The organism is Bradyrhizobium sp. LTSPM299 (assembly GCF_000938235.1).
Lineage (GTDB): Bacteria > Pseudomonadota > Alphaproteobacteria > Rhizobiales > Xanthobacteraceae > Bradyrhizobium.
In genome coordinates, this window is the sequence record NZ_JYMU01000043.1 from 55043 (window position 1) to 161078 (window position 106036).

The 106036-nt window shown below is 63.2% G+C and carries 101 protein-coding genes and 2 tRNA genes (1 of these 103 only partly in view); 65 read left to right on the plus strand and 38 right to left on the minus strand.

Annotated elements, in window-relative coordinates:
- Positions 1 to 327, plus strand: the 3' portion of a protein-coding gene (locus UP10_RS21210) for an amidase (protein WP_044589229.1). It extends 915 nt beyond the left edge of the window; the window shows 327 of its 1242 coding nt (coding positions 916-1242); the start codon falls outside the window, past its left edge; it ends in the stop codon at positions 325 to 327.
- 10 nt (positions 328 to 337) lie between these two features.
- Here the strand turns inward: UP10_RS21210 and plsY are convergent, their stop codons facing one another.
- Genes plsY through UP10_RS21225 form a run of 3 tightly spaced genes read right to left on the minus strand, consistent with a single transcriptional unit; the run spans position 338 to position 3214 of the window.
- Positions 338 to 928 carry a glycerol-3-phosphate 1-O-acyltransferase PlsY gene (plsY, locus tag UP10_RS21215; protein WP_044589230.1) on the minus strand — a complete coding sequence of 197 codons (591 nt, stop codon included), beginning with the start codon at positions 926 to 928 and terminating at the stop codon, positions 338 to 340.
- A gap of 26 nt (positions 929 to 954) precedes the next feature.
- Positions 955 to 2256, minus strand: a complete 1302-nt coding sequence (locus UP10_RS21220) for a dihydroorotase (protein WP_044589231.1) — start codon at positions 2254 to 2256, stop codon at positions 955 to 957.
- A 4-nt stretch (positions 2257 to 2260) separates the two neighbouring features.
- Positions 2261 to 3214 (minus strand): aspartate carbamoyltransferase catalytic subunit, encoded by a 954-nt coding sequence (locus UP10_RS21225; RefSeq protein WP_044542570.1) that lies wholly within the window; start codon positions 3212 to 3214, stop codon positions 2261 to 2263.
- Positions 3215 to 3351: 137 nt separating this feature from the next.
- Here UP10_RS21225 and UP10_RS21230 point away from each other — a divergent pair, with 137 nt between their 5' ends.
- From UP10_RS21230 to UP10_RS21255, 6 genes are all read left to right on the plus strand, one after another.
- Complete coding sequence (locus UP10_RS21230; RefSeq protein ID WP_197086869.1) at positions 3352 to 4086, plus strand: M15 family metallopeptidase; 735 nt, start codon at positions 3352 to 3354, stop codon at positions 4084 to 4086.
- Positions 4087 to 4219: 133 nt separating this feature from the next.
- Positions 4220 to 4627, plus strand: a complete 408-nt coding sequence (locus UP10_RS21235) for a hypothetical protein (RefSeq protein ID WP_044589313.1) — start codon at positions 4220 to 4222, stop codon at positions 4625 to 4627.
- A 33-nt stretch (positions 4628 to 4660) separates the two neighbouring features.
- Entirely contained in the window at positions 4661 to 5113 is a 453-nt protein-coding gene (locus tag UP10_RS21240) for a hypothetical protein (protein ID WP_044589233.1), read from the plus strand.
- 152 nt (positions 5114 to 5265) lie between these two features.
- The gene (locus UP10_RS21245) at positions 5266 to 6036 is read left to right on the plus strand and encodes a CPBP family intramembrane glutamic endopeptidase (protein WP_044589234.1); all 771 of its coding nucleotides are present in this window, start codon (positions 5266 to 5268) and stop codon (positions 6034 to 6036) included.
- 131 nt (positions 6037 to 6167) lie between these two features.
- Positions 6168 to 6581, plus strand: coding sequence for a hypothetical protein (locus UP10_RS21250; protein WP_044589235.1), 414 nt, complete (start codon positions 6168 to 6170; stop codon positions 6579 to 6581).
- The gene (locus tag UP10_RS21255; RefSeq protein WP_044589236.1) at positions 6581 to 6841 is read left to right on the plus strand and encodes a CPBP family intramembrane glutamic endopeptidase; all 261 of its coding nucleotides are present in this window, start codon (positions 6581 to 6583) and stop codon (positions 6839 to 6841) included. The genes UP10_RS21250 and UP10_RS21255 overlap by 1 nt, the downstream gene beginning before the upstream one ends.
- Here UP10_RS21255 and UP10_RS21260 read toward each other — a convergent pair.
- Complete coding sequence (locus UP10_RS21260; protein WP_044589237.1) at positions 6838 to 7761, minus strand: AEC family transporter; 924 nt, start codon at positions 7759 to 7761, stop codon at positions 6838 to 6840. The two genes, UP10_RS21255 and UP10_RS21260, sit on opposite strands and share 4 nt — an antisense overlap.
- A 2-nt stretch (positions 7762 to 7763) precedes the next feature.
- Positions 7764 to 8246, minus strand: a complete 483-nt coding sequence (ruvX, locus tag UP10_RS21265) for a Holliday junction resolvase RuvX (protein ID WP_044589238.1) — start codon at positions 8244 to 8246, stop codon at positions 7764 to 7766.
- Positions 8247 to 8522: 276 nt separating this feature from the next.
- Between ruvX and UP10_RS21270 the strand changes: the two genes are divergently transcribed.
- Both UP10_RS21270 and UP10_RS21275 read left to right on the plus strand, forming a co-directional pair.
- A complete protein-coding gene (locus UP10_RS21270) occupies positions 8523 to 10700 on the plus strand; it encodes a DNA/RNA non-specific endonuclease (protein ID WP_044589239.1) in 2178 nt (725 codons plus the stop codon).
- Between the two features lie 149 nt (positions 10701 to 10849).
- The gene (locus UP10_RS21275; protein ID WP_044589240.1) at positions 10850 to 12205 is read left to right on the plus strand and encodes an alpha/beta fold hydrolase; all 1356 of its coding nucleotides are present in this window, start codon (positions 10850 to 10852) and stop codon (positions 12203 to 12205) included.
- A gap of 36 nt (positions 12206 to 12241) precedes the next feature.
- On the opposite strand, the gene UP10_RS21280 is transcribed toward UP10_RS21275, so the two are convergent.
- A complete protein-coding gene (locus UP10_RS21280) occupies positions 12242 to 13132 on the minus strand; it encodes a LysR family transcriptional regulator (RefSeq protein ID WP_044589241.1) in 891 nt (296 codons plus the stop codon).
- Between the two features lie 103 nt (positions 13133 to 13235).
- On the opposite strand from UP10_RS21280, the gene UP10_RS21285 reads away from it, so the two are divergent.
- The 10 genes from UP10_RS21285 (at position 13236) to UP10_RS21335 (ending at position 23073) form a co-directional block, all read left to right on the plus strand.
- Positions 13236 to 14219, plus strand: coding sequence for an NAD(P)H-dependent flavin oxidoreductase (locus tag UP10_RS21285; protein WP_044589242.1), 984 nt, complete (start codon positions 13236 to 13238; stop codon positions 14217 to 14219).
- Between the two features lie 38 nt (positions 14220 to 14257).
- A complete protein-coding gene (locus UP10_RS21290) occupies positions 14258 to 15334 on the plus strand; it encodes an NAD(P)H-dependent flavin oxidoreductase (RefSeq protein WP_044589243.1) in 1077 nt (358 codons plus the stop codon).
- Positions 15335 to 15435: 101 nt separating this feature from the next.
- Positions 15436 to 15750 carry an NIPSNAP family protein gene (locus UP10_RS21295; RefSeq protein ID WP_044589314.1) on the plus strand — a complete coding sequence of 105 codons (315 nt, stop codon included), beginning with the start codon at positions 15436 to 15438 and terminating at the stop codon, positions 15748 to 15750.
- 106 nt (positions 15751 to 15856) lie between these two features.
- Entirely contained in the window at positions 15857 to 16144 is a 288-nt protein-coding gene (gene gatC, locus UP10_RS21300) for an Asp-tRNA(Asn)/Glu-tRNA(Gln) amidotransferase subunit GatC (protein WP_044542557.1), read from the plus strand.
- Positions 16145 to 16173: 29 nt separating this feature from the next.
- A complete protein-coding gene (locus UP10_RS21305; RefSeq protein ID WP_044589244.1) occupies positions 16174 to 16416 on the plus strand; it encodes a hypothetical protein in 243 nt (80 codons plus the stop codon).
- Positions 16413 to 17885: an Asp-tRNA(Asn)/Glu-tRNA(Gln) amidotransferase subunit GatA gene (gatA, locus tag UP10_RS21310; RefSeq protein WP_044589245.1), complete on the plus strand. Its 1473-nt coding sequence runs from the start codon at positions 16413 to 16415 to the stop codon at positions 17883 to 17885. The genes UP10_RS21305 and gatA overlap by 4 nt, the downstream gene beginning before the upstream one ends.
- Positions 17886 to 17888: 3 nt before the next feature.
- A complete protein-coding gene (locus UP10_RS21315) occupies positions 17889 to 18179 on the plus strand; it encodes a hypothetical protein (protein WP_044589246.1) in 291 nt (96 codons plus the stop codon).
- A gap of 155 nt (positions 18180 to 18334) precedes the next feature.
- Positions 18335 to 19696: a patatin-like phospholipase family protein gene (locus UP10_RS21320; protein ID WP_044589247.1), complete on the plus strand. Its 1362-nt coding sequence runs from the start codon at positions 18335 to 18337 to the stop codon at positions 19694 to 19696.
- A gap of 97 nt (positions 19697 to 19793) precedes the next feature.
- Complete coding sequence (gatB, locus tag UP10_RS21325) at positions 19794 to 21278, plus strand: Asp-tRNA(Asn)/Glu-tRNA(Gln) amidotransferase subunit GatB (RefSeq protein ID WP_044589248.1); 1485 nt, start codon at positions 19794 to 19796, stop codon at positions 21276 to 21278.
- A gap of 1528 nt (positions 21279 to 22806) precedes the next feature.
- On the plus strand, positions 22807 to 23073 hold the full coding sequence (locus UP10_RS21335; protein ID WP_044589250.1) for a hypothetical protein: 267 nt from the start codon (positions 22807 to 22809) through the stop codon (positions 23071 to 23073).
- 39 nt (positions 23074 to 23112) lie between these two features.
- On the opposite strand, the gene UP10_RS45895 is transcribed toward UP10_RS21335, so the two are convergent.
- From UP10_RS45895 to UP10_RS21350, 4 genes are all read right to left on the minus strand, one after another.
- Positions 23113 to 23442, minus strand: coding sequence for a sulfite exporter TauE/SafE family protein (locus UP10_RS45895; RefSeq protein ID WP_245321802.1), 330 nt, complete (start codon positions 23440 to 23442; stop codon positions 23113 to 23115).
- The gene (locus tag UP10_RS45900; RefSeq protein ID WP_245321803.1) at positions 23397 to 23870 is read right to left on the minus strand and encodes a TSUP family transporter; all 474 of its coding nucleotides are present in this window, start codon (positions 23868 to 23870) and stop codon (positions 23397 to 23399) included. The genes UP10_RS45895 and UP10_RS45900 overlap by 46 nt, the downstream gene beginning before the upstream one ends.
- 70 nt (positions 23871 to 23940) lie before the next feature.
- Positions 23941 to 24660: an AraC family transcriptional regulator gene (locus tag UP10_RS21345; protein WP_044589251.1), complete on the minus strand. Its 720-nt coding sequence runs from the start codon at positions 24658 to 24660 to the stop codon at positions 23941 to 23943.
- Between the two features lie 62 nt (positions 24661 to 24722).
- The gene (locus UP10_RS21350) at positions 24723 to 25985 is read right to left on the minus strand and encodes an MFS transporter (RefSeq protein WP_044589252.1); all 1263 of its coding nucleotides are present in this window, start codon (positions 25983 to 25985) and stop codon (positions 24723 to 24725) included.
- A gap of 202 nt (positions 25986 to 26187) precedes the next feature.
- Here UP10_RS21350 and gcvA point away from each other — a divergent pair, with 202 nt between their 5' ends.
- Together gcvA and UP10_RS45345 are read left to right on the plus strand one after the other, a co-directional pair.
- Entirely contained in the window at positions 26188 to 27084 is an 897-nt protein-coding gene (gene gcvA / locus UP10_RS21355) for a transcriptional regulator GcvA (RefSeq protein ID WP_044589253.1), read from the plus strand.
- 158 nt (positions 27085 to 27242) lie between these two features.
- Complete coding sequence (locus UP10_RS45345; protein ID WP_197086870.1) at positions 27243 to 27461, plus strand: hypothetical protein; 219 nt, start codon at positions 27243 to 27245, stop codon at positions 27459 to 27461.
- Between the two features lie 393 nt (positions 27462 to 27854).
- On the opposite strand, the gene UP10_RS45905 is transcribed toward UP10_RS45345, so the two are convergent.
- The gene (locus UP10_RS45905; protein WP_245321804.1) at positions 27855 to 28013 is read right to left on the minus strand and encodes a hypothetical protein; all 159 of its coding nucleotides are present in this window, start codon (positions 28011 to 28013) and stop codon (positions 27855 to 27857) included.
- Between UP10_RS45905 and UP10_RS21365 the strand changes: the two genes are divergently transcribed.
- A complete protein-coding gene (locus UP10_RS21365) occupies positions 27952 to 33147 on the plus strand; it encodes a putative Ig domain-containing protein (RefSeq protein WP_502692229.1) in 5196 nt (1731 codons plus the stop codon). The genes UP10_RS45905 and UP10_RS21365 overlap by 62 nt on opposite strands.
- A gap of 46 nt (positions 33148 to 33193) precedes the next feature.
- On the opposite strand, the gene UP10_RS44480 is transcribed toward UP10_RS21365, so the two are convergent.
- Together UP10_RS44480 and UP10_RS21370 are read right to left on the minus strand one after the other, a co-directional pair.
- The gene (locus UP10_RS44480) at positions 33194 to 33433 is read right to left on the minus strand and encodes a hypothetical protein (RefSeq protein ID WP_156180197.1); all 240 of its coding nucleotides are present in this window, start codon (positions 33431 to 33433) and stop codon (positions 33194 to 33196) included.
- Between the two features lie 89 nt (positions 33434 to 33522).
- A complete protein-coding gene (locus tag UP10_RS21370; protein WP_082077208.1) occupies positions 33523 to 34386 on the minus strand; it encodes a DUF2061 domain-containing protein in 864 nt (287 codons plus the stop codon).
- Positions 34387 to 34653: 267 nt separating this feature from the next.
- Here UP10_RS21370 and UP10_RS21375 point away from each other — a divergent pair, with 267 nt between their 5' ends.
- The gene (locus UP10_RS21375; RefSeq protein ID WP_502692230.1) at positions 34654 to 36357 is read left to right on the plus strand and encodes an EAL domain-containing protein; all 1704 of its coding nucleotides are present in this window, start codon (positions 34654 to 34656) and stop codon (positions 36355 to 36357) included.
- 103 nt (positions 36358 to 36460) lie between these two features.
- On the opposite strand, the gene UP10_RS21380 is transcribed toward UP10_RS21375, so the two are convergent.
- A complete protein-coding gene (locus UP10_RS21380; RefSeq protein ID WP_044589256.1) occupies positions 36461 to 37696 on the minus strand; it encodes an alpha/beta hydrolase in 1236 nt (411 codons plus the stop codon).
- A gap of 275 nt (positions 37697 to 37971) precedes the next feature.
- On the opposite strand from UP10_RS21380, the gene UP10_RS21385 reads away from it, so the two are divergent.
- The 3 genes from UP10_RS21385 to UP10_RS43200 are packed head-to-tail and all read left to right on the plus strand — an operon-like array spanning position 37972 to position 47398.
- Positions 37972 to 39774, plus strand: coding sequence for a ShlB/FhaC/HecB family hemolysin secretion/activation protein (locus tag UP10_RS21385; protein ID WP_044589257.1), 1803 nt, complete (start codon positions 37972 to 37974; stop codon positions 39772 to 39774).
- Positions 39775 to 39821: 47 nt separating this feature from the next.
- Positions 39822 to 44507, plus strand: coding sequence for a beta strand repeat-containing protein (locus UP10_RS21390; RefSeq protein WP_044589258.1), 4686 nt, complete (start codon positions 39822 to 39824; stop codon positions 44505 to 44507).
- The gene (locus UP10_RS43200; protein ID WP_082077210.1) at positions 44504 to 47398 is read left to right on the plus strand and encodes a diguanylate cyclase domain-containing protein; all 2895 of its coding nucleotides are present in this window, start codon (positions 44504 to 44506) and stop codon (positions 47396 to 47398) included. Before UP10_RS21390 ends, UP10_RS43200 begins: the two co-directional genes overlap by 4 nt.
- Before the next feature lie 304 nt (positions 47399 to 47702).
- On the opposite strand, the gene UP10_RS21400 is transcribed toward UP10_RS43200, so the two are convergent.
- Together UP10_RS21400 and UP10_RS21405 are read right to left on the minus strand one after the other, a co-directional pair.
- A tRNA-Ser gene (locus UP10_RS21400) sits at positions 47703 to 47796 on the minus strand.
- Positions 47797 to 48070: 274 nt separating this feature from the next.
- Positions 48071 to 50509 carry a lytic transglycosylase domain-containing protein gene (locus UP10_RS21405; RefSeq protein WP_156180201.1) on the minus strand — a complete coding sequence of 813 codons (2439 nt, stop codon included), beginning with the start codon at positions 50507 to 50509 and terminating at the stop codon, positions 48071 to 48073.
- 303 nt (positions 50510 to 50812) lie between these two features.
- On the opposite strand from UP10_RS21405, the gene dapA reads away from it, so the two are divergent.
- The 4 genes from dapA (at position 50813) to UP10_RS21425 (ending at position 53345) form a co-directional block, all read left to right on the plus strand.
- Complete coding sequence (gene dapA / locus UP10_RS21410) at positions 50813 to 51703, plus strand: 4-hydroxy-tetrahydrodipicolinate synthase (RefSeq protein WP_044589260.1); 891 nt, start codon at positions 50813 to 50815, stop codon at positions 51701 to 51703.
- 57 nt (positions 51704 to 51760) lie between these two features.
- The gene (gene mscL, locus UP10_RS21415; protein ID WP_044589318.1) at positions 51761 to 52177 is read left to right on the plus strand and encodes a large conductance mechanosensitive channel protein MscL; all 417 of its coding nucleotides are present in this window, start codon (positions 51761 to 51763) and stop codon (positions 52175 to 52177) included.
- A 1-nt stretch (position 52178) separates the two neighbouring features.
- Positions 52179 to 52655: an SsrA-binding protein SmpB gene (gene smpB, locus UP10_RS21420; protein WP_044542542.1), complete on the plus strand. Its 477-nt coding sequence runs from the start codon at positions 52179 to 52181 to the stop codon at positions 52653 to 52655.
- Between the two features lie 108 nt (positions 52656 to 52763).
- Positions 52764 to 53345: a peroxiredoxin gene (locus UP10_RS21425; RefSeq protein WP_044589261.1), complete on the plus strand. Its 582-nt coding sequence runs from the start codon at positions 52764 to 52766 to the stop codon at positions 53343 to 53345.
- An 11-nt stretch (positions 53346 to 53356) separates the two neighbouring features.
- On the opposite strand, the gene UP10_RS21430 is transcribed toward UP10_RS21425, so the two are convergent.
- Together UP10_RS21430 and UP10_RS21435 are read right to left on the minus strand one after the other, a co-directional pair.
- The gene (locus UP10_RS21430) at positions 53357 to 54016 is read right to left on the minus strand and encodes a uracil-DNA glycosylase (RefSeq protein WP_044589262.1); all 660 of its coding nucleotides are present in this window, start codon (positions 54014 to 54016) and stop codon (positions 53357 to 53359) included.
- A complete protein-coding gene (locus UP10_RS21435) occupies positions 53997 to 54635 on the minus strand; it encodes a LabA-like NYN domain-containing protein (RefSeq protein ID WP_044542539.1) in 639 nt (212 codons plus the stop codon). Before UP10_RS21435 ends, UP10_RS21430 begins: the two co-directional genes overlap by 20 nt.
- Positions 54636 to 54995: 360 nt before the next feature.
- Here UP10_RS21435 and rpoZ point away from each other — a divergent pair, with 360 nt between their 5' ends.
- From rpoZ to UP10_RS21490, 11 genes are all read left to right on the plus strand, one after another.
- The gene (gene rpoZ, locus UP10_RS21440) at positions 54996 to 55388 is read left to right on the plus strand and encodes a DNA-directed RNA polymerase subunit omega (protein WP_044589263.1); all 393 of its coding nucleotides are present in this window, start codon (positions 54996 to 54998) and stop codon (positions 55386 to 55388) included.
- Between the two features lie 228 nt (positions 55389 to 55616).
- A complete protein-coding gene (locus UP10_RS21445) occupies positions 55617 to 57908 on the plus strand; it encodes a RelA/SpoT family protein (RefSeq protein WP_044589264.1) in 2292 nt (763 codons plus the stop codon).
- A gap of 114 nt (positions 57909 to 58022) precedes the next feature.
- On the plus strand, positions 58023 to 58796 hold the full coding sequence (locus UP10_RS21450; RefSeq protein ID WP_044589265.1) for a pyridoxine 5'-phosphate synthase: 774 nt from the start codon (positions 58023 to 58025) through the stop codon (positions 58794 to 58796).
- Complete coding sequence (gene acpS / locus UP10_RS21455) at positions 58793 to 59209, plus strand: holo-ACP synthase (protein WP_044542535.1); 417 nt, start codon at positions 58793 to 58795, stop codon at positions 59207 to 59209. The genes UP10_RS21450 and acpS overlap by 4 nt, the downstream gene beginning before the upstream one ends.
- A 285-nt stretch (positions 59210 to 59494) precedes the next feature.
- Entirely contained in the window at positions 59495 to 60253 is a 759-nt protein-coding gene (gene lepB, locus UP10_RS21460) for a signal peptidase I (protein ID WP_044589266.1), read from the plus strand.
- The gene (rnc, locus tag UP10_RS21465; protein ID WP_044542533.1) at positions 60250 to 61071 is read left to right on the plus strand and encodes a ribonuclease III; all 822 of its coding nucleotides are present in this window, start codon (positions 60250 to 60252) and stop codon (positions 61069 to 61071) included. The genes lepB and rnc overlap by 4 nt, the downstream gene beginning before the upstream one ends.
- The gene (gene era / locus UP10_RS21470) at positions 61064 to 61993 is read left to right on the plus strand and encodes a GTPase Era (RefSeq protein WP_044589267.1); all 930 of its coding nucleotides are present in this window, start codon (positions 61064 to 61066) and stop codon (positions 61991 to 61993) included. Before rnc ends, era begins: the two co-directional genes overlap by 8 nt.
- A 15-nt stretch (positions 61994 to 62008) precedes the next feature.
- The gene (locus UP10_RS21475; RefSeq protein ID WP_044589268.1) at positions 62009 to 62389 is read left to right on the plus strand and encodes a hypothetical protein; all 381 of its coding nucleotides are present in this window, start codon (positions 62009 to 62011) and stop codon (positions 62387 to 62389) included.
- 222 nt (positions 62390 to 62611) lie between these two features.
- Positions 62612 to 63361 carry a DNA repair protein RecO gene (gene recO / locus UP10_RS21480; RefSeq protein ID WP_044589269.1) on the plus strand — a complete coding sequence of 250 codons (750 nt, stop codon included), beginning with the start codon at positions 62612 to 62614 and terminating at the stop codon, positions 63359 to 63361.
- 72 nt (positions 63362 to 63433) lie between these two features.
- Positions 63434 to 65689: a DNA topoisomerase IV subunit A gene (parC, locus tag UP10_RS21485; RefSeq protein ID WP_044589270.1), complete on the plus strand. Its 2256-nt coding sequence runs from the start codon at positions 63434 to 63436 to the stop codon at positions 65687 to 65689.
- 91 nt (positions 65690 to 65780) lie between these two features.
- A complete protein-coding gene (locus tag UP10_RS21490) occupies positions 65781 to 66731 on the plus strand; it encodes a cation diffusion facilitator family transporter (protein ID WP_044589271.1) in 951 nt (316 codons plus the stop codon).
- Between the two features lie 41 nt (positions 66732 to 66772).
- Here UP10_RS21490 and UP10_RS21495 read toward each other — a convergent pair whose 3' ends face one another.
- Positions 66773 to 66925 (minus strand): hypothetical protein, encoded by a 153-nt coding sequence (locus UP10_RS21495; RefSeq protein WP_349643971.1) that lies wholly within the window; start codon positions 66923 to 66925, stop codon positions 66773 to 66775.
- 248 nt (positions 66926 to 67173) lie between these two features.
- Here UP10_RS21495 and UP10_RS21500 point away from each other — a divergent pair, with 248 nt between their 5' ends.
- Positions 67174 to 68433 carry an adenylate/guanylate cyclase domain-containing protein gene (locus UP10_RS21500; protein WP_044589273.1) on the plus strand — a complete coding sequence of 420 codons (1260 nt, stop codon included), beginning with the start codon at positions 67174 to 67176 and terminating at the stop codon, positions 68431 to 68433.
- Here the strand turns inward: UP10_RS21500 and UP10_RS21505 are convergent, their stop codons facing one another.
- The 4 genes from UP10_RS21505 to UP10_RS21520 all read right to left on the minus strand — a co-directional run bounded on the left by UP10_RS21505 (position 68434) and on the right by UP10_RS21520 (position 73373).
- Complete coding sequence (locus UP10_RS21505; protein ID WP_044589274.1) at positions 68434 to 69678, minus strand: MFS transporter; 1245 nt, start codon at positions 69676 to 69678, stop codon at positions 68434 to 68436.
- Between the two features lie 141 nt (positions 69679 to 69819).
- Positions 69820 to 71580 carry a flotillin family protein gene (locus tag UP10_RS21510; RefSeq protein WP_044589275.1) on the minus strand — a complete coding sequence of 587 codons (1761 nt, stop codon included), beginning with the start codon at positions 71578 to 71580 and terminating at the stop codon, positions 69820 to 69822.
- A gap of 3 nt (positions 71581 to 71583) precedes the next feature.
- Positions 71584 to 72246: an OB-fold-containig protein gene (locus UP10_RS21515; protein ID WP_044589276.1), complete on the minus strand. Its 663-nt coding sequence runs from the start codon at positions 72244 to 72246 to the stop codon at positions 71584 to 71586.
- Positions 72243 to 73373 (minus strand): PspA/IM30 family protein, encoded by a 1131-nt coding sequence (locus UP10_RS21520; protein WP_044589277.1) that lies wholly within the window; start codon positions 73371 to 73373, stop codon positions 72243 to 72245. The genes UP10_RS21515 and UP10_RS21520 overlap by 4 nt, the downstream gene beginning before the upstream one ends.
- A 121-nt stretch (positions 73374 to 73494) precedes the next feature.
- Here UP10_RS21520 and UP10_RS21525 point away from each other — a divergent pair, with 121 nt between their 5' ends.
- On the plus strand, positions 73495 to 74865 hold the full coding sequence (locus UP10_RS21525) for an Nramp family divalent metal transporter (protein ID WP_044589278.1): 1371 nt from the start codon (positions 73495 to 73497) through the stop codon (positions 74863 to 74865).
- Positions 74866 to 74875: 10 nt separating this feature from the next.
- On the opposite strand, the gene UP10_RS21530 is transcribed toward UP10_RS21525, so the two are convergent.
- From UP10_RS21530 to hemB, 3 genes are all read right to left on the minus strand, one after another.
- Positions 74876 to 75652, minus strand: coding sequence for an arginyltransferase (locus UP10_RS21530; protein ID WP_044542519.1), 777 nt, complete (start codon positions 75650 to 75652; stop codon positions 74876 to 74878).
- A gap of 85 nt (positions 75653 to 75737) precedes the next feature.
- Entirely contained in the window at positions 75738 to 76286 is a 549-nt protein-coding gene (locus UP10_RS21535; protein WP_044589279.1) for an RDD family protein, read from the minus strand.
- Between the two features lie 130 nt (positions 76287 to 76416).
- The gene (hemB, locus tag UP10_RS21540; protein ID WP_044589280.1) at positions 76417 to 77490 is read right to left on the minus strand and encodes a porphobilinogen synthase; all 1074 of its coding nucleotides are present in this window, start codon (positions 77488 to 77490) and stop codon (positions 76417 to 76419) included.
- Between the two features lie 198 nt (positions 77491 to 77688).
- Between hemB and UP10_RS21545 the strand changes: the two genes are divergently transcribed.
- The 5 genes from UP10_RS21545 to UP10_RS21565 all read left to right on the plus strand — a co-directional run bounded on the left by UP10_RS21545 (position 77689) and on the right by UP10_RS21565 (position 81177).
- Positions 77689 to 78162 carry a DUF6163 family protein gene (locus UP10_RS21545; RefSeq protein ID WP_044589281.1) on the plus strand — a complete coding sequence of 158 codons (474 nt, stop codon included), beginning with the start codon at positions 77689 to 77691 and terminating at the stop codon, positions 78160 to 78162.
- Positions 78163 to 78822: 660 nt separating this feature from the next.
- Positions 78823 to 79341, plus strand: coding sequence for a transcriptional regulator LdtR (ldtR, locus tag UP10_RS21550; RefSeq protein WP_044542515.1), 519 nt, complete (start codon positions 78823 to 78825; stop codon positions 79339 to 79341).
- Positions 79342 to 79562: 221 nt separating this feature from the next.
- A complete protein-coding gene (locus UP10_RS21555; RefSeq protein WP_044542749.1) occupies positions 79563 to 79793 on the plus strand; it encodes a hypothetical protein in 231 nt (76 codons plus the stop codon).
- Between the two features lie 20 nt (positions 79794 to 79813).
- Entirely contained in the window at positions 79814 to 80035 is a 222-nt protein-coding gene (locus UP10_RS21560; RefSeq protein ID WP_044542514.1) for a hypothetical protein, read from the plus strand.
- 785 nt (positions 80036 to 80820) lie between these two features.
- Positions 80821 to 81177, plus strand: a complete 357-nt coding sequence (locus tag UP10_RS21565; protein WP_044589282.1) for a hypothetical protein — start codon at positions 80821 to 80823, stop codon at positions 81175 to 81177.
- A 177-nt stretch (positions 81178 to 81354) separates the two neighbouring features.
- On the opposite strand, the gene UP10_RS21570 is transcribed toward UP10_RS21565, so the two are convergent.
- Positions 81355 to 81996: a TetR/AcrR family transcriptional regulator gene (locus UP10_RS21570; RefSeq protein ID WP_349643972.1), complete on the minus strand. Its 642-nt coding sequence runs from the start codon at positions 81994 to 81996 to the stop codon at positions 81355 to 81357.
- Between the two features lie 109 nt (positions 81997 to 82105).
- On the opposite strand from UP10_RS21570, the gene UP10_RS21575 reads away from it, so the two are divergent.
- The 10 genes from UP10_RS21575 (at position 82106) to UP10_RS45350 (ending at position 91883) form a co-directional block, all read left to right on the plus strand.
- Positions 82106 to 82984, plus strand: coding sequence for an alpha/beta fold hydrolase (locus UP10_RS21575; RefSeq protein ID WP_044589319.1), 879 nt, complete (start codon positions 82106 to 82108; stop codon positions 82982 to 82984).
- Between the two features lie 375 nt (positions 82985 to 83359).
- Positions 83360 to 84673: a serine hydroxymethyltransferase gene (gene glyA / locus UP10_RS21580; RefSeq protein ID WP_044589284.1), complete on the plus strand. Its 1314-nt coding sequence runs from the start codon at positions 83360 to 83362 to the stop codon at positions 84671 to 84673.
- Between the two features lie 11 nt (positions 84674 to 84684).
- Positions 84685 to 85167, plus strand: a complete 483-nt coding sequence (gene nrdR, locus UP10_RS21585) for a transcriptional regulator NrdR (protein WP_044542510.1) — start codon at positions 84685 to 84687, stop codon at positions 85165 to 85167.
- The gene (gene ribD / locus UP10_RS21590; protein ID WP_044589285.1) at positions 85164 to 86318 is read left to right on the plus strand and encodes a bifunctional diaminohydroxyphosphoribosylaminopyrimidine deaminase/5-amino-6-(5-phosphoribosylamino)uracil reductase RibD; all 1155 of its coding nucleotides are present in this window, start codon (positions 85164 to 85166) and stop codon (positions 86316 to 86318) included. The genes nrdR and ribD overlap by 4 nt, the downstream gene beginning before the upstream one ends.
- Positions 86319 to 86927, plus strand: a complete 609-nt coding sequence (locus tag UP10_RS21595; RefSeq protein WP_044589286.1) for a riboflavin synthase — start codon at positions 86319 to 86321, stop codon at positions 86925 to 86927. It abuts the gene before it with no gap.
- A 171-nt stretch (positions 86928 to 87098) separates the two neighbouring features.
- The gene (gene ribH, locus UP10_RS21600; protein ID WP_044589287.1) at positions 87099 to 87590 is read left to right on the plus strand and encodes a 6,7-dimethyl-8-ribityllumazine synthase; all 492 of its coding nucleotides are present in this window, start codon (positions 87099 to 87101) and stop codon (positions 87588 to 87590) included.
- Between the two features lie 2 nt (positions 87591 to 87592).
- Positions 87593 to 88087: a transcription antitermination factor NusB gene (gene nusB, locus UP10_RS21605; protein ID WP_044589288.1), complete on the plus strand. Its 495-nt coding sequence runs from the start codon at positions 87593 to 87595 to the stop codon at positions 88085 to 88087.
- A gap of 138 nt (positions 88088 to 88225) precedes the next feature.
- Positions 88226 to 89227, plus strand: coding sequence for a thiamine-phosphate kinase (gene thiL, locus UP10_RS21610; protein ID WP_044589320.1), 1002 nt, complete (start codon positions 88226 to 88228; stop codon positions 89225 to 89227).
- Between the two features lie 228 nt (positions 89228 to 89455).
- The gene (locus UP10_RS21615; protein WP_044589289.1) at positions 89456 to 91576 is read left to right on the plus strand and encodes a sodium-translocating pyrophosphatase; all 2121 of its coding nucleotides are present in this window, start codon (positions 89456 to 89458) and stop codon (positions 91574 to 91576) included.
- A gap of 151 nt (positions 91577 to 91727) precedes the next feature.
- Entirely contained in the window at positions 91728 to 91883 is a 156-nt protein-coding gene (locus UP10_RS45350) for a hypothetical protein (RefSeq protein ID WP_197086872.1), read from the plus strand.
- A gap of 36 nt (positions 91884 to 91919) precedes the next feature.
- On the opposite strand, the gene UP10_RS21620 is transcribed toward UP10_RS45350, so the two are convergent.
- The 3 genes from UP10_RS21620 to UP10_RS21630 form a co-directional block, all read right to left on the minus strand.
- Positions 91920 to 92927 (minus strand): Bug family tripartite tricarboxylate transporter substrate binding protein, encoded by a 1008-nt coding sequence (locus UP10_RS21620; RefSeq protein ID WP_044589290.1) that lies wholly within the window; start codon positions 92925 to 92927, stop codon positions 91920 to 91922.
- 233 nt (positions 92928 to 93160) lie between these two features.
- Positions 93161 to 93457, minus strand: a complete 297-nt coding sequence (locus tag UP10_RS21625; protein WP_197086873.1) for a hypothetical protein — start codon at positions 93455 to 93457, stop codon at positions 93161 to 93163.
- A gap of 230 nt (positions 93458 to 93687) precedes the next feature.
- The gene (locus UP10_RS21630; RefSeq protein ID WP_044589321.1) at positions 93688 to 94164 is read right to left on the minus strand and encodes an outer membrane protein assembly factor BamE; all 477 of its coding nucleotides are present in this window, start codon (positions 94162 to 94164) and stop codon (positions 93688 to 93690) included.
- A 136-nt stretch (positions 94165 to 94300) separates the two neighbouring features.
- On the opposite strand from UP10_RS21630, the gene UP10_RS21635 reads away from it, so the two are divergent.
- The 7 genes from UP10_RS21635 to UP10_RS21665 all read left to right on the plus strand — a co-directional run bounded on the left by UP10_RS21635 (position 94301) and on the right by UP10_RS21665 (position 99504).
- The gene (locus UP10_RS21635; protein ID WP_044589292.1) at positions 94301 to 94852 is read left to right on the plus strand and encodes a ubiquinol-cytochrome C chaperone family protein; all 552 of its coding nucleotides are present in this window, start codon (positions 94301 to 94303) and stop codon (positions 94850 to 94852) included.
- Positions 94849 to 95460: a YceD family protein gene (locus tag UP10_RS21640; protein ID WP_044589293.1), complete on the plus strand. Its 612-nt coding sequence runs from the start codon at positions 94849 to 94851 to the stop codon at positions 95458 to 95460. Before UP10_RS21635 ends, UP10_RS21640 begins: the two co-directional genes overlap by 4 nt.
- Positions 95461 to 95762: 302 nt before the next feature.
- Positions 95763 to 96824 carry a phosphate acyltransferase PlsX gene (plsX, locus tag UP10_RS21645; RefSeq protein ID WP_044589294.1) on the plus strand — a complete coding sequence of 354 codons (1062 nt, stop codon included), beginning with the start codon at positions 95763 to 95765 and terminating at the stop codon, positions 96822 to 96824.
- Positions 96821 to 97798 (plus strand): beta-ketoacyl-ACP synthase III, encoded by a 978-nt coding sequence (locus UP10_RS21650; RefSeq protein WP_044589295.1) that lies wholly within the window; start codon positions 96821 to 96823, stop codon positions 97796 to 97798. Before plsX ends, UP10_RS21650 begins: the two co-directional genes overlap by 4 nt.
- A 131-nt stretch (positions 97799 to 97929) precedes the next feature.
- Positions 97930 to 98265 (plus strand): integration host factor subunit alpha, encoded by a 336-nt coding sequence (locus UP10_RS21655; RefSeq protein ID WP_044542496.1) that lies wholly within the window; start codon positions 97930 to 97932, stop codon positions 98263 to 98265.
- Between the two features lie 25 nt (positions 98266 to 98290).
- Positions 98291 to 98899, plus strand: coding sequence for a MerR family transcriptional regulator (locus tag UP10_RS21660; RefSeq protein ID WP_044589296.1), 609 nt, complete (start codon positions 98291 to 98293; stop codon positions 98897 to 98899).
- 527 nt (positions 98900 to 99426) lie between these two features.
- A tRNA-Pro gene (locus tag UP10_RS21665) sits at positions 99427 to 99504 on the plus strand.
- Positions 99505 to 99751: 247 nt separating this feature from the next.
- On the opposite strand, the gene UP10_RS21670 is transcribed toward UP10_RS21665, so the two are convergent.
- From UP10_RS21670 to UP10_RS45360, 8 genes are all read right to left on the minus strand, one after another.
- Positions 99752 to 99952, minus strand: coding sequence for a hypothetical protein (locus tag UP10_RS21670; RefSeq protein ID WP_044589297.1), 201 nt, complete (start codon positions 99950 to 99952; stop codon positions 99752 to 99754).
- A gap of 640 nt (positions 99953 to 100592) precedes the next feature.
- Entirely contained in the window at positions 100593 to 100808 is a 216-nt protein-coding gene (locus UP10_RS21675; protein WP_044589298.1) for a hypothetical protein, read from the minus strand.
- A 152-nt stretch (positions 100809 to 100960) separates the two neighbouring features.
- On the minus strand, positions 100961 to 101227 hold the full coding sequence (locus UP10_RS43205; RefSeq protein WP_197086874.1) for a hypothetical protein: 267 nt from the start codon (positions 101225 to 101227) through the stop codon (positions 100961 to 100963).
- Positions 101228 to 101297: 70 nt separating this feature from the next.
- Positions 101298 to 101471 carry a hypothetical protein gene (locus tag UP10_RS45355; RefSeq protein ID WP_197086875.1) on the minus strand — a complete coding sequence of 58 codons (174 nt, stop codon included), beginning with the start codon at positions 101469 to 101471 and terminating at the stop codon, positions 101298 to 101300.
- 466 nt (positions 101472 to 101937) lie between these two features.
- Positions 101938 to 102201: a hypothetical protein gene (locus UP10_RS21685; protein ID WP_044589300.1), complete on the minus strand. Its 264-nt coding sequence runs from the start codon at positions 102199 to 102201 to the stop codon at positions 101938 to 101940.
- 542 nt (positions 102202 to 102743) lie between these two features.
- On the minus strand, positions 102744 to 103172 hold the full coding sequence (locus tag UP10_RS21690; RefSeq protein ID WP_044589301.1) for a DUF4399 domain-containing protein: 429 nt from the start codon (positions 103170 to 103172) through the stop codon (positions 102744 to 102746).
- A gap of 26 nt (positions 103173 to 103198) precedes the next feature.
- Positions 103199 to 104755, minus strand: coding sequence for an SUMF1/EgtB/PvdO family nonheme iron enzyme (locus UP10_RS21695; protein ID WP_044589302.1), 1557 nt, complete (start codon positions 104753 to 104755; stop codon positions 103199 to 103201).
- Positions 104756 to 105383: 628 nt separating this feature from the next.
- Positions 105384 to 105536 carry a hypothetical protein gene (locus UP10_RS45360; protein WP_197086778.1) on the minus strand — a complete coding sequence of 51 codons (153 nt, stop codon included), beginning with the start codon at positions 105534 to 105536 and terminating at the stop codon, positions 105384 to 105386.
- Positions 105537 to 106036 lie beyond the last annotated feature (500 nt).

The following is a 106036-nucleotide window of genomic DNA, read 5'->3' on the forward strand; positions in this document are numbered from 1 at the left end:
GAGAGCAAGAGCGGCACGCCCGCCGAGTACGATGCCGCGATGGACGTCACCCTGCGGGCGCGGCGGGCGCTCGCCGCCATCTTCGACGAGGTCGACGTGCTGCTGACGCTGTCGGCGCCGGGCGCAGCACCTGCGGGTTTGGCGTCGACCGGCGATCCCCGTTACAACCGGCTCTGGACCTTGATGGGTGTGCCCTGCGTCAACGTGCCGGCGCTCGTTGCCGAGGGCGGATTGCCTGTTGGTGTGACCGTGATCGCGAAGTTCGGCGCCGACGCGCAGGCGCTGGCGGCCGCGAGCTTTGTCGAGGAGGCGCTGAAGCGGCAGTAGCGCTGGCGCGCTACGCGCCGATCTTGCCTTCGGTGCCGGCCTGCAGGCGCTTGATGTTCTCGCGGTGCATGTAGAACAGCAGCAGCGTCAGCACGGCGAACAGCGAGGCCAGTGCCGCGTGGCCGAACCACCACAGGAAGATCGGCGTCACGAAGGCCGCGACCAGCGCCGACAGCGACGAATAGCGGCTGGTGTAGGCGGTGCCGAGCCAGATCGCGGCAAAGATCAGCGCCGCCGGCCAGAACAGGCCGAGCAGCACGCCGATATAGGTCGCGACACCCTTGCCGCCCTTGAATTTCAGCCAGATCGGGAAGAGGTGGCCGAGGAAGGCGCCGAGCGCGGCCAGCATCGCCGCGTCAGGGCCGTCATAGGTCCCGGCGATGATGACGGCGATCGTGCCCTTGAGCATGTCCCCGATCAAGGTCGCCGCGGCGAGGCCCTTGTGCCCGGTGCGCAGCACGTTGGTGGCGCCGATATTGCCCGAGCCTACCGAACGCAAATCCTGCGTGCCGGCGAGCCTGGTCAGGATCAGGCCGAACGGGATCGAGCCGAGCAGGTAGCCGATCAGCAATGCGACAATGAGAAACCAATCACCCGACATTGCGGAACCTCCCGTCGCGCCGAGCGCTAGACATGTTCGTACACCGTGCGTCCGCCGACAATCGTCCGCATCACGCGGCCGGAAAAGCGGGCATCGTCGAACGGGGTGTTCTTGCAAAGCGACTTGAGGTCGTCGCGGTCGAGCACCCAGGGCGTCTCGGCGTCGATCACGATCACGTCGGCCGGCGCGCCCGCGCGCAACGTGCCGCCTGCCAGCCCGAGCAATTCGGCCGGCCGCGTCGACATCGCGCGGATCAGCGTCTTGAAATCCATCTCGCCATTGTGGATCAGCCGCAACGCCGCCACCAGCATGGTCTGCAGGCCGACCGCGCCATGTGCCGCTTCCGCGAACGGCAGCCGCTTGACCTCGACGTCCTGCGGATTGTGGTCGCTCATCACGACGTCGATCAGCCCGGAGGCCAGCGCTGCCACCAGCGCCTTGCGGTCGTCCTCGGTGCGTAGCGGCGGCGACAGCTTCAGGAAGGTGCGGTAGGGGCCGATGTCGTTCTCGTTCAGCGTCACATGGTTGATCGAGACCGAGGCCGAGACGTCGAGCCCGGCATCGCGGGCACGCTTGAGGATCTCCAGCGACTCCATCGAGGTCAGCGAGGCCGCGTGATAGCGCCCGCCGGTCAGTGCGACGAGCCGCAGGTCGCGCTCGAGCATGATCGATTCAGCGGCGGTCGGAATCCCGGCCAGCCCGAGCCGCGTCGCAAACTCACCCTCGTTCATCACGCCTTCGCCGACCAGGTTGGGGTCTTCGGTGTGATGCACGATCAGCGCATCGAAATCGCGGGCGTAGGTCAGCGCACGACGCATCACCTGCGCATTGGTGACGCTGCGGTCGCCGTCGGTGAAGGCGACGGCGCCGGCGGCCTTCAGCAGGCCGATCTCGGTCATCTCGTGGCCCTGCATGCCCTTGGTGAGGGCTGCCATCGGGTGGATGTTGACGATCGCGGTGTCGCGGGCGCGGCGCATCACGAAATCGACGGTCGCCGAATTGTCGATCACCGGCGACGTATCCGGCTGGCAGATGATGGTGGTGATGCCGCCGGCCGCCGCGGCCTGGCTGGCGGACGCAAAGGTCTCGCGGTGGCTGGCGCCGGGCTCGCCGACGAAGGCGCGCATGTCGATCAGGCCGGGGGCGACGATCTTGCCGGCGCAATTGACGATGTCGGTGCCTTCAGGGACGCCGGCGGCGCCGATGCCGCGCTTGGCGTCGCGGATCACGCCGTCGGCGATCAGGACGTCGCCAGGGCCGTCGAAATCGCGCGACGGGTCGATGATTCGGGCGTTGGCGAGCAGGATGGGTCTGCGGTCAGTCAGCATGGCGTCACGCGTTCGGCAGGTTGCGGGCCAGTGCTTCAAGCACCGCCATGCGTACCGCCACTCCCATTTCAACCTGTTCGCGGATCAGCGACTGCGCGCCGTCGGCCACAAAAGTGTCGATCTCGACGCCGCGGTTCATCGGTCCCGGATGCATTACGAGCGCGTCCGGCTTGGCATAGCCGAGCTTCTTCTGGTCGAGGCCGAAATAATGGAAATACTCGGCGGTCGACGGAACGAAGGAGCCGTTCATGCGCTCGCGCTGCAGCCGCAGCATCATGACGATGTCGGCGCCCTCAAGCCCCTCGCGCATGTCGCGCGCGACCTCGACGCCCATCCGCTCGATGCCTGCCGGCAACAGCGTGGAGGGCGCCACCACGCGGACGCGGGCGCCCATGGTGTTGAGCAGCAGGATGTTGGAGCGGGCGACGCGCGAATGCAGCACGTCGCCGCAGATCGCGATCACCAGGCCCTCGAGGTGGCCCTTGTTGCGCCGGATCGTGAGCGCGTCGAGCAGCGCCTGGGTCGGGTGCTCGTGGGCGCCATCGCCGGCATTGATCACGGAACCGTCAACCTTGCGCGCGAGCAGTTCCACTGCGCCGGAGGCGTGGTGGCGGACCACCAGGATGTCCGGGTGCATGGCGTTCAGCGTTACCGCGGTGTCCATCAGCGTCTCGCCCTTGCGGGTGGACATCGATGACACCGACATGTTCATGACGTCGGCGCCCAGCCGTTTTCCGGCGATCTCGAACGAGGACTGGGTCCGCGTCGAGGCCTCGAAGAACAGGTTCACCTGGGTGCGGCCGCGCAGCGAGGCGCGTTTTTTGTCGACCTGGCGGTTGAGCTCGACATACTCCTCGGAGAGGTCGAGCAGGCCGGTGATGTCGTGGGCGGAAAGGCCCTCGATGCCCAGCAGATGCCGGTGACCAAGGACGAAAGTCGATTTCAATGATGGGGTCATTAAAGCGAGAGCTATAGGCGCGGATGGCCCAAGGGGCAAGCGCGAAGAGGGGCCGGACGAGTTATCCCCGAGTATGATATCCGCGGCCTCCTGCGGGCGGCCATGACGAGCTGGATGGGACCTCCATGAAGAGAACTATGACGGCTCTCATTGTCGTGATCACGGCGTCGTCCGCCCACGCACAGGGCCTGCCTGACGGCTTCGTGTTCCTGCGCGATATCGACCCGACCATCATCCAGGACATCCGCTACGCCACCTCGAACAATTTCATAGGGCGGCCGATCGTGGGCTATGGCGCCAGCGAATGCGTGGTGACGCGTGAGGTGGGGCTGCGTCTCAAGGCCGTGCAGCAGGAACTCACACGGCAAAAACTGTCGCTGAAGATGTTCGATTGCTACCGGCCGGCGCGTGCGGTCGCCGACATGGTGGCGTGGTCGCAGAACGGCAAGGAAACCGCGGCCGAGCGGCGCTACAATCCAGCCTTCTCGAAAGCGGACCTGTTCCGGCTCGGCTACATCGCCACTCATTCCGGCCATTCGACGGGAGCCGCGGTCGATCTGACGCTGGTCGATCTCGCGGCCGACAATTCCGGTAAATTCGATCCCGCGCGCGACTATGCCGACTGCACGGCGCCGGTGGCAAAGCGCGCCCCGGAGGGCAGCGTCGACATGGGCACCGGCTATGACTGCTCGGATGTGAAGGGCCATACCGCTGCTGGCTCGATCACATCGGCGCAGCGGCGTTGGCGCAGCAGATTGGTGTCGGCGATGGGCCGGCAGGGCTTTGCGAACTATTCCAAGGAATGGTGGCACTTTTCGCTGCCGGGGGCGGGCGGTCAGGCCTACGATTTTCCGATTACGCGGTCGCGCTAGGGCCGGTCGACATTGCCTCAAATGCGAGGCATTTTCGCAAGGGTACGGTTGTCATCGCGAATAGCGGCCGCGCGCGTGTTCAACACTCCTTAATTGCGATCCCGTGATGTACGGCATTGCGGGAGCACGGGTCATGCGTTTAGCCATTGCAGCTGTTGCCGTCGGCGCTTTCGGCATTGCGATTTACGATCAGTACGACAGGAACATGAACTTTCAGCGCGTCGAGGCGCGCATCGCCACTGTCAACGAGCAGTGCTATCTGGAAAAGGTCGAGCGCGGGGTCGTCACCAAGACGACGTTCACCTCCGACCCGGTGCGTTGCGAGGTTGCCGAGCTGCTGCGACGCGATCATCCGAAATGGCAGGGCTACAACGTGAAGCACAAGATCGAGCTGCGCGTCACCTATGTCTCGCCGGTCGATAGCGCCGCGCACACATCGAGCCTGCAACTGACTTTCCTCCCCAACGGCAAACCACTGCGCGCTGGGGACGCATTTCCGATCCTGGCCTCCAAGACCAAGGTCGACGAGACACGCATCTGATCGGCGCCGCTCGGCAGCATGGGAGCATCAAGGATGCGTCTTGGCGTTTACGGGATGATTTGCGTCGGCCTTGCGGCTTTCTATGCCCACAGCGAGTTCGACAAGCGGGTGAACTTCCGGCCGATCGACGCGCGCGTCAGCAGTGTCAAGGACCAGTGCTACATGGACAAGACCGAGGGGCGGCGGAGCTCGAGCTCCGATCTCCTGCCGTGCGAGCTTGCCGTCCTTCTGACGCGCGGCCATCCGAAGTGGCAGGGCTACGACATCAAGCACAAGATCGAGATTCGCTTTGCCTACATCTCCCCGGTGGACGGGGCCACGCATGAGTCGACCATGGAGATGGCGGCGTATCCCGATGGCCGGCCGCTGCGCGCCGGCGACATTTTTCCTGTCCAGGCTTCCAGAAATGACGTGAACAAGACCCGCGCGAGCGACTGGCTGGACGTGCGCCTCGGCCGCCATGCGCCAACGCATGGAAGCGTCTAGGGCACATTTTTGCTGCCCCGTGCGAGCGGGCAGGCTTATGATCCCCCGATTCCATCGCGCCGCAAGCCACGCCGACGTGTACGGTGCAGTGGAACTGTCTGACGAGGACCAGCGCGCACTGCTTGAACGGGCGCTGCGATGAAAGTTTGCTGATGGACGCACTCAATCCCGACATGCCGCCTGCGGCGATCGAACCGCCGCCACGTCAACCGCGGGTCTGGAAATTCTGGGGCACCGCGCTGTGGGCCCTGCTGATTTTCGCCGGGATGTTTCTCGGGCAGCTCGCGGTCATCGTCTATTTCGTGATGCGGCAGGACGGGCCACTGTCGATGGCCGGTCTCACCCATGTGGTCGCCAGCGGTTTGACGATCTCGCTCTCGGTCGTCGCGGGCCTGCCGATGGTCTTGCTGGCGCTGTGGGTCGCGATCCGCCCGACGCGAATCCCGTTTGCCGACTATCTCGGGCTGCGCTGGACGTCGTGGAAGAATGTCATCATCGGCATCGTTGCGCTGGCGGTCCTGGTCGAGGCCTGGGACATGGTGTCCCGCCTGGCGGGCCGCGACGTGACGCCCGGTTTCATGGGCGACGTGCTGAAATCGGCGCAGGCTGACGGTGCGCTATGGCTGCTGGTGATTGCATTCGTTGTTGCCGCGCCGGTGTGGGAAGAGCTGTTCGCCCGCGGCTGGCTCTACCGCGGCTGGTCGCAATCGTTTCTCGGCCCCTATGGCGCGATCGTATTGTCGTCGATCGTCTGGACGGTGATGCACCTGCAGTACGACTGGTTCTTCCTCTGCGAGGTGCTGTCGATCGGGCTCTTGTTCGGCTACTTGCGCTTTCGCACCGGCTCGATTTGGCTGACCATTCTGTTGCACGCGTTGAACAATTTGGCGGCGACGGTGCAGACCTGGTGGCTGGCGGGGTGATTGTTTCCTGTGTTAGGTAGAGCCCAAGCCCACCTTCGCTGCGACGTTGCAGAAAATTCCTTATGTCGAACTTCGAAAATGCCAATGCTCCGGTCCCGGCTTCGGCAAAATCGCCGCGGACGTAGGACTTCGTGGAAACGACGCTGATTGGCCTTGTGGCCTACGGTGCCTTTGCCGTGACGGCGGCAATTGTCCTCACCATCCTCCTGCTCGCGCACTACGGGACAATCCCGTTGAGTCATGTTGAGTACGAGGGACGGTGGCAAGGCGCTGCTCTCGTTGTGGGGAGTCCGGCCGCCATAGTCGTGCTTTGGCTTGCGATCCGAAGGATCGGCCGCGAGTTCTCGGAGTATCTTGCGCTGAATTGGCCGGGCGCGGGAGAGTTCTTTCTCGCGTTAACGGTCGCAGCCGTGCTGTGGATCGCGGAAGGCTATTTCCGTGCTTTCGTGGGTGCAGATGATAGTTCGCTCGCTCCCCGTTTAAGCGTTCAAGGACAGGTTGGTTTGCTGACCCTTCTCATCGGTGGCTGCAAGCGGCGCCAGTGATGGAAGAGTTCATCGTCCGCGGCTTCATGTTTCGTGGCTGGTCGCAATCTTTCCTGGGTCCAATCGGGGCCATCGTGCTGACATCAGTGGTTTGGGCAATGAACCACACTCAATACGATTGGCCCGGTCGCCTCTGTATATTCGTCTCTGGCCTGGCTCTCGGCTATTTTCGCTGGCGTAGCAATTCAACATGGCTAACCGTGATGGTTCATTCGACCACCAATATCGTCAGCTTTTTCGTGGTGGGACCTTACGTCTAAGGCCTGGCCCAGGCGATCGCGATCGGCATCGTGATCGCGGCCAAGATCGTCTGCAGCGTGATAATCTGGGCGAGCAGCGGGGCGTCGCCGCCCATCTGGCGGGCCAGCACATAGGCGGACGGGGAGGTCGGCACTGCTGCGCAGGCGGCCACGATCGCGAGATTTGCGCCGGTGAGGCCGAACCAGACGGCCAGCGCGACCGCGAGCACCGGCATCAGGATCAGCTTCAGCACCACCGCCACGCTGGCGGCGAGGCTCGGTCGGAACAGGCCTTCCAGGTGCAATCCGGCCCCGGTCACGAGCAGGCCGATCGCCAGCGACGAGCCGCCGAGCGCATTGGCGACCTCGTGCCAGATTTTTGGCAGCGGGATCTGCGCCACGTTGACGACAAGGCCAATGACGCAGGCCCAGATCAGCGGGTTCTTCACCACCGTCATCACGATCGCGCCCGGCGACCGTTTTTCCGATGAAGCGTAGCGCGCCAGGACGGCGACGCTGAACACATTCACCAGCGGGATGATCGCCACCATCGCGACGGAGGCCAGCGCCAGTCCTGTGCTGCCATAGAGATTACCCGACACCGACAACGCGACATAGGTCTGCCAGCGGGTCGCGCCCTGGAAGATCGAGGTGAAGGCGGGGCCGTCGACGCCGGCGCGCGCGATCGGGGCGCGCAGCGCGATGCAGAGCAGCGACATTATGAGTGCCGAGAACAACAGCGCGCCGCCGACGCCTGCGACCGGTACTTTTGTCAGATCAGCCTTCACCAGCGTCTGCACTAGCAGCACCGGGAACAGCACGTAGTAGGTCAGCTGCTCCAGCCCGTGCCATTGGGTATCGCGCATCAGCGTGCGCTTGAGGATGACGCCGAGCACGATCAGCAGGAACACCGGCAGCAGTGCCGCGATCACCACGGCCATGGTCAGCGGTCCCTGCGGAGCGTCGCGAGCCGGTCCAGCGCGCCCTGCAGGATGAAGATCGCGGCGTGCTCGTCGATCACCTCGGCGCGGCGTGCGCGGCTGACATCCATCCCGATCAATTCGCGCTCGACCGCCGCGGTCGAGAGCCGTTCGTCCCACAGCGCGATCGCAAGCGGGGTGAGACTGGCGAAGTTGCGGGCGAAGGCGCGGGTCGATTGCGCGCGCGGGCCTTCGCTGCCGTCCATGTTGATCGGCAGGCCCAGCACGAAGCCGACCACGTTGCGCTCGGCCGCAAGCGCCAGCAGCCGCGCCGCGTCGGCCTTGAACGCCTTGCGCTTGATGGTCTCGACGCCGGTCGCAAGCCGCCGGTCAGAATTTGAGACCGCGACGCCAATGGTCTTGGTGCCGAGATCGAGTCCGATCAGCGCGCCACGCTCGGGCCAGTGCGATGCGGCATCGATCAGGGGAAGGATGGGAGCGGGCATGGCCTGCGCATAGCACGCGGCCGCGTGGTGACGCAAAGCCCGATCACGGTGCCGCGTCCAGGCGGAAGCGCGACGCCCGGAAGGCCATTCATCGATAGGTTGTGCGACTGTAGGCCGCAACTCGATCGCGTCGAGTTGTGATCCAGGTAACAATCGAGACGCATGGGCCGTGAGACAAGCTTGCGCAACGCGCGGCGCCGAGGTGAATGCTCCCTGCCGGTTCGCGCCACCAGCGGTTTTCGGAGCATACGATTTTTCCTTCCGCCGGAGAGCATCATGCTGATCAAACCGAACCTTATCGCCGCCTCGGAGCAACGCCTCAAGCAGGCGGATGTTTCGCCCACCGCTCTGGACAAGAAGCTGGGCGACGGCCCGCTCAATCTGTCGCCCGAAAAGAAGCAGATGCGCCAGCGGCAACTGCTGCAGCAGACCGATGACGTCCAGGCGGTTCAGATCGGACTGGAACGGATCATCGAGGGCAATGATCTCGACAGCATCAACTATCTGGCAAAGGGGACGCTAGCGTCGCATCCGATCTGCCGCATTCAGCTTAAGGACGCGCGCGCCAACCTAATTGGTTATGCGTCCGGCTTCCTGATCGGGCCTGGCCTCTTGATGACCAATCATCACGTTTTCGGCAGTCCCGGCGACGCCGCCAATTCGATCGCCGACTTCGACTATGAACTCGACGTCGCCGGCATGGAACGCGCGATTGTCAGGTTCGGCTTCGAGCCCGCACGGTTCTTCTACACCAATGACAAGCTCGATTATTCGATCGTCGCCGTGGCGCCGAAATCGCTGTCGGGCGACAGGGATTTGACCGAATGGGGATGGCTGCCGCTGAGCGGCGAGCCGGGTAAGGGCGACCCCGGCGAATATCTCACCATCATCCAGCACCCGGGCGGTGAGCTCAAACAGGTCTGCGTCCGCGAAAACAAGCTGCTGCAATATGTCGGAGACTTCGTCTGGTACAAGACCGACACCACGGCTGGCTCGTCGGGTTCCCCCGCATTCAACCGGTTCTGGCAGGTGATCGCGCTGCACCACAGCGGTGTGCCGAAGAAGAGCGCGGCCGGTCACATCCTGACCACGGACGGCAAGGAGTGGGATTCCTCGATGGACGAGACGTTGATCGACTGGATCGCCAATGAAGGCGTGCGGGTCAGCGCGATCGTCGCCGATCTCAAGGTCGCGGTCGGTTCAAATTCGGTGATCAAGCCGGTGCTGGATCAGCAACAGCCGCCTCCACCTCCGTCGCCGCAGCAGCCGGGCACCGAGAAAGTGGTCCTGCCGACAATCTATGGCGCAAACCTGTGGCTGGAGCAGGCCGGTGATGTGACCACACTCGTGGTGCCACTTCGCGTCCCGATGCCTGTGATCAAGCTGCAAGCCGCCGCGGCAGCCCCGGTCGCTGCGCCGCCCGTTGCGGTCAAGGCGCCGCCGATCGTCCCGGCGGGACCGCAGATCGGCGCCGCAACCGGCATGGTGATGGAGGCGGTGCATATCGACCAGACCACGCTGGGCTCGCGGCCCGGATACAAGGCGAACTTCATCGGCAGCGGCAAGCTGTCGGTACCGCTGCCCAAGATTCCGGCCGGGCTCAAATCGAAGGTGGCGACGCTCAAGGGCAGTTCCGGGCAGAGCGAACTGAAATATTTCAACTACAGCGTGGTGATGAACAAGGAGCGCAAGTTCGCCTTCTTCAGTTGCGTCAACATCGACGGTGGCAAGCAACAGGATGTCGGCAAGCGCGAGGGCGATTCCTGGCTGCGCGACCCGCGGATCGACGACGACGTCCAGGTCGGCGACGAGTTCTACAAGAAGCAATCGACCTTCGAGGCGGACCGCATCGCCAATCCGTTCGACCGCGGCCATCTGGTGCGCCGGCTCGACGCCACCTGGGGTGATACTGTCGACGAAGCCAAAGAGCACGGCGACGATTCATTCCACTTCACCAATTGCTCGCCGCAGTTCTTTTCCTTCAACCAGGGCAAGCAATTGTGGGCCGGTCTCGAAGACTACACGCGCGATGTGCTGCTGAAGGACGAGGAGAAGGGCATCGTCATGAACGGCCCGGTATTCGACGGGCCCGACGCCGACGGCAGCGATTTGCCTAAACCCTCCGGCAAGCCGCACAAGGATCCCAGCTTCGGCGGCGTTCAGATCCCGAAATATTTCTGGAAGATACTGATCACAAAGGGCGACGACGGCCTCAAGGCCGCGGCGTTCCTGATGAGCCAGCGCGACCTCGTCATGGGCATCGCCCGGATCCAGGAGACCGACGATAGTCTCGAAAAGCTGTCGGAAACCGATGTCAAAGTCTTCCAGGTCTCGATCGCCGACCTGACGAAACTGACCAAGCTCGACTTCGGCAACCTTGATTCCGCAGACGCCCATGAAGCGACCGCGGTCGGACCACGCAAGATCGAGACGTTCGACGACATCAGGATCTAGGACGTTGCCGCTGTCGGTCTTTGCTGCTCTACTTCCGGTGTAGCGCGATTGTGCCTGGCCCAGCTTCCCTGCCTTTCCGAAAAGGCCGGAAGCCGGACGGGTTGTGAAAGATCCGTAAGCGGTAACGGACAGTTATCGGAGGACGCATCTTGGAGCGCAGGCTTGCAGCAATTCTGGCTGCGGATGTAGCTGGCTACAGCCGCCTCATGGGCATCGATGAGGAAGGCACGCACGCCCAATTGAAGGGGCATCGCCAAGCGTTGCTCGATCCGAAAATCGAAGAACACCGGGGCCGGATCGTCAAGTCGACCGGAGACGGCGTGCTGGTCGAGTTCGCCTCCGTGGTTGACGCGGTGCGATGCGCCGTTGACGTGCAGCGCGGCATGAGCGAGCGGAATGCGCGGGTCAGTGTCGACAAGCGGATCGAATTTCGCGTTGGCATCAACCTCGGCGACGTCATGATCGAAGATGACGACATCTATGGCGATGGCGTCAACATCGCCGCGCGGCTTGAGGGGATAGCCGAACCGGGTGGAATCTGTATTTCGCGTCAGGCCCACGATCATCTGGTCGAAAAACTCTCGTTCACTTGTGAGAAAATGGGGTTTCGCAACCTCAAGAACATAGCGAAGCCCGTCGAGGTCTTCTCGGTCAATTTCAGTTCCGTCAGCATGGCGCAGCAGATCAATTATTGCCGGGCGCCCGATGGGGTGCGCCTTGCCTATGCGTCCGTGGGGCAGGGGTCACCCTTGGTCAAGACAGCGAACTGGATGAATCACCTCGAATACGATTGGGAGAGCCCGATCTGGCATCATTTGCTGGAAGGGTTGGCGAAAGAACACACGCTGGTTCGATACGACGCGCGAGGCAACGGGCTGTCGGATTGGGATGTCGATGAGGTGTCTCTCGACGCGTGGGTCAGCGATTTGGAAACCGTGGTCGACGCCATGGGGCTCGACCGCTTTCCGCTTCTGGGCGTCTCGCAAGGGTGTGCCATTTCCATTGCCTATGCGGCGCGGCATCCGGAGCGCCTGTCTCACCTGATCCTGTATGGCGGTTTTGCGCTGGGCGGCGCCAAGCGATCGCCGCAGGAGCTTGAGAAGCGCAAGGCGATGGGGACCTTGATGCGGCTTGGCTGGGGCATGGATGATCCGGCATTCCGGCAGATGTTCACCTCGCATTTCATTCCTGAAGGCACCAAGGAACAGGCTGATTGGTTCAACGACCTGCAGCGCAAGACCACATCGGCTGAATGCGCGGCGCGTTACTTTGACGTGGTGGGATATGTCGATGTGCGCGAGCTGCTCCCGCAGGTGAAGGTGCCGACGCTCGTCATGCATGTGCGTGACGATCTGATGGTTCCGATCGATGCGGGGCGTCAAATGGCGGCCAGGATTCCCGGTGCGCGTTTCATCGCGCTTCCCGGGCGCAATCACCTTTTCCTGAAGCACGAACCCGCCGCGGCCCGGTTCTTCGACGAGATCAAGCTGTTCTTGACCAAATGATCCCGCTGGCGAGCCCGCGCTGCATGATCGCCTGCCTCAGGCGGCGATCACGCGATCGCCACCGCCAAGGCAGGCGGCAAATCCCTGCAGCGCGCTGTACTGATGCGCGGTGCGGCGCTGGATGAACAGCGTCTCGACGCGCGCGTGCTGCGGGCTAAGCCTGTGGATGCTGACGTCGCGCTGGACGTGATCGCGCTCGACGACGGTGCGCGGCAGCATGGTCACGCCCATGTCGGCGGCAACGCAGCCGATCATGCCATCGAGCGTGCCGAGCTCGAAGCGCGCCGCCGACGGCCAGCCGAACTCGGTGAAGGCCTGCTCGAGGCGCTGCCGGTAGGTGCAGCCGGTGCGGAACACCAACGCCGTCGGGCCTGACTCCGGCGTGCCGGCACGCAAGGCGGCGAGGGACGTCCAGCGTTGCGCGGTGACCAGCACCAGCTCTTCCTGGAAGGCGACCGTCGAGACGAGCTCGGCGTGCTCGATCGGGCCGGCTACAAACGCGCCGTCGAGCGTACCGTCGAGCACGGCGGCGACAAGATCGGCGGTCGGGGCGGTCCGCAGCGTCAGGCGCACGGCGGGATAGCGGCGATGGAAATCGGCCAGCAGCGTCGGCAGCCGCACGGCGGCGGTCGTCTCCATCGAGCCGATCGACAGCGGACCCTTCGGCTCGCCATCATCGCGCGCGGCGAGCACCGCCTCGCGCGACAGCGCCGCCATGCGTTGCGCGTAAGGCAGCAGCCGTCGGCCGGCGCCGGTCAGCGTCATGCCGCGGCTGTGCCGCTCGAACAGCGCGGTGCCGATCTCGGCCTCCAGCGCCTTGATGCGCTGGGTGACGTTGGACTGTACGGTGTGGAGTTCCTCGGCGGCGCGCGTAATGCCGCCGAGCCGGGCGACGGTGGAGAAGGTGAGGAGATCGGTCAGTTCCACGGCACGCCCCGTTTCATTTTGGAGATGACAGCGTTCTCTAGTATTCACTTTCCGAGAATGATAGTTCGGCCTAGGCTGTGTGTCCAGATTGCAGGGGTGGGACATGTCGATCAGCACGTCATTGACCGTTCGTTTGGGGATAAGGCATCCGATCCTCTCCGCGCCGATGGATGTGATAGCAGGCGCCCGGCTGACGGCGGCGGTCAGCGCCGCCGGAGGTTTTGGCATTCTCGGCGGCGGTTATGGCGACAAAGCTTGGCTCGAGCAGGAAACGGCAAAACTCGCGCGCGGTCAGCATCCCTTCGGCATCGGTTTTATCACCTGGAGTCTGGCGAAGCGGCCCGAGCTTCTGGATATCGCGCTGGCGGCGAAGCCGCAGGCGATCATGCTGTCGTTCGGCGATCCCAGGCCGTTCGCGCCGCGCATCAAGGCTGCGGGGGCGTTGCTGATCTGCCAGGTTCAGGATGAAGACATGGCGCGACAAGCGCTCGATGCCGGTGCCGACATTCTCATCGCCCAGGGCAGCGAGGCCGGCGGCCACGGCGCGTCGCGCACCACCATCGACATCGTGCCGGCGATCGTCGATCTCGCGGCCGGGCGCGTGCCGGTCGCAGCGGCCGGCGGTATCGGCGACGGACGCGGACTTGCGGCGATGATGATGTTGGGCGCATCCGGCGTGCTGCTCGGGACGCGGTTTTACGCCAGCCAGGAATGCGATGGCGCCGAAGCGGCCAAGAGGATTATCTGCGAAGCGAAAAGCGGGAGTAGCTTCAGGGGGATTATCTTCGACCTCTCGCGCAACAATGTCTGGCCTGCGCCGTTTAATGGCCGCTGCCTGATCAACGATCATGCGCGCCGATGGATGGGTCGCGAAGTCGAACTGCTGCAGAACGTGAATGCGGTTGCCGCCGAATATGCCGCCGCCAGGGCTGCCGGCAACTTCAATATCGCCGCCGTCATCGCCGGCGAAGCCATCGGGCTGATCCATGACATTCCGCCGGCAGCCGAGATCGTCGACAGGATCGTCACCGAGGCCGACCAGATCCTGACCGGGCGGCGCAATTCGTCCGCGGCTACGCAAGCCTGATTCACGCCAATTCCAATTCACCGGAGCGCGCACAACCGATGTGGCCAGATCGTCGACTAATCGACCTCTTCAAAATCGAATTTCCGATCGTGCAGGCGCCGATGGCGGGCGTGATGGATGCCGACCTCGTGATCGCGGCGACGCAAGGCGGGGCGCTGGGCTCGCTGCCGTGTGCGATGATTTCCGCCGAAAAAGCCCGCGAGCAGATCAACATCATCCGCCAGCGCGTGTCTGCGCCGATCAACGTCAACTTCCCTTGTCAGGCGCCGGCCGATTCCGATCCCGTACGCGAGGCCGGATGGAAGCTGCGGCTTTCACCCTATTATCATGAACTGGGCCTCGATCCGGCGGCGCCGCTCCATGCCACCAACCGCGCGCCGTTCGACGAGGCGATGTGCGTGCTGGTGGAAGAAACCAAACCGGAAGTCGTCAGCTTCCATTACGGTCTGCCGGATCAGGCGCTGGTGAAGCGCGTCAAGGCGGCCGGCTGCCTCGTGATGTCGTCGGCGACCATTGTGAGAGAGGCGATCTGGCTGGAAGAAAACGGCTGCGACATCATCATCGCGCAGGGGGCTGAGGCCGGCGGCCATCGCGGCATGTTCCTGACCGACAATGTCGCCGAGCAGCCCGGTACGTTCGCGCTGGTGCCGCAGGTGGTCGATGCAGTGAAGGTGCCTGTGATTGCGGCCGGCGGCATCGCCGATGGGCGTGGGATCGCAGCGGCCTTCGCGCTCGGCGCGTCCGGCGTGCAGATCGGCACGGCCTATCTGCGCTGCCCGGAATCGACCGTCGGTCCCGCGGCCCGCGTTGCGCTGGCGCAGGCACGGGACGATACGACCGTCATCACCAATGTGATGACCGGCCGGCCGGCGCGCGGCGTCGCCAACCGCGTCATGCGCGAGGTCGGCCCGATTTCATCCGACGCGCCTGCGTTCCCGCATGCCGCCACCGCCCTCGGGCCGCTGAAGGCGGCTGCCGAAAAGCAGGGCAAGGTCGATTTCACCAATCTTTGGGCCGGCCAGGCGGTCCGGATGGGTCGTGAGATGCCTGCCGCCGAGCTCACCAGGGCGCTGGCGGGGGCCGCATTGGCACGGATGAGCCAGTTGGCGGGCTGAATTGAAGCTCTGTCTGGCGCTATTCAGTAGATGTGAGTCAGCCGTCTGGGATATCCAGCTGTGGCGAGACGGCAGTTCACCTGGCGCGGGAGCATCAGAGCATGATTACGTGTTACCTGCGGTACGAAGTCGACCCGGACAAGCTCGCCGACTTCGAGGCTTACGGCGCGATGTGGCTGGAGCTGATGCCCCGGTTTGGCGGTATTCATCACGGCTATTTTCTGCCGTCCGAGGGAGCCAGCGACGTCGCCCTGGCGATGTTCAGCTTCCCGAGCCTCGCGGCCTACGAGCAGTATCGCAAGGACGCTGCCTTGGATCCGGACGTTCGGAAGGCCGTGGCCTTCGCCAAGGAGACGGGCTGCTTCATCCGTTATGAACGGTCGTTTTTCCGGCCTTTGCTCCCGAAAAGCGCATAGCCCGGACGCCTCGGGATGCGTTCCTGCGGTTGCGGCGCAAAACCGGCGTCTGCTATACGGCAGGCTGACCTTTGAGCCTGACCTTTGAGCCTTGGGACCCTACATAATGTCCGTAGACGCCACGACTGTCCGCCGCATCGCGCATCTGGCGCGGATCGCGGTCAGCGACGCCGAAGTTCCCCACCTCCAGGGCGAGCTGAACGCGATGCTGGCCTTTGTCGAGCAGCTCTCGGAGGTGAACGTCGAGGGCGTCGAGCCGATGACCTCGGTGACGCCGATGGAGATGAAGAAGCGCGCCGACGTGGTCAATGACGGCGAGATCGCCGATGACATCGTCCGCAACGCGCCAGATACGCTGAACCATTTCTTCCTGGTGCCGAAGGTGGTCGAGTAGTTCTTTTACGATCCGGGAACGACAGTCCGATGTGCATGCTGTGCGACGATGAGAAGGCCTACAAGGCCTATATGGACTTCCTCGACGTGATGGAGCGGAAGGGCAAGGTCGCCGATCCCAATGAGGCGATCGATGCCGTGCTCGACCAGCTCGAGGCGCTCGATGCGGCACGCGCCAAGGAAAATATGAAGGCCAATACCAAGTCCTCGCAAGACGATCCCGCCAACGACAAGACCCTGTCTCCGTTCTTTTGCAGCCCGATCAATAAATGACTGATTTGACATCGATGACGATCGCCGAGGCCCGTCAGGGCCTGGCGAACAAGTCTTTCACCGCACTTGAGTTGACCGAGGCGCATCTCGCCGCGATCGAGGCTGCGCGCATGCTCAATGCCTATGTCTTGCCGACGCCCGATCGCGCGCGCGAGATGGCGAAGGACGCCGACGCGAAAATCGCGAAGGGCGAGGGCGGCCCGCTCGCCGGGATTCCGCTCGGCATCAAGGACCTGTTCGCGACCCGCGATATCCGTACCACCGCGTGCTCGAAGATTCTCGGCAATTTCATCCCGCCCTACGAGTCGACGGTGACGTCGCAGCTCTGGCGCGACGGTGCGGTGCTGCTCGGCAAGCTCAACAATGACGAGTTCGCGATGGGCTCGTCGAACGAGACCTCGTGCTTCGGCCCGGTGACCAACCCGTGGCGGCGCGGAGGCTCCAACACCGCGCTGGTGCCGGGCGGTTCGTCTGGCGGCTCGGCCTCGGCGGTGGCGGCGCTGCTCTGCATGGGGGCGACCGCGACCGACACCGGCGGCTCGATCCGCCAGCCGGCGGCGTTCACCGCGACCGTCGGCATCAAGCCGACCTATGGCCGCTGTTCGCGCTGGGGCATCGTCGCGTTCGCGTCCTCGCTCGACCAGGCCGGTCCGATTGCGCGCAACGTGCGCGACGCCGCGATCCTGATGCGCTCGATGGCCGGCCACGATCCGAAGGACACGACGTCGGTCGATATCGCCGTGCCGGATTACGAGGCCGCGATCGGCAAGTCCGTGAAGGGCATGAGGATCGGAATCCCCAAGGAGTATCGTCTCGACGGCATGCCGGCCGAGATCGAGAAGCTCTGGAGCGAGGGCGCGGAATGGCTGAAGGCGGCAGGCGCCGAGCTCGTCGAAGTGTCGCTGCCGCATACCAAATACGCACTGCCGGCCTATTACATCGTGGCGCCGGCGGAGGCCTCGTCCAACCTCGCGCGCTATGACGGCGTGCGCTATGGCCTCCGCGAGCCGGGCAAGAACGTCATCGAGATGTACGAGAACAGCCGCGCCGAAGGTTTTGGCGACGAGGTGCGCCGCCGCGTGATGATCGGCACCTATGTGCTGTCGGCGGGCTATTACGATGCCTATTACCTACGTGCGCAAAAGGTGCGGACGCTGATCAAGAAGGACTTTGAGGACTGCTTCGCCAAGGGTGTGCACGCGATCCTGACACCGGCGACGCCGTCGGCAGCGTTCGGTGTCGGCGAGAAGGGCGCGGATCCGGTCGAGATGTATCTCAACGACATCTTCACCGTGACCGTGAACATGGCGGGCCTGCCGGGCATCGCGGTCCCATCGGGCATGGATGCGCAGGGCTTGCCGCTCGGCCTGCAACTGATCGGCCGTCCGTTCGACGAGGAGACGCTGTTCTCGCTCGGCGCCGTGATCGAGCAGGCGGCGGGCCACTTCACACCGCCGAAATGGTGGTGAGCGATGGCCGAGTTCCGCGCCAGTCTCGCTGACGCTGCGCCTGATGCGACGCTGTCGCCGCCGCTCGCCGCGCTGTGGTGGGCGGCCAAGGGCGAGTGGGACCAGGCGCACAAAATCGTGCAGGACGAAAGCGACGCCAATTCGGCGTGGGTGCACGCCTATCTGCATCGCGTCGAGGGCGATCTCGGCAATGCCGGCTACTGGTATCGGCAGGCCGGACAGCCCGTCGCGAAGGACTCGCTGGAAGCCGAGTGGCAGCGCATCGTGTCCACGCTGCTGCCCCAGCGCACGTAATCGTGCCGGTGCCGAGGCACCGCGATCATTAACCCTGTTTCGGCCGCCATGCCGCCGCCCAGATTGCCCGTGATACGCTTGCGGAACCGGGGCGGGGGCCCAGTGGCAAGAGAGTATTCGTGCGTGGGTCGGGCATAGGGGCGTGGCTGCCGGCAATGCTGGTGGCCGTGGTGGCGGCGGGCCTTGCGGGCTGCGCGACCGTCTACAATCTGCCCGGCAATGTGCCGCTTGGTGCCGCGCTCGCCGACAATAATGGTGCCCGCGACATTCCGGACTACCAGGACGACATGCTGCTGGCGCTGTCGTTCTCCGGCGGCGGCACGCGTGCCGCGGCGTTCTCCTTCGGCGTGCTCGGGGAACTCGACCGCGCGCGGTCCGGTGTATCAGGCGCAAAGACGCTGCTCGACCGCGTCGACTTCGTCTCTGGGGTCTCGGGCGGCTCGGTCACCGCGGCCTATTTCGGGTTGAAGCGCCGCGCAGCGCTCGACGATTTCCGCGAACGCTTCCTGCTGCGCAACGCCGAAGAGGGACTGAAGACCCAGATCTCGCTCGGCAATATCGGACGTGCGCTCGGCGGCGGCATCAACGACAGCCAGTTCACCGATTGGCTCGACCGCAATCTGTTCAACGGTGCGCGCTTCGATGCGTTGTCCGACGACCGAAGGCCGCGGGTCTGGATCAACGCCTCCGACATCTACAACCGCACGCCCTTTGTGTTCGGCAAGACCGCCTTCGACGCGCTGTGCAGCGACATCCGCTCCTACCGCGTCGCCGAAGCGGTGGCAGCGTCAGCGGCGGTGCCGCTGGCGTTCGCGCCGATCGTGCTGGAGACCTTTCCCGGCGGCTGCAAGGCGCCGCTGCCGCCTTGGCTGGAACGGGTGCGCAATGATCCGAATGCGCAGCCGCTGCTGCGCTCGTTTGCCGAAGCCCAGGCGCGCTACCGCGACGGCTCGATGCGCTACGTCAAGCTGCTCGATGGCGGCCTCGTCGATAATTACGGCCTGTCCGGCATCAGCATCGGGCTGCTCGCGGCGCAGCGGCCCTACGAGCCGTTGAGCGAGCGGCAGGCGGCAAAACTCAGGCGCGTCCTGTTCCTGGTGGTCGATGCCGGTCGCGGCATCTCCGGCGACTTTGTGCAGACGCTGGAGGGACCGAACGGGGTCGAACTGGTGTCCGCGGCGGCCGATACCGCGATCGATTCCAGCGTACGCTCGAGCTACGCGGCGTTCACGGCGCTGGCCAATGATTGGAACGGCAAGCTGAAGCGCTGGCGCTGCGGCCTGTCGGCGGCCGAGCGCGTGAGGCTCGGCGTCGGCGCCAACTGGAAGTGCGGCGACGTCTCCTTCTATATCGAGCGGCTGAGCTTCGACCAGCTTGGCCCCGAGCGCGCCGGCATCCTGAACGCCATCCCGACGCGGTTTTCGCTGCCGGCGGAGCAGGTCGACCAGCTGATCGCCGGCGGCGGCGATGCCCTGCGTTTGAGCAAGGCGTATCAATCGTTCCGGCACGGGCTGTAAAGCGCAAGAAATCATGCGCCGGGGCGGCTTGACTGCCGCTTTCGGTTGCGCGAAGCCCAATCCATCCCAGATATCAGATGTCCGGATACCGAGAGCCATGAACGCTTCTGCCGCACCCCACAAATTGATCAAAGGCGCCACCGGCGACTGGGAAGTCGTGATCGGCCTGGAGGTCCATGCCCAGGTCACCTCGAACTCAAAGCTGTTCTCGGGCGCGTCCACCGCGTTCGGCGGCGATCCCAACAGCCATGTCTCGCTGGTCGATGCCGCGATGCCGGGCATGCTGCCGGTCATCAACGCGGCGTGCGTCTGCCAGGCGGTGCGCACCGGCCTCGGGCTGAACGCGAAGATCAACCTGCGCTCGGTGTTCGACCGCAAGAACTATTTCTATCCGGACTCGCCGCAGGGCTACCAGATCAGCCAGTACAAGTCGCCGATCGTGGGCGAGGGCGAGGTGGTGATCGAGCTTGACGGCGGCCGCAGCGTCACTGTTGGCATCGAACGCCTGCATCTGGAACAGGACGCCGGCAAGTTGCTGCACGACCAGTCGCCGACGATGTCCCATGTCGACCTCAACCGCTGCGGCGTCGCGCTGATGGAGATCGTCTCCAAGCCCGACATTCGCGACGCCGAGCAGGCTAAGGCTTACGTGACCAAGCTGCGCTCGATCCTACGCTATCTCGGCACCTGCGACGGTGACATGGAGAAGGGCAGTCTGCGCGCCGACGTCAACGTCTCCGTGCGCAAGCCGGGCGGTCCGCTCGGTACCCGCTGTGAAATCAAGAACATGAACTCGGTCAACTTCATCGGCCAGGCGATCGAGTACGAGGCGCGGCGCCAGATCGAGATCATCGAGGAGGGCGGCAGCATCGACCAGGAGACGCGGCTCTTCGACCCGAACAAGGGCGAGACGCGCTCGATGCGCTCGAAGGAGGAGGCGCACGACTACCGTTACTTCCCCGATCCGGATCTGCTGCCGCTCGAGTTCAGTCAGGCCTTCGTCGACGAGCTCAAGGCGGATCTGCCGGAACTGCCGGACCAGAAGAAGTCCCGGTTTATTACGGGCTTCGGTCTCTCATCCTATGATGCGAGCGTGCTGGTCGCCGAGCGCGAGAGCGCCGACTTCTACGAGACGGTGTTGTCCGGCCTCGCCGACAAGGCGCGCGACGGCAAGCTTGCCGCCAACTGGGTGATCAACGAACTGTTCGGGCGGCTGAACAAGGAGAGCCGCGACATTGCGGCCTCGCCGGTGTCGGCCGAGCAACTCGGCGCGATCGTCGGTCTGATCGGCGAGGGGACGATTTCCGGCAAGATCGCCAAGGACTTGTTCGAGATCGTCTGGCAGGATGGCGGCGATCCGCGCGCGCTCGTCGAAACGCGCGGCATGAAGCAGGTCACCGACCTCGGCGCGATCGAGAAGGTGGTCGACGACATCATCGCAGCCAATCCGGACAAGGTCGCGCAAGCCAAGGCGAAGCCGCAGCTGGTCAGTTGGTTCGTCGGTCAGGTGATGAAGTCGTCCGGCGGCAAGGCTAACCCGCAGGCTGTCAACGATCTGCTGAAGTCCAAGCTCGGCATCTGAGCGAACACCGAAGACGACGCGGATGCATCGTCTCGATCATCCCTCGGTCGTCTCTTCCGGTCTCGTCGCACGCGTGTGAGCGCGACGTGATCTTGCCTCACACGCTGCCCTTCGTTGTCGCGATGACGCCTGTCGTGACCGAATCGCCCTGTCGGCGATTCGTCCGGAAATCCGGTTTTGGCGACCGCCGATGGGGCGAAGACGGGTTACCCACGAAAATTTTTTCATTGCCAAATTCTGCGACTCAGCGTCCGCGCCGACGCGTTTTTCGGCCGCGGCATCGACTCACAACGATGACGATCGCGCATCGATCGACGAGATGCGAGTTCAGAAAATGCCTTTGGCGCTAGCCTTTCCTGCGATGTTGACAAATGCCGATGTCGGCGGTGGCTGCACTTTTTACATCGTCGCGCGAGCGCGTCGTCGAATTGTTCGGCGACGCGCGCGGCACCGCGGCGCATCGCTGCGTCAACACTTCCTTAAGCGAGACGCTGTTTTTTTCGATGTGTTGGTGTATTCGGGATGGGTGTGCATCTCGATTCCCGAATGCACGCAGCGAAGTAGAGCCATCTCACACATACTGGAGGGCAACATGGCTAAGAAAGCTAAGAAGGCTAAGAAGGCGAAGAGCGCAGTGAAGAAGACTGCGAAGAAGACCCGCAAGGTCGCCAAGAAGAAGAAGTAACTCTTCTCGGCTCGAGAGGATTGCCGGCGGCTTGATGCCGGCGCGTCACGAGAGCCACCGGGCGGACTGCCTCAAGGCAAAGTCTCCCGAGGCTCTGGTTGACGAAAGAGGGTGTCGGCGAGACATCAGGTCAAACGGCTGGATCGAATTTCGGCAGGGCTTGCTCTTGAAAGAGAGTTCGCTCTCCCCAGATCGGTCCGGCAGAAGAAGCAAGAGCTTTCTTCGTTCGGTGCGGATGCTTCTGGCTCCGCAATTTCACCGGCGCGAATGCCCAAGTGAGATCTGGCCCTGACGTGTTCGCCGACGCCCTCGTTCCGGCGGCCCGCGCACTCCGCGCCCGGCACCCATTTTCCAAACATCTGTTCCTTGATCGCCTGCAGGCCGGACGGCTTTGCTTGCCGCTCGCGCGTCCGATGCGCGGGGAACCCTGACCTGCTCGTCGGTCCTTACGACCTTTCCTCGACCCCAAATCCGATTGCGCGTGACGATGGCCGTCACCGGCCGCGCCGCCTTTGTCTGCGATGGTTATCGCAATCCGAAGCACAAGGGTAAACCGGCGTTCACGAATGCCGGGAAGTGCCTGCGGCACAGGCACTTCTGCGATTCCCGGAATCGCGGGGCGTGGCGCCAATTTACACCCCGTTCATCGCGATACTTAAACCGCTCTTCAAATTTGATGGGCCATGATCATCCCAACAAGCCGGCCAACGGCGAGCGCGTAATCCGAAGGATTAGCGCGGCGCATGATCAAGGATCAGCGCGGGGAAGATGAGGCGATTTGGACAGTGGACGGGGGCCGCGCTCGGGGGAGGGCGGCCAACAACAAAAAGGGGAGTTGCGACAATGTTTCAGGGTTTCATCGATCAGGACACCGCCATCCCGGTTGCGGCGACTGCGATCCAGGACGTGCTGTTCGAGCGCGGTCTTTACTGGGCGAGCGGCCGCTCCGGTGTGGTCAACCTCGTCGCCGCGCATAAATGGTTCAACCTCGCCGCCCTGAAGGGCCGCGCCGAGGCAATCGCGATGCGCCGCGAGATCGCCGAGCAGATGTCGGATGTCGAGATCGCCTCCGCCCAGCGCGAAGCCCGCGCGTGGATGACGACGCACTAACGGCGGTTCTGGCGCGGGGGCTTTGCCCCCTTGCCATGTCTAGAACCAGTATCGCGCCGCGTAGATCACGGTCATCGCGGCTCCCGCCACGATCACGACTTGCCGGACGATGTCGCCGGGAAGAATCCGGATCAGGTGGCCGCCGGCATATCCGCCGATCAGGGCGCCGAGCAGCATCACCGCGGTTTCGGGCCACCGCACGGCCCCCTGCATGATGAAGATCACGGTCGCGGCTGACGCGACACAGGTCGCGAGCAGGTTCTTCAACGCCTTGATGGCGCGGATGTCGTTCGGCTCGGTGATCGACAGCACGGCGGTCAGGATCACGCCGAGGCCGGCGCCGAAGAAGCCTCCATAGATGCACGCCAAGCCGACGACTGCACTGCTTGAGCCGGTCGCCAGATCGGCTCCTGATGCCGGGTGCTCCAGGCCTGAATTTGCGGCGCGAAGGCAAAGAGCAGCGTCGCTGACGCGATCAGGGCCGGCACCGGCAGCACGAACAGCTGTTCCGGCAGCAGCAGTAGGACGACTGCCCCGACAACTCCGCCAAGAAGCGAGACGACGACGAAGCTGATGATACGCGATGTCGGCGGCGGAAGCTTTTCGAGATCGGCGAACGCGGCGATCAAATGCCCCGGCGAAATCGCGACGGCGTTCGACGCATTGGCGGTGATGGCCGGCAGACCCGCGGCGAGCATCGCCGGAAACGTGATCAGCGTGGCGCCGCCCGCCACCGCATTGATGAGCCCACCTGCAACGCCAGCCGCCAGCAACAGAAGACTTATCTGGATATTCATCCTTCACCCTCTCGGGTTGGGACGATAGCGGGCGCCGCGTGGACCCGTCTGGAACGTCTGTGACTTCAGTTTAATCGCGCCAGTAGACGCCGGGCGTTGTTCCGAACGTCCGGCGGAACAGCCGAGTGAGGTGGCTCTGATCGGAAAATCCCGCCTCGGCCGCCACCGCGGCGATCGGCTCGCCGTCCCTGAGCAATTGCCGGGCAAGGTTCAGCCGGGCGAGGATCCGGAACGCGTGCGGCGAGACCCCGAGTTGGCGCGTCACCAGGCGGCTGAATCCTTCACGGCTTCGGCCAAAGCGCGCGGCAATGTCGCCGATCCGCTCGGTGCTTTCCGTCAAGCTGTGACCGAGCTTCGCCCTGTCTGAAGTCACGGTCGACGGAAGGCGTTCGCGAGACAGGATGTTGTCCGCGATCTCCCGGACGTGTTCAGGCGATACGTCGCGGACGCTCTGCCAACGACGGTGGATGCGGGAGATTCGAAGCACCGACGGCGAGCGGCTGGCCGGAACATAGGCGTTCAGGCAAACTGTCTCCTGGTCCGACGTCGCGATCGGCGCATGCAGCAGCCCCGCTGGAATGGATGCCGCATGCCCCGCCGGCACCGTGACGGTCGCGCCATTGACGCGGAAGGCGCGGGCGCCCGACAGAACCAGCACGATCTGGGTCTCATCATGGAAATGCGGCTTGAGACCGAGCGAGCCCGCACCGCGCCACGATGCGAGCTCGACGATGCCGGCATCGTCAGCTCGTCGATAAGTCCAGGCATTGGTCGAGGCGAAATGGGTCATCGTAGGACACGAAACTGACTATCGAGGTGATAGTGGAGCGTAGCACAGCCGGGCGCCGGCCGTCATGACGGCACCGTCGACGCAACCGGCGAGCCGGTTCGCATCGTCGCCACCGCGATGAGGGCGGCGACGACGTTGGCGGCGGCGCTGATCGCGATCGGAATGACATAGCTGTGGCTGACGTCGAATGCGAAGCCTGCCGCGCTCGGGCCCAGCAGCGTTCCGATCGCGACGCTGGTGTAGAGGATACCGATGATGCCGCCGACATTGCGGCCGCCGAAATGGTCGGTGACGACAGCGGGCAGGATCGCAACCCAGCCGCCATAGAACACGCCGAACAGCAGCGCGAAGATCGCCAGCGACCAGAATCCACTGGCGACCGCCCAGATCGCGAGCGAGACGGCCATCCCGGCATACATCGCGATGAGGAACGTATCCCGTCCGATCCGGTCGGCGATGCCGCCCAGAAAGAAACGGCCGGCGGTGCTGCCGACGCCGATCATCCCGAGCAGCAACACCGCAGCCGCCGGCGCCACCTGATGGTCGACGGCAAAGGGCACCAAATGCACGAACGGGACGAACACCCCGAAGGCGCTGATCAGGCACGCCGCATAGAGGCCGGCGAAGCGGCGTGTCCGCACCGCATCGCGGATCGATACGCCCTGGCGTGCGGGCGAACCCGACAGCTGATCGAGTGGATCGCCGTCCGGTCCGGTGCCATGCCGGCGCGGATCGTCTGATATCAGCAACGATGATCCGATGCCGATGACGGCGGCCATGATGCCCAGCACGAGATAGGCGTCGCGCCAGCCGAGGTTTGCAATCAGCCAGGTCGCGAGCGGCGGCATCACCAGCGTTCCGACGCCGATGCCGCTGACGGCGAGCCCCGATGCGAAGCCGCGCCGCTTGACGAACCAGCGTTGCACGGCGCCGAGCGTCGGCACATAGGCGCAGCCGACACCGGCTCCGATGCCAATGCTGTATGCGGCATAGACCTGAACGATGGTCTGGGCCTGGCTCGCCAGGACAAGGCCAAGACCGACCAGCCCCATGCCCAGCGCCGCCAGGTTCCGCGCCCCCCAGCGGTCGGCAAACGGACCCGAAATCACGCCGAGGCCGAAATAGAGGAAGCCTGCGAAGGAGAACACCAGCGACACCGAACCGCGTGAGGCGCCGAAATCGCGTTGCAGGGATTCCACGAACGAGGAGAACGTGTAGGCGCTGCCGAAGCCGACGAACGTCACGACGAAGGCAGCGGCCACGACGAGCCAGCCGTAGAACAGTTTTGTCTTGGGATGATCGGTGGTCACAGCAGTCGTCCTCATGGTCGCTCCGATGGCGTTGTGCGGTTGGCGGTGTCGCCGGGCGGATACGCTTCCCAACGAGTATGTAGAAAATCTAATGTGTCTAGCAAAAGTTTGTCCGCATTGACGCGGTTCAAGGCAGCACGATATGCTAATAAAGTACTGGTATTCATGAGTTCGCAAACCAGAATTCCTTCTCTTATTAGATTAGAAAATCTAAATCATGAGCCATAAGCTTCCGCCCCTGAATGCGCTGAAGGCGTTCGAGTCCGCTGCCCGCCATCTCTCGGTGAAGCTCGCGGCCGAGGAGCTTTGCGTGACGCCCGGCGCCGTCAGCCAGATGCTGAAGACGCTCGAATTGCATCTCGGCGTAAAACTGTTCGAGCGCGTGCCGCGCGGCATCTATCTCACCGACGTCGGGCGCGACTATCTGCCGTCGATCCGCAATGCGTTTCGCCAGATCGCGGAGGCATCGCGCCGCGTCGCTGCGTCGACCGACGCCGGCGTGCTCACGGTCAGCGTCACGCCGTTCTTCGCATCCGCCTGGCTGGTGCCGCGCATGGCGTCGTTTCAGACCATGCATCCCGAGATCGATCTGCAGATCGTCACCAGCGGCGCGCTGGTGGATTTTTCACGAAGCGGCGTCGACGTCGCGGTTCGTCATGGTCTCGGCCGCTATCCCGGTCTGCGCAGCGACCGCGTGGTCACAGTCGAGATGGTGGTGGTTGCGGCGCCGTCGCTCGTCGCGCGCCTCGGACGGCCGACATCATCAGCCGATCTCGCGGGCTGGCCGCAGGTCCATGATGCCGATCGCAAGGGATGGAGCCTGTGGTTTCAGACCAACGGCATCGAGGAGGTTCGCGCGCCGCGCGGGCCGTCATTCGACGACACCGGTCTTCTCCTGACCGCCGTCTTGTCGGGGCAGGGCGCGGGCCTGCTGCCGGCGGCGATGGTGGAGAACGAAATCGGCAGCGGCGCGCTGATCCAGCTTTTGGAAACGACGCAGATGGAGGAGTTCGCGTACTACCTCGTTTGCCCCGACAACAGACAAGGGCTTCCGAAGATCGCCGCGTTCAGGGAGTGGATCCTGGGGCCGGCCCGATCGGCTCACGACAGATAGCGGATCATTGCTCGCGAGAAACAAATTGGCCGGCAGGGATCAGCGAACGATCACGAGATGTCGGCGAACGACGTGAGCAGGCTTCTGATCTCGCGGTCGTTCGCTGCGGTTTCGAACCCCAGTGTGGCGCGGAATCGACAGTAGCTGCGAATCGCTGATTGAGTTTCGTTTCCGCAGGCAAGCCTGCCGACGAACTGGTACTGAAGCGTTCTGAAATTTTTTTATTTTGGTACGCCGATGAATTTGAGGGGCGGCGGCATTTCTGGTCGCAACGCGGGGTGCACCCGCGGCAATGCCATTGCCAGATCGGGCCTGTGGATAGCCGCGTTTGTGTTCCTGTTCTGGTTATTTTCCCCGAGCCAAGCCTACGCGTTTGATTGGAGCAAGTGTGTCTCACCAAACCCGCTGGCATTTTCGAGCAAGACGGCAACGCCGACGCTGATCCTCGTCGGCGGCGGCGCGAACACCGACAGCGACGGCAACACGTGCGACCCTTTCGACCTTGGATTCTATGCAAGCAATACGGAATCGCCGTCATTTGCGAACTTCACTGCAACCGGTGCGAGTGGAGCGACTTACACGTTCGACTTCCTTTCTTGCAATTTTGTCACTAGCGGCGGACCCGGGAGCGGCGGTTGCGCCGCGGATGGATCAGCCAGTCTCAACACTTATTATGGGGTATCGGTCTCCTCGACGTCCGTAACATCGGACACCGTGACGCTTTTTGTCGATCCAACTGCCTCCGGAAGCGCGACGCAGCCACTCACGCTTCAGGTCACGATCGTCCAGGCGCCCGCGACCACGACTACAGTCGCAAGCTCGCTCAATCCGGCGACCTCTCCCCAAACCGAGACCTTCACGGCCACGGTGACCAGCACCAGCACGGTCAACGAGGGGACCGTCACGTTCAAAAGTGACGGCAACGCCATTGCGGGCTGCGGCGCGCAACCCGTTTCGAATGGTCAGGCCACCTGCAGCGTTGCGCTTCCTGCCGGCAGCCATTCGGTCTTCGCGATCTTCAACGGAGACGCGAACTTCGCGACCAGCTCGTCGAGTTTGACCCAGGTCGTCAATTCCGCGGTAGCGGCGACGCAGTCGATTGCGTCGGTTGCGCTGACCCAGAACGTCGGGGCGAATCTCACGCCGGTGACCGGCTCGGGAGGCACGGCCCCGTTGTCGTACAGTGTCTTGCCGAGCCTGCCCGCGGGGCTCAGCTTGAACGCGTCAAACGGCGCCATCACCGGCTCGCCGACGGTGACCCACGCCGCGAGCAGCTTCACGGTGACGGTGACCGATGCAAACAGCCAGACCGCGAGCAACACCTTCCAGCTCACGGTGAACCCGCCGGTGACTGCGACGCAGTCGATCCCGAGCGTGACCCTGACGCAGAACAAGTCTCCGACGTCATTTACACCGGTGACCGGCGGTGGCGGCACGTCGCCGCTCTCCCATAGTGTTTCGCCGCCACTGCCGGCCGGCCTCTCCATCAGCGCCAGCACGGGGGCCATCACCGGCACACCGACCGTGACCCACACCGCCTCAAGCTTCACGGTCACGGTGACTGACGCCAACGGCGCGACTGCCACGAACAGCTTCACACTCGCGGTGAACCCGGCGGTGACTGCGACGCAGTCGGTTGCGACCATTACCCTGACGCAGGGCCGGGCGGTGACGTCCGTCACGCCCGTGACCGGCAGCGGCGGCACCAGCACCTTGACCTACAGCGTCTCGCCGACCCTGCCCACAGGCCTGAGCTTCAACACGAGCACGGGCGCCGTGACCGGCACGCCGACCGTCACGACCGTCTCCACGACCTACACGGTCACGGTGACCGACGCCAACAGCGCCACCGCGTCCAACACCTTTATCCTCAGCATCAATACCGCGGTGACCGCGACGCAGTCGGTCGCATCGACGGCGCTGACACAGAACCATGCGGCGAGCTTCACGCCAGTGACCGGAGGTGGTGGCACCGGCGCGCTTACCTACGGTGTCTCGCCGAGCCTGCCCGCGGGTCTCAGCTTCAACACGGCCAGCGGCGCGGTGACCGGCACGCCGACCGTCACAAGCTCCGCCACGACCTATACGGTCACGGTCACCGACAGCAACGGCGCCACTGCGAGCAACACCTTCAGCCTGACCGTCAACACCACTCTCGTTGCGACCCAGGCCGTCGCGTCCACGACATTGACGCAGAACAAGGCCGCTACGTCGTTCACGCCGGTGACCGGCAGCGGCGGCACCGGCGCACTGACCTACGGCGTCTCGCCGAGCCTGCCCACCGGTCTCAGCATCAGCGCGAGCACCGGCGCCATTACCGGCACGCCGACCGTCACGATCACAGCCACGACCTATACGGTGACGGTCACCGACGCTGGCGGCGCGACAGCGACGAACACCTTTACCCTCACCGTGAATTCGGCCGTGACGGCGACACAATCGATCGCTTCGGCCAGCCTGACGGCGAACCACGCGGCAACCGCCTTCACACCGGTGACCGGCGGGGGCGGCACGGGTTCGCTCTCCTACGGCGTCTCGCCGACCCTGCCGGCCGGTCTCTCGATGAATACGACATCGGGCGTCATCTCCGGCACACCCACCAGCGCCAGTGCGGCCACCACCTATACGGTGACGGTGACCGACACCAACGGCGCCACCGCGAGCAACACCTTCAGCCTGACCGTGAACGGGGTGGTCTCGGCGACCACGGTGATCGCCAGCAAGGGGCTTACCGTCAATCGGGCCACGACGGCTTTCACCCCCGTGACCGGTGGCGGCGGCAGCGGCGCGCTCACCTACACGGTGTCGCCGACCTTGCCTGCGGGCGTCGCCATGAGCAGCGTCTCGGGTTCGATCAGTGGCCTGCCGACCGCCACCTCCGGGGCACAGACCTATACGGTGACGGTGACCGACAGCGTTGGCGCAACGGCGTCGGCGACTTTCAGCCTGGCGGTCAACAGCAACGTCACGGCCTCGACATCGATCGCCTCGACCACGCTGACGCAGAATCGTGCGGCGGCGAGCTTCACGCCGGTGACCGGCGGTGGCGGGACGACGCCGCTCACCTACATAGTCTCGCCGAGTCTGCCTGCGGGCCTCAGCATCAATACGACCAGCGGTGCCGTTACCGGCACGCCCACGGTGTCGAGTACGGCCACGAGCTATACGGTGACGGTGACTGATGCCAACGGCGCGACCGCGACCGCAAATTTCAGCCTGACCGTGAATTCCGCTGTCACGGCGACCCAGGCCATCGCCTCCACGTCGCTAACGCAGAACAAGGCCGCAACGTCTTTCACGCCAGTGACCGGCGGCGGCGGCACGGGGGCTCTGAGCTACAGCATCGCGCCGAGCCTGCCCGCGGGCCTCAGCATCAACACGACCAGCGGCGCCATCAGCGGCACGCCGGCCGTTATCGCGGCAACGACAACCTATACGGTGACAGTGACCGACACCAACGGCGCCACTGCGAGCGCTGGTTTCAGCCTGACCGTTAATGGTGCTGTCACCGCGACCCAGGCCATCGCCTCCACGAACCTGACGCAAAACAAGGCCGCAACTGCCTTTACGCCGGTGACCGGCTCGGGCGGCACCGGCGCGCTGACCTACAGCGTCTCGCCGGGTCTGCCCGCCGGTCTCAGCATCAACAGCGCCAACGGCGCCGTAACCGGCACGCCGAGCTCCACGAGCGCAACCAGGACCTATACGGTGACGGTGACCGACACCAACGGCGCCAGTGCGAGCAACAGCTTCAGCCTCACCGTGAACTCCACGGTGACAGCGACCCAGGCCGTCGCCTCCACGATGCTGACGCAGAACAAGGCCGCAACCTCCTTCACGCCGGTGACCGGATCCGGCGGCACGCCGCCGTTGGCCTACAGCGTCTCGCCGAGCCTGCCTGCCGGCCTCAGCATCAATAGCTCGACCGGCGCCATTACCGGCACGCCGACCGTCGCGAGCGCTGCCAGGACCTTCACGGTCGTGGTGACCGACGCCAACGGCGCCACCGGGAGCAACACCTTCAACCTGACCGTCAATGGCGCCGTCACGGCGACCCAGGCCGTCGCGTCGACGGTGCTGACGCAGAACCGGCCCGCAACGGCGTTCACGCCGGTGACCGCGTCAGGCGGCACCGGTGCGCTCACCTACGGCGTCTCGCCGGCGCTACCGGCAGGTCTCAGCTTCAACACGGCCAGCGGCGCCGTTACCGGCACACCGACAGTCACGTCCGCGGCCGCGAACTACACGGTGACAGTGACCGATACCAATGGCGCCGTGGCGACGGCGACGTTCAGCTTGACGGTCAACGGCGCGGTCACCGTGGCCGTTGCAATCCCGTCGACCACGCTGCCCGTCAACCAGCCCGTCACCAACCTGGTGCCGGTGATCGGTTCGGGCGGCAGCGGCAGCCTGACCTACGCCGTCTCGCCGGCGCTGCCCGCCGGGCTCACCTTCAAAACGGCAAACGGCGCGATATCAGGCACGCCAACGACGCCGACGGCGGCTACCAGCTTCACCGTGACTGTCACCGACACGCTCGGCTCGTCGGCCGCGGCGAGCTTCAGCCTGACGGTCGGGGTGATCGCGACCAAGGTTGCGGTCACCTCGTCGTTGAATCCGAGCAGTTTCCGCCAGCCGGTCACATTCACCGCGACCGTCACCGCAAGCGGCGGAACGCCTGGCGGGAACGTGACATTCAACGATGGCGGGGTCGCGATCGGGACGGCGGCCCTGGCCTCGGGCGTCGCTGCCTTTACCACCTCGAGCCTGACTACCGGCAGCCACACCATCACCGCCAGCTATGCCGGCAGCGCCACCTATGGGCCGAGCACCTCGCCGGCGCTGGCGCAGAGCGTGAATGTCCCCGCCGACAGCGTCAGGCTGCGCGCGATGCAGCTCAACGTCACCCGGATGGTGGCGCAAAGCTCGGGACAGGCGATTTCAGGCGCGATCGACGATGCGATCACGGAAGGCTTCGACGCCGGTGGCGCGTTCATCAACCCGTCGCGCTCCGGCATCCGCTTCAACTTCGCGGCCGACGAGTTCATCGCCGGGGAGGATGACGATCAGGGCAAGGCGGGGACGGCAACGAGGCTGGGCGTCAATGGCAGTACCAGCGCGTATACGGACCTGAATGCCAGGCCGATCCGGCAGCGCACAGGCTCTTCACGCATCGACGACGCCTTCTCGGCAATCGATCCGCCAAAAAAGGCGCCGAAGAAATTCCATGAGGAGAAGGACTGGCTGTTCTGGGTCGATGTTCGCGGCAGCGGCGTTGATCGCTGGGCCTCCTCGACGGCGCCTTCAGGAATGTTGGTCACCCAGTCGACGCTGCACGGCTTGCAGGTCAATGCGCTGATGGGGGTGAGCTACAAGCTGACGCCGAACTTCCTGGTCGGCGTGCTCGGCGGCTACGAGACCTTCAACTATGTCGAGGACGACATCAACGGCAAGCTGAGCGGCGACGGATGGACGGTCGGGTCATATCTCGGATGGAAGATCAATCCGACGCTGCGCTACGACGCGGCGGTGACCTATTCGGGCATCGGCTATAACGGCACGGCCGGTATCGCCCAAGGCAATTTCAGCGGCAACCGCTGGATGATCTCGACCGGCCTGACCGGCAGGTACTCGGCGGGAGGATTCATGCTGGAGCCCTCGGCCAAGGTCTATGCGCTGTGGGAGAACGAGAATGCCTATGTCGACTCGCTCGGCACGCAGCAGGGCAGCCACGATTTCGGCACTGGCCGCGCGTCCGCCGGCATCAAGGCGTCATATCCGATCGGCTGGACCGACAGCATCTTGCTGCTGCCGTATCTTGGCGCTTACGGCGACTATTATTTCACCAGCGATAGCGCCGCCGACATCACCGCAGCAGGCGGAGTGCCGCTCGCTTCGACACCGCTGCTGCAGGGCTGGTCAGCCCGTCTGACCGCCGGACTTGGTGCAAAGCTCCCCGGCGGCGCCCGCATCGCCGTTGGCGGCGAATATGGCGGGATCGGCAGCGACACCAGGATCTGGACGGCAACCGCCAAAGCGCAGATTCCGTTCGTAGCGCAGTAGATCGGCGACCCGCCAACGACACCGGTCTTCTCCTGACGCGGTCTTGTCAGGGCAGGGCGCGTGCTTGCTGCCGGCGGCGATGGTCGCGAACGAGATCGGCAGCGGCGCGCCGGTCCAGCTTCTGGAAACGACGCAGATGGAGGAGTTCGCGTACTACTTCGTCGATGCGCGGCAACGATTCATTAACCATAACAATCACACAGTTCGTGCCAGCCACGGAGGCAGATATGACCGGGAAGATGCTGATTTTGGCGATGATGGTGGGCGCGATCGGGTTGGATTTCACGCTCGGATATATTCTGGGTCTGTTGGACGTCGAGCTCTGACATATCGCGAGGCGACGCGAGTTTCGGCAGCTCGGCGCAGAGGCTGAGATCACGCCGGGGCCGGCAGGAGTTTGGTCTCCATTGGCAGATCAGCTCGCGATGTGAAATAGTCCCAAGTCTTTTCATGGCCGAAATAGACAAAGGGACCGAGTATGAAGCCGCTGGCCGACAGGATCGTCGCTTCGGTGATGCTGCGCACCACCACATAGTTGGTGGTAAAGTCCACCACGGTTGCGATCGCCCGGTAAGTGATTGTCTTGGCCAGGGCGCGGCTGATCATGATGCCGGTGTCGCCGGCTGATCGAGCGTTCCCTGCGTGCGGAGCAAGCGCGGCGAGGTCGACCTCGGTGTCGGAGGGCTTGAGGTAATTCCAGGCGGCTTCATGGGCCAGATAGAACAGGGGGCCGGCGACCAGGTTGAACGATGAAAGACCAGCCGCAGCGCCGAGTTCGCCAATCACCAGATAGTTCGTGGTGAAGTCGAGGCTCGTGACGATGACCCGGAAGGTGATGGTCTTGGCGACGGTCTGCCCGAGCACCAGCTTCGGCAGCAGCGTTCGCGACAGCTTGATGGACCGCGGCAGCCTCACAGGCAGCTGGCTCAGAAAGGAGGTTGCGGGCGTCGAGTCCTGGCGCGACGTCGTCCCGGATTCTCGCTTCCGGCGACGTAGGCCCGGCAGGAAGCTGGGTGCGAGCATGGCCGCGCCACCGATGATCAGGCCCGGAATGAGCGCCACCTCGATCAGGGCGGCTCCGGCGATGATCGTCAATCCGACCGTCACGTATTGCTTCATGGCCAGGCCCTCGGCGGCTCCGTGAGGCACGATAGCTACGTTGCGTGTAGGAAAAATGTCGTATTCTGGCCCAGTGTCTGCGTCGGGATTGGCGGGGGCAACCCGGCGGCGTGCGATCATCAAGGGCGCCAACCCGCTGAAATAGCGGAAATTGCATGGCTTTTTAACCCGGTACTCAGACTCCTATGATCTGATCGATGAAGTTCTGATGGCACTGAGTAGAGTGACCGCGTGAGTATGTGGCGCCGCATTGTGGACTATCTGCCGGCAGCGCCTGGCGCTCAACGCCAGCTGGCGCAATTGGTTGCCGCTGTTCGCTATGACCTATCTTGGCGCTTCGCCCGTCCGGGAGCGTTCCGCCATCGTTTCGAACGCGCCATCGCCACGATGCCGCAGGGCATCTGCCTGTACGACGCCCAGGACAGGCTGCAACTCGTCAATGAGCAGTTCTGCAAGATTTACAATCAGGAGATGGCGAAGCTGCCGATCGGCATCAGCTTCTACGACGTGCTCGCCTATAGCTGCGCGATCGGCAACTACCCGGGCCGCTCGGTGAACGACATCTATTCGCTCCGCAAGGCCTTCATCGATAAGCGGCAGAAGGGAACTTTCCTGCAGGAACTCGGCGGCGAACGGTTGATCGCAATCTCTCACCAGCCCTTGGAGGATGGTGGATGGGTTTGCACCTACGAGGATATCACCGAACGCCGCCGCGCCGAGGCGCAGATCGAGTATCTCGCTCAGCATGACGGCCTCACCAAGCTTCCCAACCGCCTGCTGTTCAACTCGCGGCTCGACGAAGCGATTGACCAGGCCAGGTGCGGCGTCGATTGCGCTCTGCTTTGTCTCGATCTCGACGGTTTCAAGGATGTGAACGACCGGCTTGGCCACGCCGCGGGCGACGTCCTGCTGCAGGAGGTCGCGGCCCGGTTGTTAAAATGCATCGGGCAGGACGCCACCGCGGCCCGCTTGGGCGGAGATGAGTTTGCAATCGTGCTGCCCAACAACTCGGCAGTCGAGGCGATCAAGACCGCGCAGCGCGTCACCTCGCGGCTAAGCGAAACGCACTCACTCGGCGCGTTCGGCGAGGCCAAGATCGGCGTCAGCATCGGGATCGCTTGCGCACCCACGCACGCCGATGCCGCCGGACCGCTGCTTCTGTTAGCCGACAAGGCGCTTTACGCCGCGAAATATAGCGGAGCTGGTGTCCCCCTGCTGTACGACGAAGAACTCGAACGTCTCGCGGTTGAATTGCGGGACAAGGCGGCTGCGAGCCGCAAGGGAAGCGCCCCGGTTGCGAACGAGGAACAGAGCCGGATCGCCGTACTTGCCAACGATCTTCGGACCGCCCTCCATGAAGGCCACATTCATCTCTGTTACCTGCCGATTTACGACACTGTTACGCGACTCCCGATCGCTGTCGAGGCTCTGGCGCGTTGGAACGATCCAGTCCGAGGCAGCGTTTCGCCAATGGAGTTTATTCCCGTCGCGGAAAAAAGCGGCCTCATCGGCCCGCTGACCGAGTGGGTGCTGGTGAACGCCTGCCGGGAAGCTTCGTGCTGGCGCGAACCTGTTCAGGTGAGCGTCAATCTGTCGCCGCTCAACCTGTCTCAACCCGCCTTTGCCGCAACAGTCGCGCGGATTCTCGGCGAGTCCGGCCTTGCTCCCAATCGCCTGGTGTTGGAATTGACCGAAGGCGTTCAACTGCAAAAATCGAATGCCGTTGAAAACTGCCTGCGCGATCTCAAGGCACTCGGCGTCGCGTTGTGGCTGGACGATTTCGGCTCAGGCTACGCCAATATCGGATATTTGCGCCGCCTGTCCTGCAGCGTCGTCAAGATCGATCGCAGCTTTCTCGCTCCGCACGAAAAGCAGCGCGAGATCCTCAGCGGCATGATCGCGCTGGTGCAGGCCTGCGGACTGCGGGTCGTGGCGGAGGGTGTCGAAACCTCGGGTCACCATTTGCTGCTCCAGGAACTTGGCTGCGACCTCGTGCAGGGTTTTCTGTTCGGGCGCCCAATGGCTCCGGAGCAGATCGATGCGACCTTGCGTTTGACGGCGGAGCCTGCATTGCGGGACCGCGTTGCTTAAACCAGAGGCGAGTTGATTCTCTGAGCAGTTGCGGGACCCGCTGCTTCACTGCGGGTGTGGTGGAGGCAGGACGGGGTCAATATCCCACTCCGCGAAGCCGACTCTACTCGTGCTGAACCTTTGGCAGGGATTTGCAATTGCCGTCGATATGCTCGCCCGCAAATGCTCTCGCGACAAACTGCGTGGAATCGGGAAGGGACCCGTTGACGGTTCCGGAATGGTCGAGCTCGGGATACAAATGCCATTCGATCCGGTCGCCGGCCTTGCAGGCATCGTTCACGAGCGCGACTTGGCCCGGCACGAATACATCGCGATCCTTGCCACCCGTACCGACAAAGATCGGAATGTCCGACTGCAGTGTCGGATACGCTGCTTCGCGGTTGATCGCACCGAGCGCCGACTTCGGCGAGCGCTTGAAGCTGCTGTCGAACGTGAGCCCATCCGCGACGATCTTCTGCTCGATCGCACGCAGACACGCGCGCTGACTGAGTTCGAACGCGGGCATGGCGCGGTCGTCAACGTAGTCGGCGGGGACGAACGACGGATCGAGCATTGCTGCGGTACTGATCCGTAGCACGTCGTACGCGAAGGTCGGGACGACCGACTTGTGCGCGTTCGCCAGCTCTTCGTCATCCTGATCGTGGACGGCCGCGTACGGTGTACCGGTCGTGACCACGCCGACGATGTTCAACTCGGGCGCATAGGTCTTCGCATAGACGGCCGTCGCGAAAGCAGCGCGGCCGCCTTGCGACTGCCCGAAGACGACGACTCGCGTCGACACGTCGAAGCTGCCCTGCATCACCGCACGAATGCTGTCGAGAACGCCATACGCGAGCGGACGCGTGAGCCCGTAGGGATGCAGGCCGGGTGTCCCAAGCCCCTGATAGTCGGTCGCGACGACTGCGTAACCCTGCGCGAGCCAGTGATTCAAGTAGCGCGAGTCGCGTCCGCTGCGGCTCGTGAACGACGGTGCGCATGCGTCGGCGCTACCGACCGTGCCGTGCGCCCACGCCATCAGCGGCCACCCGCCTTGTGGCGGCGTCCCCTTCGGCACGAATAGCGCACCGGACACGACGATCGGCGTGTGGCTGTCGATACTGTCGGTCGACGTGTACAGGATCCGGATGTTCTGCCCGGCCTCAGTGAGGCTTTGAGTAGCCGTCAACGGCTCAGTACGCAGCATCTGTCCGGGCGTGGGCGGCACCTTGTCGGTCCAGGTGTAGAACGCGGGGACACCGCCATCGCCTGGGACCGGCGGCGACTCCGCTGATGCCGTCGATGTGCTGGTCGCGATCGCGATGATGAGTATGGAGATCTGCCTGAGTTTTGCGTTGAGCATCAGCTATTTCCCGTTGTTTCGAACGGAGTTCCTTCGCATTTTTTATCGCATCGCACAGCGAGAAGCGCCAGGCAAACGCCAGTCAAAATACCTGTGTTTGGTCCGCTGCAATCCCCCAATCGGCTCAATTTCTATATCCCAATCAATTTTGATTTGACCATAGAATCCGCTCGTCCCATCTATCTCCTTAGGGGCAAGCATATAGCTGATCTTCATCCTGCTTTGAGAAACTCGATGAAATGTAGACATTCGAGTTGCCAAGGCGGGATTTATTTGTGTCGACGCGTCGCCGAACGACTGGAGCTGGGCTCTGCCATCCTCTCAACGGCCGACGCCGAAAGCCAAAGGCGCGCCTGACCTATGCGCGCGCGTTTCTGGACATCGTCGCAACGGGAATTTTGCTGGTTGCCGCGCCGACCATGGGCTGTGCCCAGGTTACGGCTCCCAGTCAGGTCACACCGCAGAATCTTCGGCCCGATTCCGGCGGGCGCGACCAGGGAATTGCCCTGTCCAGGCAGTCCGTCTCGACGGCGCCCGTCGGTGCCGAGCACCTTGATATTCTGGTTGGCGATGTGCGGCTGGACGGCGCGTTTGCCGAGCTAGCTCCGCTGACGGCGGCAAAGGTCGGCGAAATCAGCGGCAAGCGGGTCTCCGTCGCGCAGATCTACGCATTTGCACAGTCGATCGAGCAGATCTATGCCCAGGCGGGGTACCTACTCGCCCGGGTGGTCGTTCCACCTCAGAATCTCGTCGATCGCGGTCCGCTCGTGATCGTCGTTGTCGACGGGTTCATCGAGAGTATCGATGTGATGGGCGTTCCTGAACGCGTCAATCGCCTGGTCGCCGCGCGTCTCGACTTCCTTGTCGGTCTTCGCCGCCTCAAGCGTGATGCCATCGAGCGCGGCCTGCTTGTTGCGGGCGATATACCCGGCCTCAAATTGAAAAGCACGCTGAAGCGCGGCACCAGCGACGGCGGCACCAGGCTCGTTCTCGAAGGCGTGCACGATCTTGTCACGGGTTCGCTGAGCACCGACGATCGTCTCAGCCGTTCGCTCGGGACGTGGCAATTGCGCGGCACCGTCGCCGCCAACGACGCGCTCGGCTTTGGTGAGCAGATTTATGGCACCGCAGGTTCGGGCGCGGATTTGCGTGCCGCGGTCGCCGGGCGCTCGCCGCTGACGGTCGTTGGCGGCGGCGCCGTCATACCGCTGGGTACCAACGGCCTCACCCTCAATCCTGAATATACCTATTCCAAAACGCAAGCTCCGCCGGCACCGGGCGTGCCGGCTTCGATCGGAACATTCGAGCGCTTCGCACTTCGATTGCATGATCCAGTGATCTGGACCCGTAGTTCATCACTGAACGTCAACGCATCGGTCGAGTATGTGACGCAACGACTCGCCGCTCCCACGTTCGGTGTCACCCTCAACAGCGATCGTTATGGTGTCATCAGGGTTGGCCCCGACTACACCATGACTCTGCCCTGGGGCGCCGGGCTACAGCTCGGCGCTGTTCTCTCGCAGGGGCTTGGCGGCCGTACCGAGGTCGACGCCGTTGCATCCGGTGTTCCCTTGTCGCGCGCGGGAGCCGGTCCGGATTTTACCAAGATCACCGGGAATGTTCGCGTGTCGCAGCCGCTGCTGGCCGACCTGCGCCTCGATCTGATCGGATCCGGACAGTTTTCCAACGGCCGACCGATGTTGCGCTCGGAGCAGTTCGCGCTTGACGGCACCGAGGCGGTTTCCGCTTTTTCTGCCGGAACGTTCAACGTCGATCAGGGCGCGACGTTTCGCGGCGAACTGGTGCGCCCATTCGCAGCGCGGTTCGGTGCCGTCAGCGCAACCGTCTCACCCTATGTGTTCGGCTCGATTGGGCGCGGCTGGCTGTTCGACATCACGGCGGTCGAACAATCGACGATCAACGCCAGCGCGGCTGGACTTGGTGTCCGCAGCACCGTCGACGTTGCGGCTGGCCAGCCAGGCCTGAGTTTCGGTCTCGAGCTGGCGCGGCAATACACCGACCTTGTGGGCTTGCGCCAGGGTTGGCGGGCGAATGTGAATGCCATGGTGACGTTCTGATGTGTGTAGCGTGGAAGAATTCCTGCCGGGTTGCCCGTGAGTCGGTGATGCGTCAAGCGTTGCTCGTCATTGCGTCGGCGACATTGGCTTCGTCGACATTGAGCGTCTCGCGCGCCCAAGGCATCTTGCCGCAGGGTGGAGCGGTTGCATCCGGGCAGGCGAAAATCGGAGCTCCCTCGGGAGGCGCGCTTACGATCACCCAGACTTCATCAAAAGCCGTCATCGACTGGAACAGTTTTTCGGTTGGCCAGGCCAATAGCGTCAATTTCCTGCAGCCGAATTCGTCGTCCGCCATTCTCAATCGCGTAACCGGCTCGACGCCTTCGAACATCGCCGGTCAGATCGCGGCAAACGGGCAGGTCTTCCTTGTCAATCCCAACGGCATCGCCATCACGTCGACCGGGTCGGTACAGGTCGGCGGCGGCTTTATCGCGTCCACGCTCGGCATCACGAACGCCGACTTCAACGCCGGCAACTTCCTTTTCAACGGGAATGGCGCGTCGGCGAGCGTCAGAAATGCGGGGACCATCTCGAGTGCGCCGGGCGGATTTGTTGGTCTCATCGGCGGCACCGTGTCGAACTCCGGCACGATCATCGTTCCGCTCGGCCGAGTAGGCCTGGGCTCGGGCGAGCAAGCCACGATCGACCCGACGGGGGACGGGTTTCTACAGGTAGCGATCCCGACCAATGCCGTCGCCGCCGATGGCCGAGCGTTGGTCGACGTCGCCGGACGCGTCAACGCGGTTGGCGGAAGCATCGCGATCAAGGCCGCGACCGCGCAACAGGCGGTACGCGACGCCGTCAATATATCCGGTTCACTATCGGCGCGGTCCGTCTCAGGCCATAGCGGCAATATTACGCTCGGGGGTGGTGCGGGCGGCAATGTCATCGTCTCCGGGAATCTCCTCGCGACCGCCGGAAGGCATGTAAATGGCGGTTCAATCACCGTCACCGGGCGCAACATAGCGCTGAGGGGCGCAATCGTCGATGTCTCCGGCGGTGCCGGCGGCGGGACGGTATTGATCGGCGGCCGCCCACACGGGAGTGGCGGTCTGCAAACTGCGTCGAGCACGACGGTCGATTCAAACACCACGATCAGGGCCGATGCGACCGTCGACGGCAATGGCGGCAACGTCACGGTCTGGGCCGACGGCGCCACCACATTTGGCGGGGATATCACGGCGCGCGGCGGTCCGCTGAGCGGCAATGGTGGTCAGGTTGAAGTGTCCGGAAAGTCGTCACTCGATCTGACCGGTGACTACACGAAGACCCCGCTCGCGAATCTCTCAGCCGCAAACGGGAAGATGGGAAGCATCCTGTTCGATCCGGGAACGGTAAACATTATCGACCAGACGACTCTGGCCGCGGGCAAGGCGCTCAACGGCCCCGACACGTTCACGGCGCAGTTCCTCTCGACCCAACTCGCGGTCTCCAATGTCACCGTGGACACGAACTATGCGACCGGCGCAAACGGGGCCACCGGCGACATCAACCTGATGTCCAATGCGCAGATTGCCTGGTCGAGTAGCAGTAACCTGACACTCAAAGCCGCGGGTAGCATCAACTTCGCTTCCGGCGCTTCGATCACCGGGACCGGATCGGGCGCAAGCCTGACGATGCGGGCCGATTCGGGCGGCACCGGAACAGGCACGATCAATTTCGCCGGCGGCACCCAGGCCAGCCTGCCGTCAGGCAGCGTCGATCTCTACTACAACCCCGCGTCCAACCGAACCCTCGTCAGCGGCGGCACGAACGCTGCGGCGGGGACCGTGAATGCGACGAGTTACACCGGGACGCCAGCTGTGGAAACCTGGTCGAATTTCGTCAGCGCAGCAACGCTCAGGCCCTGGATGCTGGTCAACAGCATCTATGATCTTCAGAACATCACCAACAATCTCGCTGCGAACTACGCGCTCGGCACCAATATCGATGCGACGGTGACGGCCGGTTGGAATGCAGGCGCCGGCTTCGCGCCACTGGGCACCGCTGGTGCCGGCTTTACCGGCAGGCTTGATGGAATGGGGCAGACCATCTCCAACCTCACCATCAATCGGGGATTGACCGGTGACGTCGGGTTGTTTGGTGATGTCAACGGCGGGTCGATCAGCAATGTCGGTCTGGTGAATGCGTCCGTGACTGGATTTACCAATGTCGGCGGTCTCGCCGGGGTCAATTCTGGCGGTACGATCAGTGGGTCCTTTGTCACCGGCGCAGTCAGTGGTGGCCTCTTGGGCGGCGTTTTGTCCAATGTCGGCGGGCTTGTGGGGCGGAACGGCGCCAGCGGCGCTATCAGCAATTCCTACGCGACCAGCACGGTTCAAACCTCTCTGCTTGGCACCGCCGGTGGTCTCGTTGGCTCCAACAACGGAAGTATCGCAAGTTCAGACGCCACGGGCGCGGTGAACGGATTGCTCTCAGGTATCGGCGGGCTTGTCGGTACGAACTCTGGCGGCGGAAGCATCAGCCAGTCGTATTTCGACACGCAGACGACCGGGCTGTCATCTGGCGTCGGCAGTGGCTCTTCGGCCGGCGTGACAGGGTTGACGACATCAATATTCCAGAACGGCTCATTGCCGGCAGGCCTAAGCTCCTCGTTCTGGACCGCAGCTTCCGGACGATATCCTCTCCTGAACTGGCAACTTCCGGGGCCGCCGTCATCTCCGACCACCACTGTCGTGATCACCGCAACCGACGCGAGTTTTGGCAACCCGGTTTACGGAAACGCCCCGACCTTCACTTATAAGGTCACCGATACACTCGGCAACGTGCTGTGCGCTGCGAACTGTTCGACCTATTTCAGCGGTGCGCCTGTTGTCGATACGACATTGTCGCCCACCAGCCCAGCAGGCGCCTCAGCCCCTGCCTATATCGCTCAGGGAACGCTGGCCGTGCAAAGCGGCTATTCACTTCGGTTCGTCAACGAGACGCTCAATGTCGCGCTCCGGCCGCTGACGATCATAGCTTCAAACCAGTCGAAGACCTACGGTGCCGTCGCTTTGTTAGGGACGACGGCATTTACGACAAGCGGCCTGGTGAACGGTGACACCGTTACAAGCGCGACACTGAGCAGTTCAGGCTCGACCGCCGCGGCGAACGTTGCGGGCGGGCCCTATGCGATTACGGCTTCGAGCGCGCTCGGCACCGGACTTTCGAATTACGCCATCGGCTATGCCAGCGGGCTTCTGACCGTCAATCCGGCACCGGTCAGCGTCTCCGCGAATGGGGGAACCTCGACCTACGGCGCCTCATCGACCGACCCCGGTCTGTCAGCGACCGGGCTGCAGAACGGCCAGAACGTCAGCGTGCTGACTGGGCTGAGCAACTCCTTCGGTATCACCAACGCGACCAATGCCGGCAGCTACACGTTAAGCGTCGCCGGTTCGATTACCAACGGCAACTATGTCGTTGCCAACAGCAACGCTGCGACCTGGACCGTCAATCCGGCACCAGTCAGCGTCACTGCGAATGGGGGGACCTCGACCTACGGCGCCTCATCGACCAACCCCGGTCTGTCCGCGACCGGGCTGCAGAACAGCCAGAACGTCAGCGTGCTAATCGGGCTCAGCAACTCCTTCGGCGTCACCAACGTGACCAATGCCGGCAGCTACACGTTGAGCGTCGCTGGTTCGCTTACCAACGGCAACTATGTCGTTGCCAACAGCAACGCTGCAACCTGGACCGTCAACCCGGCACCGGTCAGTGTCACGGCGAATGGAGGGACCTCGACACTCGGTTCGTCGCCGGCGAATCCTGGTCTTTCCGCAACAGGCTTGCAGAACGGCCAGAACGTCAGTGTGCTGACCGGACTCAGAAATTCGTTTGGCGTCACCGATAGCAGCAAGGTCGGTCAATACTCGCTGAACGTAACGGGGGCGCTTACCAATTCTAATTACACGGTCGTAAGCACCAACCCAGGAAACTGGGTCGTCACCCCGCTGCGGGGATCGTTGACCGACACGCCGTCGCAATGGATCCCAGGCATGTCGGTGAAAGACCCGCAAAAAGCCGCAGACACCGGCGTACTTTCCGGGCTTGAAAATTCTTCCGGCAGTGTCAACACCGGCAATGGTGGCAACGGCAAGCCAGCGGTCGCTGTTTCATCTGCCAAACCGACCGGCCCAGCCGCCGGGCCCGACGTGGGACCGGTGAGGGTTGACCAACCGCAGATCAGCTTGAACGGGCCGGTGGCAGTCCCGTTTGCAGGTCAATCGCCTTACATGGCGGCGACTTCAAATCCGCCCGCGACGGTTGCTTGCCCCGGCGAGAATATCGGGAAATCCGACGGAGCAAAGGACAATACCTGGGGTTACGCCACAGGCCTCTCATCGAACCCGCGAACTCAACCTTGTGCGGCCGCAGCCGCTCCAAACAAGCCTGCCGGCCTGATCGACTTCGCCCTGTCGAAACTCAATCACAGCGCGCTGTTTCAGGCATTGGACCGAGAGTTGTCCGAAGTACGAAATTCGAAACTCAGTATGCGCGCAGATCCGGTCAAGGTGATCGCCGTGGCCAGCATTGCACTAACCGCCGGATTTGTGGGCTGGCTTCTCCGAGGAGGTGCGCTGCTCAGCGCCCTGCTGTCCTCGATGCCGCTTTGGCGCGGGTTCGACCCTCTGATGGTCGTCCTCCAACCGAGGCGCAAGAACGCCGGGTCTCAGCAACACTCAAGGGTGGACCTTATGTTCGATGACGCCCGCAAATTCAACCATCATGTCCGCGATTCCGGAGCATGAAGAGATTCATCACGCCGACGCTTCAGATCAGCGTAGGGCTGCTCTCGCTAACGATGAGTCTCATTTTCATCGCCGTTTCGTTTGGGCTGGTTCCAAATGGAGCCGGCGCGGCTTTGGAGGCAAGAGGCCGGGTTTCCGAAAATCTGGCTGTTCAGCTCGCGAATCTGGCAGGTCGAAATGACGCCGTTGCGATCAAGGAAACGATGGAGTCCGTGGTCAGCCGCAATCCCGAGATTCTGTCGATCGCCATTCGCGGCGCAGACGGCAAACTGCTCGTCGAGGCAGGTGGTCACGATGCTTATTGGATCGAGCCCGCGGACGGAAAATCCACGGCCACTCACATGTCGATACCATTGCGGGACGCCGACGCGCCGCAAGGCAGGATCGAGATCGTCTTTCGACCGTTCGACACGAAAGAAAATATTCTCGGAGTGCCACAAGCCATGATGCCGTTTATCGGCTTCATCGGCATCGCGGGCTTCGCCGGCTATTATTTTATCTTGAAGCGGTCGCTTCGCGAATTGGATCCCGGCCGCGCGATACCGGAACGGGTCAAGGAGGCCTTCGACACGCTTGCTGAAGGCGTGCTGATAATGGACGAACGGGAATATGTACTGCTTGCGAACGAGGCATTTGTCAAAAACATCTATACCATTCCCGAAGGCCTTCTTGGCATTGACGCAGGCGACCTGCCGTGGCTGCTGGCGGACGATGGCACGCAAGCACCGGAGCCTCCCTGGCGAGCTGCGATGCGCGACGAGAAGCCGGTTTTGGGCGTATCCATGGGTATCCATGATCGCTTCGGGAATCAGCGCAGGCTCCTGGTCAACGCGACGCGGATCCTGGACGGAAGAGGCGTGGTCCGCGGCGTAATTGCAACATTTGATGACGTCACCGTTCTTCATCAAACCAATGAGCAGCTTCATATTTCAATCGACCAGTTGCATATTTCTCAACTGAAGATTTCAGAGCAAAACCAGCAGCTGCAACGACTGGCAACGAGCGATCCGCTGACCGGATGCCTGAATCGGCGGACTTTCTTCGCAGAGGGAGAGGTTGCGCTTCAGAATGCCCGCCGCCAAAGCCAGCGGCTATCCTTTCTCATGCTCGATGCGGATCACTTCAAGAGTATCAACGACCGCTTCGGCCACGTCGCCGGCGACAGGGTTCTTATTGGCCTGGTGGACGTGATGAAGCAGATTTGCGGGGAAGGGAATCTGGTTGGCCGCTATGGAGGAGAAGAATTCTGCATTCTGTCCAGCATATCTGCCGAACAGGACGTCGAACGATTGGCCGATCAAATTCGACTGGCGATCTCCGGCGTTGCGACCTGGCTGCCGCACGGGGAACGGGTGACCGTCAGCATAGGAATAGCATCGCTCGCCGATGGTGCTTGCGAAATCGCCGACCTGGTAAAACGGGCGGACGAGGCGTTGTATGCCGCCAAAACGTCCGGACGAAATCGCTTTGTCAATTGGAGCAGTATGCCACCGCAGTCTCAGGCACCCGGCCTTATACCGGCTCAGGTCGCGGGGAAAACGGAAAGTCCGACGCCGTCATCGGTCTTGGCTAAATCGAGGGTTGCTCAAAAGCCGAACGATGAGTTGACCGGCCTTCCCAACGGCGAGGCGGCCGTTGAATATATTGACGCGATGATCCGAGATGACATCGGGGGGCGATGTTTCGCGATCGCACGCATCGATATTAGTAATTTGGAGTATTTCAACGACCGCTATGGCCGCAACGTAGCCGACGCCTTGTTGGTTAAAATCAGTCAGCGGATCGTAAGCAAGCTTCGCCGTAGCGACATGCTGGCGCGTCTCAACGCGGATGAGTTCCTTTTGCTACTTGAACCATTCGAAGGCATGCAGCAGATCGAGCCAATAGTGGAACGAGTTCGCAATGAGTTAAAGCAGCCGTTCCTGATGGCGGGACATGAACTGTTCTGCTCGTGCTGCATTGGTGTAAGCGTCTATCCGGAGCACGGTCGCAGTTATGAGGATTTGCGAAGAAGTGCTGATAACGCGATGTTCCAAGCCAAACGGTCCGCTAAGGGGGAGGCGGTGTTTTTCGACATCAACATGATGCAGGAGGCGACCGCGCGGATGGAGGCCGAACAGCGCCTCCGGCTCGCCGTCAGAGATCGGAGATTTTGCTGCGCGTTTCAGCCGAAGGTCGATATCATCGGGCGGCGGGTGGTCGGTTTTGAGGCTCTGGTTCGCTTGCGGGATGATGACGGCGAAATTCATTTGCCGGATGAGTTCATCGGACTCGCGACTGAGCTGGGGTTGATCGATCAGATTACCAACTGCGTTTTGGACATAGTGATCAAATCGGTCGATCGGCTCGACGCGGCGTTCGGGTCCGGCACGACCGTCAGCATCAATGTGGCAGCGACGCTTGCCAACGATCTGGAGTTCATGCTGCCTTTCACGCGCGCGATAAGGGATAGCAAGGTCCCTGATCGAATTATACTGGAACTGACGGAAGACTCATTCATACCGAAGGGAGCATTTCAAACGGTGATCGTCCCGATTCTCCGCGACGTTGGCATCCGTGTTTCAATTGACGATTTTGGAACTGGGTATTCCTCGTTAAGCGCGCTGGCCGATATTACCGCAGATGAAATTAAGGTCGATCGCTCATTCATCTCAGGCATACACCGGCGCCCGCGCAACCAGAGCATCCTGCGCGCGATCAATTCGCTTGGATTTGCCTTGAACATGACGATCGTCGCCGAAGGCGTGGAGACTTTCGAAGAACTCGCATATCTGCAGGCGGCTACGAGTATCCGGCAAGCCCAGGGCTTCTACTTTTCGGAGCCGTTTTACCTTGAGGACATGAGTGGCGCGAACAATTTCCTTTCGGAACGCCGCCTCGCCGAGGCTTAGCGATGTGACAAGGAGAGCGAGCGACCATGTCGCCTCGTGCGCTAGTTGAGTCCTGGTATCTGGGCAACAGGAAGGCGAACTCAGTGATTATGTCGCCTCGCGGTTGGAATGCGCGTGGAAGGGAATGGCGGATGCGGTGCAGTCGGCCGGCGAACGCATCGCACTTCAGCTTTGGCATTTCGGGCGGTTGTCGGGGAGGGCGGCGGTGGCTCCGCTAGGGCCGTTCGCGCGAGTTCTTACGTGTATGGGGAGAAAAGTGAGTCCAGCACACAAATTTAGAAATCTACAATGATTTCAAAGGTGCTGGCGGAGACGGAGGGATTCGAACCCTCGATAGGCCTTTACAAGCCTATAACGGTTTAGCAAACCGCCGCCTTCAGCCACTCGGCCACATCTCCGGTGGCGCCGATATGCCCGAGAGGGGGCCGTGCCGCAAGCGTCAGATTCAGATTGTGGCAAGGTGATTTGGTGGCAAGGCGATCTCATGTCGGCGTTGAGGTGGCGGGAGCGGCGGTAAACCGGCCGCCAGCCTTTATTTTAGGCGCGGATTCCGCGGTCGGCGGGCGTTTGAATTCAAGGAAATGTCATTTGTGGCAAAGGCTTAGGTGGCTACCTGCCGCGTCCGCCTTCGATCTGCCGATCACGCGCCTGTTGAAAACCGCCCGCGGCGGCTCATTCGACGCTGCTGCCGCGTCGCAGGTCGGCCTCGATCTGCAGCTTGGTCCCGCCGCCGAAGCGCGCGCGATAGACCTGCAGGTTCTCCATGATCCGCTGCACGTAGTTGCGCGTCTCCGAGAACGGAATCAGCTCGACCCAGTCGACTGCGTCGACCTTGGGATCGCGCGGATCGCCATAGCGCTCAATCCACTTCCTCACGCTGCCGCGGCCGGCATTGTAGGCGGCAAAGGTCAGGATGTAGGAGCCGCGATAGTCCTCGAGCAGGCCGCCGAGCTCGGCCGCGCCGAGCGTTGCATTGTAGACCGGGTCGGTCTTCATCCTGTTTAGGTCGAAGCCGATGCCGGCGCGCTTGCAGACGTAGCGGCCTGCCTCCGGCGTCACCTGCATCAGCCCGTAAGCCTGGGCCGGCGACACCACGGCGGGATTGAACGCGCTTTCCTGCCGCGCAATGGCGTAGACGATGCTCGGCTCGACCTCTGGCCCGACCTGCCTGAAGGCCGGAATGCCGTTGACCGGATAGGCGTAGTGGTCGAACGGCAGTCCGCGATTGAGCGCGGACTTGCCCATCAGCAGCATGCCGCGCGCATCTGTGTTGCGCGCCGTCAGTTCGCCGAGGCCTGCGAGCGCTTCCGGATCGCCATTGTCGCCCATATCGCTGAAGATCGGGATCGCAAGCTCGCGCTCGTCGATTTCATAGAGCAGCGCCACCGCGCGTACGATCTCCAGCCGCTCGGCGCCGCGGCCGCGCGGCGCGCCGTTCAGCTCGATCTGCGGCAGGCCGAGCTTGGCGCGTGCGAGCTGGCCGTAATAGCTGGTCGACTGCTCGGCCGCGCGCCCATAGGCCGCGCGGGCCTCTTGGGCGCGGCCGGCGGCTTCCGCGGCGCGACCCTGCCAGTAGCCGCCGCGCGCCAGCGCTGTCGGGTTGGTGCTGCCGACGCCAATCCGTGCGAAGTGCTGCTCGGCCAGCGCCGGATCGTTGAGGAAGCGCAGCGCGATCCAGCCCGAGGTGAACTCCTGCTCGGTCTTGTAGATATCGCGGGCGGGAAGCGCCGCATCGCGCGCGATCAAATAGGCGGTGCGGAATTCGTTGACGTCGATCATCTTGCGCGCCAGCAGCCGGCGCTCGACCCACCATTCGTCGACATTGAAGAGGCGCGCTGCGTCCTTTGGCGCGCTCAGCATCAGTTGCGCGGCTTCTGCGAATTTTTCCTCGCGGCGCAGCAGCTGGATCTTCGCGAACAGATAGCCGGGGTCGCCGGACAGCTCGCGCGGCACGGCCTCGACCAGCGCGCGCAGGTTGGACTCCTTGCGGTTGGCGCCGATCCGCGCCTTCGCGAGCGCCACATAACCGGAGCCGAGGCGCTTGGCCGCGCGCATGCCCGCGGCCTCGTTGTCGGTGCCGTAGAGCATCGTGTCCATGCGCGCCTTGTGGTCGCCGGCCGTGAGGAAGGATCCGAACAGATCGAGCGCGGTGCTCTCGGTGTCCTCGCCCATCGTGTCGTTGCGCCAGGCCTCGCGTACCAGCCGCTCGGCATTGGCACGGTCGCCGCGCGCGATCATTGCCTTGGCGAGCGCGAAGCGGCCTTTGGCTGAGACCGGCGATTCATTCTGGAACCAGGTCCAGACCGCGGAATCGTCGCGATGGTCGTCCCACAGCGCCGCCTCGATGCGGCGGCGCAGGAAGATCTGCGACGGCCAGCTCGGATTGGCGTCGAGGAAGCTGCGGTAGCGCTCGACGGAGGCGCCGTTGTTGTCGCTGCGCAGGATCAGCCATTCCGCGAGCTTGCGCGCGACCGGATCGGAGATCGAGGCCTCAGTCTGGGTGGCGTCATCAGCCTTGCGCTTGCGCAGGAGCTCGACGACGTTCTCGAGTGCGTCCTTGTCCTCTTGCGAGGTCGATGACGTCGCGGCCACCGCCGCCGGCGTCACCGGCTTGCGAACTGCGGGGGCGGCGTGCTGGCGGGTCGCAGGCAGCAGTGCGGGCGCGACGGCACTCGCGGGGGCTGGCTTGGTCGGTAGGGTTCCAGTGGTTTTGGAAGGGGTGGTCTTGGCCACGTTGGCCTTCGGAGCGCCCGCTTTCGGAGTGCCGGCCTTGGTTGCGTCGGTCTTGGTAGCACCAGTCTTGGTGTCGGTTCTCGTACCGTCTTTTTTGGCGGAAGCAGGCTTTGGCGCGCCGGATTTGGCAGCGTCGCTCTTTGCAGCGGCCGTCTTGGCTGCGGTATCCTTGGCTGCAGTATTCTTGGCCGGGGTTGTCTTGGCGGCCGTATTCCTGGCCGCGGCGGCCTTGGGAGCCGCGCTTTGGGCAACCGGATCTGGGGTTGGAACGTCCGCAGCGGCCCAGGCGTCGGCTGCGATGACGGCAAAACCGACCACAAGCGCCAGGCTGGTGGCCAGCGCCGTCGATCGCAATGTACCTGCGCTGAAGGAACGGATCACGGCGGTCCTCTGCGGTCCCGAATCAGCTGGTCGTTCGGGCCATCAGTTCTTATTTGATTGAAAATGTAGACAAAATACTAAGAACGTCGCTGCTGCGGCTGTTTGCGCCAGCACAACGGCAAAATCGCGGCTGGGAACGGCGTTTCCAGCGAAGCGAATACCGCTGGGAATAGCCACAGTGCGGCCCTTTCGCCGGTACGTCAGACCCGATATGAATGGTCTTTCATGGCGTTACGACAGCACGCCGCGAAGAAAGCTCAGTCGACCTAGCCTTAAGCCTGAAGCGTTTGGAGGAAGTCCATGGCAGCCAAGACAAAATTCCGGGGGTCGTTCACTGCCTTGGTGACGCCCTTCAAGAACGGCTCGGTGGATGAGGCGGCATTCCGCGGCCTGGTGAACTGGCAGATCGCGGAGGGCACGCACGGCCTCGTCCCGGTCGGCACCACCGGCGAGAGCCCAACGCTCAGCCATGACGAGCACAAGCGGGTGGTCGAATGGTGCATCGCCGAGGCCAAGGGCCGGGTGCCCGTGATCGCCGGCGCCGGCTCGAACTCGACCAAAGAAGCAATCGAACTGGCCGAGCATGCCGAGAAGGCCGGGGCGGACGCGGTGCTGGTGGTGACGCCGTACTACAACAAGCCGACGCAAGAAGGCATGTACCAGCACTTCAAGGCGATCAACGACGCGATCGGGATTCCGATCATCATCTACAACATCCCGCCGCGCTCGGTGATCGACATGTCGGTTGAGACAATGGCGCGGCTGTTCGAGCTGAAGAACATCGCCGGCGTCAAGGACGCCACCGCCAGCATGGTGCGGGTCTCGCAGCAGCGCGCGGCGATGGGCGAGGACTTCAACCAGATGTCGGGCGAGGATGCGACCATCATCGGCTATATGGCGCATGGCGGCCATGGCTGCATCTCGGTCACGTCGAATGTCGCACCAAGGCTGTGCTCGGAATTCCAGATTGCCTGGCAGAAGGGCGACGTCACCACGGCGCTGAAGATCCACGACAAGCTGATGCCGCTGCACACCAACCTCTTCATCGAGAGCAACCCGGCGCCAGTGAAATATGCGATGTCGCTGCTCGGCAAGCTGGACGAGAAGCTGCGCCTGCCGATGGTGCCGGTGTCCGAGCCCACCCGCGCGGCCGTGCGCAGCGCCATGGTGCATGCCGGCCTGATCAACTGAGACGAACCGCGACTGCCGCCAACAATCCAGTGCGTAGCGTCGAACTAGGGGATGGGCATGCTGAAGGAATTCCGTGAATTCGCCCTAAAGGGCAATGTGGTCGACCTTGCCGTCGGCATCGTCATCGGTGCGGCCTTCAGTGCGATCGTCAACTCGCTGGTCGGCGACATCATCATGCCGATCATCGGCGCGATCACCGGCGGCCTCGACTTCTCCAACTACTTCACTGGACTTTCCAAGGCCGTCACCGAGCACAATCTGGCCGACGCCAAGAAGCAGGGCGCCGTGCTGGCCTGGGGCAGCTTCCTGACGCTGACGATCAACTTCCTCATCATCGCCTTCGTGCTGTTCATGGTCATCAGGGCCATGAACACGCTCAAGCGCAAGGAAGCGGCAGCGCCTGCCGTGCCGCCGAAGCCGACCCGTGAGGAAGAGCTCCTGACGGAAATCCGCGACCTCCTCAAGAAGAGCTAAAGTGGCAGCTGACAAGAACGAACGTCCGATCAAGGTTGTCGCTGAAAACCGAAAGGCCCGCTTCAACTACGCCATCGAGGACACGGTCGAGGCCGGCATCTCGCTGACCGGCACCGAGGTGAAATCGATCCGCCTCGGCAAGAGCACGATCGCGGAGTCCTATGCGGACTCCAAGAACGGCGAGATATGGTTGATCAACGCCAATATCCCCGAATATCTGCAGGGCAACCGCTTCAACCATGAGCCGAAGCGGCCGCGGAAGCTGCTCTTGCATCGCAAGCAGATCAACAAGCTGCTCGGCGCGGTCGACCGCGAGGGCATGACCCTCATTCCGCTAAAGCTGTACTTCAACGAGCGCGGCCGTGCCAAACTTCTGCTTGCGGTCGCCAAGGGCAAGAAGCTCCACGACAAGCGCGAGTCCGAGAAGAAGCGCGACTGGAGCCGCGAGAAGGGCCGCCTGTTGCGGGCGCGGGGATGATCGGGCACGCGTAGGGAGTGGCGAATAGCGAATAGGGCAGGATGGCTCGTTCCGAACTCATCCATTCGCTATTCGCCACTCCCCATCCGCTGCTTCCTGGAGCATGACATGACTCAATCGAGCCTGACCGACGTCGACTGGAGCAAGATTCCGGCGCCTTCCGATGACGGCGGCGCGGCGCACCTGACGGGCATGACAATTCCGGCGGTCGCGCTGCGGGCGACAAACGACACGTCAGTGACATTATCCGAGTTGAAGGGCCGCACCGTCGTGTTCGGCTATCCGCGGACCGGCGAGCCCGGCAAGATCGGGTTGGTCGATGACTGGGATATGATCCCCGGTGCGCGCGGCTGCACGCCACAGACCTGCGCATTCCGCGACCTGTTCGCCGAGCTGAAGGCGGCCGGCGCGGCGGAGGTGTTCGGCCTGTCGACGCAGAGCAATGACTACCAGACCGAGATGGCGTCGCGGCTGCATCTGCCGTTCCCGGTGCTGTCGGACGAGGCGTTGCAACTGACGCGTGCATTGAAGCTGCCGACGATGTCGGTTGCGGGGCTGACGCTGATCAAGCGGCTCGCGCTTGTGATCGACGACGCGCGCATCACGCACGTGTTCTATCCGGTGTTTCCGCCCGACCGGAATGCGGGCGACGTGCTGGATTGGCTGAAGCGCAATCCACAAAAAACTTAGCCGAAAAAGACCTAGCCGAGGTCCTTCCGTACGGTAGCGAACACATTGCGGAACATGTCGGTCGTCAGCACGCCCGTGTTCGTGTTGTACCGCGAGCAATGGTAACTGTCGTAGAGCTTGTACGGGCCGGCTATATGCATGGCACCGTGCTTAAAGGGCGCAGCGGCCAACCGAATCCCTAGTGCCCTCAACGTTGATTCGTGGGCGATGCGGCCGAGCAGCACAATCGCGCGCACTCGCTCCATCGCGGCGATGGTCGCGGCGAGGAATTGCCGGCAGGTGTTGATCTCGACAGGCAGCGGCTTGTTCTGCGGCGGCACGCACCGCACCGCATTGCTGATCCGGCAGTCGACCAGCTTCATGCCGTCGTCCGGCCGCGCCTGATAGACGCCGCTGGCAAAGCCATATTCGAGCAGGGTCGCGTAGAGCAGGTCGCCGGCGTAGTCCCCGGTGAACGGGCGGCCGGTGCGGTTGGCGCCCTGCATGCCCGGTGCAAGTCCGACGATCAAGAGCCGCGCATTGGCGTCGCCGAACGACTCCACCGGCGCGTTGAACCAGCCCGGCTCCCGCGTGCGGGTCTGCGCGCGGAAGTCGGCCAGCCGTGGACAGAGCTGGCAATTGCGATCGGGTGCGGTGGCAGCGGTGACGAGACTACTCGTCGAAATCGTCATCGGCCCCCCGTGGCGCTGCCACGGTGGTGGGGGCGCGCTGCAGGAATTGCGGGGCATGATGGCGCGGCTCGCGCGGCGCCGGACGCTCGGAGGGGTCGCGGCCAAGCTTGGATTGCAGCTCCACGAGATCGGTAAAGACGTCGGCCTGGCGGCGCAATTCGTCGGCGATCATCGGCGGCTGGCTGGCGATGGTGGAGATGACAGTGACGCGGACGCCGCGGCGCTGCACCGCCTCGACCAGCGAACGGAAGTCGCCGTCGCCGGAGAACAGGATGATCTGGTCGACATGTTCGGCCAGTTCCATGGCATCGACGGCGAGCTCGATGTCCATGTTGCCCTTGACCTTGCGGCGGCCGCTGGCGTCGATGAATTCCTTGGTCGCCTTGGTGACGACGGTGTAGCCGTTGTAGTCGAGCCAGTCGATCAGCGGACGGATCGACGAATACTCCTGATCCTCGATGATCGCCGTGTAGTAGAATGCGCGCAGCAGCGTGCCCCGGCTCTGGAATTCCTTGAGAAGGCGCTTGTAATCGATGTCGAAGCCTAGCGTCTTTGCGGTAGCGTAAAGATTGGCTCCGTCGATGAAGAGCGCGATCTTGTTGGAAACAGGTGACGACATCAAAGTGTTCTCGCGTGGTTGTTAGTGTTCTTAGCGCACCGGCGACCGACCGCGCGCAATTTCCTGCGTTGCTGCCTAAAGTTCGGTGAATCTTTCCCCACGACAGTCACCACCGCAATTATGGTGAGGCGAGGGCAAAAAGCCTAGACTTTTGACATTGCAATGAAGAGATTTACTTGTCTGGGACGGCAACCAGGCCATGTCGTCAGACGCTCCGGCCATTCTGGCCCCTATGCACGGGGTTATCAGAGCCTGTTAGGAAGGCAAATCACAAATTTTGCCTTGCGAAACGACGGCCGGCCCTATAACTAACCCTCATAACCAACATGTTCGGTCCCTTTTACCACGGAGCGCCTCGATATGGCTCGCGTCACCGTCGAAGATTGCATTGATAAGGTCGACAATCGCTTCGACCTCGTCCTGCTGGCAGCCCACCGCGCCCGGATGATCTCTTCAGGCTCACAACTCACGGTTGATCGCGACAACGACAAGAATCCCGTCGTTTCGTTGCGGGAGATCGCCGACTCCACGATCTCGCCGGGAGATCTGCGCGAGGAACTCGTGCACTCCCTGCAGAAGTTCGTCGAGGTCGACGAGCCCGAACCCGACACTGTGCCGCTGATCGGTTCCGCCGGCGCCAGCGTCGATGCCGATGACACCGAAGTTGCCATTGAGCGCATGACCGAGGAAGAGCTGTTGAAGGGCCTCGAAGGCCTGGCGCCCCCGGAAGAGCAGCCCGAGGAAGACGAATAAAGCCGGGCCCCCAAGGGGGACGCTCAGGTCCCGCTTTCAGACAGATTTGGCAAAGGCCCGGAGCAATCTCCGGGCCTTTGCTTTTGTTGACAATTTGGCCGTTACGATGCGTCCTGTACGGACGCGGGAAATTGAACGGTTTTGGTCCCGCGTGGGGTGCTGCTTCATCCGAAGGCGCACTAGATTGAGTGAAGGGGCCGTTTTGCCCGCGGGAGAGGCATCAAGTTCATGGCGTATCGACGCCGCAGTACCAGCCAGATGCAAGCTGCGACCGAAGCGGTCGCGGTGGCACCGGCTTCGCCCCCGGCGGAGAAGCCGGCCAAGCCGAGGGCGCGGATGATGCGGCAATATGACCTCGTCGATCGCGTCCGCTCCTATAACCCCGACACCAACGAGGATCTGCTCAATCGCGCCTATGTCTACGCGATGAAGGCGCATGGCACCCAGACCCGCGCCTCCGGCGATCCCTATTTCTCGCATCCGCTCGAGGTCGCCGCTATCCTCACCAACCTCAAGCTCGACGACGCGACGATCGTCGCAGCCCTGCTGCACGACACGATCGAGGACACCGAGGCGACACGGGCCGAGATCGACCATGTCTTCGGCCACGAGATCGGCGCGTTGGTCGAGGGCCTGACCAAGCTGAAGCGGCTCGAGCTGGTGTCGCGCGAAGCCAAGCAGGCCGAGAATCTGCGCAAGCTGCTGCTTGCGATCGCCGACGACGTCCGCGTGCTACTGGTCAAGCTCGCCGACCGCCTGCACAACATGCGCACGCTGGAGTTCGTGCCGCCGGCCTCGCGGCGCCGCATCGCCGAGGAGACGCTCGACATCTATGCGCCGCTCGCCGGCCGCATGGGCATGCAGGAAATGCGCGAGGAGCTGGAGGACCTGTCGTTCTTCGTGCTCGATCCCGAGGCCTATGCGGTGGTCAAGCAGCGGCTCGATGGGCTGGCCGACCGCAACCGCAACCTGATCGGCGAGATCGAGACCCAGCTCTCGAAGAACCTGCTGAAGAACGGCATCACCGCGCGGGTGTTCGGCCGTCGCAAGCAGCCATTTTCGATCTGGACCAAGATGGAGCGCAAGTCGATCGGCTTCGAGCAGCTCTCCGACATCTACGGCTTCCGCGTCATCCTCGACGATGTCAGCGCCTGCTACCGCGCACTCGGCGTCGTGCACACGACCTGGCCGGTCGTGCCGGGACGCTTCAAGGATTACATCTCGACGCCGAAGCAGAACGACTACCGCTCGATCCACACCACCGTGATCGGGCCGGGCAAGCAGCGCGTCGAGTTGCAGATCCGCACCGAGGACATGAACCAGATCGCCGAGTTCGGCATCGCCGCGCACGCCTTCTACAAGGAGGGGGCGGGTTCGCCGCACGAGCGGCTGAAGCACGAATCCAACGCCTTCGCCTGGCTGCGCCATACCATCGGCATCCTCTCGGACAGCGCCAACCCGGAGGAATTCCTCGAGCATACCAAGCTCGAACTGTTCCACGACCAGGTGTTCTGCTTCACCCCGAAGGGCAAGCTGATCGCGCTGCCGCGCAAGGCCAATGTGATCGACTTCGCCTATGCGGTGCACACCGCGGTCGGCCACAGCGCGGTGGGCTGCAAGATCAACGGCAAGTTCGCGCCGCTGTCGTCCGAGCTGCAGAATGGCGACGAGGTCGAGGTCTTGACCTCGAAGGCGCAGTCGGCGCCGCCATCGGCCTGGGAAGTACTCGCCGTCACCGGCAAGGCGCGCGCCGCGATCCGGCGCGCCACCCGCGACGCGGTGCGCGACCAGTATGCCGGCCTCGGCCGCCGCATCGTCGACCGCCTGTTTGCCCGCGCCAAGATCGAATATGCCGACGACAAGCTGAAGGGCGCGCTGCCGCGGCTGGCGCGCGCCTCGATCGAGGATGTGATGGCCTCGGTCGGGCGGGGCGAGATCAAGGCGTCCGACGTCGCGCGCGCGATGTATCCCGATTACAAGGAAGAGCGGCTGGTGCGTTACGGCGCCAAGAAGGGCCTTGTCGCCAAGCTCAAGACGCAGACGCCGCCGCATCCGGCGCGCGCCGCCTCGGTGATCCCGGTACGCGGCATCAATTCCGATCTGCCGGTGAAGTTCGCGCCGAATGGCGGCGCGGTGCCGGGCGATCGCATCGTCGGCATCGTCACGCCGGGCGAGGGGATCACGATCTATCCGATCCAGTCGCCGGCGCTGAAGGATTTCGAGGAGGAGCCGGAGCGCTGGCTCGACGTGCGCTGGGACATCGACGAGACCATGCCGCAGCGTTTCCCGGCGCGGATCCTGATCCACAATGTCAACGAGCCTGGCAGTTTGGCCCAGATCGCCACCGTGATCGCCGAGCATGACGGCAATATCGACAACATCCACATGTCGCGCCGCTCCCCCGATTTCACGGAGCTGACCATCGATCTGGAGGTCTATGACCTCAAGCATCTCAGCGCTATCATCTTGCAGTTGCGCGCCAAGGCCGTCGTCGCACGGGTCGAGCGCGTCAATGGGTAGTTGCTTGGGGTAGGTCGTCGTCGTTGCCGGCCCTGATTCGGCAACCCGTCTTTCAGGAATGATGCATGCGCGGGACGTGCCCACGCTTGGCTGATTGAATTTGCAGGTCAGAGAATGTCCAAAGCGCCTCCGCTCCGCCTCGGCATCAATGTCGATCATGTGGCCACCCTGCGCAATGCGCGTGGCGGCGCGCGGCCTGATCCGGTGCGGCTCGCGCTTGCCGCCATCGCGGCCGGCGCCGACGGCATCACCGCGCATTTGCGCGAGGATCGCCGCCATATCCGCGACCAGGACATGACGCGGCTAAAGGCCGAGATATCGAAGCCGCTGAATTTCGAGATGGCGGCGACCGACGACATGCTGCGGATTTCGCTGGCCACCAAGCCGCACGCCGTCTGCCTGGTGCCGGAGCGGCGCCAGGAGCTCACCACCGAAGGCGGCCTCGATGTGGTCGGCCAGCACAATGCGCTCGCGCCCTTCATCGCGCGGCTCAGCGACGCCGGCATCAGGGTGTCGCTGTTCATCGCCGCCGATCCCAGGCAGATCGAGATGGCCGCGAAACTGAAGGCGCCGGTGATCGAGCTCCACACCGGCGGCTGGTGCGATGCCGTGGTCGACGGCCACAAGGACAAGGCCGCCACCGAGTGGAAGCGCATCGTCGAGGGGGCGAAGCTCGCGCATGCGGCCGGGCTCGAGGTCCATGCCGGCCACGGCCTCGACTATGAGACATCAGAGACGATCTCGGCGCTCGCTGAGATCCGGGAGCTCAACATCGGTTACTACATGATCGGCGAGGCGCTGTTCGTCGGCATCGCCGAGACCGTTCGCGTCATGCGCGCGGCGATGGACCGCGGGCGCGCCAAGGCGGAAGGCGCTGTCAGCGCATGATCATCGGCATCGGCTCCGACCTGATCGACATCACCCGGGTCGCCAAGGTGATCGAGCGCCATGGCGAGCGGTTCCTCGATCGCATCTTTACCGATGCCGAGCGCGCCAAGGCGATGCGCCGCGCCAATAATGAGAAGATGGTGGTCGCAACCTATGCCAAGCGCTTTGCGGCCAAGGAGGCCTGTTCCAAGGCGCTCGGCACCGGCATCCGCCAGGGGGTGTGGTGGAAGGACATGGGCGTGGTGAACCTGCCGGGGGGGCGACCGACCATGCAACTGACCGGCGGGGCGCTGGAACGGCTCAGAAAGCTGACGCCCGAGGGCATGGAAGCCCGGATCGACCTGTCGATAACCGACGATTGGCCGTTGGCGCAGGCCTTCGTCATAATTTCGGCGGTTGCCCCCGGCAAATGAGGCCGGCGGCCCGGAGTACGGTCGAAAACTCCGGAAAAACTAAAAATCGTTGACATTTCAATGGATTGCGAAGTTTTTACCCGGCGATTGATTGCGCGCCCGCGAACAACCGTCTAAAACGCCGCAGGGTTTAAAATCGAGCGAGACGCGGATTCGGGCTTACGCCGGAATTTGCCCTCAAGATCAGAATCAAGGCCATTTTCGTCGCGCGAAGGGCGAGTGCTTCGCGTGAAGAGAACGTTCTGCCACCACGCGGGCGCCAGGCCTGTGGGAATTGGGAAAGCAATGAGCGTGACCACCGGGACCAAATCTGACAGCGGCTTGGGCGAAACCATCCGCGTCGTCATCCACGCTCTTCTGATCGCGCTCGTTATCCGCACCTTCCTGTTCCAGCCGTTCAACATCCCGTCGGGATCGATGAAGGCGACGCTGCTGGTCGGCGACTATCTCTTCGTCTCGAAATACTCCTACGGCTATAGCCACTACTCGATCCCGCTGTCACCGCCGGTGTTTTCGGGGCGCATTTTCGGCTCCAACCCGAATCGCGGCGACATTGTCGTGTTCCGGCTGCCCAAGGACGACTCCACCGACTACATCAAGCGCGTGATCGGCCTGCCGGGTGACCGCATCCAGATGAAGGAGGGGCTCCTCTACATCAATGATATCCCGGTCCAGCGCGAGCGATTGAGCGATTTTGTCGGCGAGGACCCCTGCGGCTCGGATGCCACCGCCAGGGTCAAGCGCTGGAAGGAGACGATGCCGAACGGCGTCACCTATGAGACGCTGGATTGCGTCGACAACGGCTTCTACGACAACACCAACGTCTACACGGTGCCGGAAGGCCACTTCTTCATGATGGGAGACAACCGCGACAATTCGACCGACAGCCGGGTGCTGTCCGCGGTCGGCTACGTGCCGCTCGAGAACATCGTCGGACGGGCCCAGATGATCTTCTTCTCGATTGCCGAGGGCGAACACGCCTGGATGTTCTGGCGCTGGCCCACCGCCGTGCGGTGGAGCCGCATATTCTCCATCGTGCGATGAACGACGAGACATCAATCATCAAGGATCAACCGCCACCCGGCGAGCCGAGCCAGAAGCCTGACGCCGGCGGAGAAGCCGCGCCGAAGAAGCGGCGCAGCAAGGCCACCAAGGCTGCGGACGAGAAGGCCGCGATCGCGGGCACCGAGGGGCGCATCGGATACAAGTTCTCCGATCTCGTGCTGCTGACCACCGCGTTCACCCACGTTTCGGCGCTGAAGCCCGCCACCCGCAACCGCGCCGACAGCTACCAGCGGCTGGAATTCCTCGGCGATCACGTGCTCGGGCTGATCGTCTCCGACATGCTGTTCCGCGCCTTCCCGAAGGCCGATGAGGGCGAACTGTCGAAGCGGCTCGCCGATCTCGTCCGCAAGGAGAGTTGCGCCGATGTCGCCAAGACGCTCGGACTGCTCGAGGACATCAAGCTCGGCATGGTCAAGGCGGTCGAGGGCGCAAGGCTTCGCAAGTCTGTGCTCGGCGACATCTGCGAGGCCGTGATCGGCGCAATCTATCTCGACGGCGGCTACGAGGCTGCGCAGCAATTCGTCGAGCGCAACTGGACCGAACGGATGCACAAGCTCCGGCGGCCGCTGCGCGACCCCAAGACTGTGTTGCAGGAATGGGCACAGGGCAAGGGACTGCCGACGCCGGTCTATCGCGAGGTCGAGCGCACCGGCCCGCACCACGATCCACAATTCCGCGTCGCCGTCGACCTGCCGGGACTGATGTCCGCTGAAGGCCTCGGCGGCAACAAGCGCGCGGCCGAGAAGGCGGCGGCCTCCGCAATGATCGAGCGTGAAGGCGTCGGCACCAATGACTGATGAAGTGAAAGCGGAAGCGGAAGCACGGGCGACGCGCTGCGGCTTCGTCGCGCTGATCGGCGCCCCCAATGTCGGGAAGTCGACCCTGGTCAATGCGCTGGTCGGCTCCAAGGTCACGATTGTCTCGCGCAAGGTGCAGACCACGCGCGCGCTGATCCGCGGCATCGTGATCGAGGGCAACGCACAGATCGTCCTGGTCGACACGCCCGGCATCTTCGCGCCGAAGCGCCGGCTTGACCGCGCCATGGTGTCGACTGCCTGGAGCGGCGCCCATGACGCCGATCTGGTCTGCGTGCTGCTCGATGCCAAGTCGGGTCTCAATGAAGAGGCGAACGCGATCTTGAGCAAGCTCGAAACCGTCGCGCATCCGAAGATCCTGGTGCTCAACAAGGTCGATCTCGTTCAGCGCGAAAAGCTGCTGGCGATGGCGCAGACAGCCAACGAGCGCGTGCGCTTCGAGCAGACGTTCATGATCTCGGCGTTGTCGGGCGACGGTGTTGCCGTTCTGCGCGAGACACTGGCGAAGCTGGTGCCCCCGGGCCCGTTCCTCTATCCCGAGGACCAGATGTCGGATGCTCCGATGCGGCACCTGGCGGCGGAGATCACGCGGGAGAAGATCTACAGTCATCTGCATCAGGAATTGCCGTACCAGTCGACGGTCGAGACCGACAGCTGGAAGGACCGCAAGGACAAGTCGATCCGGATCGAGCAGACGATCTTTGTCGAGCGCGAAAGCCAGCGTAAGATCGTGCTCGGTAAGGGCGGCGCGACAATCAAGTCGATCGGCGCGCAGGCGCGCGCCGAACTTGCGGAGATCACGGGCGTCACCGTGCATCTGTTTCTGTTCGTCAAGGTGCGCGAGAACTGGGGCGACGATCCTGAGCGCTATAGGGAAATTGGACTTGAATTCCCCAAAGAATAAGAGTCGGCGTCTGCGATGAACCTGCCCAGAAACGTGTTTTGGTTTGAAGCGCTGCTCTACTCGTCGCTGACGCTGGACGCGCTGTCGGTTGCGCTTGCGGACCGCACGCCGACCGAGGCGAGGACCGAACAGATGATCACGGGCGACACGCTGATAGCGGGTGTCATGATCCTGGTCTTGATGTATTTCGTCTGGCTTGCCGCGCAGCGCCGCAAGAATTGGCCACGCTGGGCGCTGGTTGCAGCGCTGGTGCTGTCGGTGATCTCGCTGGTGCAGGTGATCGGGGACCTCGGCCTGGAGCTCGACAGCGGCATCGAGGTGGTGTCCTGCATCGTGACCGCGGCCGGGCTGTATTTCTCCTTCACCGGCGACGCGCAGGGCTGGTTCAACGCATGAGGTTGGCGGAATGACGACCCGTCGCAGGGCGCACTGCCAAAATATCGAAAACAACCCCATGCAAAGTAGCCGTTGGCGGCCGGCGCTCGTCCAGGCAACTTGACACGTCGGGCAACTCGGCGTTACACTTCCAATATTCCGAAATACTGTAAGCGCGCCTGCCCTCGAAATGACGGCGCATGATGACTGCGCGGTGCGCTGGAATCCTGTAATCTCTCTTTCATGGAATGGACCGACGAAGGCATCGTGCTGGGGGTGCGGCGGCATGGCGAATCTTCCGCCATCGTCGAGCTCTTGACGCGTGAGCACGGCCGCCATCTCGGCCTGGTGCGCGGCGGCGCCGGCTCGCGGATGCGGCCGCTGCTGCAGCCCGGCAACAGCGTCACTGCAGTGTGGCGGGCGCGGCTCGACGAGCATCTCGGCATGTACGCGCTGGAGGGCACCAGGCTGCGTGCGGCGACGCTGCTCGCCTCGTCGCACGCGGTCTATGGCGTGACGCATCTGGCCGCGCTGGCCAGGCTGTTGCCGGAGCGCGATCCGCATCAAGACATCTACGAGATGCTGCAGGGAACGCTCGACGATTTCGACGACGCCGGCACTGCCGCAGTACATCTGATCCGGTTCGAGCTCGCGATGCTCGCCGAACTCGGCTTCGGGCTCGATCTGGACAATTGCGCCGCTACGGGTGCGACGACCGAACTGGTCTACGTCTCGCCCAAATCGGGCGGCGCCGTGTCGCGCGCGGCCGGCGCGCCGTGGCAAGACCGCCTGCTGCCGTTGCCAGCCTTTCTGCGCGAAGGCGAGGGCGGCGCGAATGCCCTCTCGGAGCAGGATCTGCGCGATGGCTTCCAGATCACCGGCATGTTCCTGCTCCGCAATGTGCTGGAGCCACGCGGGCAGGGCCATTCCGACGCCCGCGACGGATTTATCAACGCCGTGACGAAGCCGCGGCCGCGGGCCGCGGTTCCGTAAGCCCGATTCGCAACCTAAATTGCCGGTGATTCGCGGCTTGCCCGATTCACCGCCAGGGTTTAACGCCTCCCCATGGGAAAACGACAGGTACCGCCGGAAGAGCCGGCTGAAATCCATGAGGTCGGACTGCGCGATGCGCTCGAGGAGCGCTATCTCGCCTACGCGCTCTCGACCATCATGCACCGCGCATTGCCGGACGCCCGCGACGGGCTGAAGCCGGTGCATCGGCGTATCCTTTACGGGATGCGGCTGTTGCGGCTCGATCCAGGCACCGCGTTCAAGAAATCGGCCAAAATCGTCGGCGACGTGATGGGCTCGTTCCATCCGCATGGCGACCAGGCGATCTATGACGCCATGGTGCGGCTGGCGCAGGATTTCTCCTCGCGCTATCCGCTGGTCGACGGCCAGGGCAATTTCGGCAATATCGACGGCGATAATCCCGCCGCCTACCGCTACACCGAAGCGCGCATGACCGAGGTTGCGCGGCTGCTGCTTGATGGCATCGACGAGGACGGCGTCGAATTCCGCCCCAATTACGACGGCCAGACCAAAGAGCCGGTGGTGCTGCCGGGCGGCTTCCCGAACCTGCTCGCCAACGGCTCGCAAGGCATCGCAGTCGGTATGGCGACCTCGATCCCGCCGCACAACGTCGCCGAACTCTGCGACGCCGCGCTGCATCTGATCGAGAAGCCCGACGCCAAGTCGAAGGCGCTGCTGAAATGGGTCAAGGGTCCGGACTTCCCGACCGGCGGCATCGTCGTCGATTCCAAGGAATCGATCATCGAGGCCTACACCACCGGCCGCGGCTCGTTCCGCACCCGCTCGCGCTGGACGCAGGAGGAAGGGGCCCGCGGCACCTGGATCGTCGTCATCACCGAAATTCCGTGGCTGGTGCAGAAGTCGCGGCTGGTCGAGAAGATCGCCGAGCTCCTCAACGAGAAGAAGTTGCCGCTGGTCGGCGACGTCCGCGATGAATCGGCGGAGGACATCCGCCTCGTCATCGAGCCGAAATCGCGCGCGGTCGATCCTGCCTTGATGATGGAATCGCTGTTCCGGCTGACCGAGCTGGAAAGCAAAATCTCGCTGAACCTCAACGTGCTGATCAAGGGCCGTATCCCGAAGGTGGTCGGCCTTGCCGAGTGCCTGCGCGAATGGCTCGACCATCTGCGCGATGTGCTGATCCGCCGCTCCAACTTCCGCAAGGGTCAAATCGAACATCGGCTCGAGATTCTGGGCGGCCAGCTGATCGCCTATCTGAACCTCGACAAGGTGATCAAGATCATCCGCACCGAGGACGAGCCCAAGCCGGCGTTGATCAAGGCGTTCAAGCTCACCGAAGTTCAGGCCGAGGCCATCCTCAACATGCGCCTGCGCAATTTGCGCCGGCTCGATGAAATGGAGATTCAGGGCGAGGAGAAGGATCTGCGCAAGGAGCTGAAGGGCATCGAAGGCCTGCTCGGCTCCGAGGCCCAGCAATGGTCCAAGGTCGGCGAGCAGGTCACCAAGGTCCGCGACATTTTCGGGCCGAAGACACCGCTCGGCAAGCGCCGGACCACCTTTGCCGACGCGCCCGAGCATGATCTCGCCGCGATCGAGGAAGCCTTCGTCGAGCGCGAGCCGTGCACCATCGTGATCTCCGAGAAGGGCTGGGTGCGGACGCTGAAGGGCCATGTCGAGGATCTCTCGGGCCTTGCCTTCAAGACCGACGACAAGCTCGAACACGCCTTCTTCGCCGAGACCACCTCGAAGCTGCTGCTGTTTGCCACCAACGGCAGATTCTATTCGCTCGACGTCGCAAAATTGCCGGGCGGCCGCGGCCATGGCGAACCGATCCGCATGCACATCGAGCTGGAGCAGGACGCGTCGATCGTCTCGCTGTTCGTCAACAAGGGCGAGCGCAAGTTCCTGATCGCGAGCAGCGAGGGTCAGGGTTTTGTCGTCAAGGAAGAGGACTGCGTCGGCAACACCCGCAAGGGCAAGCAGGTGCTCAATGTCGAGATGCCGAACGAGGCTTGTGCCATCACGACTGTGGTCGGCGATACTGTCGCCGTGATCGGCACCAATCACAAGATGGTGGTGTTTGGCCTCGACGATGTGCCGGAAATGGCGCGCGGCCGCGGCGTGCGGCTGCAGAAATACACCAGCGCGTCGCTCTCCGATGTCGCGGTGTTCGATGCCAAGGCCGGCCTGACCTGGAAGGATTCCGCGGGCCGCGAGCACAGAATGACTATAAAGGAACTGGCCGACTGGCGCGGCAACCGCGCTGATGCCGGCCGGCTCGCGCACGGCCTGCCGAAGTCGAACAAGTTCAACCGCGGCGTGGAGTAGCTGAATCGTAGCCCGGATAGCTCCGTCCGGGCTACGGTTTCGGCGCGCGTGGTGTGATAGTATCCATATTTCGCCGCGCTATAACGCTGCCATGGCGCACAATCACGATCACGACCATCACAACGATCACGACCATTCTCATTCCCATGGTCATGCCGGGCATAGCCACGCGCCCGCCAGTTTCGGCACGGCGTTTGCGATCGGCGCGTCGCTGAATTCGGCGTTTGTCGTGGCGGAACTGGTTTTCGGCTATTCCGCCAACTCGCTGGCGCTGGTGTCGGATGCCGTTCACAATCTCTCCGACGTGATTGCGTTGTTGCTGGCCTGGGGCGGGGCGTGGCTGGCGGGCAAGCGGCCGACCGACACCCATACCTACGGCTATCGCCGCGCGTCGATCCTGGCCGCCTTGTTCAATGCCGGGCTGCTGCTGATCGCGGTCGGCGGCATCGCCGTCGAGGCGATCAACCGTTTTCGCGAGCCGGCGGAGGTGGCGAGCTGGACCGTGGTCTGGGTCGCGGCGTTCGGTATCCTCATCAACGGCGGCACGGCATTGTTATTCATGCGTGGCCGCGATTCGGACCTCAATGTTCGCGGTGCCTATCTTCATATGGCGGCGGACGCCGGCGTCTCGTTCGGTGTCGTCGTCGCCGCGCTGCTGATCATGGCGACCGGCTGGCAGTGGCTCGATCCGGCGATCAGCCTCGCCATCGCCGTGGTCGTGCTGGTGAGCGGCTGGGAGCTGGCGCGCGACAGCGTCAATCTGGCGCTCGACGCGGTGCCCAGGGGCATCGATCTCAAGGTCGTCAGGGACTATCTGGCGACGATCGAGGGCGTCACCGAGGTTCACGATCTGCACATCTGGGCGATGAGCACCAGTGAGACCGCGCTGACCGCGCATCTGGTCCGCCCCGGCGGCCATGACGACGCCTTCCTGCACCATGTCTGCGCCGAGCTGTCGCACCGCTTCAGCATCCATCACGCGACGCTGCAGGTCGAGATCAGCAGCGAGACCTGCCGGCTGGCACCGGCGGAGCTGGTGTAAGGCGCAATACGCTGCGGCCCACAGCGACCTGGGACGACAGGCTAACTGTGCGGCGCGGAGGGTGCGGTTGGCGCCGGCGGCGCGGGGGTGTGCTTCGGCTTCAGGCTGCCGGCGTAGAACGACGCGGTGAAGATCAGGATCAGGGCGACCAGATAGACCCCATAGGATTGCGGCGGGGTGGTCGCCCATTGCATGAAGCGTCGGATAGGGGTGGGCGGGTCGGTCTCGTTGTCCATGCCGTTTTGTGCGCGAAAGCTGCCGCAAAGGGAAGCCGGAAATCACAGCTCGGTTCGAGCCGCGTGTCCTGTGCGGAATCGTGAGTTGGCAGGGCTTGCATTGTCATATTGGCGTCCGCATCTGTCCCACGCTCGCCCGTCACGCTTGGGGTTGGCATGCAACGACAAGTCTTCCTCCTGCACGAATTGCCCGGCATAATCCGCTCATGGAACTGACGCCCCGATTGCGCCTGATGAATTGGCTGGTCCGCCAGGGTCTGACGGGCCTGCCCGAAAATGATCTCCTGCGCGGCTTCTGCGAGCGCTGCCGGGCCGCGGGCATGCCGTTGTCGCGTGCGATCGTCTTTATCGATACGCTGCATCCGATCTTCGAGGGGCGCGGCTTCCGCTGGAACGACGGCGTGACCAACGAGGCCGATGTCTTCGAATACGGCTCGACCAGCACGGGCGACGCCAACCAGAACTGGCGGCGGTCGGCCTTCTATCACATGCTCGAAAACGGCCACGAGGAGATGTTGATCGATCTCGCCGACTCTGCCTCGCTCGATTTTTCGGTGATCGGCGAACTCGCGGAAAAGGGTTACAAGCATATGGCGGCCTTCGTGCACCGCTTCGGCGAAGCCGGCACGATCGGGGAGATGGATTGCTTCTATTCCTACTGGACCACGCGGCATTCGGATGGGTTCGACGAGAACCACATGGCTGCGTTGCGCGACCTGGTGCCGGCGCTCGGGCTTGCGGTCAAGTCGGCGGCGCAGGTCGAGATCGCCCGCACGCTCGGGCGGGTCTATCTCGGCCGCGACACCGCGGAGCAGGTGCTGCGCGGACGCATGCAGCGCGGCACCACCGAGAAGATCAAGGCCGTGCTGTGGTACTCCGACGTCCGCGGCTCGACTGCGATCAGCGAGAGCATCGGGCCCGACGAGATCATTCCATTCCTCAACGATTATGCGCAGGCCTCGATCGACGCGATCCACGACGCCGGCGGCGAGGTGCTGAAGCTGATCGGCGACGGCGTGCTGGCGATGTTCACCAACGAGAACATGGCGATCGCCAAGCGCGGGGCGCTGCGCGCCGAGCATCAGTTCCGCCGCAACCTGGACGCGCTGAACGCCCGCCGCGCCGGCGAGGGGCGGCCGACCACGACGGCCTATGTTGGCCTCCATGTCGGCCATGTCTTCTATGGCAATATCGGCAGCGAGGACCGGCTCGATTTCACGGTGGTCGGACCTACCGTCAACGAGGTCAGCCGGATTGCTTCGATGTGCGCCTCGGTCGACCGCGATTTGCTGACGTCGACCGCCTTCCGCGCCGGGCTCGATGCCGTGGGACGAAGCCATCTCGTCTCGACCGGTCGCTTCGTTCTGCGCGGTATCAGCGACGCGCAGGATCTCTACACGCTCGATCCGGCGATTGCCGCCGACGAAGTTGTCGGCGGCAAGTATGAGCGGTATCTGGCGAGCTGATCAACACCGCGCCGGCTCACCGACCATCTCGGGCTGCCGCGTCAGCGACACCGCTGGTGACATCAGGATCACCAGCGCCTGGGCGGCGAAGATCGCGGCCGCAAGGTAGAGGCAGGCTTCGGCGCCGTAGAGGCCGCCGACAACCGCGCCGAGCGCGGAGCCGATCGGGCGGGCGCCGTAGCTCATGATGTTGATCGCCGAGACACGGCCGAGCAGCGAAGGCGGCGTCACCGATTGCCGCAGCGTGGTGGTCGAGATCACCCACAGGATCGGGCCGACACCGAGCAGGAAGAAGCCGAGGCCCGCGAGCAGCGGCGACGGAAACCATGTCGTCAGCGCCATCACGGCTGCAGCCACGAAACCGGTCACCGGGCCGAGCCCGATCACGGTGCCGAACGCCAGCCGACGCATCACGCGGGTCGCAAGCAGCGCGCCGACCACCATGCCGACGCCGTACATCGCCAGCGTCGTACCGACGCCGATTGCCGTGAGTCCGAGATGGCGCACGGCATAGGGCACGAACACGGCGAGCAGCAGGAACGAGGCGGTATTGAAGATGAACTGGGTGATGAACACCGGCCGCAGCAATGGGTGATGCAGCACGAAGGCGGCGCCTTCCTTGATGTCCTGCAGCGGATGGCGCTGCGGCGCGGGCTGGCGCGCCGGCTCATAGATGCCGGCCAGCAGCACGACCGCGATCGCCGACAGCGCCGCGGCGAAACCGAACGCGGGTGCTGCGCCGAGCCAGCCGACCAGCACGCCGCCGAGCGCGGGCCCGCTGGCAAACGCGATTGTGCGTGCGAGTTCGATGCGGGCGTTCGCCGCCGGCAATTGTTTTGGCGTCACCAGCGACGGCACCAGCGCGGGTGCGGCGACGCTGTAGGCGACCGTGCCACAGACCGCGATGAAGCCGAGCAAAGCGAGCAATGGCAGCGTCATCAGGCCTAGCCAAAGCAGCGCCAGGATCGCCGCGAGCGCGGCTGCCCGCATCGCCTCGGAACCTGCCATCACCCAACGCCGTGAGACGCGGTCGGCGAGCAGGCCCGCGGGGATCGCGAACAGGATAAAGGGCAGCGTCAGTGCCGTTTGGAGCATACCGGTCTGACCTTCGCCGACACCGAGCACCAGCACGGCGACAATCGGCGCGGCTGCAAGTGCAACCTGCTCGGCCGATTGCGCGGCGAGGTTGGACCAGGCCAGGCGGTTGAAGGTGGCGGGTAGCGAAGGTGTCGTGTCGGCGGACATAGCGGAATCCTGTGAAATTCGATCTGGCCATAGTGTGTGATCGGAAGACGCTCGATCCCACCCGTTTCCCGACAACAAAGAGACCCGCCGCAGAATTGCGACGGGCCTCTTCAATCCCACGGTCAAAGCCTGTTCAGTCCGTCATGGCGATTTGGGACTCGCGGCTAGATGGCCCGTGATCGTGCCGGCCAGCGATGTTGGCGGGATATGGTCGCCGCTCGTGGGCGCTTCTACAGGGACCTCGGCTTTCCGTTGCGCGAGCGCGCTGGTCAGGCTGGTCAGTGCATCAGGTCCGGCCGGGAAACCCGCCTCGGAAAGGATCTTGTCGATCATCGGCTTGAATGCCGAGACCGACAGCAGCTGCGCGGCGAGGCCGTCGCCGAGCCCAAGGCCGCCATTGCCGCTGCCATTGACTGCGCCGTTGCCGCCGCGGCCGAGCAGGCCGCCGGTGTCGAAGATCCGGATATCGGAAATCTTCTCGATCGGCTTGACCGCTTCGGCGAGCGCGCTCGGGATGATGTTGATGCGCGCGAGATTGAGATCGTAGTCGATCATCGTGGGGCTCAGCCTGTTGCGCGCTTCCGCCTTCAACGTCGCGACTCCGGCTTCCGCCTCGCCGAGCGCCTTGACGCCGGCGGCGCGGGTGGTTGCGGCATTGGCGTCGGCTTTCGCGAGCACGTTGGTGGCCTCGGCCTTGTTGGCCGCAGCCTGCTTTTCAGCTTCCGCCATCACGGTGATCGGCATCGCGTTGGTCTCGGCGACCTTGCGCGCGGCGATCACGTTGATGATCTTGTCGCGCTCGGCAACCTCGGTAGCGCGGGCGGTGATGACTTTTTCCTCGGCCGCGATCGCCAGCGCACGGGCGGTCTCGGCGATGGTCTGCGCTTCGGATTGTTCCTTGTTCTTGGTGGCGACGACGATCGCGGCTTCCTGCGCCACGATCTGCAGATCACGCTCCATTTCGGTGGTACGGCGCTTGACGGCGAGATCGGCCTCGATCTTTCTGGTGTCGCGGCCTTGATTGGCTTCGGTCTGCTTGTTGGCGACCGCGAGTTCCTGCTGGATGCGGTATTCGGCTTCGTTCTGCAGGGCGGTTTGTTCCACCTGCGCGGTCTGCGCTCGCATCGCCGCGGTCTTGTTGGCGATATCGCGCTGCTGCGCCAGTTCCGCGTCGCGCTTGGTGGTCTCGATCGTCAGCGTGGTCTGGCGCGCAACCAGATCCTGCTGGGCGATCGTCACCTCGGTGGTGCGAACGATCTGATTGCGCTCCTGCTCACGCTCCTTGGTGATCTTGGTCAGGGTGGTCAGACCATGGGCGTCAAAGAAATTGCTTGGGTTGAAATGCTTGATGTCGCTCTGGTCGAGCCGCGTCAGCGACACCGATTCCAGCTCGAGACCATTGTTCTGGATGTCGGCGCCGACCGCGTCCTGCACCGCCTTGACGAAGGTGGCACGCTGCTCTTGTAGATCCTCGAGGTTCATGGTGGCGGCGACCGAGCGCAGGCCGTCCACGAACTTGGCCTCGACCAGCTCCCGCAGCTCGGCCGCGTCATTGGTGCGGTTGCCGAGCGTTTGCGCGGCCAGCGCGATCGACGAACTGTCGGGTTTGACGCGGAGATAGAATTCGGCGCCGATATCGACGCGCATGCGGTCTTTGGTGATCAGCGAGTCAGGTCCGCCGCGCGCGACTTCGAGCCGAAGCGTCTTCAGATTCACCGCGGCGGTCGAGTGGAAGATCGGCAGCACGAGCGAACCGCCGTCGAGCACGACCTTCTGGCCGCCGAGGCCGGTGCGCACATAGGCTTCATCGCGCGTCGAACGCTTGTAGAGCTTTGCGAACAGGAGACCGATGACGAGGATGGCGACGACGCCAATGGCGACGGGTATTGCAAGTTCCCACATGTGTTATGCCCTGATGGAAGATTGTTGTTGTTCAATGAGGTCGGCAGGAGCGGCAATCGCAATGAAACTTTTGGCGTCGCGATCGACCAGCAGCACGCTGGCGCCGACCGGCAACGCCTGGGAATCGTGGCTGGCACGCGCCGACACAGTGTGCCAATTGCCGAAGACATCCTTGAGACGGACGCGGCCGGGCAGGCCCTGATCGAGCGGGCCGACCGAGACGGTCGCGACTTGGCCTACGAAGTCGCTTTCGCTGACCGCATAGCTTTCGTCGCGCGGGATGATGCGGGCGAGGCCGCGGCTTGCGTTCCTGATCACGGGAATGCTGCCGGCAGCGGCGGCCAACGCAGCAATCGAAACGGGGATGGCGGTGCCGACGGCATGCGCCAGGCCCTGGAGCAGAAAGCCTCCGATCGAGAACACACCAAGTATCAGGATGATCAGGATCAGGAGGGGAAGCCGTCCGGCGTTGATCCAGAGAAACAGGCCACTGAGAGCATTGTGGTTCTCAGCTTCGACCGCGAAATCCTTGCCGATGAATTCGCTGATCGAAAGTCCGATCATGGTGGTCAGCAGTTCGATACCGCCAAGCGCCACCATGATCGCAGCCGCGACCGCGAAGGGCCGCACGTCGGAGGCGAGCAGAATGTCGCCAACTGCACTCATTGTTGTGACTTGATCCTTTCAAGCCGCGCCGCGATTTCCTTTTCGCGGTGCAGGCGATCGAGTTCGTCGAGCTCCTTGTCACCGAGCACGCTGGAAGCGGGAACGCCGGTCACCCGTGCGATCGCCGCCATGGCACGCTCAGTACTTAGTGTATTGGTCGCTGCTGGACCCCGACTGGTTTCGTGCTGGGCCTCTCGAATCAGACTTTGTTCGAGATCGGTTAATCGCGCCTCCGCCTCACGTCGTGCGCCAAGCATGGCCTGCAAGGCCTTGGTCTGCTCGTCGATTTCGAGCTCGATGAAATCTGTCGCGCGCTCGAGCGCGATCACCTGGGATTCCAGATCAATTTGCCGTGCGACGCCGGCGCGCGCGAGGTCCTCGCGATTTTCCGCGATTGCGAGACGAATTTTCTCGTTAAGACCCGTAGTTTCGGTATCCAGTTCTTCGCGCCGCTTCCTGAGGCGGAATTCTTCGGCGCGCGATTTGCCAAGCGCGTAGCGTGCCTCATCGGCGCCGGCGTCGATCTCGCGGATCGCCTGTTTGACCAGCGCGACCTTGTTGTTGGCCTCGGCGTTGTCGATGGTCTGGCTTGCGATGGCGGCAAGAAGCCGGCCCATGCGCGCAAGGATGCCTTCGTGAAGCATGGTCTTCTCCTCCGGTTGTGCAGATTTGGATTTGACGGCGATGTGGATTTCGTAGCCGCGTCCATCCGAGATCAGATGCGCCGGGAAGGGGCTTTCCCAGCCCGAGACATATCCCGGCACGTCGAACGGCACCAAGACGCGTCCGCTGACAGTGCTAATGGTCAGTGAAGTTGGACCCTTGATCGCGAACAACTTGTCGTCGAGCGGTATCCGGCGGACGGCAGCGCCTGGGACGTAGCCGGCGCGGTCACGCAGGCCGAGCGTGACCAGCCGCGCGGGTAGGCCGGTATCCCGGCGGATCCTCTCGTAAGCCTGCGCGTGCAGCGAGACGAGATTGGCGCCGACAGGGGCGACCTCGGCCAGGATCGCCATCATCCGGTCATAGGCGGCCAGCGTCGCTTCGATCGCCTCGGTGCCCGATGGGTCGGGTGCGAGGGCGTAGCGCAGCGTTGCGGTCGGCGTCTCGACGGGCAGCTTGATCATGCATCTAACGTAAAGTACTTCCTCAGTGCTTTACAAGGCGCATAGCTGGTATCATTTTCGTGAGCCTAGATGCAGTTGCAAATGAGTTGCATTAAGTGACTGGGTCGGCCATCGTGGGAGTATGGATGCCCGAACGCCTCAAATATCCTCCGCTTCTCTTCCCGATGCTGTCGCCGGGGGCTGGCGCGGTGACGCCGGCCACGCGCGCAGCCTGCCCGAGGTGAACTCGACGGTCGCGGTGCCCAGCGGCGGGTTGTGGTGGCGACGGCTGCTGGCGTTTGCCGGTCCGGGCTATCTGGTGTCGGTCGGCTATATGGACCCCGGCAACTGGGCCACCGACATCGCAGGCGGCTCCAAGTTCGGCTACACGCTGCTGTCGGTCATCCTGCTGTCGAACCTGATGGCGATCCTGCTGCAGGCGCTTGCGGCAAGGCTCGGCATCGCCACCGACCGCGACCTGGCTCAGGCCTGCCGCGCGACCTATTCGCGGCCGGTGAACTTCCTGCTGTGGCTCGGCTGCGAGATCGCGATCATCGCCTGCGACCTCGCCGAGGTGATCGGCACGGCAATTGCGCTGAAACTGTTGTTCGGTATCCCGCTGATCGGCGGCGCGCTGTTGGCTGCCCTCGACGCGTTCCTGCTGCTGCTTCTGATGAACCGCGGGTTCCGATTCCTGGAAGCCTTCGTGATCGCGCTGTTGATCGTGATCGCGGTCTGCTTTGCCGTCCAGATTGCCGCCGCCGCGCCGCCGATCGCCGGAGTGCTCGGCGGGTTCATGCCGACGCGCGAGATCGTCACCAATCCGGAGATGCTCTACATCGCGATCGGCATCATCGGCGCCACGGTGATGCCGCATAACCTCTATCTGCACTCCTCGATCGTGCAGACCCGCGCCTATCCGCGCACCGAGGAGGGGCGCCGTGACGCGATCAAATGGGCGACGACCGACTCCACCATCGCGTTGATGTTGGCGCTGTTCGTCAATGCCGCGATCCTGGTTCTGGCGGCGGCGACCTTCCACAAGAGCGGGCATTCCGACGTCGCCGAGATCGATCAGGCCTTCGAGCTGCTATCGCCGCTGCTCGGCCTCGGCATCGCCTCGACGCTGTTTGCTGTTGCGCTGCTGGCGTCCGGCCTCAACTCGACGGTGACCGCGACGCTGGCCGGCCAGATCGTGATGCAGGGCTTTCTCGATCTGCGGCTGCCGGACTGGGCGCAGCGGCTGGTGACGCGGGGCATCGCGATCGTCCCGGTCGTCGTCGTCGCCGCGCTCTACGGCGAGAGCGGCACCGCACGGCTGTTGGTATTCAGCCAGGTCGTGCTGTCGATGCAGTTGCCGTTCGCGGTGATCCCGCTGGTGCGCTTCGTGTCCGACAAGCGCAAGATGGGCGCGTTCGCGATTTCGGTGCCGGTTGCGGCAGTGGCGTGGATCGTCGCCGGCCTGATCGTGATCCTCAATGTGAAGCTGCTGTTCGATACCTTCTCCGGCTGAGGCCGGACTTTCAATCCTGCGGCTCGGACAGCACTTCGCCTGAGGCTTCGACGCGCAGCCAGCCGCTGGGCGCGAGGCGCTGCTGCGGCAGGAAGCGGCCCTTGTAGTCCATCTTCTTGGACCCCTCGATCCAGTAGCCGAGATAGACGTACGGAAGGCCCTGCCGGCGGGCGCGGGCGATGTGGTCGAGGATCATGAAGGTGCCGAGGGAGCGGGCATCCTGCGACGGCTCGAAGAACGAGTAGACCATCGAGAGCCCGTCGCTAAGCACGTCCGTCAGCGCCACGGCGATCAGCTCGTCGCCGCGACCGGTGATGCCGCTGTCGATGTTGCGCTTGCGGTATTCGATAATGCGGGTCTCGACATGGCTGTCCTCGACCATCATGGCGTAGTCGAGCACCGTCATGTCGGCCATGCCGCCATTGCGGTGGCGCCGGTCGAGATAGGCGCGGAAGACCGAATATTGCTCCGAGGTCGGCACCGCGTTGCGCTGCTCGCCGATGATGTCGGCGTTGCGGGCCATGACCTTGCGGAAGTTGCGGGAGGGGCGGAATTCGTTGGCGACCACCCGGACCGAGACGCAGGCCCGGCACTGGTCGCAGGCCGGGCGGTAGGCGATCGACTGGCTGCGGCGGAAGCCGCCATGGGTCAGCAAGTCGTTGAGATCGCCGGCCTTGTCGCCGACCAGATGCGTAAACACCTTGCGCTCATGCCGGCCCGGCAGATAGGGGCAGGGCGAGGGCGCCGTCAGGTAAAACTGCGGGGTGTCACGCGAGTGCTGGGTCACGTCAGATCGTCAGGCTCCACAACAATACAGGCAGCCAAGTCAGCATCGCCCCCCGGAGGCTAACGGTCAATTGGTTTAGGCGGGCCTAATAGGCCCGCGCCGCCGGCGTCACCTGGGTCCGGACCGAGCTGTTGATAATGACAGTTCCCAGGATGATGTCGTGCAGCAGCCTTCGGCGGCCGTTGAACAGGCCGATCAGCAGCACCAGGGGCGACAGGAACGAGACCGACGCCCAGAACAGCACCGCATGGGTGGCGCCGAGCACGAAATAGCCCGACGAGCCGTACCAGGTGCGCAGTTCCAGATCCATCATCCGCATGCCGATCGTGGCGGAGTGTGGCCCGCCGATCGAGGAACCGTAATAGACGATCGCCCAGACGACGGAGGCGGGCCAGACCAGCCAGAACAGCGCCCAGCCGAGGCCGAGCGTGACCACGCCGAACAGGGCGATGAAGACCTTTGCGAGGATCACCGGGACCACCAGCACCACGAGGTCGATCAGGAACGCAAACACCCGCCGCGTCAGCACGCCGCGGAACAGGTCCGGCTGTTCCCAGGGATCGAACGCATGCGGAGGAACGCCGCCGCCGCTGCGCCAGGTGCCGCCGCCATTGCCCGAACCGCTGTATGACATGACCAACCTCCGATGAACGTCCCGCGCAGGACATGGGAGCCAGCTTTGCGGCCGCAAGCCCGCGCGGACATTAACAAGCCGACATATTCCGGCGATTCCGCGGCTGGTCGGGCGCGAATACCGGGCGACGTCAGCGCTCCGCCTTGATCCTCTCCGCGGCCTTCGGTGCGAAATAGGTCAAAATGCCGTCGGCACCGGCGCGCTTGAAGCCGACCAGGCTTTCCATCATCGCGCGTTCGCCGTCGATCCAGCCATTGGCGGCGGCGCCGGCGATCATCGCGTATTCGCCCGACACCTGGTAGACGAAGGTCGGCATCGCAAACGTGTCCTTTACGCGTCTGAGGATGTCGAGATAGGGCATGCCCGGCTTCACCATCACCATGTCGGCGCCCTCGGCGATGTCGAGCTCGACCTCGCGCAACGCCTCGTCGGAATTGGCGCTGTCCATCTGATAGGTGCGCTTGTCGCCGGTCAGCGTCTTGGCCGAGCCGATCGCGTCACGGAACGGGCCGTAGAAGGCAGAGGCGTATTTCGCCGCATAGGACATGATCTGCACGTCGACGAAGCCGTTGTCGTCGAGCGCCTGGCGGATCGCGCCAACCCGGCCGTCCATCATGTCCGACGGCGCGATCACGTCGCAGCCGGCTGCGGCCTGTGTCAGCGCCTGCTTGACCAGCACCGCGACGGTCTCATCGTTGAGGATCTTGCCGCCTTCGATCAGCCCGTCATGGCCATGGTTGGTGAAGGGGTCGAGGGCGACGTCGCAGAGCACGCCGATCTCGGGAAACTCCTTCTTGATCGCACGCACCGCCTGGCAGACCAGATTGTCGGGATTGAGCGCCTCCGATCCGTGCTCGTCGCGCAGCGACGGCTCGGTGAAGGGGAACAGCGCGATGCAGGGGATATTGAGTTTTGCCGCGCGCTCGGCGTCGCGGACGATCTGGTCGACGGTGAGCCGCTCGACGCCGGGCATCGAGGCCACCGGGGTGCGGGTGTTGCGGCCGTCGACCACGAACATCGGCCAGATCAAATCGTCGGTCGTCAGCACGTTCTCGCGAACCAGCCGGCGCGCCCATTCCGACTTGCGGTTGCGGCGTGGGCGGACTGCAAGGTCGAGCGCCGGCGCGGCGAGGGGGGCCTCTCGCTCGGTCTGGCGTCGCGGCGCGTCGCGCATCTCGATCGGACGCCCAAATTTGATCGCCATTTGTCTCTCCCCTTGGCGGCAGGCCGATTGGACCTGATATAATTCCAATCTAGCACCTTTAAGGGCGCGCCGTCATTGCGCCCCTTATTGCGCCCCTTGGCGCCCCTGATTTGACGCAACGGCAATTGATTTTGGCCCCCCGGCGGGCCAAGACTGCGGCCATGGACCCCTCTTTGCAGCCTCTCGGCGGCGATTCGCATGTCTGACACCTCTGCGCGCGAACAGGCGCGGGATCAGGCACGGGACAATGCCATCCCGGCTGGCAGCATCTCGTCGGATCGTATCGAGCCGGACGAGAATGCGTGGACGCGGCGGCTCGTCATCTTCCTGCGCATCATGGCGGTCGTGTCGATCGCCAAGGGCCTCTATCACTGGGCCCAGGTGACCGGCTTCGTCGGCGGCGAGGAGGAGGCCTTCGAGAACCAGTCGATGGCCTGGCAAACCGCCACGATCTATTTCGCGGTGATCGAGCTCGTCGCCGCCGTCGGGCTGTGGCTCGCGACCCCCTGGGGCGCTGTGGTGTGGTTGACCACAGTGGTCTCGATGGCGGTCATCGAGCTGATGTTTCCCGGTATCTATGGCGGCAGCCTCACGGTGGTTGCGTTCGAGGCCGTGATGCTTGCGGCCTATCTCGCGCTCGCATGGATGGCGGCGCGTGAACGGCCGCCATAGGGCTGTGCGTCGCTGATCCGATTCAGTGTGGCCGCGTTGCGACAGAGCGGCGGAATCCGGCTCGCGATCGTCAAAATCATGTCGTGGGTGCGCGCACTGAGAAGACAGCATCGCTCGCTCTGCTAGGTCTGTGTCACAGACCGCGCGCTGCACCGAGACATCCCATCTTGAAGCGCGTATCTGTGGGACCGCCGCCGGGACCGTTTTCCGGTTCTCGGCAGATTTGTCAGCCGGCATTGTGCCGGCCGGCGGCGGGACCGTTTGTTCAGGGAGCTGCCGCGCAACGCACCGTTACGCGCGAGGCGTGCAGAATCCGCGACGCGATCCCGTAAGATTTTCCAAGATTGTTCCGGTAACCGTTCGGTCACTGGTAAGGGTTCCCTCATACCCGTTACCTCACCGTTTCGAATTCAAACGAAGCTGTTTCCGAATGCGACAGGGCAGGCAGACGAAGCGTGAACAACGCCTCCACACCGTCAATGAAAAGTTGCGAAAAGTCCTTGATCTACAGGCTTAATCCACGATTCACTCTCTTAAATTCATGATCTCTTTATTGTCTTATTTAAGCTGATCTTCAAACGGCCCCCTTAAGTTGCAGCTATCGGGCGGGACACAAGTTTCGTCGAATAAGTCGATAAAAACGACAACAGGGGAAGTGTCATGATGAAAGCCGTTGCGACAACGGCGGTGGAAGCCGCCGATCGCGCTGCCGGTCAAGCTCCGGTGCAGCCGCTCTATCTCGAAGCACTGACTTTGGTGGAGCGGCTGCATCGCCGGCTGCTCGACGTCATCAAGGACGAGTTCGATCGTCGCGGCCGCGCCGACATCAACTCGGTGCAGGCGCTGCTCCTCTACAACATCGGCGACAAGGAACTGACCGCCGGCGAGCTGCGCACCCGCGGCTACTATCTCGGCTCCAACGTCTCCTACAATCTGAAGAAGCTCGTCGAGCTCGGCTTCCTCGATCATCAGCGCTCGCGCGTCGATCGCCGTTCGGTTCGCATTCGTCTGACCTCGCAAGGCCAGGAAGTCCGCAAGATCGTCGACGCGCTTTATCAGAAGCACGTCAAGACGGTCGAGCAGGTCGGCGGCATCTCGAACGAGGAGTTCGCCAGCCTCAACAAGTCGCTGCACCGCCTCGAGCGGTTCTGGACCGACCAGATCCTGTATCGGCTCTGAGCCTTTCTGCCTTCTTCGCATCTTCGTCGCCACTCCTTCGCTTCTTCGCCTTCTGGCCAAGCCGGCAGTTCAAAAAGACCGGCAGCCACCGACCTCCAGACAAGCGCATCGGCTGTGCCCGGCCGGTGCGTTTTTGCTGTTTGTGCACCTGCGAAAAAAAGGCCCAGGCTGCGGGAACCAAGCGCCGTCTCCAGTCTTATCGGTTGCGGAGAACCGTGATCGTGATGATCGAGCGTGGATTGCAGGTGCTGAATGTCGAGGTGGTGGGCGACGCCTACGCCATCGCGTCCAATTACCTGCGCAAGTCCGGCACTATCCCCGACACTTTCTCCACCAACGAGCGCCTGCTCGGGATCATCGTTAAGCTGTTTCATAACGGCGCGACGAACCGTATCCGCCTTGCCAACAAGGCGATCGCCAGATTCGAAGCCGAGACGCTGGTCCTCGCTTGACTGACACCCCGGAGACATCAATGGACGCCGCCATCGACCGCATCATGCAGACCTACGATCTGCTGCTCAATCGCACGACCGCCGCAAGCGAGGAGGCGAGGGGGAAGGTGACCGATTATGTGCGGATGCTGTTCGAGGCCGGCGAGAAGGATACCCACCGGCTCACCGTGTGCGGCCTGACCTATCTGCGCCAGCTCGACGGCAGCACCGATCATGTGAAGGCCGGGTATACCGGGCTGTAGGGCGGCGGGCAATTTCCGCGCTCTCTCCGCGTCCTTGCAATGACGAGATCAGATTCCCCTTCGGTGATGAAATAGCTAACCCTCGGTGTCGTCGCCCGGCTTGTCCGGGCGATCCAGTATTCCAGAGACAGTCATTATTGAACCGATAGGCCGCGGCGTACTGGGTCGCCCGGTCCGTGTGCGCAATTGCGCACAGGTTGGGCGATGACAGGTGTGAACGGGGACGCAGCTTCTGTGAACGGGGACGCAGCTTCGCATTCTCGCAACATGATTTGTCCGAGCTTTGCATTTCGTTTGCCCTCTCATTTGCACAAGGGCGCAGGGAAAGCCGGGTGCCGATCGCACCCATGGGCCCGGTGCAACAAAAAGCACCGGGGTAGGACCACAGGTGTAACCGGGAACTGCGGCTTTCCCTGCGCGATGGTTTTAGGGTTTCCTTCGTGCTCCCCGGTGAGCGCTTGGTTGCCACCGTTGTCTCTGGGAAGCGTCAGCTTCTCAAGAAACTTTCCGCCTGCATTGCAGCGTCAGGACCACACGACTTCGCCGTCCGCTTCATGCGCTCTCGTCAGTTGCGCAATCCGCGTCCACCGCATCCCACCGCGCGTTCGTGACGTGCGCTCGCCCCTCAATCGGGTGGGACGGGCATATCTATACGTTGAGCTGCTCTTCGGATAAAGCGAAATATTTTTGCGCGGAGGGTTTGCCACGTCGGGCAACTCAGAGGTAGGGGCGACCCATGAAGTGGGTGTAACATGTCGCCCATTCTCCGATGTCGGGATTGATCCATGATCCGGGCCCGCAGCCTTTCAGTCGTCCTGGTTGTCTTCGGCATCGTCGCGGGAGGCGGCACGGCGCGTGCCGACGATGCGCCGCCTGCCACGCCATCGCCGGGCGCCATCAGAAAATGCGTCGATATGGATGGCCGCGAATTCTACTGGGGCTGGAGCAACGTGCCATTTGCCAGCACTTGCTCAAACGAGCCCGTCGCAGGCGAGCCCGGCCAGAAGACCGATGCCTGCCGCGCCAGTTGCAGCGATCGCCTGGGGACGTGCTTCCCGGCGGCACCGGACAAAAAGGGAGTCGACGCGTGTTTCGATCGGCTGGAGAGCTGTCAGGCGTCGTGCGGTGAAAAGAAGAACTAGTGCTCCGTCTCTGACGATTGATTCCCAGGAAGCTAGGGGCATGCGAGTCTGCGGCGATGAGCAGGATGGCGGCGGCGGATCGCGACCGGATAAGGTCGCTCGCGCGAAACGACCGCCAGAGTTACAGCACCAGATAACCAATCGCCCAGCGCTGCGGCGCGCGTCGTTCAACCTTTTTCACTGTGTCCTCAGCAGTGCGAAAAACGGCCGAACGACCCCGGTCAGCAATTCACGGTCGGGATTGGTGCGGGCCAGAACCCGGAGGCCCAGGATCGTGCTCAGAGCGAGCCGCGCGATGTCCGCTGCAGGTTGCGAGGTAAGGATTGATCCGTCGCGCTGCCCGGCCGCGACGCAGTCGCGGACACATTTTTCAATTCCATCGAAGACCTTGGTTACAACATCTCGGAAGTCCTGGTCGTGCGGCGCCACCTCCAACGCCGTGTTCACGACAAAACACCCTTTGTGAAACCTGTCGGCGAGCACTTCTTCAACGTTTGCATCGAAGTACCGCTCCAATGCGCGTAAGGGCGGGTCATCGCCTCCGAAGATCGCCGAGCAGGTTTCGAGCGCCAGACCGACATACCGATCGAGCACGAGACGGTAGATGGCTCTCTTGTCACCGAACGCATTGTAGAGGCTTGGCGTCGTCATTCCGGTGCGGTCGGCGAGGTCGCGCATCGATGTCGCCTCATAGCCGTTATTCCAGAAACGTTGCATCGCGGCTTCGAGCACCGTGTCTTCGTCGAATTCCCTGGGCCTGGCCATCTTGATCCGTCGGGCAATGATGAGCGCGAATAACTCACGGTCGTGTTTTATCACGATCGTCAAAAAAATCTATTGCTCATTTTCTGACGATCGTTATAAAACGCGCAGAGCCGATGCCGCGCCCGGCCTCGACCGCAACTGGAAGCAAACCTGGAGTACAGAGATGAGCGAGCCCCACGTAGACGGGATTTATCCCTTCCCGACTGTGATGCAGACGCGGACGATCGAAACCAACGGCACAACCATCCATCTGCGGGTCGGCGGTCATGGCCCGGCAGTGGTCATGCTGCACGGCTTCGGCACAACGGGCGATATGTGGGGTCATCTGGCGAGCGCACTCATCGAAGACCACACGATCATCGTGCCCGACCTCCGTGGGCTGGGCCTCTCGTCGAGGCCTGAGAGCGGCTACGACAAGAAGAATCAAGCGGCGGATGTGATGGGCGTCCTAGACGCCCTGGGTGTGGGCAAGTTCGAATTGGTGACGCACGACATCGGCATCATGGTCGGCTACGCAGTCGCCGCCAACCACCCCGAGCGCGTGAGCCGATGGGTGGCGATCGATGCGCCGCTGCCCGGCATCGGACCCTGGGAGCAGATCGTAATGGATCCGGCGATGTGGCACTTTGGCTTCGGAGGTCGGGACATGGAGCGCCTGGTCGCCGGCCGCGAGCGCATCTATCTCGACCGCTTCTGGAACGATCTTTCCCGGGACCCAAAGCGGTTTGACGAAGCGAAACGCGAGCATTACGCGGCGCTCTATGCGCAACCTGGCGAAATGCGAGCGGGCTTCGCCCAGTTCCTGGCGTTCGGCCAGGATGCGATCGACAACACGGCGTTCCTCGCGAAGGGCAAGCTCAAGATGCCGGTTCTGGCCTTGGGTGGCGAAGCCACATTCGGCCCCATGATCGGCGCGGTGATACGGTGTGTCGCCGATGACGTCGAAGATGTGATCATCCCGGATTGTGGGCACTGGATCACGGAAGAACAGCCGGCCGCGACGACAAAACTTGTCATCGACTTTCTGCATCACCGTTCGTGAGTTAGCTGGCGTTAGATCGTGCGGCGCCGTCCGCAGAGCGTCGTCAACCAGGGCGAAAAGCCCGCTCCGTGGGTGGCATATTCGGAGCGGGCCAGTCTGGGGCGCTGCCTGGTACAGCCGCTGCCGTTATCTTAGCTCCTTCGGCTGACGTCACCCTGACGGGGCTGCGGATGTAGTCGGCCTGTCCTGCCCGGCGGGCGCGGCTCGGCTGGCAAACCCGCCATCCCCACCATATCTGGCATAATCGCCGTTTGCGGACCGCAACCGCTTGGCCATTTTGGGGCGATGTGGTAACCGTCGGGGACCGCTTCGACCGCCACTCGTGACCGTCCGCACCCCGCGTTAAGGGCTTGCGGCGGTGGAGATATTTCGCCGATGACCTCTTCGCCCCAAAACGCTTCGACGACCGCTTCCGCGCCCGATTCCTTCTTCACGGCGACCCTTGCCGAGGCCGATCCCGAGATTGCCGCCGCGATCAAGGGTGAGCTCGGCCGGCAGCGCCATGAGGTCGAGTTGATCGCCTCCGAGAACATCGTCAGCCGTGCGGTGCTGGAAGCGCAGGGCTCGGTGATGACCAACAAATACGCCGAGGGCTATCCGGGCGCGCGCTACTATGGCGGTTGCGAGTGGGTCGACGTCGCCGAGAACCTGGCGATCGACCGCGCCAAGAGGCTGTTCGGCGCCGGCTTTGCCAACGTGCAACCCAATTCCGGCAGCCAGATGAACCAGGCGGTGTTCCTGGCGCTGCTGCAGCCCGGCGACACCTTCATGGGCCTCGATCTCGCGGCCGGTGGCCATCTCACCCACGGCTCGCCGGTCAACATGTCGGGCAAGTGGTTCAAGGCCGTGCATTACACCGTGCGCCGCGACGACCATCTGATCGATATGGACGAGGTCCAGAAGCAAGCCGAGCAGGTCAAGCCGAAGCTGATCGTTGCCGGCGGCTCGGCCTATTCGCGCGCCTGGGACTTCAAGCGCTTCCGCGAGATCGCCGATAGCGTCGGGGCTTACCTGCTGGTCGACATGGCGCATTTCGCCGGCCTCGTTGCCGGCGGCGTGCATGCCTCGCCGGTGCCGCATGCCCACGTCACCACGACAACGACGCACAAATCGCTGCGCGGCCCGCGCGGTGGCCTGATCCTCACCAATGACGAAGTGCTGGCCAAGAAGCTGAACTCGGCGATCTTCCCCGGTCTGCAGGGCGGCCCGTTGATGCACGTGATCGCCGCCAAGGCGGTGGCCTTCGCCGAGGCGCTGCGCCCGGACTTCAAGATCTACGCCAAAAACGTCGTCGAGAATGCCAAGGCGCTGGCCGAGACGCTGCGCAGCCACGGCTTCGACATCGTCTCCGGCGGCACCGACAACCATCTGATGCTGGTCGACCTGCGCCCGAAGGGGCTGAAGGGTAATGTCTCCGAGAAGGCGCTGGTGCGCGCCGCCATCACCTGCAACAAGAACGGCATCCCGTTTGACCCCGAAAAGCCGTTCGTCACCTCGGGCCTTCGTCTGGGCACGCCGGCGGCGACCACGCGCGGTTTCGGCGTGGCCGAATTCAAGCAGGTCGGCGGCATGATCGCCGAGGTGCTGAACGCGCTGGCGCAGTCGCCGGACGGCAAGGCTCCGCTGGTCGAGGCCGCGATCAAGGAACGCGTCAAGGCGCTGACCGATCGCTTCCCGATTTACCAGTAGGATCCCGTTGGATGCGTTGTCCGAGCTGCAACAGTCTTGATACGCAGGTGAAGGACTCGCGTCCGACCGAGGATTCCGCCGTGATCCGCAGGCGGCGCGTCTGCATCGCCTGCAATTTCCGTTTCACGACCTTCGAGCGGGTGCAGCTCCGCGAACTCACCGTCATCAAGCGCAACGGCCGGCGCGTGCCGTTCGACCGCGACAAGCTGGTGCGCTCGCTGCAGATCTCCCTGCGCAAGCGCCCGGTGGACTCCGAGCGGGTAGAGAAGATGGTCTCCACCATCGTGCGCGAGCTCGAAAGCGGCGGTGAGGCCGAGATATCCTCGGAGGCGATCGGCGAGATCGTGATGGAGCATCTTCGCCAGCTCGACGACGTCGCCTATGTGCGTTTCGCCTCGGTCTATCGCAATTTCCGCGAGGCGAAGGATTTCGAGGCGGTGCTCGACGAACTGACCGGCGAAGAGGATCCGCGGGTCGCAACGTTGCGAAAATGATCTTCCGGATACTGGAAGACCAGTTCGCGCAGAAGTCCAGGGACGCGAAAGCGGCCGACCTGCGCTTCATGCAGCTTGCGCTGGCGCTCGGCCAGCGCGGGCAGGGGCGGACCTGGCCCAATCCGGCGGTCGGCGCCGTGATCGTCAAGGATGGCGTCGTCATCGTCGGCCGCGGCTGGACCCAGCCGGGCGGACGCCCGCATGCCGAGGTGGAAGCGCTTCGGCGCGCCGGCGACGCTGCCCGCGGCGCCACGCTCTATGTGACGCTTGAGCCCTGTTCGCATTTCGGCCGCTCGCCGCCCTGTGCGGATGCCGTGATCGCCGCCGGTCTTGCCCGCGTTGTGTCCGCGATCGAGGACCCCAATCCGGAGGTTGGAGGGCGGGGGCATGCGAAGCTGCGTGCCGCCGGTATCGCGGTCGATGTCGGGCAGTGCGCCGCGGAGGCCGCGCGCGACCATGCCGGGCATTTTCGACGCATCCGCGACAAGCGCCCGCACGTGATCCTCAAGCTTGCGGTGTCGGCCGATGAGCGGATCGCCGCTGCCGGCTACCGGCCGGTCGCGATCACGGGCGAGGCTGCGCGGACCCGCGTGCATCTGCTGCGCGCGCAGTGCGACGCGATCCTGGTCGGGATCGGCACGGTCAAATCAGACGATCCGCTTTTGACCTGCCGCCTGCCGGGCATGGCTGATCGTTCGCCGGTGAGGGTGGTGCTGGACCGCGTGCTGCGAATCTCAGGCGACAGCCGCCTGGTGCATTCCGCGCGCGAAACGCCGCTCTGGGTGATGACTTCGGACTTTGCCGAGGCGCCTGCCGCGATGAAGCTCGGCGCCGCCGGCGCGCAGGTGATCCGCATAGCTTCGACCACCACCCCACCCGGGCTCGATCTGCCTGATGTGCTGCACGCGCTGGCGGAGAAGAACATCACGCGGCTTCTGGTCGAGGGCGGAGCCAGGGTGGCAAGCTCTTTCCTGACAGCCGGTCTCGTCGACGAAATCTGGCTGTTGCGTGGACCTGATACGATCGGCACCGACGGCGTTCCCGCGCTGCACGCATTGCCGCTGGCCGCAATCACGCAGTCGCCGGCCTTCCGGCTTCGTGCTAGCGAGGCGCTCGGAAATGACAGTTTGAACATCTATGAGCGTGCGTAAATGTTTACCGGAATAGTCACCGATATCGGTGAGATCAGCAGCCTGAAACCGGTGGCGCAGGGGCAGCTGCACCGGATGCGGATCGCCTGCGACTACGACCAGACCACGATCGCGGATGGCGCCTCGATCGCCTGCAACGGCGTCTGCCTCACGGTGGTCGCGTCAGGCACATCAGGCGGCAAGACCTGGTTCGACGTCGATGCCGCCGCCGAGACGCTGGGCATGACGACGGCCAGGCACTGGGTTACGGGAACCAGGCTCAACCTCGAGCGCGCGCTCAAGATCGGCGACGAGCTCGGTGGCCACATCGTGGCGGGCCACGCCGATGGCATCGCCAGCATCGTCAAGCGTGACGACCTGCCCGACATGGCGCGCTTCGAGCTGAAATCCGCGCGCGAACTCGCACGATTCATCGCGGCCAAGGGCTCGGTGACCTTGGACGGGGTGTCGCTGACCGTGAATACGGTCGACGATGTGACCTTTTCGGTGCTGATTATCCCGCATACGCTTCAAGTGACGACCCTGAGCGGCTGGAAGACCGGCAGCGACGTCAATATCGAGGTCGACCTGATGGCCCGCTACGCCGCGCGGCTGTCGGAAATGAAGTGACGGCGTAGCCGTCATTCCGGGCGATGCGCTAGCATCGAACCCGGAATCTCGAGATTCCGGGTCTGGTCCTGCGGACCATCCCGGAATGACGGCGGCGAGAGCATTCGTGCTTGGCTTAACAACCCATGGCGACTACAAAACGCGCCGGTACCAGAATGAAATGGATACGTAATGGCTGACGCGCGGCGCGCACCCCTGAAGGACCAGACCGACATTTCCGGCGCACGCGTCGTGATCGTCGAGGCGCGATTCTATGACGACATCCAGGATGCAATGCTGGAGGGCGCGTTGGCGGAGCTGAAGGCCGCGGGCGTCAGCCACGACCTGATCACGGTGCCGGGCGCGCTTGAGATTCCGGCGGCGATCGCAATTGCGATCGATGCGGCGGCAGCGAATGGCAATCCCTATGACGCGGCGATCGCGCTCGGCTGCGTGGTGCGCGGCGATACCATCCATTTCGAGATCGTCTCGATGGAATCCTCGCGCGCGCTGATGGACCTTTCGGTCACCAGGAAATTCCCGCTCGGCAACGGCATCATCACCGTCAACACCGATGCGCAGGCGTGGGCGCGGGCGCGCGCCAGCGAATTGAACAAGGGCGGCGACGCGGCGCGCGCGGCGCTGGCGATGCTGCGCATCAAACGCCGGCTGGCAAAGGCCTGACCATGGCAGAGAACAAGAAGCCGGCCAAAGGCCCTGACAAGAAAGCCAACCGGCGCGGCGCCGCGAGGCTCGCCGCCGTACAAGCGCTGTACCAGATGGATATCGGCGGCGCCGGGATCAACGACATCTTCGCCGAGTTCGAGAGCCACTGGCTTGGCAACGAGGTCGAGGGCGAGACATACCTGCCGGCCGAGGCCGCGTTCTTCCGCGACGTGGTATCCGGCGTGGTGCGCGACCAGGCCAGGCTCGATCCCTTGATCGATGACGCCCTGCAGAAGGGCTGGCCGTTGCAGCGGATCGATGCGATCCTGCGCGCCGTGCTGCGCGCCGGCTCGTACGAGCTCGAGCACCGCAAGGACATACCGGGCCGCGTGGTCGTCTCCGAATATGTCGATGTCGCGCATGCCTTCGTCGAGAAGGACGAGACCGGCATGGTGAACGCCGTGCTCGACCAGATCGCGCGCCAGTTCCGCGCCGATGAGTTTGTGCGGAGCTGAGCCACGCACTCCGCTGTCATCACCCGCGCATGCGGGTGATCCAGTACGCCGCGGCGGTTATGATAGACAACAACTGCCGCGGCGTACTGGATCGCCCGGTCAAGCCGGGCGATGACAAATGAGGGTACGGCGCGCTCCATGACAGATCGTCAAGACAACCTCTCCGGCGAAGACTCCCTCATCGCGCGCTATTTCAGGCCGCTGGCGACCGATCCGGGCGCCTTCAATCTCGACGACGACGCTGCCGCCCTGAAGGGGGCCGGTGAGGACATCGTGGTCACGACCGACGCGATCGTCGAGGGCGTCCACTTCCTTCCCGGCGATCCACCGGAGACGCTGGCGCGCAGGGCGCTGCGGGTGAATCTCTCAGACATCGCCGCCAAGGGCGCGGTGCCTGCCGGCTTCGTGCTGACGCTGGCGCTGCGCGGCGCGGACGAAGCCTGGCTGAAGCCGTTCGCGCAGGCGCTGGGCGAGGACGCCGCGCGCTATGGCTGCCCGTTGCTCGGCGGCGACACGGTGTCGACGCCGGGGCCCCTGATGATCTCGATCACGGCCTTCGGTCGGGTGCCGGAGGGGCGGATGGTCCATCGCTCCGGCGCGCATGCTGGGGACCGCGTGGTGGTGACAGGCACTATCGGCGATGCCGCGCTCGGCCTCGATGTGCTGACCGGCGGACCCGTGGCCGCGGCGCTCGCCGGCGATGATGCGGCGAAGGAGATGCTGGCCTCGCGCTACCGCCTGCCGCAGCCGCGCAATGCCCTCGCCAAAATCGTCCGCAATTATGCCAGCGCGGCGATGGATGTCTCCGACGGTCTTGCCGGCGACCTCGCGAAGCTCTGCGCGGCCTCCCGCGTCACCGCCGTGATCGACGTCCAGAGCATTCCGCTGTCGCCTGCGGCATCGGCGCTGCTGGCGCGCAAGGTGATCGGCATCGAGACTTTGGTGGCGGGTGGCGACGACTACGAAATCCTGTGCGCGATCCCGAATAACCGCATCGATGCCTTCACCCGGGAGGCGCGGCAGGCCGGGGTCGCGGTGACGGCGATCGGCGGGCTGATCGCAGGTTCGTCGCCGCCAAGCTTTCTCGACGCACAGGGCAGGGAACTGGCGCTGAAGCGGCTGTCCTACAGCCATTTCTAGAACTCCGTCTGGAATTCCGGCCAGTGCCCCCGATTTTCCCTCTAAATAGCTGCCGATATCGGCGTTTTCGGCCTTAGGTAGCGTTGCACAGCGGTAACGATTTTGGCAAGGTCGCGCCCGATTTGAGGCCATCCCTTTTTGGGGAGGGATGATCCTCATGAATAAGCGCCTGCCGCAACGGCAAAAAAAGGCGCGGGGGTTACATCAAGGATCTGAGGCAAAATTCACATGACAGCATTATGGGCGATTGTGCTCTGCGGGGCGCTTTCCATCGTTTACGCAATCTGGGCGACGCAATCGGTATTGAGCGCAGACGCGGGCAATGCGCGGATGCAGGAGATCGCGGCCGCCGTGCGCGAAGGCGCGCAGGCCTATCTGCGCCGGCAATACACCACGATCGGCATCGTCGGCATAGTGATCTTCGTGGTGCTGGCCTACTTCCTCGGCATGCTGGTCGCGGTCGGATTTCTGATCGGCGCCGTCCTGTCGGGCGCGGCCGGCTTCATCGGCATGAACGTCTCGGTGCGCGCCAATGTCCGCACCGCCCAGGCGGCGACCACGTCGCTGGCCGGCGGACTTGAGCTTGCCTTCAAGGCGGGTGCCATCACCGGCATGCTGGTAGCTGGTCTGGCGCTGCTCGGCGTCACCATCTACTTCGCATTCCTCACGCACTATCTGGATCTCGCCCCCAACAGCCGCACGGTTGTCGACGCGATGGTCGCGCTCGGCTTCGGCGCTTCGCTGATCTCGATCTTTGCCCGTCTCGGTGGCGGCATCTTCACCAAGGGCGCTGACGTCGGCGGCGATCTCGTCGGCAAGGTCGAAGCCGGCATTCCCGAAGACGATCCGCGCAACCCGGCCACCATCGCCGACAACGTCGGCGACAATGTCGGCGACTGCGCCGGCATGGCGGCCGATCTGTTTGAGACCTATGCGGTGACCGCGGTCGCCACCATGGTGCTGGCCGCGATCTTCTTTGCGACCTCGCCGCTGCTGGTGAACATGATGACGCTGCCGCTCGCGATTGGCGGCGTCTGCATCCTCACCTCGATCGCCGGCACCTTCTTCGTCAAGCTAGGCGCGAGCCAATCGATCATGGGCGCGCTGTACAAAGGCCTGATCGCGACCGGGGTGCTGTCGCTGTTCGGCGTCGCCGGCGTGATCAACTGGCTGATCGGCTTCGGTCCGCTGGAGGGCGTCAAGTACACCGGCATGGCGCTGTTCGAGTGCGGCGTCGTTGGCCTTGTCGTTACCGGGCTGATCATCGTGATCACCGAATACTACACCGGCACGGATTATCGTCCGGTGAAGTCGATCGCGGCGTCCTCGGTCACCGGTCACGGCACCAACGTGATCCAGGGTCTAGCGATCTCGATGGAGTCCACCGCGGGTCCGGCGCTGGTAATCATCGCGGGCATTCTCGTCACCTACAGCCTTGCCGGCCTGTTCGGCATCGCGATCGCGACCGCAACGATGCTGGCGCTGGCCGGCATGGTGGTCGCGCTCGACGCTTTCGGTCCGGTCACCGACAATGCCGGCGGCATTGCCGAAATGGCGGGTTTGCCGAAGGAAGTGCGCAAGTCGACCGACGCGCTCGACGCGGTCGGCAACACCACCAAGGCGGTGACCAAGGGCTACGCGATCGGTTCCGCCGGTCTCGGCGCGCTGGTGCTGTTTGCGGCCTACAATGAAGACCTCAAATTCTTCATCGCCAATGCCACGAAGTATCCCTACTTCCAGGGCGTGCTGCCCGACTTCTCGCTCAACAATCCCTACGTCGTGGTGGGCCTGTTGTTCGGCGGCCTGCTGCCGTATCTGTTCGGCGCGATGGGCATGACCGCGGTCGGCCGCGCCGCCAGCGCGATCGTCGAAGAAGTACGCCGCCAGTTCCGCGAGAAGCCCGGCATCATGCAGGGCACCGACAAACCCGACTACGGCAAGGCGGTCGACCTTTTGACCAAGGCGGCGATCAAGGAAATGATCGTCCCGTCGCTGCTGCCGGTGCTGTCGCCGATCTTCGTCTACTTCGTGATCTACGCGATCGCGGGCGGCGGCGCGGCCGGCAAGTCGGCGGCGTTCTCCGCGGTCGGCGCCATGCTGCTCGGCGTCATCGTCACCGGTCTGTTCGTCGCGATCTCGATGACCTCGGGCGGCGGCGCCTGGGACAATGCCAAGAAGTACATCGAGGACGGCCATTACGGCGGCAAGGGCTCCGACGCCCACAAGGCCGCGGTGACGGGCGACACCGTCGGCGATCCCTACAAGGATACGGCGGGCCCGGCAGTGAACCCGATGATCAAGATCACCAACATCGTGGCGCTGCTGCTGCTGGCGATTCTGGCGCACTAAGCGGCGCGACACCAACGAATGTAAATCCCCGCGGTGCAAGCCGCGGGGTTTTTGTTTTGCATGGACTTCGTTCGGTGTATTGCCGAATTGATCGGCTTTCCGCCAACGATATCCGCCGACAACCAGACGCGAGCAAAACGGAGATCAATCGATGTCGCTCTCATCCGCACGGAACTATGCGCTTCGCGCCTCCAAGTCGCAGGATCAGAAGGAGGCCATCGAGCTACTGTCGAAGGCGATCCTGGAACTGGCGACGTCAATTGAAGCAACCGACGCCAAGATCAAGAAGATCAACAAGTCTTCGTAGCGTTAGCCTGCTCCGGAAAGGTGGTGACAGAGCCTGTTACTTCACCTCCATCTGCAAGCCTTCCTTCTCGATGATGGCTGCAAACTTGGTGGTTTCCGCCGCGATGAAATCCGAGAATTGCTGCGGCGTGCCGTAGTCGCCCTTCGCACCCATGCCGGCGATGCTTTTCTTGACGTCGTCGCGTTCCAGCATCGCTTTGATCTGCCGGTTCAGCTCATCGAGCACCGGCGCGGGCGTCGGCTTCGGCAACAGCACGCCGAACCAGGACGAGACGTCGAATTTGGCGAGCTCCGGCGCGGTCTCACGCATCGCCGGCAGGCTCAGTGCCGACGCGCTGCGTTCGGGCGTGGTGACGCAGAGCCCGTTGAGCTTGCCGTCCTGCACCTGCGGCAATGACGGATAGAGATTGTCGAACAGGATCTGGATGTCGCCGGCGAGCGCGGCCTGCAGCGCGGGACCGGCGCCGCGGAACGGCACGTGCGTCATCTTCAGCCCGGTGAGCTGCAGGAACCAGGCGCCGGTGAGGTGAGGGCTCTGCCCGGTGCCGGACGAGCCGTAGGTGAGCTTGTCCGGGTTCTGCTTCAGATAGGCGATCAATTCGGGGATCGATTTGATGCCGGTGGTCGGATGCGCCGAGACGATGTTCGGGATCCTGATCATGTTGGAGACCGGCTGGAGCTGATCGGCCCTGTAGGTCAGATTCCTGAAAATGCTGTAGGCGATCGCGTTGGGGCCGGGATTGCCGATCAGGATGGTATGGCCGTCGCCCTTGCTGCGCGCCACCTCCGCCGTGCCGATGGTGCCGCCGGCGCCGGAGCGATTCTCGACCACCACCGACTGGCCCCAGATCGGTTGCAGATGCGCGGCGAGCAGCCGCCCCATCACGTCGGTCGAGCCGCCGGCTGCGGCCGGTACGATCACCCGCACCGTTTCGGTCGGCCGCCAGTCGGCGGCGCCAAGGCTCGCGCGCGGCAGGATCGAAGCAGTCGACAAAGCGGCTGCGCCCGACAACACCGTACGGCGGGAAAATCTCCTGCTAGTCATGCGTTTGTCCCCTGCGCAGGTCTTGCTTGAGCGCGACGGTAGGGGAGCGCATGCGTTCCGGGCATGCGGCGAACTGGCGCAGCCGGGGAGTGCGCCTGGATTCTTCTTTCGACGTCAGGCCCCGGCGCCACATGACTCTGCCCGCACCAAAGTCAGGGGCGCGGGCAGCAGCGTTGCGATCATTTCGGGAAGCGAATCCGGCAAGCGGGCGACTTCGCGCAAATCAGTTGCGGTTACACCAGCGCGTCGGCGTTCTTGGCAAACGCTTCGTCCGTGGTGAACGGAATCTCGGTCACCTTGACGACCTCGTGCTTGTTGCTGCCGATCACCACGATTTCCTTGAGGTAGGACCCAGGGAAGGAACCATGGACCTTGTATGGCTTGGTGCCTTTGCCAAGCGGTCCTGTCCACCCCATGACCTTGATGGCCAGACCGCCGACCCATTGCTCGTCGCGGACGAGCTGGATGCCGGATGTAAAATTCGGGGCGTGCCCCTCGACGGTGACGGAAAAGAAGCCCGGCGAATGCAAGCCGGTCCAGACATAGACGACTTGCGCCTTATCGAAAGGTTCTGCTCCAAAAAAAAACCATGACGTATCTCCTGCTGAATTGATGGCGGTGAGAGCCGTTGCGTCCGGCTCGCAGCCGTCCTAGCAGGGAGGATGGCGATGCACGTGTGAATGATCTCACACACAATCACAAATTGTCGTTTCGCAGACGGCGGGATCGTGCGCGGCCGTGCGCTCCGGGATAGCTGTCGCTAGTTGAAGCTGAGCAGCTTGAGCAGCGGCGTGATGTACGAAATTTCCTGACCCGAGGTCGGCGTGGTGCGGCTGATGAAGTCGAAGACCTTGCCGTCCTGCAGGCCGTAATTGGCGAGCCTGCGCACCTGCCGGTTCTTGTCGAAATAGACCGCGATCACGCGCTGGTCGACCACCCGCTGGTTCATGAAGGCGACCGGGCGAGAGGCGCGCTGCGAGATGTAGTAGAAGACCTCGCCGTCCAGCGTGGCGACGGTGGAGGGGGTGCCCATCACGATCAGCACCTGATCCTGGCTCGCGCCGATCGGAATCTGCTCGAGCGCCCCCGGGGGCAGGATGTAGCCCTTCTGGAATTGCTCGCCGGTGCACGCGCCGAGCACGGCGCAGACGAGGCCGATTGCAGCAACCGTACGGACGCGCGAGAATAGGCTGCGCGCGGAGGCCACGCGGGGCTGTCTTGGACTGGTTTCGGTCATCGGCGGAACTGATCCGTCCCCTTGCATCGCGCGAGGCGTTGACGTACCGGGCAGCTCAATGGATTGCAATATAGCCGAGCCTCCAACAGGCGAACCCTCATTGTCGCACCTTTAGAGCTCGCAGCCGGAACCCAGCATGCTTTGGCCGTTCAATCACTTCAGAAAACCCCAGGTGCCCCCGCGCGGCACCATTGAGACCATCTATGGCATGATCGTGACGCAGGCACGAGAACCGTTGTTTTACCGGGACTTGGGCGTTCCGGACACGGTTAATGGCCGTTTTGACCTGCTTCTGATGCATCTCTGGTTGGTGCTGCGGCGGTTTAAATCCGTTGAGGCCGGTTCGGACCTATCCCAGGCGCTGTTCGACCATTTCTGCACCGACATGGACGACAATCTGCGCGAGATGGGCGTCGGCGACCTCACGGTGCCCAAGCGCATGCAGGCCTTCGGCGAGGCGTTCTATGGCCGGACTGCGGCCTATGATCTCGCGCTGACCGACAGCGACGAGGCGCTGGCGCAGTCGTTCTGCAAGAACATCCTCAATGGCGCCAACATCGACAAGGCGCGTGAGCTCGCCGCCTATGCCAGGCACGCAGTCACGGCGCTGGCGCGCGCCGACGCGGCCGCGCTGAAGCAGGGCGCGTGGAGCTTTCCTGCGCTCCAGACCGCGGCTGCCCCGGCATGAGTGGCGACACGACAAAGCGGCCCGGTGCCTCGCGTGATCCATCACGTGATCCCTGGCGCGTTCTCGTCACCGTGGCTCAGATCCCCGAGACAGGGCTGCATCAAGAGATCAAGGCGGACGAGACGGTGCGCAAGGCGACCGCCGACATCGCCGAGCTACGTGAGGTCATATCGGCGCATGCGGCATTCGACCTCATGCCGAATAAGCGCGACGGGCGCGTCCACGTCACCGGCAGGGTGCAGGCGCGGGTCGGGCAGACCTGCGTGGTGACGCTCGATCCGATCGAGAACGACATCGACGAGCGGATCGACCTGATCTTCGCACCGCCTGAGCAGATTCCGCAGATGGCCGATCTGGTCGACGAGGCGGAGGACAGCGACGAGGACACGCCGGACCCGCCCGAGCCGATCGTGAACGGCTTCATCGATATCGGCCGGCTTGCGACCGACGCGCTGTTTCTCGGCGTCGATCCCTATCCGCGCAAGCCGGACGCCGTCTTTGAACAGGCGGTTGAAGTCGTTGATCCGGAGGATCATCCGTTTGCCGCGCTGAAAGCGCTGCAGGAGAAGGCGGGCAAGAAGCCGAACGGCAACAAGGACGATAATTGAGGGGACGATGCTGCTGCTTTAGCGCATGAGCGGTCATCGTTCTCACTTCAAGTAGTGTCATTAACCTGTTGAATTATTGTGTTTTTATGTAATTATGCAGTCGCGTTTCGCGGGAATTCCGCCAACGTGTCTGCCAGTGGTCAAAAGGCGGTCAAAAGGTTGTGTCGGACAGCGGACACGGTATTGTCGCGGCCCGGCCGGAATGCGACATGGCGTTTCGCCGCGCGCCTTTGATGGCGGTGACTTCAAGCTCGCGGCCTTCGTCTGAGGGGGCTGTGGGAGAGTAGGTTTCCGGGACATTCATGCCTAAAAAGGTTCGAATCGCGCTTGACGCCATGGGTGGCGATGCCGGCGCATCGGTCGTCGTTCCCGGTGCTGCGATCTCGTTGAGCCGCCACCCCGACAGCGAGTTCCTGCTTTTCGGCGACCAGGCCAAGATCGAGCCTGAGCTCGCCAAGCATCCTGCACTCAAGGCAGTGTCGAAGGTGATCCATACCGACGTCACCGTTCGCATGGACGAGAAGCCAAGCCAGGCGCTGCGGCGGACCCGCAGGGCCTCTTCGATGTGGCTGGCGATCGATGCCGTGAAACATGGAAAGGCCGATGTCGCGGTCTCCGCCGGCAACAGCGGCGCGCTGATGGCGATGGGGGCACTCAATCTGCGGACGCTGCCCGGCGTCGACCGCCCGGCAATCGCGGCGGTTTGGCCGACGCTGCGCGGCGATTCGGTGGTGCTCGACCTCGGGGCCACGATCGGCGGCGACGCCCGCCATCTGGCGACCTTGGCCGTGATGGGCAGCGCAATGGCGAGCGTGCTGTTCAATCTCGAACGGCCGACCGTCGGCCTGCTCAATATCGGGTCCGAGGACATCAAGGGCCACGAGGAAATCCGCGATGCGGCCGAGATACTGCGCGCGATGAACTCGACCCAATTCAACTATATCGGCTTCGTCGAGGGCGACGGGATCGGTCAGGGGCACGCCGACGTGATCGTGTCCGAGGGCTTTTGCGGCAACATTGCGCTCAAGACCGCGGAGGGGACGGCACGCCAGATGTTCACGCTTCTGCGCGAGGCCATGACCTCGAGCTGGATGGCGCGAATCGGCTATTTGTTTGCCCGCGGCGCATTCCAGAAGCTGCGCGACAAGCTCGATCCCAACAAGTCGAACGGCGGCGTGCTGCTTGGCCTGAAGGGCGTGGTGGTCAAGAGCCATGGCGGCATCAGCGCGGAAGGCTTTGCCTATGCGGTCGATGTTGGCTATGAGATGGCCCACCTCGATCTCCTCACCAAGATCAATCAGATGCTTAATCGCGATGGCAGTGCGCTGGTGCAGACGCAGGCCGCGCAGGAGGCTGTCTCGTGACTGCGATACGTTCGGTCGTGCTGGGCTGCGGCTCTTATTTGCCGGAGCGGGTTCTGACCAATGCCGAACTGGCTGCTCGAATTGACACGTCGGACGACTGGATCGTGCAGCGCACCGGCATCCGGCAGCGGCATATCGCCGCCGATGACGAGTTTACCTCGCACCTCGCGATCAAGGCTGCGCTCGCCGCGCTCGCCCATGCCCAGATCGACGCGCAGACGATCGACCTGATCGTGCTGGCGACCTCGACGCCCGACAACACCTTTCCCGCCACGGCCGTGGCCGTTCAGCATGCGCTCGGCATCAACCACGGCGTGGCTTTCGACCTGCAGGCGGTGTGCTCCGGCTTCGTCTTTGCACTCACCACCGCCGACAATTTCCTGCGCGCCGGCGCCCACAAACGGGCGCTGGTGATCGGTGCGGAGACCTTCTCGCGCCTCCTCGACTGGAGCGATCGCGGCACCTGCGTGCTGTTCGGCGACGGAGCCGGGGCGGTCGTGCTGGAGGCCCAGCCGCACGCCGGGACAATCGCCGATCCCGGCATGCTGACCACGCACCTGCGCTCCGACGGACGGCACAAGTCGAAGCTGTTCGTTGACGGCGGTCCCGGTTCGACCAAGACGGTCGGGTATCTCCGGATGGAGGGCCGCGAGGTGTTCAAGCACGCGGTCGGCATGATTACGGACGTGATCGTCGACGCCTTTAACGCCACCGGCCTCACCGCTGACGACATCAACTGGTTCATTCCCCACCAGGCCAACAAGCGAATCATCGACGCGTCCGCCCACAAGCTTCATATTGCGCCGCAGAAGGTGGTCTTGACGGTCGACCAGCACGGCAACACCTCGGCCGCCTCGATCCCGCTCGCGCTGTCGGTCGCCGTGAAGGATGGCCGGGTCAAGAAGGGCGATCTGGTGCTGTTCGAGGCGATGGGCGGTGGCTTCACCTGGGGTTCGGCGCTCGTGCGCTGGTGAGCGGATCGCTCAAAATCGCTCACATTTTGCCAGCTTCTTTCATGCCTATGTACGGTCGTCACTGTTGACCATTGCGTGCTAAGCTTTTAATTTCAGTCAAGAAATTGTTCGCCGAGAGTGCGGGGCAGGCGATGACCAACGGAACCGGGAAAACAGTTACACGCGTCGATCTGTGCGAGGCGGTCTACCAGAAGGTAGGCCTGTCGCGCACCGAATCGTCGGCGTTTGTCGAGCTTGTGCTGAAAGAGATCACCGATTGCCTGGAGAAGGGCGAGACGGTGAAGCTGTCATCGTTCGGCTCCTTCATGGTGCGCAAGAAGGGGCAGCGTATCGGTCGCAATCCGAAGACCGGCACCGAAGTGCCGATCTCGCCGCGCCGGGTGATGGTGTTCAAGCCGTCGGCGATCCTGAAACAGCGGATCAACGGCCAGACGCCGACCAATGGCGACGCCAGCAAGGACGATTGATCCTTAACCTCAGAGGAGCAGGCATTTGGACAAGGCGCCGGATGCGTTCCGTACCATCAGCGAAGTCGCTGACGAACTCGACATTCCCCAGCATGTCCTGAGGTTCTGGGAAACCCGCTTCGCGCAGATCAAGCCGATGAAGCGCAGCGGCGGACGCCGCTATTACCGCCCTGATGACGTCGACCTGCTCAAGGGCATCCGCCGGCTGCTCTACGGCGAGGGCTATACGATCCGCGGCGTGCAGCGAATCCTGAAGGAGCACGGCATCAAGTCGGTGCAGGGCATCGCCGACCAGAGCGCGGCCGTCTCGTTCGGCGCGGTCGAGGAGGCCGTCGGCCACAGCATGCAGGAGCCCGACGATTCCGAGGCCACCGACGGCCTCGATCTCGACGGCGAGGAGGGCGACGGCGACGAGAAGGGCATCGACTATCGCTTCGTCGACACCGACGAGGATGCCATCCTGTCGACCTACAAGAGCCACCTCCAGCCGGCGAAAGCACCAGTCAAGGCACCTGCCGCCGCCCCGGCGCGGGCAGCAGCCGCCGCCGACCGCCAGCGCCTCGAACGCGCGCTCCAGGACCTGGTCGCCTGCCGGCAGTTGCTCGATGCGGCGATGAAGGACGGCCAGGGGTAGGGTGAACTGAGGCGGCCACGGAGATTCACCTCTTTCCCCAGCCAAAATATCGAAAACAACCCCATGCAAAGTAGCCGGCCGCTGCCGGCGCTCGACACGGCAACTTGACACGTCGGGCAAATCAGTGGCATTCTTCCATTATTCCGAAATCATGCAAGCGCCACTCGCCGCAGGCTATCGCTTGTGGCATTTGCGGAATTCTGCAACTGACGTTTCCACGTCGTCATGGCCGGGGCTCGGACATGACGAACTATGGGACGCGGCCGATCGCCATGTGCGATAGCCCAGCGGGGAGAGGTCGATTCGCGCGGCAAGTCGGGTGAGGGGCCGCAGTACCGATGAGAGATCGTAGTCCGCTCATCACCCGGCGCTGCGCGCCGACCTCTCTCAAGGGAGATGTGAACCGAAATCGCGGCCGCATTGGTCCAATACACGCTGTTGGGCGCGGACCCGGGGTAGCAATTGTGGCCATCGCGGAGGACCTGCCGCCTTGCGCGAACACAGGATCGCGGCTAATGGAGCGGCATCGGAGCGTGGCGCAGCCCGGTTAGCGCACTAGTCTGGGAGACTAGGGGTCGGAGGTTCAAATCCTCTCGCTCCGACCAAAAAAAGCCCTGCAGTAGCAGGGCTTTTTGCATTCTTGGCGCATTGCCCTTCGGTACGGAATCAGAACAGATTTGGGCAAATACCGGGGGATTCCGGGAAAAAGTCCCCACCGAAGTCCCCACCGGGCCAGAAGCCGTTCCTCTGACGTTCCGGTGCTTGGCAGTTCCCGCCGATATTCGCAAGCGACGGCAGACTCAGGGGCGGGCATGGCCCCGAGCTCAACGCCTGAGCCCCCTTCTTTGCTGTTCATGTCAGCTTGGAGCCGCTGACGAGGCCGATGATTGCACCGACGCCAGCCGTGAACCCCTTGAGAGCCGTGTTGTAAAGCTCAGTCATCATCGGGGGCGATGGCTCATGGCCCGTGAAGGCAATGCACGTCGCTACGGCGCCGCACACAAGCGTGAGCGCAACGGTCGTAAAAAATACAATGAGAAACTTGTCGGCCATGGGATGTCCTTTCGCCGACATCCCAGATTGACACCCAATGAGGCGAGAGAAAGAGTTCGTGCGACAGAGCGGCGCCCTAACTGTGAAATTATGTGGCGGATTCACGCTAACGCCGAAGCCTGGGAAGCCAAGTTCGGCACCCATGCGGATAGCCGGTATCGCCGCCGCCGTTGTTGTGGTTGGCATGATCCTGGCCGTTCATCGATGGTAGCTTGCTAGCCAGGCAAGCATGCACACACAGCAAAACACAGCTTAAATTATCGCACCTCTTATCGAATCCAGCGCGAGTGTGGAGACGGTTGACGGTGCGTTGCGCGACCCGCGAATCTGTGTCCCCATACCCCTTGGTGATTCGAGAGTTCTCCATGACTTTTAAATGGAGGATTCCGCTGTGCACCACCTCAAATTCAATGGACCGGTTTTGATTTCGACGCCAAAGGTTGGCTCGCCATCCTGGCGGCGATTTTTATCGTCGTGGCGCTCCTGCTGGTCCCGCGGCTTCTGCTCTATTTGTTGCATTGAAAAGCCCTCCGAAGAGAGCCTTCTCCTAGACCGTGGCTCCGGCAGAGTTCGTTCAAGGGACACTCGCGGAGTAGAAGGTAAGAATAAGCCCTCCTCAGGGGGACTTGCGCACTACACGTCACTTTGTGTTCGCAGCCTTCCACCAACCCTCATAAGCGCAGCCTTGAAGTTTAAGGTTTGCAAGGTCGAAGGAATAGCGACAACTTATTTGTCTGGTGGTGTCCGGATCAAGTGTCACCACGTCGCCGAACAGGCTGTAAGCTCCGTGCATAAGCTCTTTGCCATCGGCAAGACTGTCGATGCGGTACATGCCGTGCCGATAAAACTCCAGCATCCGCCCGTCTAAAGATAGGGCTGGTTCATCAGGTCTTTGTCGCTCTGAGCGTGATAGGTCGGCTCTCCAGCGTAAGCCGAGATTGTCAGCAACAGTAGTATGAGCAACGTGCGCATTCATTCTCTAAAGAAGACCTCCGAAGAGGCCTACCATCATTTATCCAATTCGTCGCCTTCTAGCCAATCTAACTCGATGCAGGCGATACGCTGCGTACATCTCATCAGCTCGAACAGCTCCTTGACCTCGGTCACCCGCAGCTTGGTGCCACTGGGCATGTGGTCCAGGAGCATATGACGCTTGCCGGCAGCGATCTCGTCTCGGCGGTTGACATCCTGTTCGGCGTGATAAGCCTGCATGTCGGCCACGAACTGCCGGGCGGCCGCGGGCGGGATCTCGAGAGGCTTTCTCCGGATGGGCATGCTGGGAAGATAGCCAGAGACCGGAAGCCTCGCCATACTAATGAAAGAGGCCGCCAACTGAGGCGGCCCGTTACTCCCGCCGATCCGACATAGCCTTCTCGATTTCTGCAGCCAGTCGTCTGAAATGGGCCGCCAGGCGCTCATATAGTTCGCGTTTCTGCTGGTCCGTCGAGCTAGTGGCAATCCGGTCCGCAAACTCGGCTTCGGCGTGAAGCTTCTTCGCACTGGCCTTCAGGTCCTCCATGGCGCCGTCACCTCAGCGATTGTACCGGCGTGGCCAGCCATTCGGACATATGTGCAGCTTCGTCGTTGTGCCGTGCCCGACGAAGCAACTCTTCTCGTTCGGCGCTCGGCGGAAGACGTCTGGCGCGTTCGCGCAATTCTCGGGCTTGCTCTGCTAGTCGTTCTTCCAGCGATTGAATGTGCTTTACCCGACGCCGTTCCATTTCACTCCCCTGTTGGTTCCCTGCCCGGAACGGGGGATTCAAGTTTCAGGCGTCCGTAAGGTTCCGAGAGAATTCCGGGGTGAGCAACTTTCATCCTCCTGCGCGCCAAGCCGCTCACGCAAAACGACCTCCGGCGGGGGAAGATACGCCGAAGGCCGCCAACCTGGTTTGGGCAGGTTTTCTCTCGGTGGGCTTGGTTGGATTGGGGTGACCGAGAGCAGGGATTCGACTCTGAGAGGGCGGCAATGTTCCAAACCGACGGTGTCAGGCAAACAGGTCCGCGCCGGCGGGGGTGAACTTCACGAAGGTTCCGCTTTCGTGATACTCGAGCCAGCCGTGCGAGATCGCGAATTGCAGGCCAGCCCAGTATTCCGCCGCGGTCGCCTTATCCCCGAACAACATCTTGCCGTTGATGACCTCGATGTAGATCCGGCCGTCCTGAATCGGCTCGAAGGCGTTGGCATGCTCCAGCAATCGGCGTGCAGCCTTTTCCGGATCGGCGTAAGGGCGAGGCTCGGCGTACTTCATCCTCCACCGATACCGTGATTCTGCGAATGGAGCGAACGGCGATCGCCGGTGAGTTTTTCGACATAGTCGTCGATTGCATCGATAAGCTGCCGGCCGGCGAGGGGGGCGAGAGTCGCCAATCTCGCGAGTGTTACACGCGTCCTATCCTGAATCAGCAGTTTACCCAGCGCACGCATCAACATAGGTGACGGAGTAAAGCCGGGTCGTTAATCGTTGTTACAGCCGTGCGTGGTGTCGGGGTGAGATCGGAAGTCCAACCGGAACGGAAGGGCTCGAACGTTGGCCCCGGTTGGCCCTTCGCTAGGTCGAAGTCGTAGAATGCCTGCCCGATCTGGACGCGCAGTAGCTTTGCTGTGCGCAGATTTGGCTCCGCTTGACCACAAGGATAGAGCGTCATTCCGTCTTCGCTGAATAATCCTGTAGCCACGCCACCCCTTCGGGTCGAACGTCATTGCCTTCAACTGACCCGTGGCGCAAGCGTCCTGATCTCGTGGCAGGATCGACCTTAGCCGCGGTTCGCACAGGAGGCTGACTGTATCGGTCTATCTGATCGCGATGGTGATCTTCTCGGAAACGACCGGTGGGTTAAATGGATAATGCTTGGCGTCGCCCAGCACCAGCTGCAACGTGTGCCTGCCGGGCGGCAGTTCGATACGGGTTTCAGTCTGGCCCGCGCCGAAGTGCTGATGTGATTTGTCCGACGGAATCGGTTCATTCGGATTAAGCGGCTCGTTCACGTCAATCAGGAGATGGTGATGGCCGCTGTTCGGATAGTCGTCTCCGGCGTGGGTGACACCCATGTTACGCAGGCCGAAGCGGCACCAGAACGCGCCTTTGATGGTCGCTCCGTCGTGCGGCCAGACGAAGTACACCTTCGCGTCCTGTGGCGCCGGCTTACCTTGCGCGTGGACGGGGTCCGCGAGCAACGCCACGGCAACCGCAAGCAGGATCAAGCGTGCAAACTCTTTCATCAGCCTCTCCCCAAAACCATTTTGCCCTAAGGCGACAGAGCGACTCGGAAACCGTGGGTCGGATATCGAACGTTGGTGTCATAATTGTCGCGATTGGCCGGACGCACATAGCGTGCATCGTTCTTCCAGGAGCCGGAGCGGATGACATGCGAGGCGCAGTCGCCACCGGCCCAAACCGAACCATCAGTAGGCGCCCCCTGGTAATTCCTGTGCCAGCAATCCTCGACCCACTGATCGATCCCGCCGCCCATATCGTAGAGGCCAAACGGATTTGGCCTGAAGCTGCCAACCTTGACCGGCTGTTCGGCGCTGCCGTCGCCGCCGCAATCCTTGCAGCCTGCGTTGCCCGATTGCATCTGATCGCCCCACCAATATCTGGTTTGCGTTCCGCCGCGCGCCGAATACTCCCATTCGGCTTCGCTCGGAAGCCGGTAGGCCCTTTTGGTGCGGTCGGCGAGCCATGCCACATATTGTTTGGCATCGCTCCAGCTCACATTCGTGACCGGAACATCATCCTTTCCGGCCGCCGTGAAGCCGCATACCTTGGCCGCCGCGCAGATATTCCATTCGCGCACGGTGACCGGGTACTTACCCATGGCAAAGGGTTTGACCGTCACCTTGTGGATCGGCCGCTCCGAGGCATCGTCATTGCTTCCCATCGAATAGCTGCCGCCTTGGAGTGTCAGCATTTCGGGCTCCGGCACGGACGCAGCTTGCGCAGGCGCAGAGCTCGCGGAAGGTGTCGGTTGGGGAGACGATTGCTGCCCGGCGAGCGTCGGCGCCGGACTTGGAATAACGCTCGGTGCCAGGCTTGGCGCTGGCTGCCTGACGTCGGGCGATGACGCCGGTGCGGGGGACGAGGGCGGCAATAGCGCCACGTCGGTTAACTTGCCGCGCGGTGTCACCAGCATGTACCAGAGCGCGCCGCCGGCGATGATTGCGATCGCCAACCCGAGCAACGTGATCAGAACAGTCTCACGACGCTTGCGCGTCCTGTGGAAGGCGGCGGCATCTGGCAGCACGCGATACACCCGGACGGGATCGGTAATGTTCTTGACCTTGCGGTCGCCGAGCGACTCGTATCCACAGACCAGCTTGTGCTTGATCTGCTCGTAGATGCCGCCGGAGATGAAGACCTCGCCCGGCGCCGCAATCCCTTCCAAACGCGAAGCAACATTGACGCCATCGCCGTAGATATCGTCGGGCTCGATGATGACGTCGCCGAGGTTGACTCCGATCCGGTATTCGATCCAGTAGTCCCTCGGCATCGCCGCGTTGCGGCCGATCAGATTTTGCTGAATCACGATGCTGCACCGGACAGCTTCGACCGGACTGTCGAATATTGCGATGAATCCGTCGCCAGTGGTCTTGACCAGTCTGCCGTGGTGCTCGGCAATGGTGGGCTCGATTAGATCGCGCTCGATCCGCTTGACGCGGCTATGCGTGCCTTCTTCATCAAGCTGCATGAGCCGGCTGTAGCCGGCGATATCGCCCGCAACAATCGCGGCAAGACGCCGCGGCACCGCATCATCGGGCGGCGGCTTGCCGGGCTTCCCGGACTTGAAATCGCGAATTTCACCCATCGCTTCGGTTGCTCCACAACCCAATGGCCAGCGTTTCAGGCCCGATCGCGCTCACAATGAACCTACCACACCGATGGACTAATTTGCGAACGCATTCGCGGTGCCTGGAAAAGCGCATAAAATCGGCGGTCAAGACCACCATGTGTCCCGGCACAAGGTGGACTACAAGGCGGGCGGGAGGGCCGTGCGCCGTGATGTCGACGTCGTTCATTTCGCTCTCGAGATCGACGCCACGCCTCCGAAGCGCTGAGTGACTGCCAACGAGATTTAGCTTTGAGACGGGGCCAGATAGCTTAGATGTGAACGGGGCGGGGCCGACCTGTAAGGCCGCCGCTCGCCCGTAAGGGAGTGACGCGCGCGCGAATGGGAGCCCGCCGAATCCAGAGACTCATATCCAATTCATTACATCGAGGCCAACGGCGCTCGGCGCTGGTCCTACATGGGCAGACAAGCTTGCCAGAAGCAACGAAACGGCTAAGACGACGCCGCAAATTACAAGAATCTTTAGCGCTTCGTCGGCGGAAGGACCCCGTCCGCGGGAAAGAACGCTTGCGACGGCATTCATTGCGACCTCCAAGTTTCGCCAATGAGGCAAATCTGAGTGTTTGCTGAAAGGGCGTTTTTTCCGTCAAAAAAATCCGGCGCTCAAATCCAGCCCGTAGCTTGCGAAGAGCAGAGACACCAACAAACCGACACCGCAAAAAATGACCAGCGTCTTGAACGTTTCGACATCGCCATCGATGTGCGACACACGGAAGAGGGCTTTTGCGATTGCGGCCATTTTCAACCCCCGGTTCGGCTCCACGAGCGGAGCATCGTAGATGCGACGATAACTCAACCTCTGAGCTGCAAATGTGCACTGGATCAGAGAGCGGGCAAAGCCTACGTCGTGAGACCGCTCTGTGACTGCGGCAAGGCGCGCGCTCGCTCTTGATCGCGGGCCATTCTTTCCTCGCGCCGCCTATGGAAGAACTCCCTCAACCACCTGCCCAAATCAGCGGATCGCCGAAGGTGAGCGTCTTTCAATACCTCTGCTAAATCCGCAAAATGAAGGTCGTCAGACATAGCCGAATCCCCTTTGTCCAATGACAGGAGGTGAGGCCGGTTTGTTTCGGTGCCTGCTTCGTGTGCTACTTTGCAGGCAGCTTCACAGGGACGTGCGGAGAGTTGCTTACCACCCGCGGGCTTCCGTCCGGATAAACATGTCCTTGGGATCTGATAACGGCTTCCAGCAGAACAATGAATTTCTCTGAGAGCATCGGCGTCGCCTCATGATGAGGA

Excerpts from the sequence above, each read along its gene's own strand:
- UP10_RS21620 (WP_044589290.1), bottom strand. The coding sequence starts at position 92,927 with ATGACTAGCAGGAGATTTTCCCGCCGTACGGTGTTGTCGGGCGCAGCC.
- UP10_RS21685 (WP_044589300.1), bottom strand. The coding sequence starts at position 102,201 with ATGAAGTACGCCGAGCCTCGCCCTTACGCCGATCCGGAAAAGGCTGCA.
- UP10_RS21345 (WP_044589251.1), bottom strand. The coding sequence starts at position 24,660 with ATGACCCATTTCGCCTCGACCAATGCCTGGACTTATCGACGAGCTGAC.
- plsY (WP_044589230.1), bottom strand. The coding sequence starts at position 928 with ATGTCGGGTGATTGGTTTCTCATTGTCGCATTGCTGATCGGCTACCTG.
- UP10_RS21430 (WP_044589262.1), bottom strand. The coding sequence starts at position 54,016 with ATGACGATTTCGACGAGTAGTCTCGTCACCGCTGCCACCGCACCCGAT.
- UP10_RS21575 (WP_044589319.1), top strand. The coding sequence starts at position 82,106 with ATGAGCGAGCCCCACGTAGACGGGATTTATCCCTTCCCGACTGTGATG.
- UP10_RS21235 (WP_044589313.1), top strand. The coding sequence starts at position 4,220 with ATGCGTTTAGCCATTGCAGCTGTTGCCGTCGGCGCTTTCGGCATTGCG.
- UP10_RS21335 (WP_044589250.1), top strand. The coding sequence starts at position 22,807 with ATGTTTCAGGGTTTCATCGATCAGGACACCGCCATCCCGGTTGCGGCG.
- UP10_RS21630 (WP_044589321.1), bottom strand. The coding sequence starts at position 94,164 with ATGACCGAAACCAGTCCAAGACAGCCCCGCGTGGCCTCCGCGCGCAGC.
- gatB (WP_044589248.1), top strand. The coding sequence starts at position 19,794 with ATGAACGCTTCTGCCGCACCCCACAAATTGATCAAAGGCGCCACCGGC.
- ribD (WP_044589285.1), top strand. The coding sequence starts at position 85,164 with ATGATCTTCCGGATACTGGAAGACCAGTTCGCGCAGAAGTCCAGGGAC.
- UP10_RS21285 (WP_044589242.1), top strand. The coding sequence starts at position 13,236 with ATGTCGATCAGCACGTCATTGACCGTTCGTTTGGGGATAAGGCATCCG.
- UP10_RS21445 (WP_044589264.1), top strand. The coding sequence starts at position 55,617 with ATGGCGTATCGACGCCGCAGTACCAGCCAGATGCAAGCTGCGACCGAA.
- era (WP_044589267.1), top strand. The coding sequence starts at position 61,064 with ATGACTGATGAAGTGAAAGCGGAAGCGGAAGCACGGGCGACGCGCTGC.
- UP10_RS21305 (WP_044589244.1), top strand. The coding sequence starts at position 16,174 with ATGTGCATGCTGTGCGACGATGAGAAGGCCTACAAGGCCTATATGGAC.
- lepB (WP_044589266.1), top strand. The coding sequence starts at position 59,495 with ATGAGCGTGACCACCGGGACCAAATCTGACAGCGGCTTGGGCGAAACC.
- UP10_RS21260 (WP_044589237.1), bottom strand. The coding sequence starts at position 7,761 with ATGGCCGTGGTGATCGCGGCACTGCTGCCGGTGTTCCTGCTGATCGTG.
- UP10_RS21545 (WP_044589281.1), top strand. The coding sequence starts at position 77,689 with ATGTCTGACACCTCTGCGCGCGAACAGGCGCGGGATCAGGCACGGGAC.
- UP10_RS45360 (WP_197086778.1), bottom strand. The coding sequence starts at position 105,536 with ATGGCCGCAATCGCAAAAGCCCTCTTCCGTGTGTCGCACATCGATGGC.
- UP10_RS21490 (WP_044589271.1), top strand. The coding sequence starts at position 65,781 with ATGGCGCACAATCACGATCACGACCATCACAACGATCACGACCATTCT.
- gcvA (WP_044589253.1), top strand. The coding sequence starts at position 26,188 with ATGAGCCATAAGCTTCCGCCCCTGAATGCGCTGAAGGCGTTCGAGTCC.
- UP10_RS21635 (WP_044589292.1), top strand. The coding sequence starts at position 94,301 with ATGCTTTGGCCGTTCAATCACTTCAGAAAACCCCAGGTGCCCCCGCGC.
- UP10_RS21560 (WP_044542514.1), top strand. The coding sequence starts at position 79,814 with ATGGACGCCGCCATCGACCGCATCATGCAGACCTACGATCTGCTGCTC.
- UP10_RS21535 (WP_044589279.1), bottom strand. The coding sequence starts at position 76,286 with ATGTCATACAGCGGTTCGGGCAATGGCGGCGGCACCTGGCGCAGCGGC.
- ldtR (WP_044542515.1), top strand. The coding sequence starts at position 78,823 with ATGATGAAAGCCGTTGCGACAACGGCGGTGGAAGCCGCCGATCGCGCT.
- UP10_RS21245 (WP_044589234.1), top strand. The coding sequence starts at position 5,266 with ATGGACGCACTCAATCCCGACATGCCGCCTGCGGCGATCGAACCGCCG.
- UP10_RS21315 (WP_044589246.1), top strand. The coding sequence starts at position 17,889 with ATGGCCGAGTTCCGCGCCAGTCTCGCTGACGCTGCGCCTGATGCGACG.
- UP10_RS21225 (WP_044542570.1), bottom strand. The coding sequence starts at position 3,214 with ATGACCCCATCATTGAAATCGACTTTCGTCCTTGGTCACCGGCATCTG.
- UP10_RS21640 (WP_044589293.1), top strand. The coding sequence starts at position 94,849 with ATGAGTGGCGACACGACAAAGCGGCCCGGTGCCTCGCGTGATCCATCA.
- UP10_RS21450 (WP_044589265.1), top strand. The coding sequence starts at position 58,023 with ATGTCCAAAGCGCCTCCGCTCCGCCTCGGCATCAATGTCGATCATGTG.
- mscL (WP_044589318.1), top strand. The coding sequence starts at position 51,761 with ATGCTGAAGGAATTCCGTGAATTCGCCCTAAAGGGCAATGTGGTCGAC.
- parC (WP_044589270.1), top strand. The coding sequence starts at position 63,434 with ATGGGAAAACGACAGGTACCGCCGGAAGAGCCGGCTGAAATCCATGAG.
- nusB (WP_044589288.1), top strand. The coding sequence starts at position 87,593 with ATGGCAGAGAACAAGAAGCCGGCCAAAGGCCCTGACAAGAAAGCCAAC.
- UP10_RS21595 (WP_044589286.1), top strand. The coding sequence starts at position 86,319 with ATGTTTACCGGAATAGTCACCGATATCGGTGAGATCAGCAGCCTGAAA.
- UP10_RS21350 (WP_044589252.1), bottom strand. The coding sequence starts at position 25,985 with ATGAGGACGACTGCTGTGACCACCGATCATCCCAAGACAAAACTGTTC.
- UP10_RS45905 (WP_245321804.1), bottom strand. The coding sequence starts at position 28,013 with ATGGCGTTGCCGTCACTTTTGAACGTGACGGTCCCCTCGTTGACCGTG.
- plsX (WP_044589294.1), top strand. The coding sequence starts at position 95,763 with ATGCCTAAAAAGGTTCGAATCGCGCTTGACGCCATGGGTGGCGATGCC.
- acpS (WP_044542535.1), top strand. The coding sequence starts at position 58,793 with ATGATCATCGGCATCGGCTCCGACCTGATCGACATCACCCGGGTCGCC.
- UP10_RS21670 (WP_044589297.1), bottom strand. The coding sequence starts at position 99,952 with ATGGCCGACAAGTTTCTCATTGTATTTTTTACGACCGTTGCGCTCACG.
- gatC (WP_044542557.1), top strand. The coding sequence starts at position 15,857 with ATGTCCGTAGACGCCACGACTGTCCGCCGCATCGCGCATCTGGCGCGG.
- recO (WP_044589269.1), top strand. The coding sequence starts at position 62,612 with ATGGAATGGACCGACGAAGGCATCGTGCTGGGGGTGCGGCGGCATGGC.
- UP10_RS21655 (WP_044542496.1), top strand. The coding sequence starts at position 97,930 with ATGACCAACGGAACCGGGAAAACAGTTACACGCGTCGATCTGTGCGAG.
- ribH (WP_044589287.1), top strand. The coding sequence starts at position 87,099 with ATGGCTGACGCGCGGCGCGCACCCCTGAAGGACCAGACCGACATTTCC.
- UP10_RS21675 (WP_044589298.1), bottom strand. The coding sequence starts at position 100,808 with ATGCTGGAGTTTTATCGGCACGGCATGTACCGCATCGACAGTCTTGCC.
- UP10_RS21510 (WP_044589275.1), bottom strand. The coding sequence starts at position 71,580 with ATGTGGGAACTTGCAATACCCGTCGCCATTGGCGTCGTCGCCATCCTC.
- UP10_RS21390 (WP_044589258.1), top strand. The coding sequence starts at position 39,822 with ATGCGTCAAGCGTTGCTCGTCATTGCGTCGGCGACATTGGCTTCGTCG.
- UP10_RS21690 (WP_044589301.1), bottom strand. The coding sequence starts at position 103,172 with ATGAAAGAGTTTGCACGCTTGATCCTGCTTGCGGTTGCCGTGGCGTTG.
- UP10_RS45900 (WP_245321803.1), bottom strand. The coding sequence starts at position 23,870 with ATGAATATCCAGATAAGTCTTCTGTTGCTGGCGGCTGGCGTTGCAGGT.
- rpoZ (WP_044589263.1), top strand. The coding sequence starts at position 54,996 with ATGGCTCGCGTCACCGTCGAAGATTGCATTGATAAGGTCGACAATCGC.
- ruvX (WP_044589238.1), bottom strand. The coding sequence starts at position 8,246 with ATGCCCGCTCCCATCCTTCCCCTGATCGATGCCGCATCGCACTGGCCC.
- UP10_RS45350 (WP_197086872.1), top strand. The coding sequence starts at position 91,728 with ATGTCGCTCTCATCCGCACGGAACTATGCGCTTCGCGCCTCCAAGTCG.
- dapA (WP_044589260.1), top strand. The coding sequence starts at position 50,813 with ATGGCAGCCAAGACAAAATTCCGGGGGTCGTTCACTGCCTTGGTGACG.
- UP10_RS45355 (WP_197086875.1), bottom strand. The coding sequence starts at position 101,471 with ATGGAGGACCTGAAGGCCAGTGCGAAGAAGCTTCACGCCGAAGCCGAG.
- UP10_RS21295 (WP_044589314.1), top strand. The coding sequence starts at position 15,436 with ATGATTACGTGTTACCTGCGGTACGAAGTCGACCCGGACAAGCTCGCC.
- UP10_RS21380 (WP_044589256.1), bottom strand. The coding sequence starts at position 37,696 with ATGCTCAACGCAAAACTCAGGCAGATCTCCATACTCATCATCGCGATC.
- UP10_RS21565 (WP_044589282.1), top strand. The coding sequence starts at position 80,821 with ATGATCCGGGCCCGCAGCCTTTCAGTCGTCCTGGTTGTCTTCGGCATC.
- UP10_RS21435 (WP_044542539.1), bottom strand. The coding sequence starts at position 54,635 with ATGTCGTCACCTGTTTCCAACAAGATCGCGCTCTTCATCGACGGAGCC.
- UP10_RS21290 (WP_044589243.1), top strand. The coding sequence starts at position 14,258 with ATGTGGCCAGATCGTCGACTAATCGACCTCTTCAAAATCGAATTTCCG.
- UP10_RS43200 (WP_082077210.1), top strand. The coding sequence starts at position 44,504 with ATGAAGAGATTCATCACGCCGACGCTTCAGATCAGCGTAGGGCTGCTC.
- glyA (WP_044589284.1), top strand. The coding sequence starts at position 83,360 with ATGACCTCTTCGCCCCAAAACGCTTCGACGACCGCTTCCGCGCCCGAT.
- gatA (WP_044589245.1), top strand. The coding sequence starts at position 16,413 with ATGACTGATTTGACATCGATGACGATCGCCGAGGCCCGTCAGGGCCTG.
- UP10_RS21230 (WP_197086869.1), top strand. The coding sequence starts at position 3,352 with ATGACGGCTCTCATTGTCGTGATCACGGCGTCGTCCGCCCACGCACAG.
- UP10_RS21695 (WP_044589302.1), bottom strand. The coding sequence starts at position 104,755 with ATGGGTGAAATTCGCGATTTCAAGTCCGGGAAGCCCGGCAAGCCGCCG.
- UP10_RS21615 (WP_044589289.1), top strand. The coding sequence starts at position 89,456 with ATGACAGCATTATGGGCGATTGTGCTCTGCGGGGCGCTTTCCATCGTT.
- UP10_RS43205 (WP_197086874.1), bottom strand. The coding sequence starts at position 101,227 with ATGCCCATCCGGAGAAAGCCTCTCGAGATCCCGCCCGCGGCCGCCCGG.
- UP10_RS21240 (WP_044589233.1), top strand. The coding sequence starts at position 4,661 with ATGCGTCTTGGCGTTTACGGGATGATTTGCGTCGGCCTTGCGGCTTTC.
- UP10_RS21515 (WP_044589276.1), bottom strand. The coding sequence starts at position 72,246 with ATGAGTGCAGTTGGCGACATTCTGCTCGCCTCCGACGTGCGGCCCTTC.
- UP10_RS21505 (WP_044589274.1), bottom strand. The coding sequence starts at position 69,678 with ATGTCCGCCGACACGACACCTTCGCTACCCGCCACCTTCAACCGCCTG.
- UP10_RS21375 (WP_502692230.1), top strand. The coding sequence starts at position 34,654 with ATGCCGCAGGGCATCTGCCTGTACGACGCCCAGGACAGGCTGCAACTC.
- UP10_RS21220 (WP_044589231.1), bottom strand. The coding sequence starts at position 2,256 with ATGCTGACTGACCGCAGACCCATCCTGCTCGCCAACGCCCGAATCATC.
- nrdR (WP_044542510.1), top strand. The coding sequence starts at position 84,685 with ATGCGTTGTCCGAGCTGCAACAGTCTTGATACGCAGGTGAAGGACTCG.
- rnc (WP_044542533.1), top strand. The coding sequence starts at position 60,250 with ATGAACGACGAGACATCAATCATCAAGGATCAACCGCCACCCGGCGAG.
- UP10_RS21370 (WP_082077208.1), bottom strand. The coding sequence starts at position 34,386 with ATGATCGCACGCCGCCGGGTTGCCCCCGCCAATCCCGACGCAGACACT.
- UP10_RS21425 (WP_044589261.1), top strand. The coding sequence starts at position 52,764 with ATGACTCAATCGAGCCTGACCGACGTCGACTGGAGCAAGATTCCGGCG.
- thiL (WP_044589320.1), top strand. The coding sequence starts at position 88,226 with ATGACAGATCGTCAAGACAACCTCTCCGGCGAAGACTCCCTCATCGCG.
- UP10_RS21475 (WP_044589268.1), top strand. The coding sequence starts at position 62,009 with ATGAACCTGCCCAGAAACGTGTTTTGGTTTGAAGCGCTGCTCTACTCG.
- UP10_RS21270 (WP_044589239.1), top strand. The coding sequence starts at position 8,523 with ATGCTGATCAAACCGAACCTTATCGCCGCCTCGGAGCAACGCCTCAAG.
- UP10_RS21255 (WP_044589236.1), top strand. The coding sequence starts at position 6,581 with ATGGAAGAGTTCATCGTCCGCGGCTTCATGTTTCGTGGCTGGTCGCAA.
- UP10_RS21500 (WP_044589273.1), top strand. The coding sequence starts at position 67,174 with ATGGAACTGACGCCCCGATTGCGCCTGATGAATTGGCTGGTCCGCCAG.
- UP10_RS21520 (WP_044589277.1), bottom strand. The coding sequence starts at position 73,373 with ATGATCAAGCTGCCCGTCGAGACGCCGACCGCAACGCTGCGCTACGCC.
- UP10_RS21320 (WP_044589247.1), top strand. The coding sequence starts at position 18,335 with ATGCTGGTGGCCGTGGTGGCGGCGGGCCTTGCGGGCTGCGCGACCGTC.
- UP10_RS21495 (WP_349643971.1), bottom strand. The coding sequence starts at position 66,925 with ATGCAATGGGCGACCACCCCGCCGCAATCCTATGGGGTCTATCTGGTC.
- hemB (WP_044589280.1), bottom strand. The coding sequence starts at position 77,490 with ATGGCGATCAAATTTGGGCGTCCGATCGAGATGCGCGACGCGCCGCGA.
- UP10_RS21525 (WP_044589278.1), top strand. The coding sequence starts at position 73,495 with ATGGATGCCCGAACGCCTCAAATATCCTCCGCTTCTCTTCCCGATGCT.